The organism is Pseudomonas sp. B34(2017), assembly GCF_002112915.1.
Taxonomy (GTDB): Bacteria; Pseudomonadota; Gammaproteobacteria; order Pseudomonadales; family Pseudomonadaceae; genus Aquipseudomonas; species Aquipseudomonas pharyngis.
Map to the genome: position 1 here is coordinate 173,015 of NZ_NEJA01000007.1, position 115,343 is coordinate 288,357.

General features: G+C 60.5%; 104 protein-coding genes, 1 tRNA gene and 4 pseudogenes (1 of these 109 cut by a window edge). 63 read left to right on the top strand and 46 right to left on the bottom strand.

The annotated features are described in order from the left end of the window. Positions 1–238 carry the final stretch of a neuraminidase-like domain-containing protein gene (locus tag CAF80_RS22375; RefSeq protein WP_074688385.1) on the top strand. It extends 3,866 nt beyond the left edge of the window, so only the last 238 of its 4,104 coding nucleotides appear in the window; its start codon lies off the left edge, out of view; its stop codon occupies positions 236–238. Then, positions 235–4,554, top strand: a complete 4,320-nt coding sequence (locus CAF80_RS22380) for a hypothetical protein (RefSeq protein ID WP_074688382.1) — start codon at positions 235–237, stop codon at positions 4,552–4,554. Before CAF80_RS22375 ends, CAF80_RS22380 begins: the two co-directional genes overlap by 4 nt. A gap of 8 nt (positions 4,555–4,562) precedes the next feature. On the opposite strand, the gene CAF80_RS22385 is transcribed toward CAF80_RS22380, so the two are convergent. Genes CAF80_RS22385 through CAF80_RS22410 form a run of 6 tightly spaced genes read right to left on the bottom strand, consistent with a single transcriptional unit; the run spans position 4,563 to position 11,282 of the window. Further along, positions 4,563–5,894, bottom strand: a complete 1,332-nt coding sequence (locus CAF80_RS22385; protein ID WP_074688380.1) for a DUF58 domain-containing protein — start codon at positions 5,892–5,894, stop codon at positions 4,563–4,565. Further along, a complete protein-coding gene (locus CAF80_RS22390; protein WP_074688378.1) occupies positions 5,891–6,892 on the bottom strand; it encodes a MoxR family ATPase in 1,002 nt (333 codons plus the stop codon). Before CAF80_RS22390 ends, CAF80_RS22385 begins: the two co-directional genes overlap by 4 nt. Then, complete coding sequence (locus CAF80_RS22395) at positions 6,889–8,055, bottom strand: DUF4350 domain-containing protein (protein ID WP_074688376.1); 1,167 nt, start codon at positions 8,053–8,055, stop codon at positions 6,889–6,891. Before CAF80_RS22395 ends, CAF80_RS22390 begins: the two co-directional genes overlap by 4 nt. Continuing rightward, positions 8,052–9,596 carry a DUF4129 domain-containing protein gene (locus CAF80_RS22400; protein ID WP_074688374.1) on the bottom strand — a complete coding sequence of 515 codons (1,545 nt, stop codon included), beginning with the start codon at positions 9,594–9,596 and terminating at the stop codon, positions 8,052–8,054. The genes CAF80_RS22395 and CAF80_RS22400 overlap by 4 nt, the downstream gene beginning before the upstream one ends. Beyond that, positions 9,583–10,560, bottom strand: a complete 978-nt coding sequence (locus tag CAF80_RS22405; RefSeq protein WP_074688528.1) for a stage II sporulation protein M — start codon at positions 10,558–10,560, stop codon at positions 9,583–9,585. Before CAF80_RS22405 ends, CAF80_RS22400 begins: the two co-directional genes overlap by 14 nt. Further along, complete coding sequence (locus CAF80_RS22410) at positions 10,557–11,282, bottom strand: RDD family protein (protein WP_074688372.1); 726 nt, start codon at positions 11,280–11,282, stop codon at positions 10,557–10,559. The genes CAF80_RS22405 and CAF80_RS22410 overlap by 4 nt, the downstream gene beginning before the upstream one ends. A 180-nt stretch (positions 11,283–11,462) precedes the next feature. On the opposite strand from CAF80_RS22410, the gene sbcB reads away from it, so the two are divergent. Next, the gene (gene sbcB / locus CAF80_RS22415) at positions 11,463–12,893 is read left to right on the top strand and encodes an exodeoxyribonuclease I (protein ID WP_074688370.1); all 1,431 of its coding nucleotides are present in this window, start codon (positions 11,463–11,465) and stop codon (positions 12,891–12,893) included. 101 nt (positions 12,894–12,994) lie between these two features. Here sbcB and mvaT read toward each other — a convergent pair whose 3' ends face one another. Further along, entirely contained in the window at positions 12,995–13,372 is a 378-nt protein-coding gene (gene mvaT / locus CAF80_RS22420) for a histone-like nucleoid-structuring protein MvaT (protein ID WP_007951234.1), read from the bottom strand. A gap of 339 nt (positions 13,373–13,711) precedes the next feature. Here mvaT and purU point away from each other — a divergent pair, with 339 nt between their 5' ends. Together purU and CAF80_RS28925 are read left to right on the top strand one after the other, a co-directional pair. Beyond that, positions 13,712–14,560, top strand: coding sequence for a formyltetrahydrofolate deformylase (purU, locus tag CAF80_RS22430; RefSeq protein ID WP_011335666.1), 849 nt, complete (start codon positions 13,712–13,714; stop codon positions 14,558–14,560). Positions 14,561–14,618: 58 nt separating this feature from the next. After that, complete coding sequence (locus CAF80_RS28925) at positions 14,619–14,795, top strand: hypothetical protein (protein WP_007951232.1); 177 nt, start codon at positions 14,619–14,621, stop codon at positions 14,793–14,795. Here the strand turns inward: CAF80_RS28925 and CAF80_RS22435 are convergent. The 5 genes and pseudogenes from CAF80_RS22435 to CAF80_RS29290 form a co-directional block, all read right to left on the bottom strand. Next, positions 14,779–15,777 carry a lysylphosphatidylglycerol synthase transmembrane domain-containing protein gene (locus CAF80_RS22435; RefSeq protein ID WP_074688366.1) on the bottom strand — a complete coding sequence of 333 codons (999 nt, stop codon included), beginning with the start codon at positions 15,775–15,777 and terminating at the stop codon, positions 14,779–14,781. The genes CAF80_RS28925 and CAF80_RS22435 overlap by 17 nt on opposite strands. Beyond that, positions 15,774–16,550: a DUF2334 domain-containing protein gene (locus CAF80_RS22440; protein WP_074688364.1), complete on the bottom strand. Its 777-nt coding sequence runs from the start codon at positions 16,548–16,550 to the stop codon at positions 15,774–15,776. The genes CAF80_RS22435 and CAF80_RS22440 overlap by 4 nt, the downstream gene beginning before the upstream one ends. After that, the gene (locus CAF80_RS22445) at positions 16,543–17,655 is read right to left on the bottom strand and encodes a glycosyltransferase family 1 protein (protein ID WP_085667949.1); all 1,113 of its coding nucleotides are present in this window, start codon (positions 17,653–17,655) and stop codon (positions 16,543–16,545) included. Before CAF80_RS22445 ends, CAF80_RS22440 begins: the two co-directional genes overlap by 8 nt. Positions 17,656–17,942: 287 nt before the next feature. Beyond that, entirely contained in the window at positions 17,943–18,707 is a 765-nt protein-coding gene (locus CAF80_RS29285) for a methyl-accepting chemotaxis protein (RefSeq protein WP_371855245.1), read from the bottom strand. Positions 18,708–18,800: 93 nt separating this feature from the next. Beyond that, positions 18,801–19,832, bottom strand: a pseudogene (locus CAF80_RS29290) (cache domain-containing protein); the annotation flags it as partial. Between the two features lie 187 nt (positions 19,833–20,019). Between CAF80_RS29290 and CAF80_RS22455 the strand changes: the two are divergent. Then, positions 20,020–21,507: a helicase HerA-like domain-containing protein gene (locus tag CAF80_RS22455; protein WP_039766209.1), complete on the top strand. Its 1,488-nt coding sequence runs from the start codon at positions 20,020–20,022 to the stop codon at positions 21,505–21,507. Between the two features lie 11 nt (positions 21,508–21,518). Here CAF80_RS22455 and CAF80_RS22460 read toward each other — a convergent pair whose 3' ends face one another. Continuing rightward, entirely contained in the window at positions 21,519–21,974 is a 456-nt protein-coding gene (locus tag CAF80_RS22460) for a DUF721 domain-containing protein (RefSeq protein WP_074688359.1), read from the bottom strand. A gap of 307 nt (positions 21,975–22,281) precedes the next feature. On the opposite strand from CAF80_RS22460, the gene secA reads away from it, so the two are divergent. From secA to CAF80_RS22480, 4 genes are all read left to right on the top strand, one after another. Then, positions 22,282–25,020 (top strand): preprotein translocase subunit SecA, encoded by a 2,739-nt coding sequence (gene secA / locus CAF80_RS22465; protein ID WP_039765979.1) that lies wholly within the window; start codon positions 22,282–22,284, stop codon positions 25,018–25,020. Between the two features lie 122 nt (positions 25,021–25,142). Then, a complete protein-coding gene (argJ, locus tag CAF80_RS22470; protein ID WP_085667950.1) occupies positions 25,143–26,360 on the top strand; it encodes a bifunctional glutamate N-acetyltransferase/amino-acid acetyltransferase ArgJ in 1,218 nt (405 codons plus the stop codon). Positions 26,361–26,422: 62 nt separating this feature from the next. Beyond that, positions 26,423–27,055, top strand: coding sequence for a glutathione S-transferase family protein (locus CAF80_RS22475; RefSeq protein WP_039765983.1), 633 nt, complete (start codon positions 26,423–26,425; stop codon positions 27,053–27,055). Further along, positions 27,052–27,999 carry a Nudix family hydrolase gene (locus tag CAF80_RS22480; RefSeq protein WP_074688355.1) on the top strand — a complete coding sequence of 316 codons (948 nt, stop codon included), beginning with the start codon at positions 27,052–27,054 and terminating at the stop codon, positions 27,997–27,999. The genes CAF80_RS22475 and CAF80_RS22480 overlap by 4 nt, the downstream gene beginning before the upstream one ends. Positions 28,000–28,049: 50 nt before the next feature. On the opposite strand, the gene CAF80_RS22485 is transcribed toward CAF80_RS22480, so the two are convergent. The 3 genes from CAF80_RS22485 to CAF80_RS22495 are packed head-to-tail and all read right to left on the bottom strand — an operon-like array spanning position 28,050 to position 31,637. Next, the gene (locus tag CAF80_RS22485) at positions 28,050–28,634 is read right to left on the bottom strand and encodes a cob(I)yrinic acid a,c-diamide adenosyltransferase (RefSeq protein WP_039765988.1); all 585 of its coding nucleotides are present in this window, start codon (positions 28,632–28,634) and stop codon (positions 28,050–28,052) included. Between the two features lie 3 nt (positions 28,635–28,637). Continuing rightward, positions 28,638–30,674 carry a HAMP domain-containing sensor histidine kinase gene (locus CAF80_RS22490; RefSeq protein ID WP_039765991.1) on the bottom strand — a complete coding sequence of 679 codons (2,037 nt, stop codon included), beginning with the start codon at positions 30,672–30,674 and terminating at the stop codon, positions 28,638–28,640. Positions 30,675–30,719: 45 nt separating this feature from the next. Next, positions 30,720–31,637, bottom strand: coding sequence for a putative 2-dehydropantoate 2-reductase (locus tag CAF80_RS22495; protein ID WP_085667951.1), 918 nt, complete (start codon positions 31,635–31,637; stop codon positions 30,720–30,722). A gap of 140 nt (positions 31,638–31,777) precedes the next feature. On the opposite strand from CAF80_RS22495, the gene CAF80_RS22500 reads away from it, so the two are divergent. Both CAF80_RS22500 and CAF80_RS22505 read left to right on the top strand, forming a co-directional pair. Next, positions 31,778–32,263 (top strand): YajQ family cyclic di-GMP-binding protein, encoded by a 486-nt coding sequence (locus CAF80_RS22500; RefSeq protein WP_011335651.1) that lies wholly within the window; start codon positions 31,778–31,780, stop codon positions 32,261–32,263. 137 nt (positions 32,264–32,400) lie between these two features. Continuing rightward, positions 32,401–33,240, top strand: coding sequence for a mechanosensitive ion channel family protein (locus CAF80_RS22505; protein WP_007951217.1), 840 nt, complete (start codon positions 32,401–32,403; stop codon positions 33,238–33,240). A gap of 123 nt (positions 33,241–33,363) precedes the next feature. Here the strand turns inward: CAF80_RS22505 and CAF80_RS22510 are convergent, their stop codons facing one another. Then, positions 33,364–34,707, bottom strand: coding sequence for an OprD family porin (locus CAF80_RS22510; RefSeq protein ID WP_074688352.1), 1,344 nt, complete (start codon positions 34,705–34,707; stop codon positions 33,364–33,366). A gap of 75 nt (positions 34,708–34,782) precedes the next feature. On the opposite strand from CAF80_RS22510, the gene CAF80_RS28710 reads away from it, so the two are divergent. The 3 genes from CAF80_RS28710 to CAF80_RS22520 all read left to right on the top strand — a co-directional run bounded on the left by CAF80_RS28710 (position 34,783) and on the right by CAF80_RS22520 (position 36,240). After that, a complete protein-coding gene (locus CAF80_RS28710) occupies positions 34,783–35,136 on the top strand; it encodes a hypothetical protein (RefSeq protein ID WP_134334327.1) in 354 nt (117 codons plus the stop codon). Positions 35,137–35,604: 468 nt separating this feature from the next. Then, entirely contained in the window at positions 35,605–36,030 is a 426-nt protein-coding gene (locus CAF80_RS22515) for an HIT domain-containing protein (RefSeq protein ID WP_039766001.1), read from the top strand. Between the two features lie 3 nt (positions 36,031–36,033). Then, positions 36,034–36,240, top strand: a complete 207-nt coding sequence (locus CAF80_RS22520; protein ID WP_039766003.1) for a SlyX family protein — start codon at positions 36,034–36,036, stop codon at positions 36,238–36,240. A gap of 84 nt (positions 36,241–36,324) precedes the next feature. Here CAF80_RS22520 and CAF80_RS29160 read toward each other — a convergent pair whose 3' ends face one another. Then, a complete protein-coding gene (locus CAF80_RS29160) occupies positions 36,325–36,927 on the bottom strand; it encodes a cold-shock protein (protein ID WP_039766005.1) in 603 nt (200 codons plus the stop codon). 308 nt (positions 36,928–37,235) lie between these two features. Between CAF80_RS29160 and CAF80_RS22530 the strand changes: the two genes are divergently transcribed. The 19 genes from CAF80_RS22530 to nadA all read left to right on the top strand — a co-directional run bounded on the left by CAF80_RS22530 (position 37,236) and on the right by nadA (position 52,342). After that, entirely contained in the window at positions 37,236–37,706 is a 471-nt protein-coding gene (locus CAF80_RS22530) for a Dps family protein (RefSeq protein WP_039766007.1), read from the top strand. Positions 37,707–37,947: 241 nt separating this feature from the next. Further along, complete coding sequence (locus CAF80_RS22535; protein WP_074688349.1) at positions 37,948–38,289, top strand: ribbon-helix-helix domain-containing protein; 342 nt, start codon at positions 37,948–37,950, stop codon at positions 38,287–38,289. Positions 38,290–38,408: 119 nt separating this feature from the next. Continuing rightward, positions 38,409–38,630 (top strand): FmdB family zinc ribbon protein, encoded by a 222-nt coding sequence (locus CAF80_RS22540; RefSeq protein WP_007951210.1) that lies wholly within the window; start codon positions 38,409–38,411, stop codon positions 38,628–38,630. Positions 38,631–38,738: 108 nt separating this feature from the next. Further along, positions 38,739–40,514 carry an aspartate--tRNA ligase gene (aspS, locus tag CAF80_RS22545; RefSeq protein ID WP_039766011.1) on the top strand — a complete coding sequence of 592 codons (1,776 nt, stop codon included), beginning with the start codon at positions 38,739–38,741 and terminating at the stop codon, positions 40,512–40,514. 124 nt (positions 40,515–40,638) lie between these two features. Beyond that, complete coding sequence (locus tag CAF80_RS22550; protein ID WP_003227527.1) at positions 40,639–41,385, top strand: YebC/PmpR family DNA-binding transcriptional regulator; 747 nt, start codon at positions 40,639–40,641, stop codon at positions 41,383–41,385. Positions 41,386–41,525: 140 nt separating this feature from the next. After that, positions 41,526–42,053: a crossover junction endodeoxyribonuclease RuvC gene (gene ruvC, locus CAF80_RS22555; RefSeq protein WP_007962095.1), complete on the top strand. Its 528-nt coding sequence runs from the start codon at positions 41,526–41,528 to the stop codon at positions 42,051–42,053. Between the two features lie 114 nt (positions 42,054–42,167). Continuing rightward, on the top strand, positions 42,168–42,776 hold the full coding sequence (gene ruvA / locus CAF80_RS22560) for a Holliday junction branch migration protein RuvA (RefSeq protein ID WP_007951205.1): 609 nt from the start codon (positions 42,168–42,170) through the stop codon (positions 42,774–42,776). Then, the gene (ruvB, locus tag CAF80_RS22565) at positions 42,777–43,838 is read left to right on the top strand and encodes a Holliday junction branch migration DNA helicase RuvB (RefSeq protein WP_011335643.1); all 1,062 of its coding nucleotides are present in this window, start codon (positions 42,777–42,779) and stop codon (positions 43,836–43,838) included. Positions 43,839–43,965: 127 nt separating this feature from the next. Next, the gene (gene ybgC / locus CAF80_RS22570) at positions 43,966–44,433 is read left to right on the top strand and encodes a tol-pal system-associated acyl-CoA thioesterase (RefSeq protein ID WP_007951203.1); all 468 of its coding nucleotides are present in this window, start codon (positions 43,966–43,968) and stop codon (positions 44,431–44,433) included. Next, complete coding sequence (gene tolQ / locus CAF80_RS22575; protein WP_039766018.1) at positions 44,423–45,118, top strand: protein TolQ; 696 nt, start codon at positions 44,423–44,425, stop codon at positions 45,116–45,118. The genes ybgC and tolQ overlap by 11 nt, the downstream gene beginning before the upstream one ends. A gap of 23 nt (positions 45,119–45,141) precedes the next feature. Beyond that, the gene (gene tolR, locus CAF80_RS22580) at positions 45,142–45,594 is read left to right on the top strand and encodes a protein TolR (protein WP_162130475.1); all 453 of its coding nucleotides are present in this window, start codon (positions 45,142–45,144) and stop codon (positions 45,592–45,594) included. Continuing rightward, the gene (gene tolA / locus CAF80_RS22585) at positions 45,594–46,673 is read left to right on the top strand and encodes a cell envelope integrity protein TolA (RefSeq protein ID WP_064383749.1); all 1,080 of its coding nucleotides are present in this window, start codon (positions 45,594–45,596) and stop codon (positions 46,671–46,673) included. Before tolR ends, tolA begins: the two co-directional genes overlap by 1 nt. A 17-nt stretch (positions 46,674–46,690) precedes the next feature. Beyond that, positions 46,691–47,971: a Tol-Pal system beta propeller repeat protein TolB gene (gene tolB / locus CAF80_RS22590; RefSeq protein WP_166742344.1), complete on the top strand. Its 1,281-nt coding sequence runs from the start codon at positions 46,691–46,693 to the stop codon at positions 47,969–47,971. A 52-nt stretch (positions 47,972–48,023) separates the two neighbouring features. Then, positions 48,024–48,521 (top strand): peptidoglycan-associated lipoprotein Pal, encoded by a 498-nt coding sequence (gene pal, locus CAF80_RS22595; RefSeq protein ID WP_003178634.1) that lies wholly within the window; start codon positions 48,024–48,026, stop codon positions 48,519–48,521. 6 nt (positions 48,522–48,527) lie between these two features. Continuing rightward, positions 48,528–49,367: a tol-pal system protein YbgF gene (gene ybgF / locus CAF80_RS22600; protein WP_074688345.1), complete on the top strand. Its 840-nt coding sequence runs from the start codon at positions 48,528–48,530 to the stop codon at positions 49,365–49,367. Between the two features lie 165 nt (positions 49,368–49,532). After that, complete coding sequence (queE, locus tag CAF80_RS22605) at positions 49,533–50,180, top strand: 7-carboxy-7-deazaguanine synthase QueE (RefSeq protein WP_007951198.1); 648 nt, start codon at positions 49,533–49,535, stop codon at positions 50,178–50,180. Between the two features lies 1 nt (position 50,181). After that, on the top strand, positions 50,182–50,874 hold the full coding sequence (queC, locus tag CAF80_RS22610; RefSeq protein WP_007951197.1) for a 7-cyano-7-deazaguanine synthase QueC: 693 nt from the start codon (positions 50,182–50,184) through the stop codon (positions 50,872–50,874). 63 nt (positions 50,875–50,937) lie between these two features. Continuing rightward, positions 50,938–51,013 (top strand) — tRNA-Lys (locus CAF80_RS22615). A gap of 270 nt (positions 51,014–51,283) precedes the next feature. Continuing rightward, positions 51,284–52,342 carry a quinolinate synthase NadA gene (gene nadA, locus CAF80_RS22620; RefSeq protein ID WP_039766022.1) on the top strand — a complete coding sequence of 353 codons (1,059 nt, stop codon included), beginning with the start codon at positions 51,284–51,286 and terminating at the stop codon, positions 52,340–52,342. A gap of 58 nt (positions 52,343–52,400) precedes the next feature. Here the strand turns inward: nadA and CAF80_RS22625 are convergent, their stop codons facing one another. From CAF80_RS22625 to arcD (CAF80_RS22680), 12 genes are all read right to left on the bottom strand, one after another. Beyond that, positions 52,401–52,889: an RDD family protein gene (locus CAF80_RS22625; protein ID WP_039766024.1), complete on the bottom strand. Its 489-nt coding sequence runs from the start codon at positions 52,887–52,889 to the stop codon at positions 52,401–52,403. A gap of 97 nt (positions 52,890–52,986) precedes the next feature. Continuing rightward, positions 52,987–53,199: a cold-shock protein gene (locus tag CAF80_RS22630; RefSeq protein ID WP_007951194.1), complete on the bottom strand. Its 213-nt coding sequence runs from the start codon at positions 53,197–53,199 to the stop codon at positions 52,987–52,989. A 404-nt stretch (positions 53,200–53,603) separates the two neighbouring features. After that, positions 53,604–54,728: a glycine cleavage system aminomethyltransferase GcvT gene (gene gcvT, locus CAF80_RS22635; RefSeq protein ID WP_074688341.1), complete on the bottom strand. Its 1,125-nt coding sequence runs from the start codon at positions 54,726–54,728 to the stop codon at positions 53,604–53,606. 93 nt (positions 54,729–54,821) lie between these two features. Beyond that, positions 54,822–56,198, bottom strand: a complete 1,377-nt coding sequence (locus CAF80_RS22640; protein WP_074688339.1) for an L-serine ammonia-lyase — start codon at positions 56,196–56,198, stop codon at positions 54,822–54,824. A gap of 120 nt (positions 56,199–56,318) precedes the next feature. Continuing rightward, positions 56,319–59,171 (bottom strand): aminomethyl-transferring glycine dehydrogenase, encoded by a 2,853-nt coding sequence (gene gcvP / locus CAF80_RS22645; protein WP_085667952.1) that lies wholly within the window; start codon positions 59,169–59,171, stop codon positions 56,319–56,321. Positions 59,172–59,181: 10 nt separating this feature from the next. Continuing rightward, on the bottom strand, positions 59,182–59,565 hold the full coding sequence (gene gcvH, locus CAF80_RS22650; protein ID WP_074688335.1) for a glycine cleavage system protein GcvH: 384 nt from the start codon (positions 59,563–59,565) through the stop codon (positions 59,182–59,184). A 306-nt stretch (positions 59,566–59,871) separates the two neighbouring features. Beyond that, positions 59,872–61,380: a sigma-54-dependent transcriptional regulator gene (locus CAF80_RS22655; protein ID WP_085606603.1), complete on the bottom strand. Its 1,509-nt coding sequence runs from the start codon at positions 61,378–61,380 to the stop codon at positions 59,872–59,874. Positions 61,381–61,694: 314 nt separating this feature from the next. Then, the gene (locus tag CAF80_RS22660; protein WP_039766036.1) at positions 61,695–62,057 is read right to left on the bottom strand and encodes a DUF5064 family protein; all 363 of its coding nucleotides are present in this window, start codon (positions 62,055–62,057) and stop codon (positions 61,695–61,697) included. Between the two features lie 62 nt (positions 62,058–62,119). Next, complete coding sequence (arcC, locus tag CAF80_RS22665) at positions 62,120–63,049, bottom strand: carbamate kinase (protein WP_039766038.1); 930 nt, start codon at positions 63,047–63,049, stop codon at positions 62,120–62,122. A gap of 149 nt (positions 63,050–63,198) precedes the next feature. After that, the gene (locus CAF80_RS22670; protein WP_039766039.1) at positions 63,199–64,209 is read right to left on the bottom strand and encodes an ornithine carbamoyltransferase; all 1,011 of its coding nucleotides are present in this window, start codon (positions 64,207–64,209) and stop codon (positions 63,199–63,201) included. A 69-nt stretch (positions 64,210–64,278) separates the two neighbouring features. Next, positions 64,279–65,535: an arginine deiminase gene (gene arcA / locus CAF80_RS22675; protein ID WP_039766042.1), complete on the bottom strand. Its 1,257-nt coding sequence runs from the start codon at positions 65,533–65,535 to the stop codon at positions 64,279–64,281. A 34-nt stretch (positions 65,536–65,569) separates the two neighbouring features. Then, positions 65,570–66,997 (bottom strand): arginine-ornithine antiporter, encoded by a 1,428-nt coding sequence (gene arcD, locus CAF80_RS22680; protein ID WP_039766045.1) that lies wholly within the window; start codon positions 66,995–66,997, stop codon positions 65,570–65,572. Positions 66,998–67,445: 448 nt separating this feature from the next. Here arcD (CAF80_RS22680) and arcD (CAF80_RS22685) point away from each other — a divergent pair, with 448 nt between their 5' ends. After that, entirely contained in the window at positions 67,446–68,873 is a 1,428-nt protein-coding gene (gene arcD / locus CAF80_RS22685) for an arginine-ornithine antiporter (RefSeq protein WP_064598968.1), read from the top strand. Beyond that, the gene (locus CAF80_RS22690) at positions 68,870–69,721 is read left to right on the top strand and encodes a DNA-3-methyladenine glycosylase (RefSeq protein WP_085667953.1); all 852 of its coding nucleotides are present in this window, start codon (positions 68,870–68,872) and stop codon (positions 69,719–69,721) included. Before arcD (CAF80_RS22685) ends, CAF80_RS22690 begins: the two co-directional genes overlap by 4 nt. A gap of 230 nt (positions 69,722–69,951) precedes the next feature. Here the strand turns inward: CAF80_RS22690 and CAF80_RS22695 are convergent, their stop codons facing one another. The 9 genes and pseudogenes from CAF80_RS22695 to gap form a co-directional block, all read right to left on the bottom strand. Then, a complete protein-coding gene (locus CAF80_RS22695) occupies positions 69,952–71,301 on the bottom strand; it encodes a CoA transferase (protein ID WP_085667954.1) in 1,350 nt (449 codons plus the stop codon). 38 nt (positions 71,302–71,339) lie between these two features. Further along, positions 71,340–72,095 (bottom strand): methyl-accepting chemotaxis protein, encoded by a 756-nt coding sequence (locus tag CAF80_RS29295; RefSeq protein ID WP_371320921.1) that lies wholly within the window; start codon positions 72,093–72,095, stop codon positions 71,340–71,342. Between the two features lie 102 nt (positions 72,096–72,197). Then, positions 72,198–73,556 (bottom strand): annotated as a pseudogene (locus CAF80_RS29300) (HAMP domain-containing protein); the annotation flags it as partial. A 102-nt stretch (positions 73,557–73,658) separates the two neighbouring features. Continuing rightward, the gene (locus CAF80_RS22705; RefSeq protein ID WP_085667955.1) at positions 73,659–74,054 is read right to left on the bottom strand and encodes a YbaN family protein; all 396 of its coding nucleotides are present in this window, start codon (positions 74,052–74,054) and stop codon (positions 73,659–73,661) included. A 168-nt stretch (positions 74,055–74,222) separates the two neighbouring features. Then, positions 74,223–74,819, bottom strand: coding sequence for a biliverdin-producing heme oxygenase (locus CAF80_RS22710; protein WP_085667956.1), 597 nt, complete (start codon positions 74,817–74,819; stop codon positions 74,223–74,225). 111 nt (positions 74,820–74,930) lie between these two features. Beyond that, positions 74,931–77,516: a TonB-dependent receptor gene (locus CAF80_RS22715; protein WP_085667957.1), complete on the bottom strand. Its 2,586-nt coding sequence runs from the start codon at positions 77,514–77,516 to the stop codon at positions 74,931–74,933. Between the two features lie 122 nt (positions 77,517–77,638). Then, positions 77,639–78,604, bottom strand: a complete 966-nt coding sequence (locus CAF80_RS22720; RefSeq protein ID WP_039766067.1) for a FecR domain-containing protein — start codon at positions 78,602–78,604, stop codon at positions 77,639–77,641. A gap of 123 nt (positions 78,605–78,727) precedes the next feature. After that, the gene (locus CAF80_RS22725) at positions 78,728–79,246 is read right to left on the bottom strand and encodes an RNA polymerase sigma factor (protein WP_039766069.1); all 519 of its coding nucleotides are present in this window, start codon (positions 79,244–79,246) and stop codon (positions 78,728–78,730) included. A gap of 101 nt (positions 79,247–79,347) precedes the next feature. Beyond that, positions 79,348–80,349, bottom strand: a complete 1,002-nt coding sequence (gap, locus tag CAF80_RS22730; protein WP_064598953.1) for a type I glyceraldehyde-3-phosphate dehydrogenase — start codon at positions 80,347–80,349, stop codon at positions 79,348–79,350. Positions 80,350–80,569: 220 nt separating this feature from the next. Between gap and edd the strand changes: the two genes are divergently transcribed. From edd to CAF80_RS22785, 11 genes are all read left to right on the top strand, one after another. Continuing rightward, positions 80,570–82,396, top strand: a complete 1,827-nt coding sequence (gene edd / locus CAF80_RS22735; RefSeq protein WP_064598951.1) for a phosphogluconate dehydratase — start codon at positions 80,570–80,572, stop codon at positions 82,394–82,396. After that, positions 82,393–83,346 (top strand): glucokinase, encoded by a 954-nt coding sequence (locus CAF80_RS22740; protein WP_085667958.1) that lies wholly within the window; start codon positions 82,393–82,395, stop codon positions 83,344–83,346. Before edd ends, CAF80_RS22740 begins: the two co-directional genes overlap by 4 nt. A gap of 172 nt (positions 83,347–83,518) precedes the next feature. Next, complete coding sequence (locus CAF80_RS22745) at positions 83,519–84,250, top strand: response regulator (protein ID WP_074688312.1); 732 nt, start codon at positions 83,519–83,521, stop codon at positions 84,248–84,250. A gap of 31 nt (positions 84,251–84,281) precedes the next feature. Continuing rightward, positions 84,282–85,709 (top strand): ATP-binding protein, encoded by a 1,428-nt coding sequence (locus tag CAF80_RS22750; RefSeq protein WP_170928295.1) that lies wholly within the window; start codon positions 84,282–84,284, stop codon positions 85,707–85,709. Positions 85,710–85,813: 104 nt separating this feature from the next. Then, on the top strand, positions 85,814–87,073 hold the full coding sequence (locus CAF80_RS22755; protein ID WP_085667959.1) for an AGE family epimerase/isomerase: 1,260 nt from the start codon (positions 85,814–85,816) through the stop codon (positions 87,071–87,073). A gap of 118 nt (positions 87,074–87,191) precedes the next feature. Beyond that, positions 87,192–88,493, top strand: a complete 1,302-nt coding sequence (locus tag CAF80_RS22760) for an ABC transporter substrate-binding protein (protein WP_074688308.1) — start codon at positions 87,192–87,194, stop codon at positions 88,491–88,493. Positions 88,494–88,602: 109 nt separating this feature from the next. Then, positions 88,603–89,511, top strand: a complete 909-nt coding sequence (locus CAF80_RS22765) for a carbohydrate ABC transporter permease (RefSeq protein WP_007951166.1) — start codon at positions 88,603–88,605, stop codon at positions 89,509–89,511. Beyond that, the gene (locus CAF80_RS22770) at positions 89,504–90,349 is read left to right on the top strand and encodes a carbohydrate ABC transporter permease (RefSeq protein ID WP_007951164.1); all 846 of its coding nucleotides are present in this window, start codon (positions 89,504–89,506) and stop codon (positions 90,347–90,349) included. Before CAF80_RS22765 ends, CAF80_RS22770 begins: the two co-directional genes overlap by 8 nt. 2 nt (positions 90,350–90,351) lie before the next feature. Beyond that, the gene (locus tag CAF80_RS22775) at positions 90,352–91,512 is read left to right on the top strand and encodes an ABC transporter ATP-binding protein (protein WP_085667960.1); all 1,161 of its coding nucleotides are present in this window, start codon (positions 90,352–90,354) and stop codon (positions 91,510–91,512) included. 132 nt (positions 91,513–91,644) lie between these two features. Beyond that, positions 91,645–92,991, top strand: a complete 1,347-nt coding sequence (locus tag CAF80_RS22780; RefSeq protein WP_039766091.1) for a carbohydrate porin — start codon at positions 91,645–91,647, stop codon at positions 92,989–92,991. A gap of 116 nt (positions 92,992–93,107) precedes the next feature. Continuing rightward, the gene (locus CAF80_RS22785; protein WP_039766094.1) at positions 93,108–93,962 is read left to right on the top strand and encodes a D-hexose-6-phosphate mutarotase; all 855 of its coding nucleotides are present in this window, start codon (positions 93,108–93,110) and stop codon (positions 93,960–93,962) included. A 133-nt stretch (positions 93,963–94,095) separates the two neighbouring features. Here the strand turns inward: CAF80_RS22785 and CAF80_RS22790 are convergent, their stop codons facing one another. Continuing rightward, positions 94,096–94,956: a MurR/RpiR family transcriptional regulator gene (locus tag CAF80_RS22790; protein WP_169842436.1), complete on the bottom strand. Its 861-nt coding sequence runs from the start codon at positions 94,954–94,956 to the stop codon at positions 94,096–94,098. Positions 94,957–95,182: 226 nt separating this feature from the next. On the opposite strand from CAF80_RS22790, the gene zwf reads away from it, so the two are divergent. The 4 genes from zwf to CAF80_RS22810 all read left to right on the top strand — a co-directional run bounded on the left by zwf (position 95,183) and on the right by CAF80_RS22810 (position 98,949). Continuing rightward, positions 95,183–96,649: a glucose-6-phosphate dehydrogenase gene (zwf, locus tag CAF80_RS22795; RefSeq protein ID WP_039766097.1), complete on the top strand. Its 1,467-nt coding sequence runs from the start codon at positions 95,183–95,185 to the stop codon at positions 96,647–96,649. Then, a complete protein-coding gene (pgl, locus tag CAF80_RS22800; protein WP_039766099.1) occupies positions 96,636–97,349 on the top strand; it encodes a 6-phosphogluconolactonase in 714 nt (237 codons plus the stop codon). Before zwf ends, pgl begins: the two co-directional genes overlap by 14 nt. 17 nt (positions 97,350–97,366) lie before the next feature. Beyond that, on the top strand, positions 97,367–98,032 hold the full coding sequence (locus CAF80_RS22805) for a bifunctional 4-hydroxy-2-oxoglutarate aldolase/2-dehydro-3-deoxy-phosphogluconate aldolase (RefSeq protein WP_039766101.1): 666 nt from the start codon (positions 97,367–97,369) through the stop codon (positions 98,030–98,032). Positions 98,033–98,232: 200 nt separating this feature from the next. Further along, entirely contained in the window at positions 98,233–98,949 is a 717-nt protein-coding gene (locus tag CAF80_RS22810) for an intradiol ring-cleavage dioxygenase (protein ID WP_085667961.1), read from the top strand. Here CAF80_RS22810 and CAF80_RS22815 read toward each other — a convergent pair. Together CAF80_RS22815 and CAF80_RS22820 are read right to left on the bottom strand one after the other, a co-directional pair. Further along, on the bottom strand, positions 98,946–100,127 hold the full coding sequence (locus CAF80_RS22815; RefSeq protein WP_085667962.1) for an aminotransferase class V-fold PLP-dependent enzyme: 1,182 nt from the start codon (positions 100,125–100,127) through the stop codon (positions 98,946–98,948). The genes CAF80_RS22810 and CAF80_RS22815 overlap by 4 nt on opposite strands. 25 nt (positions 100,128–100,152) lie before the next feature. Beyond that, entirely contained in the window at positions 100,153–100,389 is a 237-nt protein-coding gene (locus CAF80_RS22820) for a DUF3820 family protein (RefSeq protein WP_003213031.1), read from the bottom strand. A gap of 204 nt (positions 100,390–100,593) precedes the next feature. Between CAF80_RS22820 and CAF80_RS22825 the strand changes: the two genes are divergently transcribed. After that, complete coding sequence (locus CAF80_RS22825) at positions 100,594–101,061, top strand: PA2169 family four-helix-bundle protein (RefSeq protein WP_039766107.1); 468 nt, start codon at positions 100,594–100,596, stop codon at positions 101,059–101,061. Between the two features lie 68 nt (positions 101,062–101,129). Here CAF80_RS22825 and CAF80_RS22830 read toward each other — a convergent pair whose 3' ends face one another. After that, positions 101,130–101,600: a MaoC family dehydratase gene (locus tag CAF80_RS22830; protein WP_003227420.1), complete on the bottom strand. Its 471-nt coding sequence runs from the start codon at positions 101,598–101,600 to the stop codon at positions 101,130–101,132. A gap of 42 nt (positions 101,601–101,642) precedes the next feature. Continuing rightward, on the bottom strand, positions 101,643–102,587 hold the full coding sequence (locus CAF80_RS22835) for an alpha/beta hydrolase (RefSeq protein ID WP_085667963.1): 945 nt from the start codon (positions 102,585–102,587) through the stop codon (positions 101,643–101,645). 248 nt (positions 102,588–102,835) lie between these two features. Between CAF80_RS22835 and fadD2 the strand changes: the two genes are divergently transcribed. Beyond that, a complete protein-coding gene (fadD2, locus tag CAF80_RS22840; protein WP_085667964.1) occupies positions 102,836–104,524 on the top strand; it encodes a long-chain-fatty-acid--CoA ligase FadD2 in 1,689 nt (562 codons plus the stop codon). 346 nt (positions 104,525–104,870) lie between these two features. Next, entirely contained in the window at positions 104,871–106,568 is a 1,698-nt protein-coding gene (gene fadD1 / locus CAF80_RS22845) for a long-chain-fatty-acid--CoA ligase FadD1 (protein WP_064598913.1), read from the top strand. Positions 106,569–106,738: 170 nt separating this feature from the next. Here fadD1 and CAF80_RS22850 read toward each other — a convergent pair whose 3' ends face one another. Then, the gene (locus CAF80_RS22850) at positions 106,739–107,116 is read right to left on the bottom strand and encodes a hypothetical protein (RefSeq protein WP_007951149.1); all 378 of its coding nucleotides are present in this window, start codon (positions 107,114–107,116) and stop codon (positions 106,739–106,741) included. A 197-nt stretch (positions 107,117–107,313) separates the two neighbouring features. Between CAF80_RS22850 and CAF80_RS22855 the strand changes: the two genes are divergently transcribed. The 3 genes from CAF80_RS22855 (at position 107,314) to def (ending at position 109,175) form a co-directional block, all read left to right on the top strand. Beyond that, positions 107,314–107,505: a CsbD family protein gene (locus CAF80_RS22855; RefSeq protein ID WP_064598911.1), complete on the top strand. Its 192-nt coding sequence runs from the start codon at positions 107,314–107,316 to the stop codon at positions 107,503–107,505. Positions 107,506–107,682: 177 nt separating this feature from the next. Then, positions 107,683–108,633: a YihY/virulence factor BrkB family protein gene (locus tag CAF80_RS22860; protein ID WP_039766115.1), complete on the top strand. Its 951-nt coding sequence runs from the start codon at positions 107,683–107,685 to the stop codon at positions 108,631–108,633. A gap of 2 nt (positions 108,634–108,635) precedes the next feature. Then, positions 108,636–109,175, top strand: coding sequence for a peptide deformylase (def, locus tag CAF80_RS22865; protein WP_085667965.1), 540 nt, complete (start codon positions 108,636–108,638; stop codon positions 109,173–109,175). Here the strand turns inward: def and CAF80_RS22870 are convergent, their stop codons facing one another. Beyond that, entirely contained in the window at positions 109,176–109,595 is a 420-nt protein-coding gene (locus CAF80_RS22870; RefSeq protein WP_085667966.1) for a GNAT family N-acetyltransferase, read from the bottom strand. 350 nt (positions 109,596–109,945) lie between these two features. On the opposite strand from CAF80_RS22870, the gene CAF80_RS22875 reads away from it, so the two are divergent. The 6 genes and pseudogenes from CAF80_RS22875 to CAF80_RS29310 form a co-directional block, all read left to right on the top strand. Then, complete coding sequence (locus CAF80_RS22875) at positions 109,946–110,887, top strand: fatty acid desaturase (protein ID WP_085667967.1); 942 nt, start codon at positions 109,946–109,948, stop codon at positions 110,885–110,887. A 7-nt stretch (positions 110,888–110,894) separates the two neighbouring features. Then, positions 110,895–111,686 carry a phosphate/phosphite/phosphonate ABC transporter substrate-binding protein gene (locus CAF80_RS22880; RefSeq protein WP_085667968.1) on the top strand — a complete coding sequence of 264 codons (792 nt, stop codon included), beginning with the start codon at positions 110,895–110,897 and terminating at the stop codon, positions 111,684–111,686. 127 nt (positions 111,687–111,813) lie between these two features. Then, on the top strand, positions 111,814–112,359 hold the full coding sequence (locus CAF80_RS22885) for a sigma-70 family RNA polymerase sigma factor (RefSeq protein WP_039766123.1): 546 nt from the start codon (positions 111,814–111,816) through the stop codon (positions 112,357–112,359). Then, positions 112,356–113,369 carry an ABC transporter substrate-binding protein gene (locus tag CAF80_RS22890; protein WP_085667969.1) on the top strand — a complete coding sequence of 338 codons (1,014 nt, stop codon included), beginning with the start codon at positions 112,356–112,358 and terminating at the stop codon, positions 113,367–113,369. The genes CAF80_RS22885 and CAF80_RS22890 overlap by 4 nt, the downstream gene beginning before the upstream one ends. A 589-nt stretch (positions 113,370–113,958) precedes the next feature. After that, positions 113,959–114,729 (top strand): annotated as a pseudogene (locus CAF80_RS29305) (PAS domain-containing protein); the annotation flags it as partial. A gap of 120 nt (positions 114,730–114,849) precedes the next feature. Next, positions 114,850–115,278, top strand: a pseudogene (locus CAF80_RS29310) (methyl-accepting chemotaxis protein); the annotation flags it as partial. Between the last annotated feature and the right edge of the window lie 65 nt (positions 115,279–115,343).

Consider the following 115,343-nt stretch of genomic DNA (forward strand, 5'->3'; position numbering starts at 1 on the left):
CTCTCTGAGAGCTGACGAAGGCATGACGCTGCCGTTTGAAAACACTGGTGCCGTCTCGCGCTGGCGGATCGTGTTTCCCTGGCATTTGAAGCAAAAGCCGATGCTGTTATCGCTGACCGATATCGTGCTCAAGGTGTTTTACACCGCCAAGGTCGGGGATCTGGCGTTCTCCAGAAAAGTACAGGAACTGGTTAACGAAGCTGAGCGCAAGGTCGAGACCAAGGGAACGCAATCATGAGCGAAAGAGATATCGACACGGAATATAACTTCGTTAAGAACGGCGACATGACTCAGGGCTATGCCCACTGGGTCGATGTGGTCAATCCGGGAGGTGTTGGTATTCGGGAAGACACATGGGGAGACGACATCGTATCGATCATGACGCTCACCCACCGCGCTGCGGTTCGGCAAAGGATGATCGTGCCGATCGGACAGCAGGAGGAGGCCCGGTATAGCCTGCGTTTTCTCTACGAGAACACCTATTCGTCATCGCCCGGGCTAGTGGTGCTCAATAAAAGAGGGAGTGTAGAAAAGTTTGAAATCGAATTGCCGGTGAAGGCGAGGGTGCAGGATGCCGATCCTTTGGCGGTTGATCTGACCGAGATGCGCGAGGATTTGCCGGACAGTCTGGGTTTACAAGCGGGTGATGAGCTGGAGATCAATTTGAGCAGCCCGGCAAGGGGTGTGGGCGAACCCAGCTCTGTGGAAATTCGTCTGACCGGGATAGAGGTAAAGCTGATTCTTCCGGCGCTGGCGTTGGAGGCAGTCATCAATGATGGCAAACGTTTCGTCGCGGGCAGCGTCCTGCCGATCTGCCTGGGGGCTACCGGGGATCAGCGTCACAGGGTTTCTTTTGAGGTTGACCCGCAGAGTGTCTGGAAAAATCTCGAGGCCAGCCTGTGGCTTGAGGGCAACCCGCAAGAGGCCATTACCGCTGAGCCCGAGTTGGGAAAAGCTCAGCCCATCAGTCTGGACTGGCTGCTGGATTGTCCGGAGCCGTCAGGCAAAGAACCTCATGAACTGAAAGCGAAGATCTACAGCAAATACTCGGCGCCACCTTGTACGCTGTTGGTTTCCTGGGGGCATCATCTGTTGGAGCTGCTCGCGCTCAAAGAGGCCGAGACGTACCCGGTCGTCGAGTACAACCAATCGGTGGAACTGCAGGTTCGGGTCAGATCTCTCTATACCCAAGACCCGGTTGCGAGTGAGGTGGTCTGGCGAGTAGAGGGTGAGGCGGGGAAGGTTCTGCACCGGGCACCCACCGATGCTCAAGGCCGTGCGACGTATCTTTACACTCCAACCGAGGAGGGGGTGAGCTGGGTTACCGCCTCGGTTGCCAGTCTTTTGTCCGACGATGGTGAAGCGACGCATACCTTCGAGGTTCGGGCGTTTGCCACTGATCCATTCAAAACCTTGCAGGCCCGGTTCAATGGAGGGACTCCGGCCGTCTGGGGAGCGCAAACCCGCTATCCGGAGCGCGGCGAGCGCTTCCTCGTCAATCTGGACATGCCTGCGGAGCATCCTTTGAGCGCTGCCCGGTTTTTTCTGATCTGGGCAAAAGGTGATTCTCAAGCGGACGTGGGGGCAACCGCTCAACCGGACTTCGGGGCGCCAGCGCCTGTTGTTGACGGTACAGTCCTCTGGACAACGACCTTCGAGGACAAGCGCGACGGCCAATTTGACTGGGCCCTCGGTTGTTCCAGGTTGCAGCATTTATCGCCAGGCAATGCCCTGTCGCTGGCGTACAACAGAGTCAAGATCGGCGGGATCTGGGGACCGAACAAGTCGCCGGTGGTGGACGAAGGCGACATCGTCACCTGTATGGTGAAAGTGCAAAGGAGTGATGGACTACCGATCGGCAATGTCGAGGTCGAGTTTAATACACAGACCGGGACGGTCAGATCACTGACGGGCGTGGATGGTTGGGCAAGTGTGGATCACCAGCCAATCGATTCCAATGACTACTCAATTACTGCGCGGATACAGCGCCACGAAGACGCGCCAGTGGAAGAACATTCATTCGCCGTCAAGCCTCTGCTCACCAACGCATGGAAAGGGCAGGTCAACGTGTTTTTGGACGGGAAGCCGGTCGATCCACTGATTCAGGGCGTGGTCTGTTGGCGTGGCAGAGCGCGCAAGCTGCGTATTGATCCCGTTGCGAACAGCAGCTTTATCGGCAAGCCGATTTTACTGGCGTGGAATGGGAATACGCCCCCTTTGCCGGGACTCCAACTGAGTCCGGAAGCCGGTGTCGCTCGAGTGATGAGCGCTGACGGTCTTGAGTGGGACATCATTGCTGACCCGGACAAGAGTGGACTCTCGACCCTGGCGTTCCGCAGTTCCCATTTGCAGGAAGAGTACGAGTTTCCCGTTCGGCTGCTGGACAACAATCTCGCCACTGAGATCCAGGCGATGCTCGACCATGTTCCAGCTGAATCGGGTAAGGACACGTTGTATCCCTGCCTGGGGGCGACTCACCAGTCGATACTCATGCCGCGTGGGCTCAGCGCTTTACATGGATTGCCAGTGAAGTCGGCTATCACACCATTGGCACCGGGAATGGTGGTCAAGCCGCCACTGATTGACGATGTCTTTATGACGGCGGGGGGCGCGGAAAGGCAACTGGACTTCACCAGTAGTGCCGTCGGTGTCGAGATGACTCAGACCACTACCATCGTGATCGATGGAGAGTCGCTGACGACAAGGACTCAATTGAAACTGGGCCATAACAAACTCAAGATTCTTGCCAGGCGCGGTCCGGCGGTTTATCCCGTCATGAGCAAAGGCGAGCGTGCCCGGATCGAGGTTCGGCTGGGTTCGTCGTTCAATGATCAGCCGGTCGAGGGTGCAGAAATCGTGATGCAGATCGGGAGTTCCGAGCCGGTTTTCTTACGGACAGACACCGATGGCTGGGCGCGGCATGATGCCCTGCCGAATCAGGCGGGTGTAAGTCGTGTCACCGCTGTCGTCACAAACCCTTACGATGGTTCAACGGCCCAAACCAGTGCTGAACTCAATGCCTTGGCAACGGATCCTTGGCGGGATCTCTTGATAGCCATCAACGATTCAGAGCAGCATGCGTGGGCCGGAAGGTCACTCTTTCCAAGGCGCGGTGAAGAGTTCGGTTTTCGCCTTCTTGCCAATGATGGCAGCCCTTTGCGCGATCAAATGTTGGCGCTCGGTCTGGTCAAACCCGGCAGGAGTGAGCTCGGGCTTGAATTCAACCGGCCGTTGGGTGAGTTCCACCCGTTGAGTGAGTCGGGGCTGGAGTTTCGGTTCAAGGATGGAGATGTGAAGGATGCCAGTGTGTCTTTTCAGTTGGCAGCCTCTTGCTTGCTGGAACGATCTTCTGTTCAGCACCTGTCTTTGGGAAATCGAGCCTTTGTCGCCCGGATTACCGCGACCAGTAGTGTTCATGAGGTCGTTGATTGGGGAGCAGCAGTGAAGGCTGAAGTCACCGTAAAGCATGCGTTGACCGGAAAGGCCATGAGAGGTTTACCGATCCGGTGGGAGTTGTCGGAGCAGGAATCGCGGGTAACTTCCACCAACTATTGGGGTGTCGCTCGGATCAGCTTTGTTCCCGAAGTAGCAGGGGCCGGTTTCATCACCGCTACGGTTGCGGGCGGCGCTGATTCGGCGTCAGTCAACTTTCGTTATTCAATGAGCGAACCGTGCCGGATTAAAGAGTTGGTCGTTGATTCGCCAAGTGGTCATCCCGGGCAATCAGTGTCGGCGCATGTATTGGTGGTTTCGGCCCTCAGTGAGAAGGCGCTGTCGGGAATCGAAGTGAGGTGGCAACACGGCGGTCAAACATTGCCTTCGACGTTCACCGATGCGCAAGGCAAGGCAACGATCGAGTTCTGGAGGGTGCCAGGTGAAACCCGATTGATCGCATCGGTTCAAAGCGGTTTGGTCGGTAGCAATGTGAAGTCGTTGATGGTGTCTGCTCCGCAGGATGAATTGGTCGTAGCAGAGTTGACCAGTGAAAAAACCAGTTTTTGGCTGGGAGATACCATGACAGCACAAGCCCTGGTGCACTATGAGCAACACGGGGGAGTCGCACCCGGCGTACCGGTGGTTTGGCACTTTCCGCATTTGCAGTCGCGCACGTCCATGACCAATGAAAACGGGCTGGCAAAGGTGGAGGTGACTGCTGCGCATGTTGGCTTGCATCAGTTGGCTGCCCATGTCCGCGAAGGTGCCGCCGGATCGAAGACTCTGGGTTATGAGGTTCTGGATCCACTTGATTCTCCTGATCATGCGGATATCGAGTCAGTGACTGCTTCGATCAGTCCGGTACTTATTAACACATACACCACAATGACCGCGCTGATCGTGGGAACGAAGTCCCGACAACCCATGGCCAACAGGAAAATTTTCGTTTCCAGAAATGGGCAAGCAAGCCAGGAAGCGCGCACTGACAGTCAGGGCAACTTCTCGCATTCCTGGTCGCCGACTTCAACCTCCGAGCAGGTTTCTCTCTGGGTAACCCTGGAAAACCCCGGCGGTAGTTCGGTCAGCAAGGGGGTGACTGTGCCTGTTGTGGAACGTTGATCCGGCAGTCACAAGACTTCGCTTTTTTTCCAGGCCAGATATCGCGCCACCAACTCGGCGCCCAGTTCCGAGGGTCGGGCATTGATGATCGGTACTCCGTGAGTCCTCAACTGCTCGTGGAGTCTTGCCGTGCCGTTCAAGTAATCCACCGTTGCACAATAGGCCAGCGCATCCGTCAGCGATTGAACCGGAGTCAGCCGCACGTCTTCGAGCCTTTCTTCGTACAGGCTGGCGATGAGTACGCGGTGTTGCTTGCCCAGTTGTGTCATGGCACTCAGCAGTTCTTCATTGCTCTCATCCCGCACATTCGTCACCAGCACCACCAGCGCCCGACGCTTTTGCCTTATCAGTAACTGATTCACCGCCGCCGTATAATCCGCAGAACGTCGTGTGCTATCCAGATCGTAAACACCGTTGAGCAACACCTTGAGCTGCCCCGCACCTTTGACCGGTGCAATAAACCGCGACTGCTCGCTGGCGAAGGTGTACAAGCCCACCGCATCCCCCTGCCGCAACGCCACATAACTCAACAGCAGACACGCATTCAACGCATGATCAAAATGCGACAGCTCCCCATCCTGACTGCGCATCTGTCGCCCGCAATCGAGCATGAAAACAATCTGTTGATCCCGTTCGTCTTCGTACTCCCGGGCAATCGGTGTGCGATGGCGGGCGGTGGCTTTCCAGTCGATCTGGCGCAGGCTGTCGCCTTCGCGAAATTCCCTGAGCTGATGGAATTCCATTCCCAGGCCACGACGCTGGCGCTGACGCACACCGAGCTGGCTGAGCCAGTTGTCGACCGCCAGCAACTGGCCGCCGTAGAGACGGGCGAAGTCGGGATAGACGCGGGTGTGGTCGGTGATGGTCAGCAGGCGTTTGCCGGACCACAGGCCTAAGGGGCTCGGCAGGTTGAGTTCGCAGGTTTCGAAGGTGTAGTGGCCGCGTTTGAGCGGGCGCAGGCGATAGCCGATCAGGCTGCGCTGGCCGGGTTGCAGCTCGGTGGAAAGCGGCAGGTTTTCGTGGCTGAGGCCATCGGGTACATGGTCGAAGAGTTGAATGGTCAGTGGCTGGGCGAAGTCGTGTTCGACGTCCAGCCGGATTTCGCTCCAGCGACCGAGGGCCAGGCTGCCGGGCATCTGTCGTTGCACGCGGGGCGAGGGCAGGCGCTTGAGACGCAGCGCGTCCAGCAGGCTCAGCGCAAACAGCGCCAGCAACAATCCCCAGTTGATCGAGAGCAGGCTGGCGGGTACGTCGAAGTTCAGCGCCTGCAACGTGCCCAGCACTATGCTGATGGTCAGCAGGATCGCCAGCCAGATCAACAACAGGCGCGAGGGTTTCACAGGCGCGGCGCCGGTACTTGGTCGAGCAGTTGCTGAAGGACTTGATCGATTTGCAGCCCTTCGATGTCCAGCTCCGGTGCAAGGCGTACGCGATGGCGCAACACCGCCAGTGCGCAGCCCTTGATGTCGTCCGGGATCACGAATTCGCCGCCGCGCAACAGGGCTCGGGCGCGGGCACAGCGCACCAGTGCAATGGAGGCGCGTGGCCCGGCGCCGAGGCTCAGCCCCGGCCAGGTGCGGGTGCTGCGCGCCAGACGCACGGCGTAATCGAGCACCTGATCGTCCAGCGGCAAATCGCTGGCGATGCGCTGCAGGGCTTGCACGTCCTTGGCCTGCAGCACGGTGCGCAGCGGTTGCACATCGAGCATGTCGGCGCGAGTCGAGCGGCTGACCTGCCGCACCATGTCCAGCTCCTGATCGGCGTCGGGGTAATCCACGCGCACCTTGAGCATGAAGCGATCGAGCTCGGCTTCCGGCAGGGGATAGGTGCCTTCCTGTTCGATCGGGTTCTGCGTGGCGAGCACCATGAATGGCTGGGCAATCGGCAAGGCCCGGCCTTCGAGGGTGACCTGACGTTCCTGCATCGCTTCGAGCAGGGCGGCTTGGGTCTTGGCCGGGGCGCGGTTGATCTCGTCGGCCAGCAACAGGTTGGTGAACAGCGGGCCCTTGCGCAGTTTGAACTGCTCGGTCTGCAGGTCGTAGACCGCGTGGCCGGTGACGTCGCTGGGCATCAGGTCCGGGGTGAACTGGATGCGCGCGAACTCGCCGCCGAAGCACTTCGCCAGGGCGCGTACCAACAAGGTTTTGCCGAGGCCGGGAACGCCTTCGAGCAGCACGTGGCCGCCGGCGATCAGCGCGGTCAGCACGTCGTCGATCACCGGGTTCTGGCCGATCAGCGCTTTTTGCAATTCGCCGCGCACGGCCTGGGCCAACTGGCTGGCGCGCTGGCGTTGCTGGGCCACGTGGCTGGGCGAGCCGGGTTCGATGTGTTCGGTCATAGCGTGTTCCTCAAGGCTTGCAGGTGGGCGACCTGACGGCAGAATTCGGCGCTGGACAGGCGCCGCTTCGATGCCGGGCTCAGGGCCTGGCTGATGGCACGGGTCGGTTGGCGGGTCAGGCGCGACAGCACCAGCCATTGTTCGGCGACATTCAGTTGGTCGAAACCGGGATGTCGATGACGGGCGCGGCGCAGAACGTCCTGCTGCAACGCTTGCAGCAAGGTCTGCTGGCCGTTGTGACGCAGGATGAAATCGCCACTGGCGCGCAGGTGTTCCATCAACTGTCGACGACCACTCGGAGACGGCGCCTGCACCGGGCCGTGACGCACGCCGACATGCCACAGCCACAGACCTATCAACGCCAGCAGGGCGACGATGGCTTGCGGGAAATAGCGCCAGAGCAGGGTCAGTAGATTGTCGTGTTCAGTGTTGTACAACAAGGTCACGGCCGTGTCGGCGCTGAGGTACCAGAGCAGCCAGGCATTGTCGTGTTGCGCAATGGCCGGGGTTTTCCACAGATCGGCATCGGTGACCACGGTGATCGTGCCGAGGCCGAAAGCCAGTTGCATCATGTGCGTGGCTTTCGCGCTGTTGGCCCAGGCCTGGGCGAGGTTTTTCGGGTCCTCGAGATGGAAGGCGGTGTCGAATCCGGCGTAGGCGGGTGCGTCCTCGTCTTCCAGATAGAGTTTAGTCAGATTCGGGAACGGGTCTTCGGCGTCATCCGGCGGCGGATCCTTGAGATCCTTGCTGAAGAGTTGATGCAGTTGCACGCGGTCGAGCAGCAGGTCGTTGCTCTGGCCGGTCTTTTCATCCCAGATCGACTCGGCGACAAACACCAGCCTTCCGCCGGCCCGGGCCCAGTTCAGAACCTGATCGACCTGGCGTGGAGTCATTTTCGAGCGGTCGTTGAACATCAGCAGCGTGTGCTGGCGCGGATCGATGTCGGGCAACACGGCAAGGCTTTCGGCATGACTGACGTCGATCCCGCGCTCGCGCAGAAACATCTCCGCTGCCAGATAAGGATTGGCTTGCGCAGCGGGGGACGGGCCGTGATCGACTTCGGCCTGGTACGGCGTGGCCTTGAGGTACAGATAAATGCCCAGCGCACCGAGCAGCGCGACGATCAACGCGCCGCCCAAAAGCCAGAGTGCGCGCCGGTTCAACGGGCAACTCCGTGGCCGAACAGGGACCGCCAGCCATCACACAATTCCTGTTGCAGATGCGCCGCCGGCACGCGGTGCCCGTAGGCCATGTTCTGCCAGTGACCGGTGAGGTGACGGCTATAAGTGAGCAGATCCGGGCGCTGCAACTGTTCGATCCGGGCCAGCACTTCGTTTTCGGTATCGGCGGGTTTCAAGGTCAGGTTGAAGTCGTGCAATAGATGACTGAGCAATGCCCGGTACAGCAGACCCAGTGCCGCGCGCGGCTCGGTTTGCCAGAGCTGTTCCGCGTGGCTGGCGATGTCATCGGGCAGGCTTTGCTTTTGCAGGTCCAGACCGAAGGCCTGTTGCGGCAAGGGTCTTTTGTTCGGTTCGGGCAAGCGCGGACGACGGCCGACGAAGGTTTGCAGAAGATCTCGATAACGCCAGACCAGCCAGCCGAGCCCGGCGATCACCGCGCCCCACAGCACGACTTCGATCGCCTTGGCCAGGCCGTCGAGGTGTCGACCGTCAAGCCACTTAAGCAGGGTTTTCAACCATTGTGGTGCCTCGCCTTCCTTGGGTTTTTCGGCAGCAGCGGGATCTTCGCCAAAGCGATAACGGGTAACGGTTTCCTTGTTCTTGAACGGCGGTTGTTCGAGCAAGGCCTTGATGCTGTCGCGTGATGCCTCGCTGGTCAGCGGCTGGTTCAACAGACGCGGTGCATCTGGAGCCGTGGCAGGTTCGGCAGCCCAGGCTGAGGGCAACCCCGGCAACAGCAGACACACCACCAGCAGTAAGCCGATTGCGCTGCTGTTCAAACGCTGGCGCAAGCGGCGGAATACCAGTTCGATGTCCCAGGCTTCGAGGACGGTGCGGCGGTTCAGATACAGGCTGAATCCGCAGGCGACATATACCGGCTCCCAGATCACCAGAATCAGCGCATAGAACGCGTTGGTCAGATGCTCCAGCCAGCGCCATTCGTAGTCGGCCGCGAAGATCAGGCTTTGCCAGTCCCAATCGGTTTCGACCTGTTGCGGCAGCAGCAGATAGAACAACACCATCAGCCCGATCCACAGCGCCGTTTCAAGATGCACGCCGATGATCGTCAGCCACTGCGCGGCGCCGGCATTGCGTTGCAACAACACCTGCAAACGCTGCTGGCGGGCCGTGCCGTCGAGGCCTTCGAGTTGCAGCACGGGCAGCAGGAAGCTGCGGCTCAGGCTGAAGCGGCGCCAGGTCAGGCTGGTGAGCAGTTGCGGCTTGAGCAGGCGCGGCCATTGGCGCAAGGCCTGTTTCAAAGTGGGCGTTTCGCCGAACAGCGCCTTGGACAGGATGTACAGCGGCAAGCGTTCGTAGGCCGGTTTCAGCCACCAGAAGATGAACACGGCGATTGACGGCGAATCCCACAACAACAGGCTGAGCACCGCGAACAGCGGCAGGGTGACGATCGCCCAACTGGTCATCAGCAGGCGCCGGTGCTGCTGGCTCATGAGCACGCCCAGATCCATGGCTTCCCAGGTGGTGCGCGGACGGATCGCCACGGTGGCGTCACTCAGGCGCATGACGGGTCCTTCCGGCGAACAGCAGATAGATCGCCACGCAAATCCAGAGCCCGGCGCCGACCAGGTATTTGGTCTGCGGCGTGACTCCGGTACGCGACGACCAGTAGGCTTCGATAAACGCGGCGATCAACAGAAACAGCATCACGCCGCAGATCAGCAGGATGCTCTGGAGCGCCGCAATCTGCAGGGCTTCGATTCGTGTCAGGCGTCCCGGCGCGATCAATGCCCAACCCAGTTTCAGTCCTGCCGCGCCGGCCAGAGCAATGGCGCTGAGTTCGAACGCACCGTGTCCGATCACGAACGACCAGAAGGTCTGGCCGAAGCCGATTTCACTGAGATGCCCGGCCACCGCGCCGATGATCAGCCCGTTGTAGAACAGGAAAAACGCACTGCCCACCCCCAGCAGCAAACCGCTGGCGAAGGTCTGAAAGGCGATGCCGATGTTGTGCATGATGTAGTAGCCGAACATCACCCAGTCTTCGCTCGCCGCGCGCTCGGCCGAACGCCCGAGATGGCCGGCGGCCGGGTCATACATGCTCTGCATCTCGCGCACCTGATCGGCGGGAATCAGGTTGTAGACCAGCTCCGGAAACAGGAAAACCAGGACACCGAAACCGATCAGGCTGCCGAAGAACAGCAGTGCGGCGACCAGCACGAAGCGCCATTCTGCGCGGACTAATCGTGGAAAACCGGCCAGGATGAAACCCAGCACGTTAGCGCCGAGCTGGCTGCGATGACGGTAAAGCTGTTGATGGCCGCGCAGTACTTGCTGTTGCAGGGAGTCGACGAGAAAGCTGCTGTAACCGCGTTCCTGTGCCAGGGCCAGATGCTGGCAGAGTCGCCGATAAGCCTTTGGAAATTCCGCAACCTGCGAAGTGTCCTTGCCGCGTTCAAGTCGTTCGAGGGCGAGGCTGAAACGCTCCCATTCGGCCTTGTGGCGGGATTCGAAAAGGCTTTGCTTCATGTCGGACCCAACAGGCCGCGAGCGATGCCGTTGAGTTCACCAACGGCTTTCGGTGCGCTGATGTGCAGTGGCTGAGCAAGCAATGCAGCGAGTTCGTTGACCCGCGCCGTCGACAGTTCGCCCTGGCGTTCGGCGAAGGCGAGCAGGGCGCGTTGTTCAGTCAGGGTCAGCGGGATCGGCGAGCGGCGGGGTTCGGCATCGGGCAACTGCGGGCGCTTGAGAGGGCGTTCGCTGTAGATCACCAGCGTGCCGGCCGCGATGTCGCCGAGGCGTTTGAAGGTCGGGTGTTGCAGGCAACTGATCGCACCGAGGAAATAGCCGAACGGCATCAGGTCGACAAAACGCAGCAGGTTGCGCAGCAGCGACGCCGACCAGCCGACCGGTGTGCCGTCGTCGTGCACTACTCGCAAGCCCATCCATTGCTTGCCCGGCGAACGGCCCTGACGCAGCACTTCGAACAGCACCATGTACCACCAGCTCACCACGAACAGCAGCAGTGAGCCCAGGCCGATACCGAGTTTGCCGAGCAGCGCCAGCACCATGAGCAGCAGGCCGAGGATCAGCCCGCGCAACCCCAGATCGATGGTGAACGCCACGGCGCGCACCATCAGGCCGGCGGGACGCAGCGGCAGGTCGATGCCTTCCGGCGTTTCGACCTGATGCCGTGTGTCCAGTGGCGGGGCCAGCGGTGCTTTCCTTGGCGGTGCTGTGGTCTCGAGCATGGGCTACCTGATGTTGCCGGATCGGGATGCAAGTGCGTCCGATGCTAGCAGTCTCTCGGGGGGAAACGACATAACTATGTCATACACATCTTTCAACCAAAGGTGACTGAATGATGCGGTGCTGGCCGCGACAGCAGTCGAACGCCTAGACTTTGCCGATCTTCAGTTCAGGAACCGCCCGTGACTTCCATTTTCTGGTACGACTACGAAACCACCGGCATCAATCCCCGATGCGACCGCCCGTTGCAGGTGGCCGGGATCCGCACCGACCACGAACTCAACGAAATCGACGCGCCGGTCAATCTCTACTGCCAGCCCAGCGAAGACATCCTGCCGCACCCGGCGGCGTGCGCAATCACCGGCATCACCCCGAGTCGCCTCGCCGAACAGGGCTTGAGCGAAGCCGACTTCATGACCCGGGTCCACGCCCAGCTCGCGGCTCCCGGTACCTGCGGCGCGGGTTACAACACCTTGCGCTTCGACGACGAGATGACCCGCTACAGCCTGTACCGCAACTTTTTCGATCCCTACGCCCGTGAATGGCAGGGCGGCAACAGTCGCTGGGATCTGATCGATGTGGTGCGCGCCGCCTACGCATTGCGCCCGGACGGGCTGGTCTGGCCGACCGACGACGAAGGCAAGGTGACGCTCAAGCTCGAACGTCTGACCGCCGCCAACAACATCGACCACGGCAATGCTCACGAAGCGTTGTCGGACGTACGCGCCACCATCGCCCTGGCCCGGTTGATCCGCGAGAAGCAGCCGAAGCTGTATGACTGGCTGTTCCAGCTGCGCAGCAAACAGAAGGTCATGGACCAGATTCGCCTGTTGCAGCCGATGGTGCACATTTCCGGACGCTTCTCCGCTGCGCGCAGTTATGTCGGCGTGGTGCTGCCGCTGGCCTGGCATCCGCGCAACAAGAACGCGCTGATCGTGTGTGATCTGCACCTGGATCCGCAGGGTCTGCTCGACCTGGATGCCGAAACATTGCGTCAGCGCCTGTATACCCGCCGTGACGATCTGGCCGAAGGCGAGTTGCCGGTGCCGCTCAAACTCATCCACATCAACAAGTGCCCGGTGGTGGCGCCGTTGGCGGTGCTGCGTGCTGAAGATCAACAGCGTCTGGGTCTGGACATGGCGTTGTATCAGGCGCGTGCATTGCGACTAAGTGACGCACAACAAGTTTGGAAAGATAAAGTCTCGGCGATTTATGCCAGCGAAGATTTCGCCTCGAGTGAAGATCCCGAACAACAGTTGTACGACGGATTTATCGGTGATCGCGATCGTCGTTTATGTGAGCAAGTGAGGGCGACCGATCCTGCTCAATTGGCGCGAGAGCAATGGCCGTTCGATGACGAACGTTTGCCCGAATTGTTGTTTCGATATCGAGCACGTAACTTTCCCGATACGTTGAATTTCGAAGAGCAAGAACGCTGGAAAATCTTTTGCCGGCAACGCTTGTCCGCGCCGGAGTGGGGCGCTCCTAATACCTTGCAATCTTTTGCCGAGGCCATGGAGCAATGGCTGCTTAGTGCTGCGCCGATGCAGGCCGAGGTGTTGGTTGAATGGCAGAACTATGTCCAGGCATTGCGCAAACGTTTGGATCTTTGAAATCGAACATGTCCGGCGCTTGAATGCCGGGCATAAAAAAACGCCAGCATTCGCTGGCGTTTTTTTGTGTCACAGAAGCGCTCTGCGACAAGGGTTGCGGCTTAGCCCAGCAGGGTAGCCCAGCCTTCAACCACGTCACCGCCCCACTTGGCTTTCCACTCTTTCAGAGTTTTGTGGTTGCCACCTTTGGTTTCGATGACTTCGCCGTTGTGCGGGTTTTTGTATTGTTTAACTTTGCGAGCACGCTTGGTGCCGGTAGTTTTGGCTGCGCCGCCACGTGGAGCCTTGGTTTTGGACTCTGGATCCAGCAGCGCGATGATGTCGCGCAGGGATTTGGAATATTCGCCCATCAGTGTGCGCAGTTTGCCTTCGAATTCCAGCTCGGCTTGCAGTTTGTCGTCTTGCGACAGGTTCTTCAAACGGGCTTGCAGCTCTTTGATAGCTTCTTCGGTGGCACGATATTCGTTGATCAAGGACATGATTACTACCTTATGTGGGAGTGCGCGATGGCAGGGGACAGTGCGGCAATAATAGTCAGGCTGTTTCATCAAGTAAACATTTAACCGGGGTTTTTATTTGAATTAGTTACGTTGAAAAGCCCTGAATTGAATGTTCAGTTAAATATTGTGATGGAGTCTTCACAGATATTCACACAGCTCCGTTCAAGCATGGCTATTGCAACGCCATCATTCTGGCGTTTACGCGCGTCAAAAAAGCTGCGACGGGCTGCCGTGAGGCTCCGAGGGTCATCAATACTGCAGTTTTCCCGCGCAGTCGCTAGAATGGCGGCCTTTGCGAAGTTCTGGAGTTTCCCCCTCATGCGCACTTTTCGGTTGGTGATTTCTTGCCCGGACCGCGTTGGCATCGTTGCCAAAGTCAGTAACTTTCTGGCGGCCCACAATGGCTGGATCACCGAAGCGAGCCACCACTCGGATAACCAGGTCGGCTGGTTCTTCATGCGTCACGAAATCCGTGCCGATTCCCTGCCTTTCGGTATCGAGGTGTTGCGCGAGAAGTTTGCACCGATCGCCGAAGAGTTCTCGATGGACTGGCGCATCACCGACACCGAGCAGAAAAAACGCGTGGTGCTGATGGCCAGCCGCGAATCCCACTGCCTGGCTGATCTGCTGCACCGCTGGCACAGCGACGAGCTGGATTGCGAGATCTCCTGCGTGATTTCCAACCACGACGACCTGCGCAGCATGGTCGAGTGGCATGGCATTCCTTATTACCACGTGCCGGTCAATCCGCAGGACAAGCAACCGGCCTTCGACGAAGTGTCGCGTCTGGTCAAGCAGCACGATGCCGAAGTGGTGGTGCTGGCGCGCTACATGCAGATCCTGCCGCCGGACATGTGCCGCGAATACGCGCACAAGGTGATCAACATTCACCACAGCTTCCTGCCGTCGTTCGTCGGTGCCAAGCCGTACCACCAGGCTTCGATGCGCGGCGTGAAGCTGATCGGTGCGACCTGCCACTACGTGACCGAAGAGCTGGACGCCGGCCCGATCATCGAGCAGGACGTGGTCCGCGTCAGCCACAGCGACAGTATCGAAGACATGGTGCGTTTCGGCCGTGACGTCGAGAAGATGGTGCTGGCCCGTGGCCTGCGCTATCACCTGGAAGACCGCGTGCTGGTGCACGGCAACAAGACCGTGGTGTTCTGATTCAGGTTCGCTCCCACGCAGAGCGTGGGAGCGATCCATGGACCGTGAGGAATGACCGATGAGCGATCCACTGGACAAAGCCACTTCCAAGGCACCCGCCACCTTGGGCGAAGGCTGCTTGAGCCGCTATGACCCGGATGACCTGAGCCCGGAGGACGGCACGGAGTTTCCCGGTGCTGCCGAACTGTGGGAACAACTCAAGGACGAAGAGGATGACCTCAAGAAGCCTGTCTGACGCTCAGCAGTTTTTTCAGCAATGGCCGGCCCAGCATCAATAGAAACACCGGGCCACCGACCAGAAGATAGAAGTAATACGTCACCACCCGCCAGATCAGGATCGCCGCCGCCGCGGTCGATTTGCCGACCATTGGCGCCAGCAGCGCCGCCGAGGTCAATTCCGCTGCACCGGCACCGCCCGGCAACAGGCTGAATTGCCCCGCCCCCAGCGAAAGCATCTGGATCAGAAACGTCCAGGCCCACTGCACATCCGCCCCCAGACCGCGCAACGCCAGATACAGCACGCTGTAACGCAGCGACCAATGCACGCAGGTCAGGACGAACACCTTGATCAATGTCGCCCAGGGCAACTTCAGCGCATCGGTGAAAGCTGCCAGAAAGTGCAGTAACTGCCGCGCCCAGCGCCGTCGAGTTCGCGGTTCGATGTTCATCCCGGCCAGCAGTCGTCCGCTCAAGCGGATCAAACGGCGGTGATAGCGCGCAACCAATATGCAGCTCAGCAAGCCCCCGGACAATGACACGGCGCTGACAATCAGCAGCCATTCCATACGATCACTCAGATGCTGGAACAGCGCGTAGATCAGAATTCCGCTCAGGGCGCAGAGAAAAAACAGCAGATCGCTCAACTGATCCATCGCAAACACGGCGCTGCCCCGGGCCGGGCGCACGCCGCTGCGCGCCAGCAGCGCCATGATCGTCAACGGCCCTCCGCTGCCGCCGGGCGTGGCGCACCAGGCGAATTCGGCCGCCATCACCACTCCGAGGCTTTTCACGGGCGTGACCCGGTCACGCTGATCGCCGAGCAGCAGCCGCAGGCGCAAGGTGTTGATGCCCCAGCACAGCAGCACCATGGCGAACATGATCAACAGCCAATTCAGCGGAAAAGCCTGCAAGCGCTCCCAAGTCTCGCCGCCGCCGAGCAGGACGGGCACCGCCACGGCCACCAACAGGCCGATCAGCAACAGAATGCCGCGACTCAAGCGGCACGCTCGGCTTGAGTGTGCTGGCGTGTCAGCCAGTCGATTTTGGTCATGGGCACGCGTCCGTCCGCCAGCAGTCGTTCAAGGGTGCGCCACCAGTAATCCCGGGAAAAGCGGTGACGCATGTCCACCGGGTGCAAGCCTAGACGAATCACCGGCGCCTGACGCCAGCGCTGCTCACGCTGTTCGCTGACGATCTTCGACACCCCGCGACGCCAGGCACTGCGCGCGCTCCACACCAGTCCGGGGGCCTCGACCGCCGCGAAATCCGGCAAGTGATAAAGATGCTGCGGATCGCTGGTGTAGCGTAGCGGCAATTCGCGCAGTGCCTCGCGCGTGCCTGCGCTCATCAACCAGGCGGGGGCGACGAAACCGTGCAGCGGCCAGCCGTGGCGCCGAAACAGATCGATCCCGGGACGCAGGCGGGCGAGGGCGGCTTCCTGGGACAACTGATAGAACTCGCCTTCATGGGTGTAGACCCGCCGCATGAACCAGTCGCGAGCGGTGCGCGGGCCGGGCTCGGTGTCCTCATGAAAGTGGCCGTGCAGGGCCAGTTCATCGCCGCGGGCGACGCGCTCGTCGAGCATGCGACAGAACTCCGGGTGGGCCTCAAGGGCATCGTGGCGATGGAAGTCCGGGACCACCAGCCACGTCATCGGGACGTTGCCCAACCGGTCAACGGCTTCGACAAACTCTCGATAATCGGCCCACGTGGAGGGTGCCACGTCATGCAGCACCAGCATTACCGCCGGGCGCTCGTGTGATTCAGCCATTGGCCACCCGAGGAACCGAATCGCCGAGTACCGCGTGGTAATGGCTCAGCAGGCTGTCGACCACCGTGTCCCAGGCGTAATGCCGTTCGACATGTTGGCGTGCCTGTCGACCGATTACGTCAGTCCCGCGACTGAACAGTTCGCGCACGGCATTGGCCATGGCTTGCGAATTGTTCGGCGCGCAGAGCAGCCCGCAACATTCGCTGACGATTTCCTCGAACGCCCCGGCTGCCACCGCCACCACCGGAATGCCACAAGCCATGGCCTCCAGGATCACCAGACCGAAGGTTTCCTGATCGCCTGCATGGATCAGCGCGTCGGCACTGGCCATCAACCGCGCGACCTGTACGGCAGGGCAGAACCGGTCGATCACGCTGACATTGTCCGGGACGGACGCCGGCATCGACGAGCCGACCAGCAACAAGTGATAACGCGGGCCCAGACGTTTCATGCAGTCGAGCAGCACCGGCAGGTTTTTCTCCTTGGAACCGCGACCGGCAAAGATCAGCAGGCGCGTGTCCTCGGCGATCCCCAGCTCGGCGCGTAATCCAGCGTCGCGGGCATCCGGGTGGAAGGTCTGAAGGTCAACGCCCAGTGGCTGCACATATACGTTGCGTACCCCCAGCCTGCTGAGCTTGTCGGCCATGACCTGGCTGGGGGCCAGCACCCGGTCGAAGTTGCCGTACAACTTGCGCACATACGCATCGACATTCGGTGTGACCCAGTGGCCCATGCGGTTGCCCACCAGCAGCGGCAGGTCGGAGTGATAGAAGCCGATCACCGGCACGTCCAGCTGCCGACGCGCATCGAGCGCAGCCCAGGCAGTGAGGTACGGATCACCGACTTCGATCAGATCGGGTTGCAGATCCTGCAGGACGTTTCGCCAAGGGGCCAGGCGCAGGGGGAAACGATAGCCCTTGCCGAAGGGCAGGGCAGGGGCGGGAACCGTATAAACGCCGTCAGACTCACCAAAATCCGCCCCGGGGATCAGCAGGCTGTGGCGGATGCCGGGCTTGACCCCCAGCCGACGGTGCTTGGCATCCAGATAGGTGCGCACGCCGCCGCTGGCCGGGGCGTAGAACATGGTGATGTCAGCGATATGCACGGTGAACGTCCCTCCGCAGTAATCTCCCTTGGTTGACCTTTATCAAGAATAGATGTTCGGTCGGGGTTTCGCGGTGGGGGGTGGCAGGGGGATTTGTGCTGGGGTTGAGGGCGTCAGGCCCTCACCCTAACCCTCTCCCAGGGGGAGAGGGGACTGACCGAGGTGTTTGGTCGTGATACATCGACCTGAAAGTTTCGCGCCGAGCTCAGGACCTGAAAACCCTGAAGATCTGCTCCCTTTCCCCCTCGCCCCCTTGGGGGTGAGGGGGTAGGCTTTTGATCTTGATCTTAGATCCGGAAACTACCCACCAACTGCTTCAGTCTCGAAGCCTGCTGCTCCAGATCCGAACAGGCACGCAACGTCGCCTGCAAGTTCTCGACGCCTTCCTGGTTCAGCGTGTTGATCTCGGTGATATCCACGTTGATCGACTCGACCACCGCCGTCTGCTCTTCCGTCGCGGTCGCCACCGACTGGTTCATGCCGTCGATTTCACCAATGCGCTGGGTCACGCTGTTCAGGCGCTCGCCGGCGAGGTTGGCGATGTCCACGCTGTCCTGGCTGTGTCGCTGGCTGTCGCTCATGGTGCTGACGGATTCGCGGGCGCCGACTTGCAGCTCCTCGATCATGGTCTGCACCTGTTGCGCCGATTCCTGGGTGCGGTGGGCGAGGTTGCGCACCTCGTCCGCCACCACCGCAAATCCGCGCCCGGCTTCCCCGGCACGCGCTGCTTCGATGGCCGCGTTGAGCGCCAGCAGGTTGGTCTGCTGGGAAATGCTGGTGATCACTTCCAGGATCTGGCCGATGTTCACGGTCTTGCTGTTCAGCGATTCGATGTTGCTGCTGGAGGCGCTGAGCATGCTCGACAGTTGATTCATCGCCTTGATGCTGCGCTCCACCACTTGCTGGCCGTCTTCGGCCAGGCCACGGGCGTCGCTGGCCTGGGTCGAGGCTTGTGCGGCGTTGCGGGCGATTTCCTGGGCGGCGGCGCCGAGCTGGTTGATCGCCGCCGCCACGCTGTTGGTGCGCGAGGCTTGCTGGTCGGAGTTGTACATCGACGAGTTCGAGGCGGCGACTACCCGCAAAGCGACTTCGTTGACCTGGCCGGTGGCCGACGACACTTCGCGAATCGAGCCGTGAATACGCTCGACGAAACGGTTGAACGCCGTACCGAGCACGCCGAATTCGTCCTGGTTCTGAATGGTCAGGCGCTTGGTCAGGTCGCCTTCGCCGTCGGCGATGTCTTCCATGGCGCGGGTCATGACATGCAGCGGCTGGATCAGGATGCGGATCAGCATACCGAGCAGGGCAATGATGATCGCCACTGCAATCACGGTCGCGATCACGGCCGAGGTGCGGAATTCGCTGAGCATCGAGAAGGCTTTGTCTTTGTCCACAGACAGGCCGATGTACCAGTTCACCGACGGCAGGCCTTTGATCGGGGTGAAGTTGACGATGCGGGTCTGGCCGTCGACGGTGACTTCAGTGAAGTCACTGCTGATGCGCGGGGTGTCCTGCGGATAGGCTTCCTTCAGGGACTTCATCACCAGGGCCTTGTCCGGGTGCACCAGGATCTTGCCGTCGGCGCTGACCAGGAACGCGTAGCCCATGCCGGAAAAATCTCGGGCGCTGAGGGTGTCGATCAGGGTTTGCAGGCTCAGGTCGCCGCCCACCACGCCCACGCTCTGGCCGGCCTTTTTCGCGGCGGTGGCGATGGAAATGATGGTCTGGCCGGTGGCCGCGTCGATGTACGGTTCGGTCAGGGTCGAAGAACTGCTGCTTTCGGCACCCTTATACCAAGGGCGAACCCGTGGATCGAAACCGTCCGGCATCTTCGCATCCGGGCGGATGGTGAAGTGCCCGGTGGCATCGCCCAGGTAGGACGCCATGAAGGTCGACGTCAGGGCTTTCTGTTCCAGCAGGCTGGCGACGGCGGCAGGCTCGGGATTGATGGCGATGTTCTGCGCCGCGTTCTCGATCAGCAGGATGCGCCCGCTGAGCCAGGTCTGGATGTTGTCGGCGGTGACCTCGCCCATCTCGTTGAGGTAATTGTCCAGGTCCTCGCGGATCGCATTGCGTTGCAACCAGTCGTTGTACAGCGTGAACGAGGCGAAGGCGGCGATGACGATGAGGGCGGCGGCAAGCAAAATTTTATGGCTGAAACGCAGATTTTTGTTCATGGCTTGGGGTTCCGCTAAGGTCTTATTATTCAGGGCGTGCTTCTATAGATGCTCGCTAGGTGGGCTTGATGGGTACAAGCAGGTATTTCCGCTTCTCCTTAGGGAAATCTCCGATGCGGATGTCAGTCGCATCTGTCACCTTTAGCTATCGGCCATGCTCGACAAAGATTAACCATTGGGTGACCAAATGCCTGACTCCTTGCAACTCGTAATCGGCGCCGACCTCGCCGGGCAACCGATCGCCCAGGCCATGCGCCTGGCCAACCGTCACGGGCTGGTGGCCGGGGCCACCGGTACCGGCAAGACCGTCACCTTGCAGCGCCTGGCCGAGGCGTTCAGTGACGCCGGCGTCGCGGTGTTCGCCGCCGACGTCAAGGGCGACCTGTGCGGCCTCGGTGCTGCCGGCAATCCCCAGGGCAAGATTGCCGAGCGCATCGCCGGCATGCCGTGGCTCAATCACAAGCCTCAGGCGTATCCCGTGACCTTGTGGGACATTCACGGTCAGTCCGGTCATCCGTTGCGCACCACGCTGAGCGAAATGGGCCCGCTGCTGATCGGCGCCCTGCTGGAGCTGACCGACAGCCAGCAATCGGCGTTGTACGCCGCTTTCAAGGTGGCGGATCGCGAAGGCCTGTTGCTGCTGGATCTCAAAGACCTGAAAGCGCTGCTCAATCACCTCAAGGACAATCCGCAGCTGTTGGGCGAAGACGCGGCGCTGTTCACCACCGGCTCCAGCCAGGCGCTGTTGCGGCGTCTGGCGACGCTGGAGCAGCAGGGTGCCGAGGCGTTGTTCGGCGAGCCGGCGCTGCAACTGGAGGACATTCTGCAGCCGACCGCCGATGGTCGCGGACGCATTCATCTGCTCGACGCCAGTCGTCTGGTACATGAGGCGCCGAAGGTCTACGCGACCTTCCTGTTGTGGCTGCTGGCCGAGCTGTTCGAGCAACTGCCTGAACGCGGCGATGCCGACAAACCGTTGCTGGCGCTGTTTTTCGATGAGGCGCATTTGTTGTTCGGTGACACGCCCAAGGCGTTGCAGGAACGCTTGGAGCAAGTGGTGCGGCTGATCCGTTCCAAAGGTGTGGGCGTGTATTTCGTCACTCAGTCGCCGGGCGATCTGCCGGACGACGTGCTGGCGCAACTGGGGCTGCGGATCCAGCACGGCCTGCGCGCGTTCACCGCCAAGGAGCAGAAATCCCTGCGGGCGGTAGCGGATGGCTTCCGGCCGAATCCGGCGTTCGATGCATTGTCGGTACTCACCGAGCTCGGGATTGGCGAGGCACTGGTTGGCACGCTGCAAGAGAAGGGCACACCGGAAATGGTTCAGCGAGTGCTGGTGGCGCCGCCGCAATCACGAATCGGGCCGTTGACCGAGACCGAACGCACGATGCTGATTGCCGGTTCGCCGTTCAAGGGCCGTTATGACAAGCCGATCGATCGCGAGTCGGCCTATGAAATCCTGATGGGTCGCAAAGGACTGGCGCCGGAGGCGGAAGCGGCACCGGGCAAACCGGCCGCTGAAGAGCCGAGCCTGGCGGACAAGGCTGGAGAATTCCTCGGGACGGCGGCGGGGCAGGCGCTCAAGTCGGCGATGCGTCAGGCGGCGAATTCGCTGGGTAAACAGTTGGTGCGTGGTCTGATGGGGTCATTGCTCGGGGGCAGCAAACGCCGCTGATCAACCAAGGCTCAGGATTTGGGTTTGGCGTGGGCGGCCAGTCGTTCCAGTGCCGCTCGCAGATTCGGATCGCTGATCCCGTCGGCGGTGGCCTGGATGGTCGCCGCCGCATCCGTCGACAGGTCGATCGTCGGCCCGTTCGCCTCGCGCTGGAGGGTCGGTGGGCGCACGGCGAACCTGATCCGCGTCAGATTGGCGAACTCATCGAACATCTGCAGTTGCCGTTGCAGGCGTTTCTGCTGATAGCGCAGACGTGTGGCCCAATGGCCGTCGGTGACGATCAGCAGCAGCTCGCCTTCACGCCACTTGGCCACGTGGCAGTGCGCGCGGGCGGCAGGTTGCAGCTGGCTTTCGAGCAGACGTTGCAGATGGGCCAGACGCTGGGCATGACCGAGGATGGCTTTCAACGGCCTGGCTTCGCGTAGCAGAACGGCGGGCGCTCTGGCTGTGAGAGGGCGAAATGCCATGATCTAGAACCTGAAGTGACAGAGGCGCCATGGTAGCAGATGGCACCCATTTCACTCGCCCATTGCTTTTGTCCCTGCTTTGCCCATTAAATCAACGACTAACTTCTTCCCTGTACGGCTTGAAGTTGAGCAAAACGCCCCTATTTTAAGTGAGCCCCGTCAAAGCGCAGTGCCAGCATCGTGGAATATCCCCACTTTCCTCACCACCGTTTCCGGGTAGAATGCTCGTTCGCATGCGGCCATGAGGGCTGCACGGGCGACTCACGGGGCCGCCCTCCATCCCTTTAGTGTGGAAGATCCTGCCGATATGTTTGCGCCTTTGTTAAAGAAACTTTTTGGAAGCAAGAACGAGCGTGAAGTCAAACGCATGCTCAAGACGGTGCAGCTCGTCAATGCCTTCGAAGAGAAGATGGTCGCCCTCTCGGACGATCAACTGCGCGCCAAGACCGCAGAGTTCAAGGACCGCATTGCCAAGGGGGAGACCCTCGACAAGCTGTTGCCGGAAGCCTTTGCGGTCGCCCGCGAAGCCGGCAAGCGTGTCATGGGCATGCGCCACTTCGACGTCCAACTGATCGGCGGCATGACCCTGCACGAAGGCAAGATTGCCGAAATGCGCACCGGTGAAGGCAAGACCCTGGTGGGTACCCTGGGCGTTTACCTCAACGCGCTGTCCGGCAAGGGCGTGCACGTTGTGACCGTGAACGATTATCTGGCCCGCCGCGACGCCAACTGGATGCGTCCGCTGTATGAATTCCTCGGTCTGAGCGTCGGTATCGTGACGCCGTTCCAGCCGCCGGAAGAGAAGCGCGCCGCCTACGCTGCCGACATCACCTACGGCACCAACAACGAATTCGGGTTCGACTACCTGCGCGACAACATGGCGTTCAGCATGGAAGAGAAATTCCAGCGCGAACTCAACTTTGCCGTGATCGACGAAGTCGACTCCATCCTCATCGACGAAGCGCGTACTCCGCTGATCATTTCCGGTCAGGCCGAGGACAGCTCCAAGCTGTACATCGAGATCAACAAGCTGATCCCGAAACTCAAGCTGCACGTCGAAGAAGTCGAAGGCGAAGTCACCCAGGAAGGCCACTACACCGTTGACGAGAAGACCCGTCAGGTCGAACTCAACGAAGCCGGTCACCAGTTCATCGAAGACCAACTGACCAGCATTGGTCTGCTGGCCGAGGGCGAGAGCCTGTATTCGGCGCACAACCTGAGCCTGCTGACTCACGTCTATGCCGGTCTGCGTGCGCACAAGCTGTTCCATCGCAACGTCGAATACATCGTGCAGGACGGTCAGGTCGTGCTGGTCGACGAACATACCGGTCGTACCATGCCCGGTCGTCGTCTGTCCGAAGGCCTGCACCAGGCCATCGAGGCCAAGGAAAACCTGAACATCCAGGCCGAGAGCCAGACCCTGGCATCGACCACATTCCAGAACTACTTCCGCCTCTACGAAAAGCTGTCCGGCATGACCGGTACCGCCGACACCGAAGCGTTCGAATTCCATCAGATCTATGGCCTGCAGGTCATCGTGATCCCGACCAACAAGCCGTTGGCCCGTAAGGACTACAACGACCTGGTGTTCCTGACCGCCGAAGAGAAATACGCGGCGATCGTCAATGACATCAAGGAAAGCATGGCCGCCGGCCGTCCGGTGCTGGTGGGTACTGCGACTATCGAAACCTCCGAGCACATGTCCGCATTGCTCGAGAAGGAAGGCATCGAACACAAGGTTCTGAACGCCAAGTTCCACGAAAAAGAAGCTGAAATCATCGCGCAGGCCGGTCGTCCGGGCGCACTGACCATCGCTACCAACATGGCCGGTCGTGGTACCGACATCCTGTTGGGCGGCAACTGGGAAGTTGAAGTCGCGTCGCTGGAAAACCCGACCCCTGAACAGATCGCCCAGATCAAGGCCGACTGGCAGAAGCGTCACCAGCAAGTGCTGGAGTCCGGCGGTCTGCAGGTGATCGCGTCCGAGCGTCACGAATCCCGTCGTATCGACAACCAGTTGCGTGGCCGTGCCGGCCGTCAGGGCGACGCCGGTTCCAGTCGCTTCTACCTGTCGCTGGAAGACAGCCTGATGCGCATCTTCGCCTCCGACCGGGTGAAGAACTTCATGAAAGCCCTGGGCATGCAGCCTGGCGAAGCCATCGAACACCGCATGGTGACCAACGCCATCGAGAAAGCGCAGCGCAAGGTTGAAGGCCGCAACTTCGACATTCGCAAGCAGCTGCTCGAGTTCGACGACGTCAACAACGAACAGCGTAAAGTGATCTATCACATGCGTAACACGTTGCTGGCTGCGGACAACATCGGCGAAACCATCGCTGATTTCCGCCAGGACGTGCTGAACGCCACCGTCAGCGCGCACATTCCGCCGCAATCGCTGCCAGAGCAGTGGGACGTGGCCGGTCTGGAAGCGTCGATCGCCAGCGACTTCGGCGTGAAGCTGCCGATCCAGCAGTGGCTCGACGAAGACGATCACCTGTACGAAGAAACCCTGCGCGAGAAGCTGATGAACGAGCTGATCGCCGCTTACAACGAGAAAGAAGACCAGGCTGGCGCCGAAGCCCTGCGTTCGTTCGAGAAGCAGATCGTGCTGCGCGTTCTGGACGACCTGTGGAAAGACCACCTGTCGACCATGGATCACCTGCGTCACGGCATCCACCTGCGTGGTTATGCGCAGAAAAACCCGAAACAGGAATACAAGCGCGAGTCCTTCACGCTGTTCTCCGAGCTGCTGGATTCGATCAAGCGCGACTCGATCCGTGTGCTGTCGCACGTTCAGGTTCGCCGCGAAGATCCGGCCGAGGAAGAGCAACGCCTGCGTCAGGAAGCCGAAGCACTGGCCGCCCGCATGCAGTTCGAACATGCTGAAGCGCCAGGTCTGGATCAACCGGAAGCACTGGTCGGTGAAGAGGTCGACGTGGCCCTTGCCACCGCCCCGGTGCGCAACGAGCAGAAGCTGGGCCGCAACGAACTGTGCTACTGCGGTTCGGGCAAGAAATTCAAGCACTGCCACGGGCAGATCCAGTAAAACCCGTTTCAATCGCTGAAATACCCGCGCCGCGACCGGCACCAGCCGTCGCGGCGTTTTGCCATTTACACCACCGTCACTACGCTTGGCGGTGCTGACATCATTGAGTAAGGAGCGCATTCATGGCTGTTGGTCTTGGTCCTTTGCCAACGTTGCACCCGGTTGCCGGTTTTGAACTCGGTATCGCTTCGGCCGGCATCAAGCGCCCGGGGCGCAAGGATGTCGTCGTGATGCGTTGCGCCGAAGGTTCCACCGTGGCGGGCGTGTTTACGTTGAACGCTTTCTGTGCAGCGCCGGTGATCCTGGCCAAGAAACGCGTGCAGAACGCTGTGCGCTACCTGTTGACCAACACCGGCAATGCCAACGCCGGCACCGGCGAACCGGGCCTGGCTGCCGCCGAGCGCACCACCGCCAAACTGGCTGAACTGACCGGCGTGGATGCCAGCCAGATCCTGCCGTATTCCACTGGCGTGATCGGCGAGCCGCTGCCGGTCGAGAAGATCGAAGGCGCCCTGCAGGCCGCGCTGGACGACCTGTCGGAAAACAACTGGGAAGCCGCCGCCACCGGGATCATGACCACCGACACGCTGCCGAAAGGCGCCAGCCGCCAGTTCCAGCATGACGGCGTGACCATCACCGTCACCGGCATCAGCAAGGGCGCGGGCATGATCCGTCCGAACATGGCGACCATGCTCGGTTACATCGCCACCGACGCCAAAGTCTCCCGCGACGTGCTGCACAACCTGATCCTGGACGGCGCCAACAAGTCGTTCAACCGCATCACCATCGACGGCGATACCTCGACCAACGACTGCTGCATGCTGATCGCTACCGGCAAGGCTGCGCTGCCGGAAATCACCCGTGCCGAAGGCGAGCTGTTCACCAAGCTGAAACAGGCCGTGTTCGAGGTGTGCATGGATGTGGCCCAGGCCATCGTGCGTGACGGCGAAGGTGCGACCAAATTCGTGACCGTTGAAGTCAACGGCGGCGGCAATCACCAGGAGTGCCTGGACGTTGGCTACACCGTGGCCCACTCGCCGCTGATCAAGACCGCGCTGTTCGCCTCCGACCCGAACTGGGGCCGAATCCTCGCTGCCGTTGGTCGTGCCGGCGTGCCGGATCTGGACGTGAGCAAGATCGACGTATTCCTCGGCGAAGTGTGCATCGCCCGCCGTGGCGCCCGCGCCGCGACTTACACCGAAGCCCAGGGCTCGGCGGTGATGCAACAGGAAGAAATCACCATCCGTATCGAACTGGGTCGCGGCGATTGCAGCGAAACCATCTGGACCACCGACCTGTCCCACGAGTACGTGAAGATCAACGCCGAATACCGCACCTGATCCCTGCCGAAGAAGGAGGTCTGCGGACCTCCTTTTCTTCTGTCCCATGAAAGGACCCGAACATGAGCCTTCACCTGATCATCGGCGACAAACTGCTTTCCTCCTGGTCCCTGCGCGCGGCGCTGGCGCTTGAACTGACCGGCGCGCCCTACACCGAAGAACTGGTCAAACTCGGCAAGCCCGACACCCGCGAGCGGTTGCTTACCCATTCGCCGACCGCCAAGGTGCCGCTGCTGAAAACCGCCCGCGGCACCATTGCCGATTCGCTGGCGATTGCCGAATACCTGGCCGAACAGTTTCCTTCCGAGCAACTCTGGCCGACCGATATCTTCGCCCGAGCCCAGGCGCGATCCGCCTGCGCGCAGATGCACAGCGGCTTTTTCGCCATGCGCAATCACATGCCGTTCAATCTGAGCCATGACGCGCCGCTCAACCCGGTGCCGCCGGAAGTGAAGGTCGACATCGAACGCATGCTCGCGCTGTGGGCCGAATGCCGTGCTGCCGCGACCGAGCCTGGCCCTTACCTGTTTGGTCGGGTGTCGCTGGCCGATGCATTCTTCGCCCCGATTGCCGTGCGTCTGCGCACCTATCAGGTGAAGCTGCCGGCCGACGATCAAGCCTATGTTGAAACCGTCTACCAATGGCCAGCCTTCAAGGCCTGGCAAAAGGCCGGACTGGAGGAATTGCAGTCGTGAAACGTGTACACGTCGCCGCCGCCGTCATTCGTGACGACAGCGGCAAGATTCTGATCGCCCGGCGTGCCGATACCCAGCATCAGGGCGGCCTCTGGGAATTTCCCGGTGGCAAGGTCGAAGCCGACGAGTCGGTGCAAACCGCGCTGGCTCGGGAGCTGCACGAAGAGTTGGGCATCGTCGTCGGTGCCGCCCGGCCGCTGATCAAGGTGCGTCATGATTACCCGGACAAGCAGGTGTTGCTGGATGTCTGGGAGGTCTCGAGCTTCACTGGCGAACCCCATGGCGCCGAAGGCCAGCCATTGGCCTGGGTTTCGGCCAAGGAGCTGACGGATTACGAATTCCCGGCAGCCAACCAGCCGATCGTCGCGGCGGCGCGTTTGCCTGCCGAATACCTGATCACCCCGGAAGATCTGGAAACCCCGGCCTTGCTGCGCGGCATCCAGAAGGCAATCGCCGGTGGCATCAAGCTGATCCAGCTGCGCGCGCCCAATGGTTATGACCCGAAGTACCGCGACCTCGCGGTAGACGCGGTCGGCCTGTGCGCCGGCAAGGCGCAGTTGATGATCAAGGGCCCGTTCGAATGGCTGGGCGATTTCCCGGCCGCTGGCTGGCACATCACCTCGGCGCAGTTGCGCAAGTACGCGGCAGCGGGGCGTCCGCTGCCGGCAGATCGCTGGTTGGCGGCTTCCTGCCATAACGCTGAAGAACTGGCACTGGCCGAGCAGATGGGCGTGGATTTCGTCACCCTGTCGCCGGTGCAGCCGACCCTGACTCACCCGGATGCGCAGCCGTTGGGCTGGGAGCAGGCATCGACGCTGATCGAAGGTTTCAGCAAGCCGGTATTTCTGCTGGGCGGAGTCGGTCCGGCTGAACGCGAAAAAGCATGGGATGCCGGAGCTCAGGGTGTGGCGGGGATTCGGGCGTTCTGGCCTGAGGCTCTATAAGAGGCTCAGGCCTCATCGCTGGCTTGCCAGCGATGACTGACTTAGAGGCGCTACACCTCTGTGGGTTTCGCCGCCGGTTGCCACAGAATCTCGGCAATACCCTGGCGCCGGGCGATCAGCCTGGCCGCCACAAACAACAGATCCGACAAGCGATTGATGTACGCCAGACCAACTCCGGCCAACGGTTCGATCGCATTCAAATGCTGGCAACGCCGTTCGGCACTGCGCGCCAGGCTGCGACAGACATGGGCCTGGGCAATCAGCATCGAACCGCCCGGCAGAATGAAATTCTCCAGCGGCCCCAATTCCTCGTTCCATACATCAATGGCGGCTTCCAGCCGTTCGATTTCCGCCGTGTTCAGCGCCTGATATTCCGGCATCGCCAGTTCACCGCCTAAGTCGAACAACCGATGCTGGCAGGGCGCCAACACGTCGATCAGTTCATTCAGTCCGGGGCAGGTTTCGCGCTCGGCGATCAACCCGGCCAGTAGCACACCGACCTGACTGTTCAGCGTATCGACCTCGCCAATGGCCTCGATGCGCGGGTGATCCTTGGGCACCCGGCGGCCGTCGCCGAGTCCGGTTTCGCCCTTGTCGCCGGTGCGGGTGTAGATCTTCGACAAGCGAAAGCCCATGGTTTACCTCGGTAGTTGATTGGTTTCGGCGGCGATGGGCGCCGGTTGCGCCAGCGGCAGACGCAGGGTGAAGCAGGTGCCTTGCCCCGGCGCCGACTGTACTTCCATCTGGCCTTTGTGGTTGTTGGTGATGATGAAGTACGACACCGACAGCCCGAGGCCCGTGCCCTGGCCGATTTCCTTGGTGGTGAAGAACGGCTCGAAGGTGCGCTTGCGTACGTTCTCGCTCATGCCGATGCCGTTGTCCTCGACCTGAATCTCGGCCCATGGCGGATTGAGCCGGGTGCGCAGGGTGATTCGCCCTGGCTCGCTGTCATCTTCGCGCTGGTGGATCGCCTGCGCGGCGTTTTTCAGCAGGTTCAGCAGCACCTGTTCGAGTTCGTTGGCAGTGCCGGGCACCGGGCCCAGCGCCGGGTCGAACTGGCGAATGATCGCCTGACCCTTGAAGTCGAAGCCGATGGCCAGGTCGAAGTCGTTACCGGCGATTTCCACCGCTTGGTCGATCAGCGCCGGCAGGTCGCACGGCGCCATCTGGCGGTTGCTGCGGCGGCTGAAACTTAGCATGTGGGTGACGATTTTCGCCGCCCGGGCGCCGGCCTGCTGGATGCCGTCGAGCAGTTGCGGGACTTCCCGGCCTTGCAGGTAGCGGTTCACGGTATCGAGTTCGATGCCCAGTTGCTCGGCCTGCTCGAGGTTCTTCGGCAGGTCAGGCGACAGACGTCGACGGATGTTCTGCACGTTGTGCAGGATCGCCCCCAGCGGGTTGTTGATCTCGTGGGCCATGCCGGCGGCGAGGCCACCGACCGACAGCATTTTCTCCGACTGCACCATCATTTCTTCCAGCGACAGGCGCTGGGTAATGTCGTCGATCCGGATCACCACGCCACGCCCGGCACCGCCCATCAACGGGTAGAAGGTGAGGGCATAGTGCTTGGGCTCGTCGTCCTTGAACCACGTCACCCGTTCGATTTTCGCCACCGTGTGTTGCTCTACGGTCTGCTTGAGTTGCGGGAGGAACGGCTTGAGCGGCTCGAAGGCGAGGAAGATCGGCTGGTTCAGCGCTTCGTCCAGTCGTGTGCCGGAAAGCGCGCTGGCCTCCTGGTTCCATTGGGTGACGTAGAGCTGTTCGTCGAGGGCGATCAGCGCCGAGGGCATGGAGTCGATGATGCTGTTGAGGTAGTTCTGGAACCCGGTGAGTTTTTTCTCGATCTTGCTGCGCACCTGGACTTCCAGCTCCAGCTTGCGGTTGGTGTGGCGGGTTTCTTCAGCCAGACCCTGGGCCTGATCGTAGGCGGCTTGCGAGTCATCGCGGGCGCGCTTGAGTTGCTGTTCCCGGGCCTCGATACGCGAAAGCATTGTGTTGAATGCTTCGGCCAGGCTGCCGATTTCGTCATGGTTACCCCGGGAGGCGCGCAGGGCGTAGTTCTCTTCGCGGGTGACCTGGCGGGACAGTTCTTCGAGCTGATGGATCGGCCGGGTGATCAGGCGCTTGATCTGCCGGGCGATGACCAGCCACAGCAGCACACTGAAAATCAGAATCCCCAGACTCGCCGTGAGCGTGCCGGTGTAGAACGCCACCGGCAGCTCGCTGCTGGCCACCAGTAACAGATGGCCTGGCGCAGTGCCGGGGCGGGGCAGGGTGATGAGTTGGTTGCTGCGAAACTCGGTCAGTTGCCAGGCTTCGATGTGCCGGTAGCGTTCCGGCAGGTTGAGTTTGTCGCCATGCTGCAACTGCGCCAGACGTTCGCCTTTGCCGTCGTACAGAGCCGCGGCGCGCAGCGGGGAATAGCTGTCGAGTTCCTTGAGCAGACGCTCGGCGCTTTGTGGCGACTGCAAGGCGTCGGCCACCAGGCTCGGGTTCGACACCAGCCGGCCGATGGTCTGCAACGCCTGGGGCGCCATGCTTTCCTGGGAAATGTAATAGGCGGCGCTGATAAAGGTCAGGTTGGCGACCAGCAACACAGTGGTCAACAGCACCAGCAGGGCGGCCAGCAGTTTCTGGCCGACCGGCAGGTTTTCAAGACGCTGGCGCAATGGCATCAGGTTTATCGCAGCAAAGGAACAAGTGGCCAGCGTAGCCGCTGCTCAGTCGACGGGCAATCCGAGACTGTGCAGATGAGCGCTCAGGCGCTCCTGCAATTGCTTCAGATGCGGAAGGTTTAACTGATGACGTTCTGCAACCTTGCAGGCATGCCCAAGCAGATAGCTGATCTCGGTGCGGCGCTTGCTGGCCACGTCCTGATACATGGACGAGAAATTCGCCGCCGTGGCCTGGATCACCCGTTCGACTTCCTGTTGCAGATTGTCCGCCGCGGCCGGTTGCCCGCAGCGTTCGAGCAGTTCGGTCAGTTCGCCGCACAGGGTGGCGACTTCGCAGTGATGTTGCTGCAAGCCGCCATTGCGGCAGTCGTGCAGCACCGTCAGCGGATTGATTGCACAGTTGAGTGCCAGCTTGCGCCACAGACGGGTGAGGATGTCGGCGCTCCATTCATGGGGGATTTTCGCCGCCTCGAGATCGTCCAGCCAGATCGGTGCCACCGGATGACCGGCGTCCCCTAGCCAGGTGTAGCCATGGCCGGCGAACACCACGCGCCAGTCGCCGTCGCGAAATGCGCCTTCGGTGCTGGAGGCGCTGATACAGCGGGCCTGCGGCACTCGCGCGGCGACCGCTTCCTGGCTGCCGAGGCCGTTCTGCAAAAGGATCAGTTCGGCGTCCGCTGCCAGACGGTGGGCAAGTCCGGCCACAGCCGCTTCGGCGTCGTAGGCCTTGCAGGCCACCAGCAGGCGGCGGATGGGGCCGGGACTGTCCGGGGTTTCGCCGGGGATGGCGTAGCTGCTGGCCACGCCTTGTTCGACGAGAGTCAGGCCGCCTGCTGTTGCATAGTCGTGCAAGCGGTCAATGTCGCGCAGGATCAACCGAACCGGCAGGCCGGCACGGGCCAGGCGTGTGGCCCAGAGCGTGCCGAGACTTCCGGCGCCCAGGACATGCCAGGGGGTGGACATCAGTTTTTCACTCGGTAAGGTACAGGCATGCAAGGCTCGCCGTGTCGGTGGGAAAAGACCCGTTATAATGAGCCCGATTTTAACCGCAAGCCAAGCGCGCCGCGTCCCGTACGAGCGCGCCTTTTTATTGGAGAACTTACATGCCGTCGTTCGACGTGGTATCCGAACTGGACAAACACGAACTCACCAACGCGGTCGAGAACGCCGTGAAGGAACTCGATCGTCGTTATGACCTGAAAGGCAAGGGCAGCTTCGAATACAAGGAAAAGGACTTGACCGTCCACCTGACCGCTGAAGCCGATTTCCAGCTGGAAGCGATGATCGAGATTCTCAAGCTGGCCCTGGTCAAGCGCAAGATCGACGTGCAGTGCCTGGAAGTCAAAGACTCCTTCGCCTCGGGCAAGCTGATGAAGCAGGACGCCGTCCTCAAGGAAGGCATCGACAAGGAACTGGCGAAGAAAATCGTCGGCCACATCAAGGAAGCCAAGCTCAAGGTGCAGGCCGCCATCCAGGGCGAGCAGGTGCGTGTGACCGGCAAGAAGCGTGACGACCTGCAGGAAGCCATCGCGGCCCTGCGTGCCAAGGAATTCGGCATGCCACTGCAGTTCAACAACTTCCGCGACTAAGCTTTTCGGTCGGGAACCTCTCGGCGTTTAATGCGTCCGAGGCCCAAGCAACGGCAGAAACGATTGAGCCCTGTTCGGTTCGGTCTTTCTGCCGCTGGTTTTTACAGCCCGGGAAGCCGGCAATCAGGAGATAAAACATGGATTTGAATGCTGAGGTGGACAACCTGGTCAAGGCATCCCAGGCGTGGATTCCGATGATCATGGAATACGGCAGCCGTGTGCTGCTGGCGGTGATCACCCTGGCCATCGGCTGGTGGCTGATCAACAAGGTCACGCAAAAGCTCGGCGGCCTGCTGGCCCTGCGCAATGCCGACCTGGCGCTGCAAGGTTTCATCAGCAGCCTGGCCAACATCATTCTCAAGGTGCTGCTGATCGTCAGCGTGGCGTCGATGATCGGCGTCGAGACTACCTCGTTCGTCGCGGCAATCGGTGCGGCCGGCCTGGCCATCGGTCTGGCGTTGCAGGGCAGCCTGGCGAACTTCGCCGGCGGCGTGCTGATTCTGTTGTTCCGTCCGTTCCGCATCGGTGACTGGATCGAAGCTCAGGGTGTGGCGGGTACCGTCGACAGCATCCAGATTTTCCACACCGTGCTGCGCACTGGCGACAACAAGACCATCATCGTCCCGAACGGCAACCTGTCGAACGGCATCATCACCAACACCAACCGTCAGCCGACCCGCAAGGTTGTGTTCGACGTAGGTGTGGATTACGAAGCCGATCTGCAAAAGGCCCGTCAGGTGCTGCTGGATCTGGCCAAGGATGATCGCGTGTTGCAGGATCCGGCACCTCAGGCCGTTATTTCGACACTGGGTGACAGTTCGATCACTGTTTCCCTGCGGGTATGGGTTAAAACTGCGGATTACTGGGATGTGATGTTCATGTTTAACGAACAGTCCCGTGATCGTTTAAAAACTGCCGGCATTGATATTCCTTTTCCACAACGAGTGATTCGTGTGGTTCAGGAATCGGCAGTGTAATGATAGGTTGCTAATTAATTGCCTGACTTATCGGTCAGGCATCTATTACAAGTGACAGGCAATAAAAAAGGCCCATCCGAAGATGGGCCTTTTTGTTTTGTTACCGCAACTAACTCGGTGCGATTACAAAAGCGACAGCGGGTAGTCGACGATCAGACGGAACTCTTTGATGTCGCCTTCGCCTTGGTCAGCGTTCGCGTTATGCCATGCTTGACGAACGCGGAAGGAGAGATCTTTGGCCGGGCCGGACTGAACAACGTACTTGACTTCCAAGTTGGTTTCGTTGTGTTTGCCATCAGCGCCGTAGAGTGGATCACCGTTGGATTTACGGTAAACACTGTTGGCGGCCAGACCGGTACCATCGATATCCCAGCCTTTAACGTAACGGGTCATGAAGCTCAGACCAGGCACGCCGTACTCGGCCATTTTCAGGTCATAACGGATCTGGGCGGATTTTTCTTTCGGACCGTTGAAGTCAGAGTACTGGATGGAGTTGGCGAGGAAGATCGAGTCGCCGCCACGGTTGTTCTTGCCCACACCGACGTAGTCGAATGGCGTGTCACCGTTAACTTTCTGGAAGGCCAGAGTAATGGTGTGCGCCTTCAGGAAGGAGAGTGCGGTTGCCAGGGAGAAGGTGGTGTTGCTGATGTCGCCTGCTTCCTTGTCACCGGTGTCGGTGGTGCGGTAGATGTTGAAGTCAGTGTTCAACGAAGTGTCGCCACCGAATGGGGTGGTGAGGTTCACGTTCGCGTAGTACTGATTCCAGACGTCTTCCAGCTTCGCGCCATACAGGGACGCGGTCAGGTTGTCGGTAATGCCGTACTTGCCGCCGAAGTAGTCGATGGTGTTGGCTGTAACGCCAGCATAGTTGGCCCACAGGTCGCCTTCACGGGAGTTGCGATCCTGGCTGGTCGACGAGTAGAAGTGACCGGCTTCGAGGTCAAGATCTTTGACTTCGCTGCTCTGCAGTTGGAAACCGCTGGCAGTTTGCGGGAGGATACGGGAGCCGCCTACAGCGAATACCGGAGCGGTGCTTGGCTGCATGTCGCCGACTTTCAGCTCGGTTTTCGATACGCGGAATTTCACGGCTGCGCCGGCTTTGCCCTGGCTGTCGTTGACGTGACCGTCAGCGTCGCGGCTCATGTTGCCGGTACCGCCGGTGCCATCACCGCCGTCCAGTTTGATTGCCAGGTAACCGAAAGCGTCAACGCCTACACCCACGGTGCCCTGAGTGTAACCGGAGCTGAAGTTGCCCCAGATACCCTGAGTCCAGTCTTTCTGGTCGTTGCCGCCGTCTTTGTTATTGCGGTTGAAGTAATAGTTGCGAATCAGCAAGTCAGCTTTCGCGTCTTCAACGAAGCCTTTCGCTTCAGCCTGGTCACTTACAAACGGGGCGGCCGTAGCCATTTGAGTACTGGCTGCTGCAGCAACTGCCAGTGCGATCATGCTCCACTTCATCACGCGCATCGTGATTTGCTCCTTTGGTTTTAGAAGAGTACTGCCGTCCCACCTGTTTTATTATCTGGGCGGCTCTTTCTTTTTGTGTCGGCGCAAACTTATATCACGCCGACCATGTTGGCGATACTTGCGAATCCAACCTTTCAGCTTCTTTACGAGCGTGTCGCAAACGGCTTGGTAGATGTCGCAAATTTACAGTCCAAATGCAATGGGACTGACAACTTCAGCGCTGTTTTACAGAGCTTGAGCATCGGTAAAAAAGAGTCCCTTGGCAAAACGCTTGAATCTCCATCGGGCAACCCTGCCACTGTTTTTATGGGGCTCAAGGCATCCACTTCTTGTGGTGCGCTTATAGTCCATATGGGTATGAATGCAACAAGCGTGCACAAACCGCTGAATTGTTCCGGTTTTTTTCAAGGTGCTCGTCCGGTGCTGTAAAAACCTCATAAAACCGGGGGCTTCGAGGGCCTTTCAAACAGGCTTGACGCCATCCTTCGCATGGTGTTGCTCCCTGAAAGTCGCAGCGCGACAACCAAAAACGTTACCGGTTCACCCCGTCAGTGAGTATTCGGCGGATGCCCGACGCACTGAGCGTAGACGTGCTGTGCGGTTTTGGTGCAAAAAATTTCAATGGCTGTACTGAATTCATACAGTTGAGCCGTCGATGGTGCGTAAACGTTGCTTCCTGAACCGGTCATTTCCCGCGTTCGAATACAGTGCTGGTTCTGTTCTGGTGCGCTCGTGCCACAAATGTCACTTTGCAGGGCGCGTAAGATTCCTTGCCGTGGCGCATTCGCCGTGAAGGGCACGTCAATCGCAGGTATGCTGCCGTCCAGTCGCTTGGCGCAGCGCATTCACAGCGGGGCGCTAAGCTGAAAACAGGTCATTTCGCCGGGAGTGCGCGCAGTGTTTGCTTTAGATCCACGACTTCAACAGGACACGCTGACCATCGGCGATTTCCCGCTTTGTCGACTGCTGTTGTCCAACGACGCCAACTACCCGTGGTTCATCCTGGTGCCTCGCCGCGACGATATCAGCGAGTTGTTTCAGTTGGATGTCGCCGACCAGCAGCGCTTGTGGCAGGAAACCACGGCCCTGGCCGAGGTGCTCAAGGATTCCTTCGACGCCGACAAGATGAATGTCGCGACTCTGGGCAACGTGGTCAGCCAGCTGCATATGCATGTGATCGTGCGTAAACGGGACGATGCCGCCTGGCCGGCGCCGGTCTGGGGCAAGCACCCCGCCAGGCCTTACAGTGCCGAGCAAGTGGCTGCGATCCGCGAGCGCCTGCGTCTGGTGCTGGACGAAGATTTCACCTTTCTGGAGGGCTGAGTGATGAGCCTCGAACAACGTGTTACCGAGCTGGAAAGTCGCCTGGCGTTTCAGGATGACACCATTCAGGCATTGAACGATGTGCTGGTGGAGCAGCAGCGGGTGGTTGAGCGTCTGCAATTGCAGATGGCAGCTGTACTCAAGCGTCAGGAAGAGATGGTCGGCCAGATCGGGTCTTTTGAAGAAGACGCGCCACCGCCGCACTATTGAGAGGTCTGTGGGCATGCTCCCGTGAATAAAAAAACCGCGAACAGCCAGGCTGTACGCGGTTTTTTTATTGCCGGGAAGCGTGAATCAGCGACGCGGCAGGGCGGCGATCACGTCTTCGGCCTGCAGGCCCTTGTCACGGTTCATCACCGAGAACTCCACGCGCTGGCCTTCGACCAGGACGCGGTGGCCTTCGCCACGGATGGCGCGAAAGTGCACGAAAATATCATCGCCGGAATCCCGGGAGATAAAACCGAAGCCCTTGGAGGTGTTGAACCACTTGACGGTGCCGGTATCGCGGTTGCTCATGTCGTAGCTTTGCGTGGCGGCGGTCGGTGAGGATTTGTAGAAGCTGACGGCCAGGTGCAAAACCACAGCGACCAGTGCGATCACCAGGCTGAACAGCACGGCTGGCTGGCCGGCGATGACAGGCATCGGCGCGATCAGGGTCAGGGTTTGCAGGACGACGGTCAGGACCAGCAAGGCGCTGACCAGGTTTTGCAGATGCTGGCGCGGACCTTTGTTCCAGTAAGGGATGACTGGCGCAAGGATCAGGTTCAGCAGGCCGAAAAAGGCCAGGTAAAGTGCATCGGGTTGTTGCAGGTAAGGTACCGCTTCGGACTTCAGGCTAGGTATGAAGGACAGCAGCAAGGCTGCTGCGCCCATTAGCAGGTGGACGATTTTCAACATTTTTATTGACTCACGTTATGACGGCTCACAAGGAAGAGCTGAAGGCGCACGGTTCGCTTCGGAACAATAAAGAGGCGTTGGACACGTACCCGGCATCAGCCTATGCGCAGGCCCGGAAAACGGGGCGTAGCGACACACTGCCTATTTAACAGCAAAGCCTGCGGGTACTCAAATTACGCCGGCCAGCGGCAGGCGTCGGACGATTTGTCGCGTCTATCGGGGTCATGCGGGGGCTGCGGGGCTGGGGTGGCCTTGCTACAGTGGAGCGGCACCTGTTGGATGAATTCAATCGCCTTTAGGGGGTAAACATGGCAATCGATATCGGTATCAGTGAAGAAGACCGCAAATCCATCGTCGAAGGGCTCTCGCGCCTGCTGTCGGACACCTACGTGCTGTATCTGAAGACCCACAACTTCCACTGGAACGTCACCGGGCCGATGTTCCGGACCCTGCATCTGATGTTCGAGGAGCAATACAACGAACTGGCTCTGGCGGTCGATTCGATTGCCGAGCGCATCCGCGCGCTGGGTTTTCCCGCGCCGGGTGCCTATGCGACTTACGCCCGTCTGTCTTCCATTAAAGAGGAAGTCGGCGTGCCAAGTGCCGAAGACATGATCAAGCAGTTGGTGGAAGGCCAGGAAGCCGTCACCCGAACCGCACGAGGCATTTTCCCTCTGCTGGACAAGGTCAGTGACGAACCTACCGCCGATCTGCTGACCCAGCGCATGCAGGTGCACGAGAAAACCGCCTGGATGCTGCGCGCATTGCTCGAAGCCTGATAACAGGAAGCGCATGAACCCCGGTTCGTGCGCTTTCCTCTTTTCTCCTGGAAATATCTTTCCCTTCTGTAGGAAACAGGGAGGACGATCCACCGCTCCATGATCCTCCTTGTCGCGTTGGCTTATCCTACATGGATGGTCAAAAAGTCATCTGGAACTGCCTTTGCACCTGCGCTTTTAATGAGTTCACAGGATGTTGCCTTGATAACAGGCGCAGAAATGACAAAGGAGTGTCAACGATATGGAAGATGGAGGCAGGCGAAGAGAGATCGCAGTCGGTACGCAGCGAGAGAGCGCCACGGAGCCCTTGCTCGGCGGGTTCGACATGGCGTTGATCCGGCCGTTATCCCGCTCGGTGCGTTTGAACGGGTTCGCGACCTGTATGCGGCTGGAACAGGTTTACTGGAATATTTTGGGCCGGATGGCCGAAGACAATTGCTGTTCGGTCGGCACGCTATTGTCCCGTGTCGATCGTGAAGTGCACCTGCGTCATGGCGGGGTGAAAAACTTCAGCGGTCTGGTGCGGGTTGTGTGTGTGATGCATGGCCTGCGGGATTCTCCGGGGGTGCATGGCGCGGGATGACACTGACGAGACGGCCTGTGCAGTCTTCCGGCTGCACAGGCCGCATTTAATGGCTATAATCCCGCCCTTTCGCCGCACAGCCCTGCGCGTGCTGGCAATCTGATTGCCGAGACAACCCCATGCCGATGTACGATTACCAATGTGCTTCCTGTGGTCATCAGTTGGAAGCCATTCAAAAGATCAGCGACGCACCACTGGTCGATTGTCCTGCCTGTCAGGCACCGGAACTCAAGAAGCAGCTGTCGATGCCGGGCTTTCGCCTCAGCGGCAGCGGCTGGTACGAAACCGATTTCAAGACCGGCGCGAAGAAGAATCTGGCCGGTGGCGACAAATCTGACTAGGGTTCAAGCCCAGGTCGAACGACACGCGCGAGTTTCCACAGGTTGCACAGTGCTTGAGTGCAGCGGGATCTCCACCGAATTTCGAATTACGAGAAGCGAACCACTACCATGATGCGCAGCCATTATTGCGGCCAACTGAACGAAAGCCTGGAAGGCCAGGAAATTACCCTTTGCGGATGGGTTCACCGTCGTCGCGACCACGGCGGGGTGATTTTCCTCGATATCCGTGATCGTGACGGTCTGGCTCAGGTAGTGTTCGATCCGGATCGCGCCGAGAGCTTCGCCGCCGCCGATCGCGTGCGCAGCGAATACGTGGTGAAGATCACCGGCAAGGTGCGTCTGCGTCCGGCCGGTGCCACCAACGCCAACATGGCGTCGGGCATGATCGAAGTGCTGGGCTACGAGCTGGAAGTGTTGAACGAAGCGGAAACCCCGCCGTTCCCGCTGAACGAATACTCCGACGTCGGCGAAGAAACCCGCCTGCGCTATCGCTTCCTGGACCTGCGTCGTCCGGAAATGGCCGAGAAGCTGCGTCTGCGTTCGCGCATGACCACCAGCATCCGTCGCTACCTCGACGAAAACGGCTTCCTCGACGTCGAAACGCCGATCCTGACCCGTGCCACTCCGGAAGGCGCGCGCGACTACCTCGTACCGAGCCGTACCCACGCCGGTTCGTTCTTCGCGTTGCCGCAATCGCCACAGCTGTTCAAGCAACTGCTGATGGTTGCCGGCTTCGACCGCTACTACCAGATCGCCAAGTGCTTCCGCGACGAAGACCTGCGTGCCGACCGTCAGCCTGAGTTCACTCAGATCGACATCGAGACCAGCTTCCTCGACGAAAAAGACATCATGGGCCTGACCGAAGGCATGATCCGCAACCTGTTCAAGGAAGTGCTGGATCTGGAATTCGGCGAATTCCCGCACATGACGTTCGAAGAAGCCATGCGCCGTTACGGTTCCGACAAGCCGGACCTGCGTAACCCGCTGGAGCTGGTCGACGTGGCCGATCAGCTGAAAGAAGTGGACTTCAAGGTCTTCAGCGGCCCTGCCAACGATCCGAAATGCCGTATCGCCGCACTGCGCGTTCCAGGCGGGGCGAGCATGCCGCGCAAGCAGATCGACGACTACACCAAGTTCGTCGGCATCTACGGTGCCAAGGGCCTGGCGTACATCAAGGTCAACGAGCGTGCGGCCGGTGTTGACGGTCTGCAATCGCCGATCGTGAAAAACATCCCGGAAGCCAACCTGAACGTGATCCTCGATCGCGTTGGCGCAGTCGACGGCGACATCGTGTTCTTCGGCGCCGACAAGGCCAAGATCGTCAGTGAAGCCCTGGGCGCGCTGCGTATCAAGCTCGGTCACGACCTGAAGCTGCTGACCTGCGAGTGGGCACCGATGTGGGTCGTCGACTTCCCGATGTTCGAAGAGAACGACGACGGCAGCTTCTCCGCTCTGCACCATCCGTTCACCGCGCCGAAGTGCTCGCCGGAAGAGCTGGAAGCCAACCCGGCCGGCGCTCTGTCCCGTGCCTACGACATGGTGCTGAACGGCACCGAGCTGGGTGGCGGTTCGATCCGTATCCACCGCAAAGAGATGCAGCAAGCTGTGTTCCGTCTGCTGGGCATCAACGAAGCGGAACAGGAAGAGAAGTTCGGCTTCCTGCTCGACGCCCTGAAATACGGCGCGCCGCCGCACGGTGGTCTGGCCTTCGGTCTGGACCGTCTGGTGATGCTGATGACCGGCGCCCAGTCGATCCGTGAAGTGATCGCCTTCCCGAAAACCCAGAGTGCTGCCGACGTGATGACGCAGGCGCCGGGTGTCGTGGATGCGAAGGCGTTGCGCGAATTGCACATCCGTTTGCGCGAAACGCCAAAGGCCGAGTAAGACGGGCCTGAAGGCGCATCTTCGGATGCGCCTTTTTTCTTTCTGCAGTGATTGAAAACAAGATTTTTTTGCTGGCCGATGCATCTGCATGGCGGGCATTGTTCAAGAGAATTCGGAGCGAGTTATGGCAGGTCATTCCAAGTGGGCGAACATCAAGCACCGCAAAGAACGCCAGGATGCCAAGAGAGGCAAGATCTTCACCAAGTGGATCCGCGAGCTGACCGTGGCGGCCCGTCAGGGCGGCGGTGATCCGGGCTCCAACCCGCGTCTGCGTCTGGCGCTGGACAAGGCGCTGGGCGCCAACATGAGCCGGGACATCATCGACCGTGCCGTGGCCCGTGGCGCCGGCGCGACCGAGGCCGACAACGTTGAAGAACTGACCTACGAAGGTTACGGCCCGGGCGGCGTGGCGGTGATGGTCGAGTGCATGACCGACAACCGCAACCGCACCGCAGCGGCCGTGCGCCACGCGTTCAGCAAGTGTGGCGGCAACCTCGGTACCGACGGTTCGGTAGCCTACCTGTTCGAACGCAAGGGCCAGATCAGCTTTGCCCCGGGCGTTGACGAAGACGCGCTGACGGAAGCGGCGCTCGAAGCCGATGCCGACGACGTGGTCAGCCACGAAGACGGCTCGATCGATGTGTTCACCTCGTTCACCAGTTTCTACGCGGTACGCAATGCCCTGGAGGCCGCCGGTTTCAAGGGTGATGACGCGGAAATCGTCATGCAGCCGACCACCAGCGCCGAGCTGGATCTGGAGGGCGCCGAGAAGGTGCTCAAGCTGATCGACATGCTGGAAGACCTGGACGACGTGCAGAACGTCTATTCCAACGCGGACATTCCGGAAGACGTGGCCGCTCAGCTCGGTTAAGAGCGACTAGGCTTCAATGTGGGAGCTGGCTTGCCAGCGATGGCGTCGGCACATCAGGTAATGATGGCGCCTGACACACCGTCATCGCTGACAAGCCAGCTCCCTCATTTGTTTTTGTGTTTCTTCGAACCAGCAGGCTTATGACTTTAATTCTTGGTATCGACCCCGGTTCGCGCATTACCGGTTACGGCATTGTTCGCGATACCGGACGTGGCGGCTGCATCTATGTCGCCTCGGGTTGTATCCGCACTGGAGCCGGCGAGCTGCATGAGCGTCTGCAGATCGTTTATCGCGGCGTGCGCGAAATCATCCAGACCTACGGTCCGGTCACCATGGGCATCGAAAAGGTGTTCATGGCAAAAAACGCCGATTCGGCGCTGAAGCTCGGGCAGGCCCGGGGGGCCGCTATTGTTGCCGGCGCCGAAGAATGCCTGGAAATCGCCGAGTACACGGCCACCCAGGTCAAGCAGGCCGTGGTCGGCACGGGTGCCGCTAATAAAGAGCAGGTGCAGATGATGGTCATGCACATGCTCAAGCTGACCAGCAAACCGCAAATCGATGCATCGGATGCCCTGGCCATTGCCATTTGTCATGCCCACACACGCTCGAGTCTGTTACCGCACGGCTTGGGAACGGCACGCAGTCGTGGCGGGCGCCTGCGTCTCTGATAGCATCAGCAGTCATTTTTACGGAATGTGGATTTCGTGCCTGGGTTGTCGGCCGTGAATCCATGCTCTGTCAGTCGCCAGCCCACGGCTGGCCAACGCTCAAGGATCTGAAACGTGATTGGACGCTTGCGCGGCACTCTGGCTGAGAAACAGCCGCCGCACCTGATTCTGGATGTAAACGGCCTCGGGTATGAGTTGGAAGTGCCCATGACTACCCTTTATCGCCTGCCGTCGGTCGGTGAACCGCTGACCCTGCACACCCATTTGGTCGTACGCGAAGACGCGCAGTTACTCTATGGTTTTGCCGGCAAGCGTGAGCGAGACTTTTTTCGCGAGTTGATCCGTCTCAATGGTGTAGGGCCGAAACTGGCCCTGGCCTTGATGTCGAGTCTGGAAGTCGACGAACTGATCCGCTGCGTGCAATCGCAGGACACCTCGGCGCTGACCAAGGTGCCGGGCGTGGGCAAGAAAACCGCCGAGCGTCTGCTGGTCGAACTGAAGGATCGCTTCAAGGCCTGGGAAACCTCGCCGGCCATGTTCGCCCTGGTGCCGAACCAGCCGGACGGCCCGGCGCCGGTCAACACCGCCGAGAACGATGCGGTCAGTGCACTGATTTCCCTGGGCTACAAGCCACAGGAAGCGAGCAAGGCGATTTCCGCGATCAAAGAGAAAGGCCTGAGCAGCGAAGACATGATTCGACGTGCCCTGAAGGGAATGATTTAAGTGATTGAAGCTGATCGTCTGATCGCCGCCACGCACAGTCCGCGTGAGCGCGAAGAAGTCCAGGATCGGGCGATACGTCCCGTCAGCCTGGCCGAGTACATCGGCCAGCCGACCGTTCGCGAGCAGATGGAACTGTTTATCCAGGCCGCCCGTGGCCGTAGCGAATCCCTCGACCACACCCTGATCTTCGGTCCGCCGGGGCTGGGTAAAACCACGCTGGCCAACATCATCGCCCAGGAAATGGGCGTGTCGATCAAGAGCACTTCCGGTCCGGTGCTGGAGCGTCCGGGGGATCTGGCGGCGCTGTTGACCAATCTTGAGCCGCACGACGTGCTGTTCATCGATGAAATCCATCGTCTGTCGCCGATCGTCGAAGAAGTACTGTACCCGGCCATGGAAGATTTCCAGCTCGACATCATGATCGGTGAAGGGCCGGCGGCGCGTTCGATCAAACTCGATCTGCCACCGTTCACCCTGGTCGGTGCCACCACGCGGGCGGGCATGCTGACCAACCCTTTGCGTGACCGTTTCGGTATCGTCCAGCGCCTCGAGTTCTACAGCACCGCTGACCTGGCGACGATTGTCAGCCGTTCGGCGAATATCCTCGGTTTGCCGCTGGATCCGGAAGGCTCTTTCGAGATTGCCCGCCGCGCCCGTGGCACGCCGCGGATCGCCAACCGTCTGCTGCGCCGGGTGCGGGATTTCGCCGAAGTCCGGGCCAAGGGCCATATCACCAAGTCCGTCGCAGATCTGGCGCTGAACCTGCTGGACGTCGACGAGCATGGTTTCGATCATCAGGACCGACGTCTGCTCTTGACCATGATCGAGAAGTTTGACGGCGGCCCGGTGGGCATCGACAGTCTGGCGGCGGCGATCAGCGAAGAGCGCCACACCATTGAAGATGTGCTTGAGCCGTACCTGATTCAGCAGGGCTACATCATGCGTACGCCGCGGGGCAGGGTGGTGACCCGCCACGCGTACCTGCATTTTGGTTTAAACATCCCGACACGAATGGGCGAAATGCCCGTGGTAGACGAGTTTCTCGATGCCGTGGACGATTGATACACATTTATTGTCGATTTATTCAGCGTTTGTACTGTCACAGGACGGTACTTTTGCGGTAAAGCCTTCCAACAATGAAAAACAGTTGCCTGGCTGGATTGGCAACCCGAGGAGTAAGCACTAGAGTATGCGCGCGCAAAACGGGCTTGAGCCGTTCGCACATCGTTGTCGCGTTTATTACGAGGACACCGATGCGGGCGGCATCGTGTATTACGTTAATTACCTCAAGTTTATGGAACGGGCTCGAACCGAACGGCTCCGGGAGCTGGGCTTTGCTCAGTCGGCGCTGGCCGGGGAGGACCTGTTGTTCGTCGTGCATTCCAGCGAAGCGCGTTATCACGCGCCGGCGCGACTGGACGACGAGCTTCTGGTAAGCGCTGATGTAATCGAATTGAACCGTGCCAGCCTGCGCTTCCGACAGCAGGTCAGGCGGGCAACGGATAATGTGCTGCTCTGCGAAGGGCAGTTTCTGGTGGCCTGTGTGCGCACTAACAGTTTGAAACCCCGGGCCCTTCCCGAAGACCTGCGTGCGGCCTTTGCCGACGCGGTCGGCACGGGTACACACTCAAAGCAGGAGATAAAGCGTGGAAGCTAACGTCGTCGACCATTCCTCCATGTGGAGCCTGGTCAGCAATGCCAGCATCGTGGTGCAGTTGGTAATGTTGACTCTGGTGGCCGCATCGGTGACCTCATGGATCATGATCTTTCAGCGCAGCAATCTGATACGCGCCGGTCGACGTGCCCTCGAGAGCTTCGAGGAGCGTTTCTGGTCGGGTATCGACCTGTCCAAACTCTACCGTCAGGCCGGCAGCAACCCGGATCCGGATTCGGGTGTCGAGCAGATCTTCCGTGCCGGCTTCAAGGAGTTCTCTCGTCTGCGTCAGCAGCCAGGCGTCGATCCTGAAGCGGTGATGGAAGGTGTGGCCCGTGCCATGCGCGTCGCCATCTCCCGCGAAGAAGAAAAGCTCGAGCAGAGCCTGCCGTTCCTCGCCACCGTCGGTTCGGTCAGCCCGTACATCGGTCTTTTCGGTACCGTCTGGGGGATCATGAACTCCTTCCGTGGTCTGGCCAGCGCCCAGCAGGCCACCCTGGCCACCGTGGCACCCGGCATCGCCGAAGCCCTGATCGCCACCGCGATCGGTCTGTTCGCCGCGATCCCGGCCGTTATCGCTTACAACCGTTTCTCTGCCCGCAGCGAAACCTTGCTGAGCCGCTACTACACCTTCGCCGATGAGTTCCAGGCGATCCTGCACCGCAAAGTGCACACCAGCGAAGAATAAGCAGGTATTTCCCGATGGCTTTAATCACTCGAGCCCGACACAAGCGCAAGCCGGTCGCCGAGATGAACGTAGTGCCTTACATCGACGTGATGCTGGTGCTGCTGGTCATCTTCATGGTGACTGCGCCAATGCTCAATCAGGGCGTGAAAGTGGATCTGCCCAAGGTTTCCAGCGAAGCCTTGCCGCAGGACAACAACACCCAGGTGCTGACCATTTCGATCAAGTCGGACAAGACCTACTACTGGAACCTTGGCAGCGAAGTCGACACCGAGAAACAGCAGGACCGGGCCATGACCCTGCCACAGATGACCGACGCGGTGACCAAGATCATTCGCGCCGGCACTGAAGGTGGCAAGCGTACCCAGGTCTTCATCCGTGGCGACAAGTCCGTCGATTATGGCTCCGTCATGGGTGCCATGGGCGGGTTGCAGAAAGCCGGGGTCGGTAACGTTGGCTTGATCACCGAGGCGCCCTGATGCAGCAACAGCGAGAGCCGTCCGCCTCGGAAAGCTACTTCTGGCCTAGTGTCTGGGCGATTGGCTTGCACGTGCTGGTGTTCGGCATGCTGTTTGTCAGTTTCGCCCTGACCCCGGAGCTGCCGCCAGCCAAGCCGATTGTTCAGGCGACCCTGTACCAGCTGAAATCGAAAAGTCAGGCAACCACTCAGACCAATCAGAAGATTGCGGGTGAGGCGAAGAAATCCGCCGCGCGCCAGACCGAAGTCGAGCAGATGGAGCAGAAAAAGGTCGAGCAGGAAGCGGTGAAGGCTGCGGAACAAAAGAAAGAAGAAGCGGCTCAAAAGGCCGAGGAAGCCAAGAAGGCCGATGAGGCGAAGAAAGCGGACGAGGCGAAGAAGGCTGATGAAGCCAAGAAAGCCGACGACGCCAAGAAAGCCGCCGAAGCCAAGAAGGCAGAAGAGAAACAATTGGCTGATATAGCCAAGAAGAAAGCCGAAGAAGAAGCCAAAAAGGCTGCTGAAGAAGAGGCCAAGAAAGCGGCCGCTGAAGAAGCCAAGAAGAAGATCGTCGAAGACGCGAAAAAGAAAGCCGCCGAAGACGCCAAGAAGAAAGCTGAAGCTGAAGAGGCGAAGAAGAAAGTCGCCGAAGACGCGAAGAAGAAAGCTGCTGCCGATGCTGCGAAGAAGAAAGCGCAGGAAGCGGCACGTAAATCCGCCGAAGACAAAAAGGCTCAGGCCCTGGCAGATTTGCTTTCCGACACGCCGCAGCGCCAGCAGGCCTTGGCCGATGAGCAGGGCGACGAAGTCGCGGGCAGTTTCGATGACCTGATTCGTGCGCGGGCAGCAGAAGGCTGGGCGCGTCCACCTTCAGCACGCAAAGGCATGACGGTTGTGCTGCAGATCGGCATGTTGCCGGACGGTACGGTGACCTCGGTCAGCGTGGCCAAGTCCAGTGGCGACGGTCCGTTCGATGCGTCAGCAGTGGCAGCGGTCAAGAATATTGGACGTTTGACGGAAATGCAGGGAATGAAGCCGAGCGATTTCGCTCCGTATCGTTCATTCAAGATGACATTCACACCTGAGGATCTAGCCTTGTGAGAAACCTTCTTCGAGGAATGCTGGTCGTGATCTGCTGCATGGCAGGGATCGCGATGGCGGATGAAAAGAACATTCTGGTCACCAGCGGCAGCGATCGGGCGACTCCGATTGCCGTCGTACCGTTCGGTTTCCAGGGCGGTGCCGTCCTGCCGGATGACATGGCTGAAATCATTGGTAACGATTTGCGTAACTCGGGCTATTACTCGCCGATTCCAAAGCAAAACATGATCAGCCAGCCAAGCCAGCCGAGCGAAATCATCTTCCGTGACTGGAAGGCGGTGGGCGCGCAATACATGATGGTCGGCAGCATCGTGCCGGCCGGTGGCCGTCTGCAGGTGCAGTGGGCTCTGTTCAACGTCGCCACCGAGCAGAAAGTGGCTGACGGCAGCGTGTCCGGTACCACCGAACAGCTGCGCGACATGGCGCACTACATCTCCGATCAGTCGTTCGAAAAACTGACCGGTATCAAAGGTGCATTCTCGACTCGCCTGCTGTACGTCACGGCCGAGCGTTTCTCCGAGAAGAACACCCGTTACACCCTGCAGCGTTCGGACTATGACGGCGCCCGTGCCGTGACCCTGCTGCAATCCCGTGAGCCGATCCTTTCGCCGCGTTTTGCACCGGACGGCAAGCGTATCGCCTACGTGTCGTTCGAACAGAAGCGTCCGCGCATCTTCATGCAGAACATCGACACCGGTCGCCGCGAGCAGATCACCAACTTCGAAGGCCTGAACGGCGCGCCAGCCTGGTCGCCGGACGGCAATCGCCTGGCGTTCGTGCTGTCGAAAGACGGTAACCCGGACATCTACGTGATGAACCTCGGTTCGCGTCAGATCACCCGCGTGACCGCAGGTCCTGGGATCAACACCGAACCGTACTGGGGCAAGGATGGTTCGACCATCTACTTCACCTCCGACCGTGGCGGCAAGCCGCAGATCTACAAGACCAGCGCTGGTGGCGGCGGTGCCGAGCGTGTGACGTTCGTGGGCAACTACAACGCCAACCCCAAGCTTTCGGCGGATGAAAAGACCCTGGTGATGATCCATCGTCAGGACGGTTTCACCAATTTCAAAGTGGCGGCTCAGGATTTGCAGCGCGGAAGTGTAAAAATCCTCACTGATAGCACTCTGGACGAGTCGCCTACTGTTGCGCCCAACGGCACCATGGTAATCTACGCCACCCGCCAGCAGGGCCGGGGAGTCTTGATGCTCGTGTCCATTAATGGACGCGTGAGGCTCCCGCTTCCTACCGCTCAAGGCGAAGTCAGAGAACCGTCCTGGTCCCCTTACCTGAACTGACGCGGCGCTTTACGTTTTACTTAACACACTGGGGTTCATTAGGAGTTTCACGATGGAAATGCTGAAGTTTGGTAAATTTGCTGCGCTGGCTCTGGCCATGGCTGTAGCTGTAGGTTGCTCGTCCAAAGGCGGCGACAACGCCGGTGAAGGCGCTGTTGATCCAAACGCTGGTTACGGCGCAAACACTGGTGCAGTTGACGGTTCCCTGAGCGAAGAAGCTGCTCTGCGCGCAATCACCACCTTCTACTTCGAATACGACAGCTCGGACCTGAAGCCAGAAGCCATGCGCGCTCTGGACGTTCACGCCAAAGACCTGAAAGCAAACGGCGCTCGCGTTGTTCTGGAAGGCAACACCGACGAACGTGGTACTCGTGAGTACAACATGGCACTGGGCGAGCGTCGTGCGAAAGCCGTTCAGCGCTACCTGGTACTGCAAGGTGTTTCCCCAGCTCAGCTGGAACTGGTTTCCTACGGCGAAGAGCGTCCAGTTGCTACCGGCAACGACGAGCAGTCCTGGGCTCAAAACCGTCGCGTCGAACTGCGTAAGTAATTCGATATGCGAACGTGCCGTCGTGCTGTAACTGTTCTGGCTCTCAGCCTCGCGCCGCTTGCGGCGTGGGCTGCGGTTCCTGTGGTCGATGACAACTCCGGTTATAACAATAGCGGGAGCAGTTATCCGCCTGCAGGTTACGGTACGAACGGCGCCTATGCCGGGGGAGCGGCTTCGGCCCCTGCCTCGGCACAAGGCATGCTGTTCAACCAACTGCAACAAATGCAGGATCAGATATCTCGCCAACAAGGCGTGATCGAAGAACTGCTGAATCAGGTTGCGCGCATGAAGCAGGAATCCCTGGAGCGATACCAGGATCTTGATCGGCGCATAGGATCCGGCGTTGCACCAGCCGCGACTCCCGAGAATTCTTCTGCCGGTGGCGATGCAAGTGCTGCTGCCGGTGCTGCTGCTGGAGCCGGCGCCGCTGCTGCCGCCCAGGCACCTGCCGCAGGTAGCGAACCGGCTGATCCGGCCAAGGAAAAGCTGTATTACGATGCCGCTTTCGACCTGATCAAGGCCAAGGATTTCGACAAGGCCAGCCAGGCGTTTGCCGCATTCCTGCGTAAATACCCGAACAGCCAATACGCAGGCAACGCCCAGTACTGGCTGGGTGAAGTGAACCTGGCCAAAGGCGATCTGCAAGGTGCAGGTCAGGCTTTCGCCAAGGTTTCGCAGCTGTATCCCAAGCACGCCAAAGTGCCGGATTCGCTGTACAAGCTGGCTGACGTGGAACGCCGCCTCGGTCATACCGACAAGGTCAAAGGCATTCTGCAGCAGGTGGTGGCCCAGTATCCGGGCACGTCCGCCGCTCAGTTGGCCCAGCGCGATCTGCAACGCATGTAAAAGCGTTTGACCCGTTTGGAAGAAACCCGCGCTTGTCGCGGGTTTTTTCGTTAGAATTCACGCCCTTTTATGAAACACGCTTTTGGTGATCTACGCGTTGGCGGGGTTGCCAGAGGTGCCTGACGGAGGCGGACAGCCTGTTTAGCTGTTACGCCCGTGGCGACTATGCAAGACACATTGAGAATCACCGAAGTTTTCTACTCGTTGCAGGGGGAAACGCGGACTGCCGGGCTGCCCACTGTTTTTGTGCGCCTGACCGGTTGCCCATTGCGTTGCCAATACTGCGACAGCGCCTACGCGTTCAGCGGTGGCACGATCCGCACCCTCGACGACATCCTCGAGCAAGTGGCCGGCTTTCGCCCGCGCTACGTCTGTGTCACTGGCGGTGAGCCGTTGGCACAACCCAATGCCATCCCTTTGCTCAAGCAGTTGTGCGATGCCGGCTACGAAGTCTCGCTGGAAACCAGCGGCGCCCTCGACATCTCGGCGGTTGATCCGCGGGTCAGTCGGGTGGTCGACCTGAAGACGCCAGACTCCAAAGAAGCCCATCGCAACCGTTACGAGAACATCGAACTGCTGACGCCCAACGATCAGGTGAAGTTTGTCATCTGCTCGCGGGAGGACTATGACTGGGCGGTATCGAAGCTGATCCAGTACGGTCTGGAACGACGTGCGGGTGAAGTGCTGTTTTCTCCAAGTCACCACGACCTGAATGCTCGGGATCTGGCGGACTGGGTGGTGGCGGATAACCTGCCAGTGCGCCTGCAACTGCAGCTGCATAAATATCTATGGAATGATGAGCCGGGGCGCTGAGATGACTGAACAACTGAACACTAGCCAAAAACGTGCGGTAATCCTGCTGTCGGGTGGCCTGGACTCGGCCACTGTCGTGGCCATGGCCCGCGCTGAAGGCTACGCCTGCTACACCATGAGTTTCGATTACGGTCAGCGTTCCCACGCCGAGCTGCATGCTGCTGCTCGCGTTGCCCGCGATCTGGGCGTGGTCGAGCACAAGGTGATCGGCCTGAACCTGAACGGCATGGGCGGTTCGGCCCTGACCGACACCAGCATCGATATCCCGGAAGAGCTGGGCGAAGGCATCCCGGTGACTTACGTGCCGGCGCGCAATACAGTTTTCCTGTCGCTGGCCCTGGGTTGGGCTGAAGTGCTCGGCGCCCGTGACATCTTTATCGGCGTCAACGCGGTGGATTACTCCGGTTACCCGGATTGCCGTCCCGAGTTCATCGAGTCGTTCGAGCGCATGGCCAATCTGGCGACCAAGGCCGGGGTGGAAGGCAATGGTTTCCGCATCCAGGCACCGCTGCAGAATCTGAGCAAGGCGCAGATCGTCCAGGCGGGGGTGAAGCTTGGCGTTGATTACGGGCTGACTGTTTCCTGCTATCAGGCTGACGATGACGGGCGTGCTTGTGGTAAATGCGACAGCTGCCGACTGCGTGCAGAAGGCTTCGCGGCGGCCGGAATCAGCGACCCGACACCTTATTTTTGATTTTTTTCAAATTAGGTGTTGAATAGTCCTTAAAAATCAGTATTATACGCGCCACCACACAGCGGGTCGTTAGCTCAGTTGGTAGAGCAGTTGGCTTTTAACCAATTGGTCGTAGGTTCGAATCCCACACGACCCACCATTTTTGCTGTTTTAAAAGTCTGGAAGGCCCACGAAAGTGAGGATTTCCGGATTTTTTTTTGCCTGCGATTCAGGCATGCCTCCCTTCGTTTCTTTCCGCCGTGACGCAGGTCAGAATCATCTTTTGTATCAACGGGATATTCTGTAGCCTTGCGCAGCTTCATTGCTGTCCGTGCCTGATAATACTCACTCTCCCGGCGGTACCCTCAAGCGGTCCGGAGCCGGGTGTATACTCGACTTTCGCGCGAACGCGCCTGCAGGTCTTGCGAACATGACGCAGATTTCCGAACGCCTTCTGGTACAAGCCCACCTCGACGCCAAGCAGCCCAAGCCGCTGACGGCCGAGGAAGAGGCTTACTACCGTTCCGCCATCGCCGCCGAGCTCAAGGCTCAGGACGCGGTGCTGGTTGCCCACTTTTATTGCGATCCGATCATCCAGGCCCTCGCCGAAGAAACCGGCGGATGTGTTTCCGATTCCCTGGAAATGGCCCGCTTCGGCAATGCCCATCCGGCCAAGACCGTGGTGGTTGCCGGCGTGAAATTCATGGGCGAGACCGCGAAGATTCTCAACCCTGAAAAACGTGTGTTGATGCCGACCCTGGAAGCCACCTGCTCGCTGGATCTGGGTTGCCCGGTGGATGAGTTCTCGGCGTTCTGTGATCAGCATCCGGAACGCACCGTGGTGGTATACGCCAACACCTCGGCCGCCGTCAAAGCCCGGGCCGACTGGGTGGTGACCTCCAGTTGTGCACTGGAAATCGTCGAAAGCCTGATGGACAACGGCGAAACCATTATCTGGGGTCCGGACAAGCACCTGGGCACCTACATCCAGCGTCAGACCGGCGCCGACATGCTGCTCTGGGATGGTGCATGCATCGTCCACGAAGAGTTCAAGTCCAAGCAGCTGGAAGACATGAAAGCGCTGTACCCGGACGCCGCCATTCTGGTGCATCCGGAGTCGCCGACCTCGGTAATCGAGTTGGCGGACGCCGTCGGTTCCACCAGTCAGCTGATTGCCGCCGCTCAATCGCTGCCGAACAAGACTCTGATCGTCGCTACCGACCGCGGCATCTTCTACAAGATGCAGCAGCTGTGCCCGGACAAGGTCTTCATCGAGGCGCCAACCGCCGGTAACGGCGCGGCATGCCGCAGTTGCGCACATTGCCCGTGGATGGCCATGAATACCCTTGAACGCACGCTGAAGTGCCTGAAGGAGGGCTCGAACGAGATCTTCGTCGACCCGGCCCTGATTCCTCAGGCGATTCGTCCGCTCAAGCGCATGCTCGATTTCACTCAGGCCGCACGGATGAAACTGGCCGGCAACGCCTGACCTTGCGACGCAAACAAAAACGCCCCGATTGGATCGGGGCGTTTTTGCATCTGGAGGATTATTTGGTTTTCTTCGGAATTCGCACGAGCTGTGTGTCGGAGTAGATGTCATGCCAGGCGCGTTTCTGTTTGTCGAACAGCGACCAGAAGAATCCAAGGCCCAGGCACAGCCACGACGCAATCGACACCATGAACCGCAGCAGCGCCTGCCACAGGCTGATCGCAGTGCCATCGGCGTTCTGCACGCGAATGCCCCAGACCTGCATGCCCAGGGTCTGCCCGGCGTGGGTCCAGAATTTGGCAAAGAAGCCAAACAGCACCAACAGCAGCACCGTGGAGTAAAGCGGATCGCCATCCAGCTGCCCGGCGTCGGTCATGACGCGCAGGCGCTCTTCGCCGATGATTGCCGCCTGGATCAGCTTGTAAACAAAACCGGTCACGATCAGCAGAGCGGTGCACAGCAAAAAGTCATAGAACATCGCTGCCAGACGACGACCCAGGCCGACGGCGGGGAAATCGCCCTGGGGGGTGAGCAGGTGTTTCGACATGGCAGCCTCTGGACGGAAAGTGAAGCGCCATTTTACGGATTTGCGCCCACAAAAAAGCCCCTGATATCAATATCAGGGGCTTTTTCGTTACAGAAAATCAGGCTTCTGCGATGACTTCATCAGCTTGCATGCCTTTCTGGCCCTGCACAGCAACGAAGGTCACTTTCTGGCCTTCTTTCAGGCTCTTGAAGCCGTTGCCCTGAATGGCGCGGAAATGCACGAACAGATCCGGACCGCTTTCTGGAGTGATAAAACCAAAACCTTTCTCGTCGTTAAACCACTTGACGGTACCGCTCTGACGTGTGGACATTTCTTATTTCCTTTGACGCAAAAATTGATGACAGTCTCCTTCTCATGAAAGAGTACTGGGGCTGGTTGCAGGAGAGTAAGAAGACGTCGAACGGGATGTAGCTAACTTGTAGGCTACTGCCCAGGTCACGATTCCAAGCTGACCCATGCAAACACAGTGGACAAACTCTACGCCAACTACGGGAGAAAAAACAAGCCCCGCGAAGGCCCCGGTTTTCCTGCGCTTGCTGGCACTTAGTCGATTCACTAGTCCGGCTTATACGATTAGCTTGTTCAATTGTTTTCGAACGTTATAAGCCAAGTTCAAATTCGAATCGTATGTAAGTGGAGTGCACTGTTTTATGGCGATTGCGTTACACATTAGTGCACGCATAACGCAATCGCGTTACTTATAGAAACAGTCGATCAACCGCGATAGTAGCGTTGTGGAACAAATGGCATTTTGCTTACAAGCAATGGCACCTTTTTCCCACGAACAATTGCCCAAACGGGCGTATCGAGTGCGACGTAAGCGCTGTCCAGGTAACCCATGGCCAACGGACCGCCCAGGGTCGGGCCGAACCCGCCGCTGCACACGCTACCGACGATTTCGCCAGCGTCGTTGACGATCTCTGCACCTTCACGGACCGGCGTACGCTCTTGCGGCAGCAGGCCGACGCGTTTGCGCGACACGCCGTTTTGCTGTTGAGCGAAGACTTGCTCCGCACCCGGGAAACCCCCGGCGCGGGCACCATCGGCACGCCGAGGTTTGGAGATTGCCCACAGCAGGCTGGCTTCGATCGGCGTGGTCTCGGTGTTCATGTCGTGGCCGTACAGGCACAGGCCGGCTTCCAGGCGCAGCGAGTCACGGGCGCCGAGACCGATGGCGGCGACTTCCGGTTCGGCCAGCAGGGCGCGGGCGAGTTTTTCCGCATCGGCTGCCGGAACCGAGATTTCGAAACCGTCTTCACCGGTGTAGCCGGAACGGCTGACAAAGCAGTCAACGCCCAGCAGCTTCACGCGGGTGAATTGCATGAAAGTCATTTTCGCCACTTCCGGCGCCAGGCGTGCCAGCACGGTCACGGCGGCCGGGCCTTGCAGGGCGAGCAGGGCGCGTTCTTCGAACAGTGGCTCGATCTTGCATTGATCGCCGATGTGTTTTTGCAGATGGGCCAGGTCCTGGTCCTTGCACGCGGCGTTGACCACCAGGAACAGCTCGTCATTGCCGAGGTTGGCGACCATCAGGTCATCGAGAATGCCGCCGGTTTCGTTGGTGAACATCGCGTAGCGCTGCATGCCGACCGGCAGGTCGATGATGTCTACCGGCACCAGGGTTTCCAGGGCTTTGGCGGCATTGGCGCCGGTCAGGCGGATCTGGCCCATGTGCGAGACATCGAACAGCCCGGCCTGCTCACGGGTGTGCTGGTGTTCCTTCATCACGCCCAGCGGGTATTGCACCGGCATGTCGTAGCCGGCGAACGGCACCATGCGGGCGCCGAGTTCGAGGTGCAGAGCGTGCAGCGGGGTTTTCGACAGTTGTTCGGTGGACATGCGTGACTCCTTGATTCACACCAACCCTTTCCCGGAGGGAGAGGGGGCCAGTTTTGTGTTCTCTCCCAAAGGGAGAGCGAGTTTATGGCGCGATCAGCACTCGATGATGTTGACCGCCAGACCGCCACGGGCGGTCTCCTTGTATTTGCTTTTCATGTCGGCGCCGGTCTGACGCATGGTGCGGATGACCTTGTCGAGGGAGACGAAATGCTGCCCGTCTCCGCGCATGGCCATGCGCACGGCGTTGATCGCCTTGACCGAGCCCATGGCGTTGCGTTCGATGCACGGCACTTGAACCAGGCCGCCAATCGGGTCGCAGGTCAGGCCGAGGTTGTGTTCCATGCCGATTTCAGCGGCGTTTTCCACTTGTTGCACGCTGCCGCCGAGGACTTCGCACAACGCCCCGGCCGCCATCGAACAGGCCACGCCGACCTCGCCCTGACAGCCGACTTCGGCGCCGGAGATCGAGGCGTTTTCCTTGTACAGAATGCCGATGGCCGCCGCGGTCAGCAGAAAACGCACCACGCCGTCATCGTTCGCGCCGGGAATAAAGCGCATGTAGTAATGCAGCACCGCAGGAATGATCCCCGCTGCGCCATTGGTCGGTGCCGTGACCACGCGCCCGCCATTGGCGTTTTCTTCGTTGACGGCCAAGGCGTAGAGGTTGACCCAGTCCAGCACCGACAGCGGATCGCGCAGCGACGATTCCGGGTTCTTGCACAGTTGCCGGTGCAGCGCCGCCGCCCGCCGCTTGACCTTCAGGCCTCCCGGCAGGATGCCTTCGTTGCGACAGCCGGCGGCCACGCAGTCCTGCATCACTTGCCAGATTCTCAGCAGGCCGGCGCGGGTTTCCGCTTCCGGGCGCCAGGCGCTTTCGTTGGTCAGCATCACCTGACTGATCGACAGACCGTAGGTGGCGCAGTGACCGAGCAAGTCCTTGGCACTCTTGAACGGGAAGGTCAGCGCGGTGGCGTCTTCGACGATACGGTCGGCGCCAGCCGCATCTTCGTCGACCACGAAACCACCGCCGACCGAGTAGTACTCGCGGCTGCGGATCTGCAATCCCGCCGCATCGAAGGCACGGAAGATCATGCCGTTGGGGTGATAGGCCAACGGCTTGCGGATCATTGCCAGGTGTTCTTTCTCGTTGAACGCAATGCTGTGTTCGCCAAGCAGGTTCAAACGCCCGTTGCCACGAATCTCCGAGAGACGGGTGGCGACGGTTTCGGTATCCACGGTGTCCGGGTGTTCACCTTCCAGGCCCAGCAGCACGGCCTTGTCGCTGCCGTGGCCCTTGCCCGTGGCGCCGAGGGATCCATACAACTCGACCCTGACGCTGGTGGTGGCCGACAACAAGTTCTCCCGGCGCAGGCCTTCGGCGAAGCGCGCAGCTGCGCGCATCGGGCCGACGGTGTGGGAGCTGGAGGGGCCGATGCCAATCTTGAACAGGTCGAACACGCTTAACGACATGAGAGGCTCCTGCGGAGCAGTTGTAAGCGGCAAGCTTCAAGCTGCAAGCAAGAGCGGTCGGCTTTTGACTTGTTGCTTGAAGCTTGCAACTTGAGGCTTGAAGCTTATAGCTGCTTCTTTTTAAGCGTAGCTTTCGATCGACGGGCAGGCGCAGACCAGGTTGCGGTCGCCGAACACGTTGTCGACGCGACCGACCGGCGGCCAGTACTTGCCTTCGATCAACGACGCCACCGGGTACACCGCCTGCTCGCGGCTGTACGGGTGAGTCCACTCGCCAACCAGTTCCGCTGCGGTGTGCGGAGCGTTCTTCAGCGGGTTGTCGTCCTTGTCCAGGGTGCCGTTTTCCACTGCGCGGATTTCTTCGCGGATGCGGATCATGGCGTCGCAGAAGCGGTCCAGCTCTTCCTTGGATTCGCTTTCGGTCGGCTCGATCATCAGCGTGCCGGCCACCGGGAACGACATGGTCGGGGCGTGGAAGCCGAAGTCGATCAGACGCTTGGCGACGTCATCGACGCTGATGCCGCTGCTGTCTTTCAGCGGGCGCAGATCCAGGATGCATTCGTGCGCCACCAGACCGTTGCTGCCGGTGTACAGCACTGGGTAGTGCTCTTCCAGGCGACGGGAAATGTAGTTGGCATTGAGGATCGCCAGTTGCGAAGCGCGCTTCAGACCGGTGCCACCCATCATGCGAATGTACATCCAGGTGATCGGCAGAATACTCGCGCTGCCGAACGGTGCTGCGCAGACCGCGCCTTCCTTGCGCTCCATGTGGCCGTGGCCCGGCAGGAACGGAGTCAGGTGCGATTTCACGCCGATCGGGCCGACGCCCGGGCCGCCACCGCCATGCGGGATGCAGAAGGTCTTGTGCAGGTTCAGGTGCGACACGTCGCCGCCGAACTTGCCTGGTGCGCAGAGGCCGACCATCGCGTTCATGTTGGCGCCGTCGATGTACACCTGGCCGCCGTTGTCATGAATGATGCCGCAGATTTCGCGGATGCCTTCTTCGAACACGCCGTGGGTCGACGGGTAGGTGATCATCAGCGCGGCGAGGTGTTCGCGGTGCTCGATGGCCTTGGCGCGCAGGTCTTCGATGTCCACGTTGCCACGGGCGTCGCACGCGGTCACGACCACGCGCATGCCGGCCATGTTGGCGGTCGCCGGGTTGGTGCCGTGGGCGGACGACGGGATCAGGCAGATGTCGCGACGGTCTTCGCCGCGGCTCTGGTGATAGGCGCGAATCGCCAGCAGACCGGCGTACTCACCCTGGGAACCTGCGTTCGGTTGCAGCGAGATCGAGTCGTAACCGGTGGCGGCGCAGAGCATCGCTTCCAGCTCGTCGGTCAGTTGCTGGTAACCGGCGCTTTGCTCGGCCGGGGCGAACGGGTGCAGGGCACCGAATTCGGCCCAGGTCACCGGGATCATTTCGCTGGCGGCGTTGAGTTTCATGGTGCACGAACCCAGCGGAATCATGGTGCGATCCAGTGCCAGGTCTTTGTCCGCCAGTTTGCGCAGGTAGCGCATCAGCTCGGTTTCCGAGTGATAACGGTTGAACACCGGGTGGCTGAGGATCGGCGACTGACGCACCAGTGCGGCTGGAATAGTGCTTTGCGCGGCAGCGGCGAGAGCCGCGAAATCCGGCAGGGTCTTGCCGTCGGCGAACAGGCCCCACAGGGTTTCGATGTCGGCCTGGGTAGTGGTTTCGTCGACCGACAGGCCCAGACGCTGAGCGTCGATCACACGCAGGTTGATCTGTTGAGCGCGAGCCTTGTCATGCAGCGCGGTGGTTTGTGCGCCGGTGGCCAGGGTCAGGGTGTCAAAGAAGCTGGCTTGCTCGACGGTCACGCCCAGTGCGCTCATGCCCTTGGCCAGAATCGCGGTGAGGTGATGCACGCGGTTGGCGATCCGGGTCAGGCCTTTCGGGCCGTGGTACACGGCGTACATGCTGGCGATGTTGGCCAGCAGCACTTGTGCGGTGCAGATGTTCGACGTGGCTTTCTCGCGGCGGATGTGTTGCTCGCGAGTCTGCATCGCCAGACGCAGGGCCGGTTTGCCGAAGCGGTCAACCGAGACACCGACCAGACGGCCCGGCATGTCGCGCTTGAACGCATCTTTAGTCGAGAAGTAAGCCGCGTGCGGACCACCGAAGCCCAGCGGCACGCCGAAGCGTTGCGCGCTACCGATGGCCACGTCGGCACCGAATTCGCCCGGCGGGGTCAGCAGTGTCAAGGCCAGCAGGTCAGCGGCTACCGCGACCAGTGCGTTGGCGGCGTGGAAGCGTTCGGTCAGTTCGCGATAGTCGAACACATCACCATTGCTGGCCGGGTATTGCAGCAGCGCGCCGAAGAACGGCGTCACGTCGGTCAGCTCACGCTCATCGCCCACGACTACGTCGATGCCCAGTGGCTCGGCACGGGTGCGCAGCACGTCGAGGGTTTGCGGATGGCTGTGGATCGAGGCGAAGAACTGGTGGCTGCCCTTGTTCTTGCTCAGGCGTTTGCAGAAGGTCATGGCTTCGGCAGCGGCGGTGGCTTCGTCGAGCAGGGAGGCATTGGCGATCGGCAGGCCGGTAAGGTCGCTGATCAGGGTCTGGAAGTTCAGCAGCGCTTCGAGACGGCCCTGGGAAATTTCTGGCTGGTACGGGGTGTAAGCGGTGTACCAGGCCGGGTTTTCCAGCAGGTTGCGCAGGATCGGCGACGGCGTGTGGCAGTTGTAGTAGCCCTGGCCGATGTAGGTCTTGAACAGTTGGTTCTTGCCGGCGATGCCTTTGATCATCGCCAGGGCATCGGCTTCGCTCAGGCCGTCGTCGAGGCCGAGCACGCTGGTGCCCTTGATGCTTTCCGGGATGACGCTGGCGCTCAGGGCTTCGAGCGAGTCGAAGCCGAGGCTGTTGAGCATGGCTTGCTCGTCACCGGCGCGCGGGCCGATGTGACGGGCGATGAATTCGTTGGCGGTGCCGAGATTTACTTGGGTCATGTCAGGTTCCTCAGGCTTCGGCTTGGGCTTTGATCAGACGGTCGTAGGCGTCCTGATCCAGCAGCTTGGCGACGGCGGAAGCGTCAGCTGGCTTGAAGCGGAAGAACCAGCCTTCGCCCAGCGGATCTTCGTTGACCAGCTCAGGGCTGTCTTCCAGGGCCGGGTTGGTGGCCAGGACTTCACCGTCCAGCGGCATGTAAACGCCGCTGGCGGCTTTTACCGATTCCACGGTGGCGGCTTCGGCGCCTTTGTCGTACGCCTGCAATTCAGGCAGTTGCACGAACACCACGTCGCCCAGGGCGTTCTGCGCGAAAGCGGTGATGCCAACGGTGACAGAACCATCGGCTTCGGCGCGCAGCCATTCGTGATCTTCAGTAAAACGCAACTCGCTCATGGAATCTCCTAGGGGCCAGACTCGTCTGGTGGACGCGGTGGAATACTCGGGCGGCAATGCCCTGATTTTATGAGCGGTTACTTAGCAAGAACGCGGCCAACGTAAAAATATCGTTATAAATCAATTGCTTGATGGTTTTTCGGGCGAGCGCAAATACGTTGGCTGTAGCGAAATCGCTACAGCGTGGGGCGAAGAAAAAAGCTGAACCGGATCAAAGCCTTGCACAGCGGTGATCGGAGGAGGGTGTAGCGATATCGTTCCGCTGTAGCGCTTTCAGTACAGATGGAGGTCGCTTTTGGGGCGAAGTCAGGGTTTGTTGGGGATGCCGTACTTGCGCAGCCGATGAGCAATCGCCGTGTGCGAGGTCTGCAGGCGGCTGGCCAGTTGGCGGGTCGAGGGGTAGCTGACGTAGAGTTTTTCCAGCAGCGATTTCTCGAAGGCTTCCACCGCTTCTTCCAGGCTGTCGACGTCGGTGTCGGTCTGGCGTGCCACGGAGGTGCCGGCGATGTCGAGGTCGCCGATGTCCACCAGGCTGCTTTCGCAAATGGCGGCGGCGCGGAAGATCACGTTCTGTAATTGCCGCACGTTGCCCGGCCAGCGGTTGCCGAGCAGCGCCGGGTAAGTGCCCGGAGCGAGGCGGCAGACCGGTCGCTGGATCTGCGCGCAGGCCTGCTGCATGAAATAGCGCGCCAGCAACAGAATGTCCTGACCGCGTTCACGTAGCGGCGGTACTTCGACGTTGAGCACGTTGAGGCGGTAGAACAGGTCTTCGCGGAACAGGCCTTCGCTGACCATTTTTTCCAGGTCGCGGTGGGTGGCGCTGAGGATCCGCACGTTGACCTTTACCTCACGATCGCCGCCAACCCGACGGAAGCTGCCGTCATTGAGGAATCGCAGCAGTTTGGCCTGCAAGTACGGCGACATCTCGCCGATTTCGTCGAGGAACACCGTGCCCTGGTTGGCCAGCTCCATCAGCCCCGGTTTGCCGCCGCGTTGTGCGCCGGTGAAGGCGCCGGGGGCGTAGCCGAACAGTTCGCTCTCGGCGAGGTTCTCCGGCAGGGCCGCGCAGTTCAGTGCGAGGAAGGGCGCGCTGTGCCGGGCGCTGATGGCGTGACAGGCGCGGGCCACCAGTTCCTTGCCGGTGCCGGTTTCGCCCTGGATCAGCAGCGGTGCATCGAGGGCCGCGACGCGTTGGGCGCGGGCTTTGAGGGTGCGGATTGGCGGCGATTCACCGAGCAGCGCATCGAAACCTTCGGCATGGTCGTGATGCAGCGCCGAGAGTTGTTCGCCGATGCGGTTGGGTTGATACAGCGTGAGCAGCGCGCCGGCGTCGGTGATCGGCGTGGCGTCGAGCAACAGGGTCTGGCCATTGACGGTGATTTCCCGCAGCGGCAGGCGGAAGCCTTGTTCGAGCAAGGTTTCGAGCAGACCCGGATCGTTGAACAGTTCCGAAACGCTTTCGCCCGCCGGCTCGCGACCGTACAGGGCGATCAGCGCCGGGTTGGCCAGCAGCACCTTGCCGGCGCTGTCCAGCGCCAGTACCGGGTCGGTCATCGCCGCGAGCAACGCATCGAGCTGCAAGTGCCGACGCTGGCCGGGGAGGATGTCGACCACCACCACGGCCTCTACGCCACGCACCCGGAACAGTGCATCTTTCAGTTCTTCAAGCACTTGCGGGCTGAGGGTCGGGGCGTCGATGTAGACGTTGGGCGGGACCATTTCCACCGCATCCAGATTGAGATTGCGCCCACCGAGCAGGGCCAGGACTTCCTGGGTGATGCCGACGCGGTCGATGAAGCTGACGTGGATACGCATGGGGCGGTTCTGGGTTCTGGAGTGCGGAGGGGGGCAAGTATGCCTTGATGGGGGGCTGGGGTGAAATCTTGAGATCGGCGTCGTGCTCGAAAATCACCCCTCACCCCAGCCCTCCCGAAGCGTCGGACCGCCCGGAGGGAGAGGGAGCTGACCGAGGTGTATTGCGTGATACATCGACCTGAAGAATCGAGTCGATTATGGATTCAGCGAAGAGCTTTCAGGTCGGTGTAACCCTGAAGCATCCCCGGATCAGTCCCCTCTCCCTCCGGGCGGTCCGACGCTTCGGGAGGGTTAGGGTGAGGGGGCTTTTGGGGTTACTCGAAATGCTCGGGATTGACCGGATCCCCGGACTGCATATTCAGCTGCTTGCGGATGTCCTCAAACATCAGGTCGTAATGCTTATGCACCGAGCCGATCTGGCTGTGGCTCTTGGGAATGCCGTACTTTTCGGCAATCTGCGTCACGTTGCGAGCGAAGTTGTAGGCTTCCTCCTTGGGCAGAAAGAACGGTTCGTTGACCTCTTTGCCCTGCATGCTGCCATGCAGGGTAAACTGTATCCCTTTGCCTTTCTGGGGATCGGTGAACACTTCATAGTCGAGGTGCACGTTGTAATTGACGTCGTCGTCAGTCAATGCATGCCGCTCGATATGCAAATGACCGGGTTCGAACTGGGCCATGGTTTTCTCCTTTCAAGGCATGGGAGAAGGGCAGACCTGAGGTCTGCCCCCGGAGTTTCTTTTTATCGGTAGGTGATGCCCGGCGCTGCCGTGCTGACCCGCGTACCGGCGGTACCCTGGACGATGGCTTCGATGTCCGAGAGCGAACCGATCACCGCGACCTTGCCAGTATGGCGCGCAAACTCGCAGGCTGCCTGCACCTTCGGCCCCATGGAACCGGCGGCGAAGCCCAGGCGTTCGAGTTCGTCCGGGTGGGCCTGGGCAATCGCTTTCTCGGTGGGTTTCTTGAAGTCGATGTACGCCGCGTTGACGTCGGTGGCGATCACCAGTAAGTCCGCCTCCAGCTGTTCGGCCAGCAGCGCCGAGCACAGGTCCTTGTCGATCACCGCTTCGATGCCTTTGAGATTGCGGTGCTCGTCGTACATGGTCGGAATCCCGCCACCGCCGGCGCAGATCACGATGCTGCCCTTGTCCAGCAGCCACTTGATCGGGCGGATTTCGAAGATGCGTTTGGGCCGTGGGCTGGCCACCACACGGCGGAACTTGTCGCCGTCCGGGGCGATGGCCCAGCCTTTTTCGGCGGCGAGTTTTTCCGCTTCGGCCTTCTCGTAGACCGGGCCGATCGGCTTGGTCGGGTTCTTGAAGGCCGGGTCGTTGGCATCGACTTCGACCTGGGTGAGCAGGGTGGCGAACGGGACTTCGAAGTCCAGCAGGTTGCCCAGTTCCTGTTCAATGATGTAGCCGATCATGCCTTCGGTTTCGGCACCGAGCACGTCCAGCGGGTAAGGGGTGACGGAGGTGTAGGCCGCCGCTTGCAACGACAGCAGGCCGACTTGCGGGCCATTGCCGTGGGCGATGACCAGTTGGTTGCCGGGATGGATCTTGGCGATTTGCTCGGTGGCGATGCGGATGTTGGCGCGCTGGTTGTCAGCGGTCATCGGCTCGCCACGGCGGAGCAGGGCGTTACCGCCCAGGGCTACGACGATACGCATGGTGCATGTCCTTTTCGTGTTGATCGCTGATCGTTCCCACGCTCCCGCGTGGGAATGCATCCCGTGACGCTCTGCGTCACAGCGGACGCGGAGCGTCCGGGGGCGGCGTTACCACGCGGAGCGTGGGAACGATCAGTGCCAAAGCCGGGTTACAGGTCTGCCAAAGTCGACACCAGAATCGCCTTGATGGTGTGCATGCGGTTTTCCGCTTGCTCGAAGGCGATGCAGGCAGGCGACTCGAACACGTCGTCGGTCACTTCGATGCCGTTTTTCAGGTGCGGATACTGTTCGGCAATCTGTTTGCCGACCTTGGTATCGCTGTTGTGGAACGCCGGCAGGCAGTGCATGAACTTGGTGCGCGGGTTGCCGGTGGCTTTCATCAGCTCGGCGTTGACCTGATACGGCAGCAGTTGCTGGATACGCTCGGCCCAGGCTTCCACCGGCTCGCCCATTGATACCCAGACGTCGGTGTGGATGAAGTCCACGCCTTTGACCGCCGCTTTCGGATCTTCGGTCAGGGTGATGCGCGCGCCGCTTTCCTCTGCGTACTTCTTGCAGCGATCCACCAGGTCGTCATGCGGCCACAGGGCTTTCGGCGCGCAGATGCGCACGTCCATACCGAGTTTGGAGCCCACCAGCAGCAGCGAGTTGCCCATGTTGTTACGCGCGTCGCCCAGGTAGGCGTAGCTGATCTCGTGGATCGGCTTGTCGGCGTGCTCACGCATGGTCAGCACGTCGGCGATCATCTGGGTCGGGTGATATTCATCGGTCAGGCCGTTGAACACCGGCACGCCGGCGAACTTGGCCAGCTCTTCGACGATTTCCTGTTTGAAGCCACGGTACTCGATGGCGTCGTACATGCGACCCAGCACGCGGGCGGTGTCTTTCATGCTTTCCTTGTGGCCGATCTGCGAAGAGTTCGGGTCGATGTAGGTGACGTTGGCGCCCTGATCATAGGCGGCGACTTCGAATGCGCAGCGGGTACGGGTCGAAGTTTTTTCGAAGATCAGGGCGATGTTGTTGCCCTTCAGGTGTTGCTGCTCGGTGCCGGTGTATTTGGCGCGTTTGAGGTCGCGGGACAGGTCGAGCAGGTAGCGCAGCTCACGTGGGGTGTGGTGTTCCAGGCTGAGCAGGTTACGGTTGTGAATGTTGAACGCCATGATGATTCTCCTTGGATTCGGTAATCGGCCCGGCCGCTACGGGATAGGTGCGGCCGGGGAGATGGTCGTTTAGTAATCGATAGGGTCGCGGATGATCGGGCAAGTCATGCAGTGGCCGCCGCCGCGGCCACGACCGAGTTCGCCGGCGCTGATGGTGATGACCTCCACGCCCGCCTTGCGAAGCAGGGTGTTGGTGTAGGTGTTGCGGTCGTAGCCGATGACCACGCCCGGCTCCACGGCCACCACGTTGTTGCCGTCATCCCATTGCTCGCGTTCGGCGGCGAAGCTGTTGCCGCCGGTTTCGACGACGCGCAGTTTCGGCAGGTTGAGGGCTTTGGCCACGACGTCGAGGAAGGTGCCTTCTTCGCGACGGATGTCGATGCCGCCCTGTTTGCTTTCGTCAGGGCGCAGGGTGAAGGCGACGATCTGGTTGACCACTTCCGGGAAGATCGTGACCAGGTCGCGGTCGCAGAAGCTGAACACGGTATCGAGGTGCATCGCTGCGCGGGACTTCGGCAGGCCGGCGACGATGACTTTTTCCACGGCCTTGTTCTTGAACAGGTTCAGCGCCAGTTGGCCGATGGCCTGACGGGATGAACGCTCGCCCATACCGATCAGCACCACGCCGTTGCCGATCGGCATCACGTCGCCGCCTTCGAGGGTGGAACTGCCGTGATCCTTGTCCGGGTCGCCGTACCAGATCTCGAAATCGGCGTTGGTGAATTGCGGATGGAATTTGTAGATGGCGGTGGTCAGCAGGGTTTCCTGACGGCGCGCCGGCCAGTACATCGGGTTCAGCGTCACGCCACCGTAGATCCAGCAGGTGGTGTCGCGGGTGAACTGGGTGTTCGGCAGCGGCGGCAGAATGAAACTGGAGTGGCCGAGGAAGTCGCGGAACATCTGGATGGTCTTGCCACCGAAGCTGTCCGGCAGGTCATCGGCGGACACGCCGCCAATCAGGAATTCGGCGATGTGTCGCGGCTCCAGGCTTTTCAGCCAGGATTTGACTTCGTTGATCAGGCCCAGGCCCACCGAATCGGCGGTGACCTTGCGCTCAAGGATCCAGTCCAGCGCTTCAGGGATGGCGACGATGTCGGTCAGCAGATTGTGCATTTCGAGCACGTCGATCCCGCGCTCACGCATCTTGGTCACGAAGTCGAAGTGGTCGCGCTTGGCCTGGGCGACCCACAGCACGTCGTCGAACAGCAGTTCATCGCAGTTGTTCGGGGTCAGCCGCTGATGGGCCAGACCTGGGGAGCAAACCATGACTTTGCGCAGTTTGCCGGCTTCGGAATGGACGCCGTACTTAGCTTTTTCCGTGGTCATTTCAGTGATCCTCCAGAGTGAAAACGTTGGGCAACTACAGAGTCAGGAAGCCGTCATACAGTCCGTAGGCTGCCACCAGGGCGCCCACGACCACTGCGGCGAAAATCAGCTTCTCGACGTTGGTGAAAACCGGTTGTTTGAGTTCGAGCTTGGCCTTGGCGAACAGGATCGCGCCGGGGGCATAGAGCAGGGCCGAGAGCAGCAGGTACTTCACGCCACCGGCGTAGAGCAGCCACACCGCATAGATCAGGGCGATGCCACCGATGATCAGGTCCTTGCGCCGTTCGGCCGCGAAGCCTTCGTAGCTTTCGCCGCGCACCGCCAGCAGCAGGGCGTAGGCCGCCGACCACAGGTACGGCACCAGAATCATCGAAGTGGCGAGGTAGATCAGCGACAGGTAAGTGCTGGCCGAGAACAGGGTGATGATCAGGAACAGCTGCACCATCGCGTTGGTCAGCCACAGGGCGTTGACCGGCACGTGGTTGGCGTTCTCCTTGCGCAGGAACTCCGGCATGGTGTGGTCCTTGGCGGCGGCGAACATGATCTCCGCACACAGCAGCACCCACGACAGCAGTGCCCCCAGCAGCGAGATGATCAGGCCGACGCTGATCAGCACCGCACCCCAGTGACCGACCACGTGTTCCAGCACGGCGGCCATCGACGGGTTCTGCAGTTTGGCCAGTTCCGGCTGGGTCATGATGCCCAGCGACAGCACGTTCACCAGCACCAGGAACAGCAGCACGGTGATGAAACCGATCACGGTCGCCTTGCCGACGTCCGAACGTTTTTCCGCCCGGGCCGAGAAGATGCTCGCGCCTTCGATGCCGATGAACACCCACACGGTGACCAGCATCATGTTGCGCACCTGGTTCATCACGCTGCCCAGATCCGGGTTTTTCACGCCCCAGATGTCAGCGGTGAAGATGTCCAGTTTGAAGGCGAAGATCGCGATCAGCACGAACAGCAGCAGCGGCACGACCTTGGCGACCGTGGTCACGAGGTTGATGAACGCCGCCTCCTTGATCCCGCGCAGCACCAGAAAGTGCACGCCCCACAACAGCACAGAGGCGCCGATCACTGCGGCAACGGTGTTGCCTTCCCCAAAAACCGGAAAGAAATACCCGAGGGTGCTGAACAGCAGAACGAAGTAACCGACGTTGCCCAGCCAGGCACTGATCCAGTAGCCCCAGGCCGAAGAAAAGCCCATGTAATCGCCGAAACCGGCCTTGGCGTAGGCGTAGACACCGCCGTCCAGGTCAGGCTTGCGATTGGCGAGGGTTTGAAAGACGAAAGCGAGGGTGAGCATGCCGACAGCGGTGATGGCCCAGCCAATCAGAACCGCGCCGACGTCGGCACTGGCGGCCATGTTTTGTGGCAAAGAGAATATCCCGCCACCGATCATTGAGCCGACTACCAATGCAACCAGTGCACCTAGTCGTAGTTTTCCGGGAGCTTCAGACATTGCATGACTCCATTGCAGGAGAGAAGAGTTCACAGCGTAGTTCTGTTGGCTATTCAAACAGCTGACTTAGATCAGTGCATGGTCACATTCCATTGTTAATGAATGACTTATGAAACGTCTGATGGCATAAGGCTTCTGCCTGTAAGGCCTGTCCCAGAGGCTTTTGGCATATGTAGTTGGGAACTTTTCCTATTACTTTCGAGTTATCACGCTAGTCCGTTTTCAAGGTTTGGCAAATTTTTCACCTCTGTTTTCAGTACAGAATCGAATTATCAGGATTCGCACACAAAACTGCCTATCCGTGCTAGGCATTAGTGCCATCCGCTATATATAAAAGACGTCGATTGGCGTTATTCAATAAACGTACTTACGCTCTAACCGTTTGGTTAATACCGGTTACATCACCATGGGCGGCCAATGCCGGCCTCGGGAACCTGGAGACGCTGGAATGTCGCAACCGACGCAAAAGCTGCGCCTTGGCGCACTGATCGCCCTGGTGGTGGGTTCGATGATTGGCGGGGGGATTTTTTCCCTGCCGCAAAACATGGCAGCCCGGGCCGATGCCGGCGCCATTCTGATCGGCTGGGGCATCACGGCGATCGGCATGCTCACCCTGGCTTTCGTGTTTCAGACCCTGGCCAATCGCAAACCGGAACTGGACTCCGGCGTGTATGCCTACGCCAAGGCCGGGTTCGGCGACTACATGGGCTTTTCTTCGGCGTGGGGTTACTGGATCAGTGCCTGGCTGGGCAACGTCGGGTATTTCGTGTTGCTGTTCAGCACCCTCGGCTACTTCTTTCCGGTGTTCGGCCAGGGCAACACGCCAATCGCCATCGGTTGCGCCTCGGTGTTGCTGTGGGCCGTGCACTTTCTTGTGATGCGCGGGATCAAGGAGGCGGCGCTGATCAATCAGTTGACCACCGTGGCCAAGATCATTCCGCTGATCATGTTCGTGGTCATTGCCGCCGTGGCGTTCAAGGCCGAGATTTTTACCCGCGACATATGGGGCCGCAGCAACCCGAATTTCGGCGGCGTGATGGATCAGGTGCGCAACATGATGCTGGTCACCGTGTTCGTGTTCATCGGTATCGAAGGCGCCAGCGTTTACTCGGCCCGGGCGGAGAAGCGCACCGATGTGGGCCGGGCCACGGTCATTGGTTTTATCGGTGTGCTGGCGCTGCTGGTGCTGGTCAATGTGTTGTCGCTGGGGATCATGAGCCAGCCGGAACTGGCGACCTTGCAAAACCCGTCACTGGCGGCGGTGCTGGAACACATCGTCGGGCCATGGGGCGCGTTGCTGATCAGCGTGGGCCTGGCCATTTCGTTGCTCGGTGCGTTGCTGTCGTGGGCGCTGTTGTGCGCGGAGATCCTGTTCGCCACCGCCAAGGACAATACGATGCCGGCGTTCCTGAAAAAGGAAAACGCCAACCATGTGCCGGTCAATGCGTTGTGGCTGACCAATGTGATGATCCAGATTTTCCTGCTGATCACGCTGTTTTCCGCCGGCACTTACACCAGCCTGATTTACCTCGCCTCGTCGATGATTCTGGTGCCGTATCTGTGGTCGGCAGCCTATGCGGTATTGCTCAGCGGACGGGGTGAAACCTATGAGCATGCCTCCGCCGAACGCACCAAGGATCTGCTGATCGGCGGCATCGCGCTGTGTTACGCGGTGTGGCTGTTGTATGCCGGCGGGGTGAAATACCTGCTGTTGTCGGCGCTGTTGTATGCGCCGGGGGTGATCCTGTTCGCCAAGGCCAAGCATGAGCAGGGCGAGCCGTTGTTCACCACGCTCGAGAAGGGAATTTTCACCTGCGTCATCGCCGGGGCCGGGCTCGCGGCCTACGGGTTGTACAGCGGCGTGTTGTCCCTGTGAGATTGCGGCTCGATTATCAGGGGGCTTACGACTGGCCGGCGATGCTCGGGTTTCTGGCAGCGCGGGCGGTGGCGGGAATGGAGACGGTGGTCGATGGCGTGTATTCGCGCAGCATCGGGTTGAACGGGCTTCATGGTACGGTTTCGGTCTGGCCCGGTGACGCTGATGCGCTGGAGGTGGAGCTGGATTTCCCGGATCCGTCGGCGGTTCCCGAGATTGTTGCGCGCTTGCGACGGATGTTTGATCTGGATGCGGATCTACCGACGATGCAGCAGCATCTGGCGACGGATCCGCTGCTGGCGCGGCTGATCGCCGAGCGTCCGGGGTTGCGGGTGCCGGGGGCGTGGGATGGTTTGGAGTTGGCGTTTCGCGCGGTATTGGGGCAGCAGATCACCGTGGTCGCGGCGATTCGGCTGGCGGGGAAACTGGTGGCGCAGTATGGCGAGCCATTGCGTTCTGTAGTGCAGGGCCTGACTCACGTTTTTCCTCAGGCAGAGGTTTTGGCGAACGCTGATCTGGCGGCGCTGGGCATGCCGAAAAGTCGCGGGCGCACCTTGTCCGGGGTGGCGCAGGCGTCATTTGACGATCCGCTGCTGTTTGCCTCCGGGACGGCGCGGTTGCTGGCGCTGCAAGGGATTGGCGACTGGACGGCGCAGTACATTGCCCTGCGGCAGTTGCGGGACATGGACGGGTTTCCGACCGGCGATGTGGGGTTGCTGCGGGCGCTGGAAGTGCTGGAAGGCGTGCGGATGACGGCGCGGGAGTTGTCTGTTCGGGCAGAGGCCTGGCGGCCGTTTCGGGGGTATGCGGCGCAGGTTTTGTGGGCGTCTTGGAGTCGCTTTGACTGAGTCTTTCGTTTCCGACTTGAAACCGCTGCCCTCACCCCAGCCCTCTCCCGGAGGGAGAGGGAGCCGATTGGGGGATATTTGAGAAGTACATCGACTTGAACGTTCTGCATCGAATCCAAAATCGACTCGATCTCTCAGGTCGATGCATGGCGCCAGACAACTCGGTCGGCTCCCTCTCCCCCTGGGAGAGGGCTGGGGTGAGGGCAGCGATCTCAAACCATGCACAAATCTCAAAACCACTGCGGACGATGCGACCCTAACTCAGTCGCCGGCAAAGCCCACTGCAACGGCGCTCCAGCAATACGCAGCGGCGCTTGAAGCCGACGTGCCGGCCCCCATGGCGTGTGTTCCATCTGCAAGCTCTGGTCCTTTGCCTCCTCCGGACGCAACGCTTCGTCAGTCCCAGCCCCATGCTCAACCAACAGCTTCGCCGTCCGCGCCAGCGACAATCGCGTCGATCCACCTCGACCACTGCGTAACCGTTCAGTCAGCAACCGAATCACACTCGCCGCCATCAGATACCCCGTCGCATGATCCAGCGCCTGCACTGGCAACGGCGTCGGTTTGTCAGCCTGCTTCCAGCGCTGTCCGGCCTCGGCGATTCCGCTGCTCATCTGCACCAGACTGTCGAAGCCCCGACGGTTCTGCCACGGGCCGCTCCAGCCGTAGGCGTTGAGGCAAACGTCGATCAGCCCCGGCGCGAGTTGCCGGCGACGTTCAACGCCGAAGCCGAGATGTTCAAGGGCGTCGGCGCGATAGCCGTGCAACAGAATGTCGGCATCCTTGAGCAGGCTTTCAAACACTGTGCGATCTGCCGGCACATGCAGATCCAGTCGCGCACAGCGTTTGCCGAGGGTCACTTCGGGCACCACGCCGGGTTCGTTCCAGGTCGGCGGATCGATGCGCAGCACATTGGCGCCCAGCCCCGCGAGGAAGCGGCTGGCGGTCGGGCCGGCCAGTACGCGGGTCAGATCGAGCACCTTGAGCCCGGCCAATGGCCGCGCCACCGAGCCTTGCCAGGGTTGATGGTTTTCTTCTTTCCCATTCCCGAAATGCACCAAGGGTTCGGCATTCACCGCCAACCCTTGCGGATGTTTTTGCCACTGTTCCCAACTGCGCATTTCAGCCGCACAACCCTTGGCCTCGACCACCGCTCGCTCCAGATCGGCACTGGCCCATTGCGCGACTTTCGCCGCCATCGCCGCGCGGTCGGTACAGGCGCCGAGCACGCGTTCAGCAGCGGCGCGGTGATGCGGGGCGTTGGTGTGCAGGCGGATCCAGCCGTCTCGGGTTGCGTAGTCGCCGGCCACCGGATCCCACAGCGGCGGCACTTCCCAGCCGATCGGTCGCAGCGAGGTGGCGAACCAGAACGAGGCGAGGCGGCGGTCGACTTTTACGCTGGGCAAGTCGCCGGTTTGCTGCTGAAGGAGTTCGGCGACGGCTTGCCCGGCAGCGGCAATGCTCGCGCAGGCCAGGTCGGTGACGGCGAACGCCGAGGGCAGGGCGCCCTCGCCGGTGAACGGAATCGGCATGCGGGACAAGCCGAGCGCGGCTTGAATGGACGTGAGCAGATCGGTCATCGAAGGCCCTCCGGAAGAGGGCCTGATCATAGATCAAATCAGACGCGGAACTGATCCATCAATTTCATCTGCTGGCTGGCCAATGCATTGAGCTGGCTGCTGATCGCTGCCGATTCGGTGGCCTGTTCGGTCAGGGTTTCGGTGACGGTACGGATCGCCGAGACGTTGCGGTTGACCTCTTCGGCCACGGCGCTTTGCTGTTCGGCGGCGCTGGCGATTTGCAGGTTCATGTCGCTGATCACGGTGACCGCGTCGCTGATCTTGCCCAAAGCGTCCACGGCCTGGCGGATCTGACCGGCGTTGTTGTGGGCCTGGGTCTGGCTCGAGTGCATGGTCGCGACCACGCCACGGGTGCCGGTCTGGATGCGTTCAATGACCACGCGAATTTCTTCCACCGAATCTTGAGTACGCTTGGCCAGGTTACGGACTTCGTCGGCCACCACCGCAAAACCACGACCGCTTTCTCCGGCCCGGGCCGCTTCGATCGCGGCGTTCAGCGCCAGCAGGTTGGTCTGTTCGGCGATGCTGCGGATCACTTCCAGCACCGAACCGATCTGCTCGCTGTTGACCGCCAGCTCTTCGACCTCGGTCACCGCTTTGCTGACTTCGTCCGCCAGTTGATTGATGTCGCGGGTACTGCGCTCGATGATCGACATCCCGTCCTTGGCCGACTGGTCGGCGCCTTTCGCGGCGTTGGCAGCGTTCGAGGCGCTGTTGGCCACGTCGTGGGCGGTGGCGCTCATTTCGTTGGACGCGGTGGCCACCTGATCGATCTCGCGGAATTGCACCTGCATGCCTTCACTGGTCTGGCGGGCGATTTCCGACGACTGATCGGCGGTGCCACGGGCTTCGGTGATGCTCTGTTTGATCTGGGCGATGGTCGGTTGCAGCTTGTCGAGGAAACGGTTGAACCAGTTCACCAGTTCGCCCAATTCATCCTGCTTGGTGTAGTTCAGGCGCTGAGTCAGGTCGCCTTCGCCGCTGGCGATGTTCTTCAGCATTTCGGCGACGCTGTTGATCGGACGGGTCACGCCGGAGGCGGTGAGCCAGATCAGCAGCAGACCGATCAGGCCGGCGATCACGGCCACCGCCAATGCGGTAATCGTGCCGGTTTGCTGCGCGTCGTCGAGCACTGCCTGGAGCTTGACCGAGTCGGCCAGCAGCACTTGTTTCGGCAGGTCGATGACCACGCCCCAGGCCTTGGAGTCGGCAATCGGGTTGACCGGATACACGGCGCGGATCAGGTCGCCCCGTTCGAGAATCTTCGGTGTGCCGGCACTCAGCAGTTGCAGCACGTCCTTGCCCTCGGCGCCGAGGGTGTCGCCGATGCTTTTGCCGACCTTGCCGGCATCCGCGCTGTAGGCACCGAGCACGCCGCTGCCGGAGACGATCAGCATGTGCCCGGCGCTGTTGAACAGGTCACGCTGAGAGTCCACGGCCGCTGCTTGCAGGGCGTCGAGGGCGATGTCGACACCGACCACGCCGATGGCCTTGCCGTCCACCAGCAGGGGCACGGAAATGGTGGTCATGAGCATTTCCTTACCGCCCACGGTGTCGGCGTAAGGGTCGAGCAGGCAGGTGCGTTTGTTGTCGCGAGGGCAGGTGTACCAGCTGTTGTAAGGCGTGCCGCTGACGCTGAGGGTGGTCTTGTTCATGTCGTCTTCGACCATGATCGTGTTCAGCGACGGACCCGCAGCACGGCTCCAGTAACTGGCGAAACGTCCCGCCTCGTTGGACTGACGCGCGGCATCGTTGGCGAATTCGCTGTCCTTGCCGTCCAGTCCGTTGGGCTCGAACGCCAGCCAGATGCCAAGCACCTTGCTGTTGCGCTCGAAGGCGGTTTTCAGGCTCGGGTTCAACTCTTCACGCAGGGCGCCGGCGTCCAGCGAACGCTTGGCGGCCATCACTCGCATGTCCTTGATCTGGTCGGCCAGCGCGGTGATCGCCAACAGGCTCTCGCCGAAGGTTTTCTGCACCCGCACCGCTTGCTCGGCAGCCTTGGCCTGCAACAGATTCTGCACACTGGCGGTGAGCATCTTGCTGCTGGAAGCACTGACCAGTTCGTCGTTCTGGTTGGTCTGGTAAATGTTGATGCCAACGATCAGCGCCACCACACCGAGCAGGCACAGGCCGGAGAGCAGGACGATTTTCAGGCGAATGGACAGAGAGTCGAACATGGGACGTTCTCGCGAATGGATGAGCTGTTGGCTAAGGGGCAGGAAGGTGCCCGGTTCGCCAAATCCATTCAGCGCCATTCAATGCTCATCGGCGCGAGGCGCAGAGGCATGAATTACCAGCCGACGAGCGGTCACGGCTAAACGTTTGCGCGGGTAAATACCCTGAAAACAAGAGAAAAATCAGGAAATCTTCGGCAACGCTTCCGGTCGCGACCAGATCCACAGGTTGCCCAGGGTCATCCCGGCAATCGCCAGATAAATCGGCCAACCGTGATCGAGCATCACCAGCATCAGCGTGGCGCACAGCAGCATGCTGACCGTGGCGCTGACCTTGGCCTTGCGGGCGATGATCTTGCCGTTGCGCCAGTTGCTCAGGATCGGCCCGAACAGTCGATGGTTTTCCAGCCAGGCACTCAGACGCGGCGAACTGCGAGTCGCGGCCCAGGCGGCGAGCAGGATGAACTCGGTAGTCGGCAGGCCGGGCACGACGATGGCGATCAGGCCGATGCCGAGGCTGACATAGGCGAGCAGGCCAAACAGCAGGCGGGCGAGTCGGGAGGCGGCGGGTTGGGGCATGGGCTCAGCGAGAGGCTTATGTGACAAGGTGGGAATCTTACAGACTTACGCAATTCCTTGTGGGAGCTGGCTTGCCAGCGATAGCGTCCGGTCAGTCGACAGGGATGTTGTCTGACGCGCCATCATCGCTGGCAAGCCAGCTCCCACAGGGTTTTACAGTGGTCAGGATCAGGCCGGCTCGGCTTCTGTGGCGTAAGCCTGTTCCAGCAGCACGGTGAAGCGGTTGAACGCATCAATCGCGCCTTGCTCCACTTCGGCTTCTTCTTCAGCACTGAATTGCAGCGAATCGAGGGTACGCACAAAGCTCTTCCAGCCTTCTGCACGACCGCCCTCAGGCTCGCCCAGGTGACGGGCTCCAAAGGTTTCGCTCAGGTCCAGCGCGACAGCGCGTTTGATCAGGAACGCGGCGCCGAGCTTGGAGCCCTCGGAGACGAAGATCCAGCCCAGGGCGCGGGCCTTGCTCGGGTTTTTCACCGCGCCGGCGACTGGCGCAGGCACTTCGGTGTCCAGGTCGGCGAGGTCCGCTTTTGCCGCTTCGGCGCGGCAGCGGGCCGGCAGGTCAGGGACGATAGCGGTCAGTTCGGCATCGTTGTACAGCGACACCAGTTCCGACTGGAACAGGTACTGCGCGACCACGAAGCGGGCGAAATTGGCGCGGGTCTCGAACGGTGCGTGGGCCTTGACCAGTGCATCGAGCTTGCTGTGCGGCTCGTGGGTGATCTGGTTCAGGCGTTGTGAACGCAGGGCTTTTTCCGGGGTGCTCATGAGATGTCCTTGAAAAGAAGAGGCGCTTGATAACGAGACGTACGGGCAAGCGCCGGACAGTAAAAAAACCTCACGGCGCGGCAATGCATGCGCGCCGTGAGGTCATCCGGATCAGATATCCCAGACCAGGTTGATCGCGAAATTGCGACCCGGCTGGGTCAGGCGATCAAGGTTGGCCGGTTGTGTCACCGAGGCTTCGCCGACGCTGTCGTAACCGCGCACGTCATCCCACAGCCAGTATTTCTTGTCGGTCAGGTTGTAGATGCCGCCGCTGACGGTGACGTCGTCGGTGACTTTGTAATAACCGGCCAGATCGAGAATGCCGAAGCCCGGCGACTTGAATTGACTGCTGACACCGTCCGGCGATTTGAAGTTGCTGTCGTCGACGCGATCCTTCTTCTTGACCACGGTCCAGCTCAGCAGGCCGCCGTAGTTGTCCTGGTCATAACCGAGGCCGAATACGCCAGTCAGCGGGTTGACGCTGTTCAACGGTTCGCCGTTGTCGTTGTTGCGTCCGTAGGCGTAAGCAATCGAGCCTTGGGTGTACAGGCCTTGCGGCGCGCCGAAGGAATCGAGGTTCAGACGACCTTTGACTTCGGCACCCTTGATGGTGGCGTGCTTGATGTTGCTCGACTGGAACGTCAGCTCGCTGTAGCCCGGGGTGACGGCGTCTTCGTTAATGAAGTCGCGGTACTTGTTATAGAACACCGCCACGTCGAACGAGCCTTGCTCGAAGTTGCCGCGCAGGCCGGTTTCATAGCTTTTGCTTTTTTCCGGTTCCAGGTCCGGGTTCGGCGCCACGTTGTAGCCGGTGGTGCTGTTCTCGAAGCGCCCATACAGCGCTTTCGCGGTCGGGGTGCGGAAGCCTTCGGCGTACTGACCGTACCAGGTGTAGTTTTCGGTCAGGGCGTAGGTCAGGCCGAATTTCGGCGAGACTTTATGCCAGGTCTTGTTCGAATCGCTGACCGTGCCCTGGCCGTCGGCGGCCACGGTGTTGAGGAATTCCTGGGTGATGTGCGGCTTGAGCTGGGTGTAGTCGTAGCGCAGGCCCGGCAGGAAGGTCCAGTTGTTCCAGCTGATCTGATCCTGGGCGAACAGGCTGTAGGTGTTGATGGTCGGGTCCGGGAAGTCGCTGGACTTTTTCAGCACGTCGGCTGCGCTGGTAGCGCCGATGGCGGTGCAACCGCGACCGACCGCCAGGCACTTGCCGTCGCCGCTGCGCGAACCGGTGACTTTCTGCTGCTTGATCGTGGTGCCGTAAGTCAGCACGTGATCGGTATCACCGATGGCGAATGCCTTGTCCAGTTGCGCGTCGAAGACCCACTGTTTCTCTTCGTAAATCGTGTCGCGGGTGCGCAGCACTTTGCGGGTGATCGGGTAGTAGAACTCGTCGGTGCTCTGATCGGTCTTGGCGGTCTGGTGGTTGAGGCTCCACTTCACGTTGTCCGCCAGCAGGCTGTTCAACTCGAAGCTGTGCTCCAGGCCGAAACGCTCGCGGGTGATGGTGTCGTTGCCGGTGCGCCACTGGTACATGCCGCCGGGCAGCACGCTGTCCGGGATTGTCGGGGCACCGTTGAAGTAAGGGCCGCCGTAAGCGCTTTTCTGATCGGTGTCGCGATCATCCTTGTACTTTTCGTAGGTCAGGCCCAAGCGCGAACCTTCGTTGTAGTTCCAGCCGATCTTGGCCAGCACGTTGGTGGCTTTCACGTCTTCCGGGTTGGCGGCGGTGCGTTCAAGGCCGGTGCCGTTGTTGCTGCCGTAGGAATCGGTTTCGTGACCGTCGCGCTGGCTGTAGTGCAGCAAGCCGTCGAACTGGTCGGTGCGACCGGCGACGGTGGCGGATTTCAGCCAGCTCTCGTCGGCGGAGCTGTAGCCGGTCTTCAGGCGGGCGCCGACGTCTTTGCCGGGCTTGATGATGTCGTCCGGGTCGAGGGTGTAGTAACTGACGGCGCCGCCGATGGCGTTGCTGCCGTACAGCACCGAGGCCGGGCCACGAAGGATTTCGACGCGTTTGACGATTTCCGGGTCGACGTAATTGCGCTGGGTCTTGGCGTACGGGCCGTTGAAGAAACCGTCCGGCACTTCGACGCCGTCGACCTGGGTCAGGATGCGGTCGCCGTCGATGCCGCGAATGTTGTAGCCGCTGATCCCGCCGCGCTGGCCGGCGCCGCCGACGGAGACGCCCGGCTCGTAGCGCACCAGATCCTTGATGGTATTGACGTTGTTGCGGTCCAGATCCTCGCGGGTCTGCACGCTGACGGTGGCCGGCACGCTGTTAATCGACTGTTCCTGACGGGTGGCACTGATGGTCACCTGATCGAGGTTAAGCGCGCCGCTGCTGGCGCGTTTTTCCAGCACGACGTTGTTGTTGCTCAGTTTGCGGAAGCTCAGGTTGGTCCCCACCAACAGGCGCTCCAGGGCTTTTTCCGGTGGCAGCGAACCGCGCACACCCGGCGACGACACGTCCTGACCCAGTTCCGCCGGCAAACCGATCTGCCAGCCGGTGACGGCGGTGAACGCGTTGAGCGCCGACACCAGCGGCTGCTGGCCGATGGCGAACGAGTAGTCGCCCATGTTGCGCGTCGGCTGTTCGGTGGCGGCCATCAGCGGCGCGGTGCCGGCCATCAAGATAGCGGCGGTCAGCAGCGACAGCACGCGGGAAGGGGAGGAGGTCTGACGGGTAAGGCGTGAGGACATCGATAGCGCTCCGTGTCGCACGAATCTTTATAGGTGCTGATTGATCTCGCGAGATGCGAATCAATTGCATTGGCTATAACGAGACGAACGAGCTTCGGCTATCGAGTAAAAATAATTCTCATTTAGTTCAAGATCACCAGCGCCGGGAATTCCCGAAGCTTGGCCGAGGTGATGTGAGCGAGCGAACGCACCACATCCAGCGGCTGGTCGAGACGGTAATTGCCGGTGACGGCGACGTCGGCCAACTGTTCGTTGGCGTTGATGATGAAGCCCGGGTAGTAGCGGCGCAGTTCGGCCAGCACCTGGTTCAGCGGGCAGTTTTCGAAGATCAGCCGACCTTGCACCCACGCCAGATCGGTGGCGGCGTCGACCTTGGCCGGGCGGTCGAAACCGTTCGGGCCGATGCGGATGCTTTCCCCGGCGGACAGCCGCACCCGCGCATCATCACGGGTCGCCCGCAGATCGACATCGCCGCGCTGCACCCGCACCTGCGCCACGCCGTCCAGATAACGCACGGCGAATGCGGTGTCGCGCACGCTGGCCTTCACCGGCCCGGCGTCGATTTCCAGCGGCTGGCTGCGGCTGGCCGGGATCTCGAAAAACGCTTCGCCCTGATACAGCCGCGCGACTCGCTGCTGATCGTTGATCGTGCTGGAGAACGCGGAATTGGTGTTGAGCAGGACTTTCGAGCCGTCCTCGAGCTGCAGGCGCTGACGCTCGCCGACCACGGTCAGGTGATCGGCCTGCAAACGCATCGGCAGGTTGCTGAAACTGAACAGCCCGAGCAGCAGCACGGCGGCGGTGGCCAGCGGTTTCCAGTGCGGGCGCAGGCGCGTGAGGACGGTGACTTTCTTCGGTTTGGCCGCGAGATTCTGCGCGCACTGGGCGATCTGCGGGCCGTCCCAGATCGCCTGGGCCTTGGCGAACGCCTCGGCATTCAACGGATCGGCCGCCAGCCAGGCGTGAAATTGCCGGGTCTGCTCCTCGTCCGGACTGCCGAGCACGATGAGCCAGTCCAGAGCCTGGTCCATTGCGCTGGCGGCGTCCTGCGCCGATGAAGGCGAAGGGGAGCGGTGGGTGTCCGTCACGGTGTTTCCTCGGCAGTGTCTGTGCACGGCTGTTTTTTAGTGAAGCGTAAAAGTCGGGCAAGGGTAACAAAGCCCGATGATCAGTGCAGTCGATCCTGAGGTTTACAGAAAAGTCCTACGGCATCAGTCGCCGTTCAAGCGTTCGGCGACACCGATGCAGATGGTCATGATCAGTTTGAGTTCTTTCTGCACCGTGCTGAGGGACACGTTCAGTTCTGCGGCGATTTCCTGATAGCTGCGCCCGTGCAGGCGGCTGAGGATGAAAATCTGCTGTTGGCGGGGGCTGAGTTCAGCGAGACTCACGTTCAGGCGCTCCAGCAATTGTTCGGCGTGAGCGGCGTCTTCGGCACTGCTGGCGGGGGCGGCGACGCTGTGCACCACCTCCTGCGGCACATCGTCGACCATGGTGCGCGAATGAATCTTGCGCGCGCGCAAATGATCCAGCGCCAGATTGCGCGCGGTCTGGAAGACAAAGGGTTCAAGGTGATCGATGGCCCGTTCGCTCAGCGCCCGGGTGACGCGCAGGTAGGTTTCCTGCAACAGGTCTTCGGCGGTGCTGTGGTTGTTGACCATCCGTTCCAGGGTCCGCAGCAGCGAAGTGCGCTGGGCGAGGAAGACGTGATTGAAGTGTGATTGACTCACGGGATGACCTGATCCATTTCGGGCGAATGATAATGCTTATCATCCGCCCGAGTGGTCAAGTGTTGATTTCAGATTGAAATCAAACCTGTGGGGGCAGGCGTTTATTCCGCGTTGCACAGCGCCAGGCAGTTATCGAGCATCCGGTTGGAGAAGCCCCACTCGTTGTCATACCAGGCCAGCACTTTCAGCAGTTTGCCCGTGGATTTGGTGTGGTTGGCGTCGAAGATCGACGACAGCGGGTTGTGGTTGAAGTCGCTCGATACCAGCGGCAGGGTGTTGTAGCCGAGAATCTTCGAGTGCTGGCTCGCGGCTTTCATCAATGCGTTGACTTCATCGGCCGAGGCTTCGCGCTTCAACTGCACAGTCAGGTCAACCAGCGACACGTTGATTACCGGCACGCGCACGGCCATGCCGGTCAGCTTGCCAGCCAGTTCCGGCAGCACCAGGCCCACGGCTTCGGCAGCGCCGGTCTTGCTCGGGATCATGTTCTGGGTGGCGGAGCGGGCGCGGTACGGGTCGGTGTGATAGACGTCGGTCAGGTTCTGGTCGTTGGTGTAGGCGTGAATCGTGGTCATCAGACCGCTTTCGATGCCCAGTTCGCGGTGCAGCACTTGGGCCACCGGGGCCAGGCAATTGGTGGTGCACGACGCGTTGGAAATGATCTGGTGCGACTGGCGCAGGATGTCGTGGTTCACACCGTAAACGACGGTGGCATCGGCGCCCTTGGCCGGGGCCGAGATAATCACTTTGCGTGCCCCGGCGGTAATATGCGCGGCGGCTTTGGCCCGGTCGGTGAACAGACCAGTGCATTCGAACACCACGTCAATCTTTTCCGCGGCCCATGGCAGGTCGGCCGGGTTGCGGATGGCGCTGACCGAAATGCGGTCTCCGTTGACGGTCAGGCTCTCGTTGTCGTGAGCAACTTCGGCGTCGAATGTGCCATGAACGGTGTCATATTTGAGCAGATGCGCATTGATCGCGCTGTCGCCCAGATCGTTGATGGCGACGATCTGCAAATCCTGACGATAGCCTTGGGTATACAGTGCGCGCAGGACATTACGGCCGATGCGGCCAAAACCATTGATTGCGATTCGAAGAGTCATTGAACAGCGCCGCCGTCGTTTTGTTGTTGGAATTACAAGATTATTCGCATAAAAATAGAAAACAAGCCTTTTTAGTGGCAATATTTTGTTTTATCTACAACGAGTGACCTGAATCAACTGGTCCGAATGATCAACAAAACCGTTCGTCATCCCACGCGAACGGGCTTTTGATCAGCATAGACAATCAGGTCGCCACATCCGTTAGCCTGGAGTTCTACACATGCATCCCCGCGTTCTTGAGGTCACCGAACGGCTTATCGCCCGCAGCCGCGCCACGCGTCAGGCTTACCTTGCGCTGATTCGCGGCGCCGCCACCGACGGGCCGATGCGCGGCAAACTGCAATGCGCCAACTTCGCCCACGGCGTGGCCGGGTGTGGCAGCGAAGACAAGCACAGCCTGCGGATGATGAACTCGGCGAACATCGCAATTGTTTCGTCATATAACGACATGCTTTCGGCGCACCAGCCGTACGAAGTCTTCCCGGAACAGATCAAGAACGCCCTGCGCGAAATCGGCTCGGTCGGCCAGTTCGCCGGCGGTACGCCGGCCATGTGCGACGGCGTGACCCAGGGCGAGCCGGGCATGGAGCTGAGCCTGCCGAGCCGCGAAGTGATCGCGATGTCGACGGCGGTGGCGCTGTCTCACAACATGTTCGACGGCGCGCTGATGCTCGGCATCTGCGACAAGATCGTGCCGGGCCTGATGATGGGCTCGCTGCGTTTTGGTCACCTGCCGACGATCTTCGTACCGGGCGGGCCGATGGTCTCGGGGATTTCCAACAAGGAAAAAGCCGACGTGCGGCAGAAGTACGCCGAAGGCAAGGCGACTCGCGAAGAGCTGCTGGAATCGGAAATGAAGTCCTACCACAGCCCGGGCACCTGCACTTTCTACGGCACCGCCAACACCAACCAGCTGCTGATGGAGGTGATGGGCCTGCACTTGCCGGGCGCGTCCTTCGTCAACCCGAACACCCCGCTGCGTGAGGCCCTGACCCGCGAAGCCGCGCACCAGGTCACGCGCCTGACCAAACAGAACGGTAACTTCCTGCCGATCGGCGAAATCGTCGACGAGAAGGCGCTGGTCAACTCGATCGTCGCGCTGCACGCCACCGGCGGTTCGACCAACCACACCCTGCACATGCCGGCCATCGCCATGGCGGCGGGCATTCAGCTGACCTGGCAGGACATGGCCGACCTCTCCGAAGTCGTGCCGACCCTGAGCCACGTTTATCCAAACGGCAAGGCTGACATCAACCACTTCCAGGCAGCGGGCGGCATGTCGTTCCTGATCCGCGAACTGCTCGAAGCCGGCCTGCTGCACGAAGACGTCAACACCGTGCTCGGCCACGGCCTGAGCCAGTACACCAAGGAGCCGTTCCTCGATAACGGCAAGCTGGTGTGGCGCGAAGGCCCGACCGACAGCCTCGACGAAAACATCCTGCGTCCGGTGGCCCGTGCGTTCTCGGCAGAGGGCGGCTTGCGCGTGATGGAAGGCAACCTCGGTCGCGGCGTGATGAAGGTGTCCGCCGTCGCGCTGGAAAACCAGATCGTCGAAGCACCGGCCATGGTGTTCCAGGATCAGCAAGATCTGGCGGACGCCTTCAAGGCCGGTCTGCTGGAGAAGGATTTCGTCGCGGTGATGCGCTTCCAGGGCCCGCGTTCCAATGGCATGCCGGAGCTGCACAAGATGACGCCGTTCCTTGGTGTGCTGCAGGATCGCGGCTTCAAGGTGGCACTGGTGACGGACGGGCGCATGTCCGGCGCATCCGGGAAAATCCCGGCGGCGATTCATGTCAGCCCCGAAGCTTATGTCGGCGGCGCTTTGGCGCGCGTGCAAGAGGGCGATATCATCCGCGTCGATGGCGTCAAAGGCACTTTGGAACTCAAGGTGGACGCCGCCGAATTCGCAGCGCGCGAACCCGCCAAAGGCCTGTTGGGCAACAACATCGGCAGCGGTCGCGAACTATTCGGCTTCATGCGTTTGGCCTTCAGCTCGGCGGAGCAGGGCGCCAGCGCCTTCACTTCTGCCCTGGAGACGCTTAATTGAAACTGGCTTTGGTCGGTGACATCGGAGGCACCAACGCGCGGTTCGCGTTGTGGAAAGATCAGCAGCTCGAATCGGTTCAGGTGCTGGCCACGGCCGACCACGCCAGCCCGGAAGAGGCGATCAGCCTCTACCTCGGCGGGCTCGGTCTGGTGCCGGGCGCTATCGGCTCGGTGTGCCTGTCGGTGGCGGGGCCGGTGAGCGGCGATGAGTTCAAGTTCACCAACAACCACTGGCGCCTGAGTCGCAAGGCGTTCTGCCAGACCTTGCAGGTCGAGCAGTTGTTGCTGATCAACGATTTCTCGGCGATGGCGCTGGGCATGACCCGTTTGCAGCCCGGCGAATTTCGCGTGGTCTGCGAGGGCGAGCCTGAGCCATTGCGCCCGGCAGTGGTGATCGGTCCGGGCACTGGCCTGGGCGTCGGCACCTTGCTCGATCTGGGGGAAGGTCGGTTTGCCGCGTTGCCGGGAGAGGGCGGCCACGTCGATCTGCCGCTGAGCAGTCCGCGTGAAACCCAATTGTGGCAGCACATCTACAACGAAATCGGCCACGTCAGCGCGGAAACCGCGTTGAGCGGTGGCGGCTTGCCGCGGGTCTACCGGGCGATCTGCGCGGTGGATGGCCACGAGCCCAAACTCGATACGCCGGAAGCCATCACTGCGGCAGGTCTTGCAGGCGACCCGATCGCCCTGGAAGTGCTGGAGCAGTTCTGCTGCTGGCTCGGTCGCGTGGCCGGCAACAACGTGCTGACCACTGGCGGCCGTGGCGGGGTGTACATCGTGGGCGGCGTGATTCCGCGTTTCGCCGATTTCTTCCTCGAAAGCGGTTTCGCCCGCAGCTTCGCCGACAAGGGCTGCATGAGCGATTACTTCAAGGGGATTCCGGTGTGGCTGGTGACAGCGCCGTACTCGGGGCTCGTCGGTGCAGGAGTGGCGCTCGAACAGGAAGGCTGAAGATCGTTCCCACGTCGAGGCGTCGAACCCTCTGCGTGGGAATACAGCCCGTGACGCTCCGCGTCACTGGACGCGGAGCGTCCCTTGATACATTCCCACGCAGAGCGTGGGAACGATCGGTCTACACATCAGGCATAATCCGCCCAATTCCAACAACAAGGATGCCTTCGAAGTGAGCTCAGTCAACAAGTCGATTTTGTTGGTCGATGACGACCAGGAGATACGCGAGTTGCTGGAAACCTACCTGACCCGCGCGGGTTTTCAGGTACGGGCCACGGCGGATGGCGCCGGTTTCCGTCAGGCGCTGAACGAAGCGCCGAGCGATCTGGTGATCCTCGATGTGATGCTGCCGGATGAAGACGGCTTCAGCCTGTGCCGCTGGGTGCGCCAGCATCCGCGTCAGGCCCAGGTGCCGATCATCATGCTCACCGCCAGTTCCGACGAAGCCGACCGGGTCATCGGCCTGGAGCTCGGCGCCGACGATTACCTCGGCAAACCTTTCAGCCCCCGCGAACTGCAAGCCCGGATCAAGGCCCTGCTGCGTCGCGCCCAATTCGGCCAGGATCGCGGCGGCAGTGAAGTGCTGGCGTTCGATGAATGGCGGCTGGACATGGTCAGCCATCGGCTGTTTCACGCCGACGGCGAGGAGGTGATTCTGTCCGGCGCCGACTTCGCCCTGTTGAAACTGTTTCTTGATCATCCCCAGGAAATCCTCGACCGCGACACCATCGGCAACGCCACCCGTGGCCGCGACCTGATGCCGCTTGATCGCATCGTCGACATGGCCGTCAGCCGTTTGCGCCAGCGTCTGCGCGACACTGAAAAACCGCCACGCCTGATCCGCACCGTGCGCGGCAGCGGCTACCAACTGGCAGCCAATGTGGTTGCCGGCAATGGTCACTGAGTTCCTGCGCACCACCGCGCGCAAAGTGCCGATGCCGCGTTCGCTGCTTGGGCGAATGCTGCTGCTGACGCTGCTCGCGGTGTTGTTCGCCCAGACGCTGTCCAGCGTGATCTGGGTTTCCCAATTGCGCGCGACCCAGCTCGAAGGACTGGTCACCAGCGCCCGCAGCCTCGCCCATTCGATGACCGCCAGCGTCAGTTATTTCCGCTCGTTGCCGGTGGCCTATCGGCCGCTGGTGCTCGATCAATTGCGCAGCATGGGCGGCACGCGTTTTGTGGTGACGCTGAATGACAAACCGCTGGGCATGGAAGTGCTGCCGGTGACGCCGCGCAAGGCCGCGGTACTGAAAGCGGTGGATGAAGTGCTGCGTCAGTCGCTGGGCCAGGACACCGACATTCTGGTGACCTTCGTCAGCCCCGATGACTTACGGATCTTCAATGCCGGGTTGAAACTCGATGAGTTGCCACGTTCGTGGGCGCATTACGCACTGACCCTGGAACCGGTGAATCCGCCGGTGCTCGTGACCCAGATTCAGTTGGCGCCGGGTGAATGGCTGTACATCGCCTCGCTGCTGCCCGAGCCCTACACCAGTCTCGAAGAGCAGGGCCTGCCGACCCAACAGGTGTGGTTCATCGTCTTCACCAGCGGTTTTCTGTTGTTGTTCATCGGCCTGCTGGTGCACTGGCAGAGTCGGCCGCTCAAGCGTCTGGCACGGGCCGCGCGGGATTTGTCGCTGGGCGCCGATGTCGAGCCGGTGGCCGAGGGCGGCGGCAGCGAAGTGGTGGAAGTGGGCCGCGCCTTCAACACCATGCGCGAGCGGATCAGCCGTTACCTGACCGAGCGCAGCCAGTTGTTCAGCGCGATTTCCCATGACCTGCGCACACCGATCACGCGTCTACGACTGCGGGTCGAACTGCTGGAAGACGAGAAGCTGCAAACCAAGTTCGGCCGTGATCTGGACGAACTGGAGCTGCTGGTCAAGGGCGCGCTGCAGTGCGTGAAGGACACCGACATCCACGAAAACATCGAGCCGGTGGATCTGAACCATGTGCTCGACTGCCTGGTGGAGCCGTATCTGGCGCCGGCCGGCAATGGTCGCGTGACGCAGCAGGGGCGGGCGTTGGCGGCGTATCCGGGCAAGCCGCTGGCGCTCAAGCGTTGCATCGGCAACCTGATCGACAACGCGTTGAAGTACGGGCAGAACGCCCACCTGCACATCGATGACGATGATCGCGCGTTTGTGCTGCATGTCGACGATGAAGGGCCGGGCGTGCCGGAGCAGCGGCTGGAGCAGGTGTTCGAGCCGCACTTCCGGCTGGCGGGACAGCAGCAGGGTTACGGTCTCGGTTTGGGGATCGCCCGCAACATTGCCCATAGCCATGGCGGTGAAGTGACGCTGCAGAACCTGCGCGAAGGCGGATTGCGCGTGACCCTGCAATTGCCGCGTTCGGCGGATTGATCTGATTGTCACCAGTCGGTGACAAAACTCGCCCCCTTCGTTACAAGCCCCTCCCGGCCCGTTGTTTAGACTGCCCGCAGTCATAACAACAAAAAAGGCCACCCATGGATCATTTCAATCCGGGCTTCAGCAGTTGGCTGAACGCCCCTGCCCACCAGCAATGGCTCGCCGATGAAGGCCTGCGCCTGCTGGCATTTGCCAAGGCTTCACGGCTGCCCGAAGGGTTTGGCAATCTCGATGAGCGCGGCCAGCTCCAGGTCGGCGCGCAAGCCGAAACCATGAACACCGCACGCATGACCCACAGCTTCGCCATGGCCCACATTCAGGGCCTGCCGGGGTTCGCCGAGCTGGTCGATCACGGCATTGCGGCCCTGCGCGGCCCGTTGCGCGATGCGATGCACGGCGGCTGGTTCGCTGTCACCGAACACCGTGACGGCAACACCGGCAAGAACGCTTATCTGCATGCTTTCGTCGCTCTCGCGGCCAGCTCCGCAGTAGTCGCCCAGCGTCCCGGCGCCCAGGCATTGCTGGATGACGCCATCGACATCATCGACACGTATTTCTGGAGCGAAGAAGAGGGCGCCATGCGCGAGTTCTTCAACCGCGACTGGCGCGAAGAAGAAGCCTATCGCGGCGCCAACAGCAACATGCACGCCACCGAAGCCTTCCTTGCCTTGGCCGATGTCACCGAAGACCCGCGCTGGCTGGTGCGTGCGCAACGCATCGTCGAGCGGGTGATTCACGGGCACGCCGCCGCCAACGATTACCTGGTGATCGAGCATTTCGACCGCGACTGGCAACCGCTGCGCGAGTACAACCATGACAATCCCGCCGATGGTTTCCGTCCCTACGGCACCACGCCGGGCCATGGTTTCGAGTGGGCGCGGCTGTTGCTGCACCTCGAAGCCGCGCGGGTCCAGGCCGGCATGCTCACGCCCGGCTGGCTGGCCACCGATGCGCAAAAGCTGTTCGAACAAAACTGCCGTTATGGCTGGGACGTCGATGGTGCGCCGGGCATCGTCTATACCCTCGACTGGAACAACAAAGCGGTGGTGCTCCATCGCCTGCACTGGACCCACGCCGAGGCCAGCGCTGCCGCCAGTGCCTTGCTCAAACGCACCGGCGATGCGCAGTACGAAACCTGGTATCGCCTGTTCTGGGAATTTTGCGAAATGTATTTCATCGACCGCTGCGACGGCAGTTGGCACCACGAACTTGATCCGCAAAACCGCCCGAGTGCCGATATCTGGGCGGGCAAACCGGATCTGTACCACGCCTGGCAGGCCGTTCTGATTCCGCGTCTGCCGCTGGCACCGAGCATGGCCAGTGCTCTGGCACACCTGTCTCGAAGCGTTCCTGTGTAACCATGTGGTGACATTCGCGCGTCCCTTCGTTACCTGCGGGGGGAAACGCTCTGTTTAAACTCGTGTGCAGCGCAAGCACCAGACTTGCATGCATAACAACAAGAAAGGTACATCTCAGATGAATGCGATTTCTCGCCTCGCTACTGTCATTTCTGTCGCCTCCCTGTTCCCGCTCGCTGTGCTGCCCCTGAGTGTTTCCGCTGCCGAATCCAAAGGTTCGGTGGAAGTCGTGCATTGGTGGACGTCCGGTGGCGAAAAAGCTGCCGTCGATGTGCTCAAGGCACAAGTCGAGAAAGACGGTTTCACCTGGAAAGACGGCGCTGTCGCCGGCGGTGGCGGTGCGACTGCCATGACCGTGCTGAAAAGCCGCGCAGTAGCCGGCAACCCGCCAGGCGTTGCCCAGATCAAGGGCCCGGACATCCAGGAATGGGCGTCGACCGGTCTGCTCGACACTGACGTGCTGAAGGACGTTTCCAAGTCCGAGAAGTGGGACAGCCTGCTCGACAAGAAAGTCTCCGACACCGTGAAGTTCGAAGGTGATTACGTGGCCGTGCCGGTGAACATTCACCGCGTGAACTGGCTGTGGATCAACCCGGAAGTCTTCAAGAAAGCCGGTATCGAAAAAGCCCCGACCACCCTCGAAGAATTCTACGCCGCCGGCGACAAGCTGAAAGCGGCGGGCTTCATCCCGCTGGCCCACGGCGGTCAGCCATGGCAGGACAGCACCGTGTTCGAAGCGGTCGTGCTGTCGGTGATGGGTGTTGATGGTTACAAGAAAGCCCTGGTCGACCTGGACAACGCTGCCCTGACCGGTCCGGAAATGGTCAAGGCCCTGACCGAGCTGAAGAAAGTCGCGACCTACATGGACCCGGACGGCAAAGGCCAGGACTGGAACCTGGAAGCGGCCAAGGTCATCAACGGCAAGGCCGGCATGCAGATCATGGGTGACTGGGCCAAGTCCGAATGGACCGCCGCCAAGAAAGTCGCCGGCAAGGACTACGAGTGCGTAGCGTTCCCGGGCACCGACAAGGCGTTCACCTACAACATCGACTCGCTGGCCGTGTTCAAGCAGAAGGACGCGGGCACCGCGGCCGGTCAGCAGGACATCGCCAAAGTCGTGCTGGGTGAAAACTTCCAGAAAGTCTTCAGCATCAACAAGGGCTCGATCCCGGTGCGTAACGACATGCTCGCCGACATGGGCAAGTACGGTTTCGACTCCTGCGCCCAGACCGCTGCCAAGGACTTCCTGGCAGACGCCAAGAGCGGCGGCCTGCAACCGAGCATGGCGCACAACATGGCGACCACGCTGGCCGTGCAGGGTGCGTTCTTTGATGTCGTGACCAACTACATCAACGACCCGAAAGCCGACCCGGCCGACGCTGCCAAGAAACTCGGCACTGCCATCAAGGCTGCCAAGTAAGCGGTAGCGACGAGCTGCGAGCTACAAGCTGCGAGACAAGAGCGCTGCTCTGCTGGTCTTGCAGCTCTCAACTCGTAGCTGCTCTTCTCTTTTTTTATTGGATCTTCCCATGAGTTCTGTTGCTGTGTTCAGCAAGGCCTCGCCGTTCGACGCATTGCAGCGCTGGCTACCGAAACTGGTGCTGGCGCCGAGCATGTTCATCGTTCTGGTGGGCTTCTATGGCTATATCCTCTGGACGTTTGTCCTGTCGTTCACCACGTCGACGTTCCTGCCGAACTACAAGTGGGCAGGCCTGGCGCAATACGAGCGTCTGTTCGACAACGACCGCTGGTGGGTGGCGAGCAAGAACCTGGCCGTGTTTGGCGGCATGTTCATCGGCATCACCCTGGTAATCGGCGTGACACTGGCGATTTTCCTCGACCAGAAAATCCGTCGCGAAGGCTTTATCCGCACCATTTACCTGTACCCGATGGCGCTCTCGATGATCGTGACCGGTACTGCGTGGAAATGGCTGCTCAACCCGGGCATGGGCCTGGACAAATTGCTGCGGGACTGGGGCTGGGAAGGCTTCCGTCTCGACTGGCTGATCGACCCGGATCGCGTGGTGTATTGCCTGGTGATCGCGGCGGTCTGGCAAGCCTCGGGCTTCATCATGGCGATGTTTCTCGCCGGTCTGCGTGGCGTTGATCAGTCGATCATCCGTGCCGCCCAGATCGACGGCGCGAGCATGCCGCGCATCTACTGGAAAGTGGTGCTGCCAAGCCTGCGTCCGGTGTTCTTCAGTGCGGTGATGATTCTGGCGCACATCGCGATCAAGAGCTTCGACCTGGTGGCGGCCATGACGGCCGGCGGCCCGGGTTATTCCTCCGATTTGCCGGCGATGTTCATGTACTCGTTCACGTTCAGCCGTGGACAGATGGGCATGGGCTCGGCCAGTGCAATCCTGATGCTCGGTGCGATCCTCGCGATCATCGTGCCTTACCTGTACTCCGAGCTGAGGACCAAGCGTCATGACTAGTCTCGCCTCCAAACCGGCCATCAGCCTGAGTCGCATCGCGATCTACGCGGTGCTGATCCTCGCGGTCCTGCTGTATCTGGTACCGCTGGTGGTCATGCTGCTGACCAGCTTCAAGACCCCGGAAGACATTTCCACCGGCAACCTGCTGAGCTGGCCGACCGTGGTCAGCGGCATCGGCTGGGTGAAAGCCTGGGCCACCGTTGACGGCTACTTCTGGAACTCTATCAAGATCACCGTTCCGGCCGTGATCATCTCCACCGCTATCGGTGCGTTGAACGGTTATGTGCTGTCGTTCTGGCGCTTTCGCGGTTCGCAGCTGTTCTTCGGCCTGCTGCTGTTCGGTTGCTTCCTGCCGTTCCAGACCGTGCTGCTGCCGGCGTCGTTCACCCTCGGCAAGATGGGCCTGGCGAGCACCACCACGGGCCTTGTGTTCATCCATGTGGTCTACGGTCTGGCGTTCACCACGCTGTTTTTCCGTAACTACTACGTGAGCATTCCGGATGCGCTGATCAAGGCGGCGCGCCTCGATGGCGCGGGGTTCTTCACGATCTTCCGCCAGATCATCCTGCCGATGTCGACGCCGATCATCATGGTCTGCCTGATCTGGCAGTTCACCCAGATCTGGAACGACTTCCTGTTCGGCGTGGTGTTCTCCAGCGGTGATTCGCAACCGATCACGGTGGCGCTGAACAACCTGGTCAACACCAGCACCGGGGCCAAGGAATACAACGTGGACATGGCGGCGGCGATGATCGCCGGGCTGCCGACCCTGCTGGTCTATGTGGTCGCAGGCAAGTATTTCGTGCGCGGGCTGACGGCCGGCGCAGTCAAGGGGTAATCATGGCTACGCTCGAACTTCGCAATGTAAACAAGACCTACGGTGCCGGCCTGCCGGACACCCTGAAGAACATCGAACTGTCGATCAAGGACGGTGAGTTCCTGATCCTCGTTGGGCCTTCGGGCTGCGGCAAGTCGACCCTGATGAACTGCATCGCCGGCCTGGAAACCATCACCGGCGGCGCAATCATGATCGGCGACCAGGACGTCAGCGGCATGAGCCCCAAGGATCGTGACATCGCCATGGTGTTCCAGTCCTACGCGCTGTACCCGACCATGAGCGTGCGCGAGAACATCGAGTTCGGTCTGAAGATCCGCAAGATGAGCCAGTCGGCGATCGACGAAGAAGTCGCCCGCGTGGCCAAGCTGTTGCAGATCGAGCACCTGCTCAATCGCAAGCCGGGCCAGCTCTCCGGCGGTCAGCAGCAGCGCGTGGCGATGGGCCGTGCGCTGGCGCGTCGGCCGAAGATCTACCTGTTCGACGAACCGCTGTCCAACCTCGACGCCAAGCTGCGCGTCGAGATGCGCACCGAAATGAAACTGATGCACCAGCGCCTGAAAACCACCACGGTCTACGTGACCCACGACCAGATCGAAGCGATGACCCTGGGCGACAAAGTGGCGGTGATGAAGGACGGGATCATTCAGCAGTTCGGTACGCCGAAAGAGATCTACAACGACCCGGCCAACCTGTTCGTGGCGAGCTTCATCGGTTCGCCGCCGATGAACTTCATCCCGCTGCGCCTGCAGCGCAAGGACGGTCGTCTGGTGGCGCTGCTCGACAGCGGCCAGGCCCGCTGCGAATTGCCGATGGCGATGCAGGACGCGGGTCTCGAAGACCGCGAAGTGATCCTCGGCCTGCGCCCGGAGCAGATTGCGCTGGCGAACGGCGAGGGCAACGGTCTGCCGAGCATCAAGGCTGAAGTGCAGGTCACCGAGCCGACCGGTCCGGACACCCTGGTGTTCGTCAACCTCAACGACACCAAGGTCTGCTGCCGTCTGGCGCCGGATGTGGCGCCGCAGGTGGGCGAAACCCTGACCCTGCAGTTCGATCCGTCGAAAGTGCTGCTGTTCGACGCCCAGTCCGGCGAACGCCTGGGGATTGCGGGCCTGCCGAAAGCCGAGTCGCACAGCGCCAACGTGGCCCAGTTCAAGGGTCGCTGATGAACACAGGCGGGAGCGGGCAGGCCCGTTCTCGCAGGGAGCACGCGGTGCGTGGCCTGTCGCGCGCCGCATCAGATGTAAACCGCGTTAAATAAGAAGAACAGTTAATAACAATAAAACGAGGATGTAGGGATGAAGAAGAACAACAACGCTCAGCGAATCGGCCAGTTGTCAGCAGTTGCGGCAATGATGCTGGCCGGCAGCGTCCACGCGGCTGACGCGTTCAGCTCCGATTCGGAGTGGATGACCGGGGACTGGGGTGGCGAGCGGACCAAGCTGATCGAGCAGGGCATCGACATCAAGATGGACTACGTCGGTGAGGTGGGCGGCAACCTTCACGGCGGCTACAACAACGACAAGACGGCGCGTTACTCCGACCAGTTCGGTCTGGGCGTGGCGCTGGACCTGCAAAAACTGTGGGGTTGGGACAACACCCAGGCCAAGATCCAGCTGACCAACCGTAATGGCGAAAACATTTCCAACGATCGTGTTGGCGATCCGCGTGCCGGCACACTCAGCTCCTCGCAGGAAGTCTACGGTCGTGGCCATATGGTGCGTCTGACCCAGTTGTGGATCAAACACCAGTTCTTCGACAACAAACTCGACGTCAAGGCCGGTTACTTCGGCGAAGGCGAAGACTTCAACACCTTCCCGTGCGAGTTCCAGAACCTGGCGTTCTGCGGCTCGCAAGTGGGTAACTGGGCGACCAACATCTGGTACAACTGGCCGGTCAGCCAGGCGGCCATTCGCGTCAAATACAACATCAACGACGAACTCTACGCACAGATCGGTGCGTACAACCAGAACCCGTCGCAGCTGGAACACGGCAACGGCTTCAAGTTGAGCGGCAGTGGCACCAAAGGCACCGTATTGCCAGTGGAACTGGTCTGGTTGCCTAACCCGAACAGCCTGCCGGGCGAATACCGTGTCGGTTACTACAAGAGCACGGCCGATGCCGACGACGTTCGCGAAGACGTCAACGGTTTCGACGCGGCGACCACCGGTGATGCCTACCGCACCCACAGCAGCAAGCACGGTTACTGGTTCGTTGCGCAACAGCAACTCACCAGCCATAACGGTGACAAGAGCCGTGGTCTGAGCATCGCTGCCAACGCCACGTTCCACGACAAGGACACCAACTTCATCGACAACTATCAGTCCGTGATGTTTGTGTACAAAGGTCTGTTCGATGCGCGTCCGAAGGATGACTTCGGTATCGGTGCTGCGCGTATTCACGTCAACGATGACGTGAAGAAAAACGCCGAACTGCTTAACGTCTCCAATGGCGTTTCGGATTACGACAATCCGGTGTTCTCGCCGATTCGCGAAACCGAATACAACTACGAGATCAACTACGGCTTCCACGTGACCAACTGGCTGACCGTACGCCCGAACCTGCAATACATCACTCATCCGGGCGGTGTGGATGAAGTGGATAACGCTTTGGTCGCTGGCCTGAAAATTCAGTCTACGTTCTGACGCGTCTGCGATAAGCTCCTCTCTATGTGCGCATATTTGCGGACAGCCAAGGCTGTCCGCTTTTTTTTGGAAAGGGGTGTCGCAGCCCATGAAAGTTGAATCTGGAACCGTGGCCCATGCATGAGCATCCGCTGCAACGCTTCTTCAAATCCTTGCGTGAACGACCGGTGTTCGCCTGGGAGCGCTATCAGATGCGCGATGTGCTGGTGATCGATCATCCGCTGTGTCAGGCGGTGTTCAGTCGCCAGGGCGCGCAATTGCTGCACTTTCAACCGCGTGGGCAAAAGCCGTGGTTGTGGTGCGCGGCGAAATGGCCGCATGTCGGCGCGATTCGCGGCGGCGTGCCGGTGTGCTGGCCGTGGTATGGCCGTCACCCGAGCGAAAACGCGTGGCCGTCCCATGGCTGGGCGCGATTGCTGGACTGGAAACTGCTCGACAGCAGCACCGGCGATGACGGCGTGCGCCTGCATTGGCAATTGCAGCTGTGCGATTGGCAGGTGGACCTGCACGCGCACCTGGGCGAACGCATGGAATTGCGCCTGAGCACCGAGCATCAGGACGACATGCCGTGCCAGTTGAGCCAGGCTTTGCATGCTTACTGGCGTATTGGCGATGTGAGTGAGATAGCGCTGTCTGGGCTCGAAGGGGCGCAGGGTTACGACCAGTTGAACCGTGAGATTTGTCAGCAGGAAGGCGAGTTGCGGGTCGATGGCGGCTGTCAGCGGGTGTTCCAGCATGACGGCGAATTGCAGCTCAAGGATCACGCCTGGCAGCGCGAGTTGTGCATCGATACCGGCGACAGCGCGGACACCGTGGTGTGGCATCCGGGGACGCGGCCGTTGCTCGGCGTGACCTGGGATGAGATCTCGGAGTTTGTCTGTGTTGAAGCGGCGGCGGGCGGCACCGACAGCCTGCATCTGGCGCCGGGGGAGAAGGCGCATTTGAGTTTGCAGGCGTGGGCTGCTGCGTAATGATCGCTCCCATGCAGAGCGATGATCGTTCCCACGCTCCGCGTGGGAATGCAGCCCGTGACGCTCCGCGTCACTGGACGCAGAGCGTCCCTTGAGGCGTTCCCACGCAGAGCGTGGGAACGATCAGCGCGAACTAGTTGAACTCGTCACCCACCGGATACCGGCTCGCATTCAAGCTCTCTTTGATCTTGCGCAGATGCGGCTGGAAATCCACCCCGCGACGCAAGGTCATCCCCGTCGCCAGTACATCCAGCACGGTCAACTGAATGATCCGCGAAGTCATCGGCATATAGATGTCGGTGTCTTCCGGCAGCGGAATATTCAGGCTAAGCGTACTGGCCTTGGCCAGCGGCGAGTTCTCGGCGGTCAGGCCCAGCACCGAAGCGCCGTTCTCCCGGGCGATGCGCGCCACTTCCACCAGTTCGCGCGTGCGGCCGGTGTAGGAAATGATCACGAACAGCTCGCCGGTGTGCGCCACCGAGGCAATCATCCGTTGCATCAGCACATCGGCGTGGGCGGTGACTGCCAGGTTAAAGCGGAAGAACTTGTGCTGCGCATCCAGCGCCACCGGCGCCGAAGCACCCAGGCCGAAGAAGTGGATCTGCCGGGCCTGGATCAACAGGTCGACGGCGCGGCTGATCAGGTTCGGGTCCAGTGCCTGGCACGCGCTGTCCAGGGAGGCGATCGCACTGCCGAAAATCTTCTGCGTATAGGCCTCGGGATTGTCGTCAGCTTCCACTGCGCGGCTGACATAGGCCGCGCCGCTGGCCAGGCTCTGCGCCAGTTGCAACTTGAGTTCGGGGTAGCCGCTGACGCCGAACGAACGGCAGAAACGGTTGACCGTCGGTTCACTGACCGACGCCGCCTGGGCGAGGGCGGCGATGCTGAAGCGGGTGGCCTGCTGTGGGTTGAGCAGGATCACTTCGGCGACTTTGCGTTCGGCCTTGTTCAGCTCTTCAAGGCGACTCTGGATCTGTTCCAGTAAATTTCGCACGCGGTCCATAAGAATTCCTAGATTCACCGGCGCCGATAAGCGCGCGGCTATGCAAATTGGGCCTTTGATGTGGCCCGTGACGGTGGCCTATCCTACTGATGGCTCCGACCGACCACCACTCGGAATCTGTATTTTGCGAAAATGTTGTGGTTATTACTACATTTTCCCTTGAGTGATGCCTTGAAAAAAGGTATTTGTAGCTTAACTTGATAAAAGAACAAACATCATGCCTTCGATTACGGTTGAACCGTGCACCTTCGCCTTGTTCGGCGCCTTGGGCGATCTGGCCCTGCGCAAGCTGTTTCCTGCCCTTTATCACCTTGATGGCGCCGGCCTGTTGCACGAGGACACGCGCGTTATCGCACTGGCCCGTGAGACGGGCACCGAGCAGCAGCACCTGGCGTTCATCGCCGCCGAGCTGCGTCGTTATGTGGGCAAGGAGCTGGACGAGGCCGTGGCCGAGCGCTTTCTGGCGCGCCTGACCTACCTGCACGTCGACTTCCTCAAGGCTGAAGATTACGTGGCGCTGGCCGAACTGGCCGGCAGCACGCAACGCATGATTGCCTACTTCGCCACTCCGGCGGCGGTGTACGGCGCGATTTGCGAGAATCTGGCGAACGTCGGTCTGGCGGAAAACACCCGCGTGGTGCTGGAAAAACCGATCGGCTCCGACCTCGAATCCTCGCGCAAGGTCAACGACGCCGTGGCGCAGTTCTTCCCGGAGAACCGCACCTACCGCATCGACCACTACCTGGGCAAAGAGACTGTTCAGAACCTCATCGCCCTGCGTTTCGCCAACAGCCTGTTCGAAACCCAGTGGAACCAGAACTACATCTCCCACGTGGAAATCACCGTGGCCGAGAAAGTCGGTATCGAAGGCCGCTGGGGTTACTTCGACAAGGCCGGCCAGTTGCGGGACATGATCCAGAACCACCTGCTGCAACTGCTCTGCCTGATTGCCATGGATCCGCCGGCCGACCTGTCCGCCGACAGCATCCGCGATGAAAAAGTGAAAGTGCTCAAGGCCCTGGCGCCAATCAGTCCCGAAGGCCTCACCACGCAGGTGGTGCGCGGCCAGTACATCGCCGGGCACAGCGAAGGCAAGTCCGTGCCGGGCTACCTCGAAGAGCCGAATTCCAATGCCCAGAGCGATACCGAAACCTTCGTTGCCCTGCGTGCCGACATTCGCAACTGGCGCTGGGCCGGCGTGCCGTTCTACCTGCGCACCGGCAAGCGCATGCCGCAGAAACTGTCGCAGATCGTCATCCACTTCAAGGAACCGTCGCACTACATCTTCGCCCCCGAACAGCGCCTGCAGATCAGCAACAAACTGATCATCCGCCTGCAACCGGACGAAGGCATTTCCTTGCGCGTGATGACCAAAGAGCAAGGCCTGGACAAGGGCATGCAACTGCGCAGCGGTCCGCTGCAACTGAATTTTTCCGACACCTGGCGCAGCGCTCGGATCCCCGATGCCTACGAGCGGTTGTTGCTGGAAGTGATGAACGGCAATCAGAACCTGTTTGTCCGTAAAGATGAAATCGAAGCCGCGTGGAAATGGTGTGACCAGCTGATCGCCGGGTGGAAAAAATCCGGCGACGCGCCCAAGCCGTATGCGGCCGGGTCGTGGGGGCCGATGAGCTCCATTGCATTGATCACGCGGGACGGGAGGTCGTGGTATGGCGATATCTGATGTGAAACTGCCCGAGGGCGTGAATGCCCGCGAATTCAAGAGCCCGGTGCTGCTCGCCGAAGGCCTGGCGCTGAATGTCGCCAAGCAATTGAGCGAAGCGCTGGCGGCACGTGGCAATGCGGTGCTGGTGGTGTCCGGCGGTCGTAGCCCGGTGGCGTTTTTCCAGCACCTGGCCAAGCAGGAACTGGACTGGTCGAAGGTCGTCGTGACCCTCGCCGACGAGCGCTGGGTGCCGGTCGAACATGCCGACAGCAACGCCGGTCTGCTCAAGCAATATCTGCTCAGGGGCCCGGCGGCCAAGGCTCAGTTCCTCAGCCTCTACAGCGCGGCGGCCAACGTCGAGCAGGCTGCGGAGCAGGCTGATCGTTTGCTCGCCGAATTGCCGCCCATTGACGTGCTGGTGCTGGGCATGGGTGATGACGGTCACACCGCATCATTGTTCCCGGACAGCCCGAACCTGGCCGAAGCCCTGCAAGCCGACGGCACCCGTCGCTGCTGGCCGATGCTCGCACCAAGCGTGCCACGCCAGCGCCTGACCATGAGCCGGGCGCTGCTGGCGTCGGCGCGGCACAAGATTCTGTCGATTTCCGGTCAGTCGAAACTGACCACCCTGAATGCCGCACTGGCATCCAACGACGTCGCCGCCATGCCGGTTCGCGCGTTTCTGCAACCTACGTTAGAGATTTACTGGTGCCCATGAGCCAAGGAACAGCCGCTATGAAAATTCCATCCCCGACCGTTTCCATGGCGGACAAAGTTGCCCTGATCGACAGCCTCTGCGCCAAGGCGCGGATCCTGCCGGTGATCACCATCGCCCGCGAACAGGACGTGCTGCCATTGGCCGACGCCTTGGCCGCCGGTGGTCTGACCGCGCTGGAAGTGACCCTGCGTTCGCAGTTCGGCCTCAAGGCGATCCAGATCCTGCGCGAACAGCGCCCGGAACTGGTGACCGGTGCCGGCACCGTGCTCGACCGCAATATGCTGGCCGCGGCCGAAGCTGCCGGTTCGCAATTCATCGTCACCCCGGGCATCACCCGTGATCTGCTGGAAGCCAGTGTCGAAAGCCCGATCCCGCTGCTGCCGGGCATCAGCAATGCCTCCGGCATCATGGAAGGTTATGGCCTGGGTTATCGCCGCTTCAAGCTGTTCCCGGCGGAAGTCAGCGGCGGCGTGGCTGCAATCAAGGCACTCGGCGGCCCGTTCGGCGAAGTGAAATTCTGCCCGACCGGCGGCGTTGGCCCGGCCAACATCAAGAGCTACATGGCGCTGAAAAACGTCATGTGCGTGGGCGGTAGCTGGATGCTCGATCCTGAGTGGATCAAGAACGGCGACTGGGCCCGCATTCAGGAATGCACCGCCGAGGCGCTGGCGCTGCTGGACTGATACTTTTCAATTAGTTGCAACCCTACACTTCGTTGTGTGTTCTACGGCTTTAACGGTGCGCTTGGTCGGTGCGCCGTTTTTTTTTGCCCGCAAAAAGCTTTTGTTATTTCGAGAAACGTTATTTCGAGATACATAGTTACCGCACCAAGCTTCGAATGTGGCGTTAACCTGCGTTCATCTTATGGAAGAGAGAACGCGTCATGGACAACCAGCCTTCAGCTCCATCGGTTTATCAACTGGCCCCCGAGCAAGTCGCGGGGCCCTATTTTCGCAATCCCAAACTGCTGCGCCGCAACATCAGCGAAGGCGCCGAGGGCCTGCCTTTGCTGCTGCGCCTGACCATCGTCGATGCCATGACCGCCGAGCCGGTCAGCGGTGCGCTGGTGGATATCTGGCACTGCAACGCCCGCGGCGCGTACTCCGGCTGGAGCCGGGTGAACCCGGATCTGGAAATCGACGTCGAGGACATCGGCTCGATCCCGCGAACCGACGACGACACCTATCTGCGCGGCGGTCAGTTCAGCGACCACAAGGGCAGGGTGCGCTTCACCACGATCTATCCGGGTTTCTACGCCGGGCGAGCCCTGCACATTCACGTGGCGGTGCGTATCGTCTGCGGTAATGAGTATCTGGATGAGCGCAATGTGGCCTGGGTCGGCCAACTGTATTTCCCGGAGGTGGTCTCCCGCGGCGTGCTCAACAACAAGGCCTATCGCGGGCGAGGCTCGGCGCCGGTGTGTAACGCCGACGATGCCTACTACACCACTATGGGCGGAGAAGCATCGACCCTGACCGTCTGGCCGATCGGCCGCGACTCGCACGAGGACGGCTACTTCGGCCACCTCACGATCGGCATCGACACCTTTGCGGTATCGTCGCAGATCAAGCCCGAGGACTTCGACAAGTACACGGTTTAACGCAGTTCGTTCAGCGCCTGAACCAGGAGCTGGATTTCCGCCGCCGTGGTGGTCAGCGACGGCGTGATACGGATACATGGCCCACAGGCCGAGCCATTGCGCACCACGGTGAACAGGTTGTAGTCGTTGAGCAGGCGTTCGACCATCACCTGCTGGTCGGCATGCCGGGTAAAGCGTAGCGAGGTGATGCCGCAATAGAGACGCGGATCGTCCGGGGTCGTGACTTCGATGCCCGGCAGATTGCGCACGGCGCTCACCCACAGGTTGCGCAAGTAATTCATCCGCGCGCCTTTGGCGGCCGCGCCACCCAGTGCGCGGTGTTCCTCGAACACCAGTGGCAAGGTCATCAACGCCGGAATGTTCGGCGTGCTGTAAGGCGTGCGCGAACGGATGTCGTCAGCCGAAAAATGCATCTCGCCCATGTCCGGGTCGATGTCGGCCAGGCGCTGCGGGGCGATGTAGATAAAGCCGAGGGTCAGCGGCGAGCCGATCCACTTGTGCAGGTTGTACCCGGCGAAGGCGATGCCCAACGCTTCGAGGTCGAACTCAATCTGCCCGAGCGCATGGGCGCCATCAAGGATGATATCGACGCCATGCTCCCTGGCCAGCGAGGCAATGGCCTGCACCGGCATTACCAGCCCGGTGCGGTGGGTAACGTGAGTCAGCGCCATCAGCTTGAGCTTCGGATAGCGGGTAAAGGCTTCGCGGTAAGTCGCCAGCAGGCTGTCGAAGCTGGCCGGGTGGGCGTGCTCGATCTCGATCACTTCGACCCCGCGATGCTGCGCCAGCCAGCGCATGGCGCCCTTGACCGTGTCGTACTCCAGGTCGCAGATCAGCACCTGGTCGCCCGGCTGCAGGCGGTTGTAGTTGCGGATCAGAGATTGCAGGCCGGCAGTGGCGTTGTGGGTGAACGCCACGCTTTGCGCGCGGACGCCGATCAGCTCGGCCAGTTGCGCGCGGATATCGAGGCTGTCGTGCTGTTCGAAACGCTGGCGAACGTAGATCGAGTTGCTGTTGTTGATCAGCTCGATGTTGCGCTGGTACTCCTCGACCACGGTGCGGGACATCCGTCCGAAGTAACCGTTCTCCAGGTTCACGGGGCCGGGATGGCGATCGTAACGGTCGGCGAAGGTTTGCCAGAAGGCTTCGTCTCGGGCGCGGCGGGTGTTATCGGGCATGGTCGACTCGGATCAGGGTGACGCCTCAGTGGCGCGGGGCAGGTTTGCCATGTTTGGCGCGCAGCGGTTCGAGCAGTTCCGACAGGCCGTTGTGATCGATTTCCTGCATCAGGGCCAGCAGCCCGCCCAGTTCGCCATGGGGAAATCCTTCCCGGGCAAACCAGTTCAGGTACGGGCCCGGCAGGTCGGCAATGATCCGGCCCTTGTACTTGCCGAAGGGCATTTCGCGGGTGATCAACAGTTCGAGCTTTTCGGGGTTCATCGTTGGAATCGTCTGGGTTGGAAAACACGTTGGAAAATACAGGCATTCTGCATGCAGGCCAAATGACAGATCATGCAAATAACAGGCATACAGATTTTCGTTTTATTTATAACTTATTGAAAATTAACGATTAATTTCTTTTCGAAAAGCTGGCACGACCACTGCAACACTCCTTGCATCTTTCACCACGCAAGGAATTGAAAAATGACTGACATGAATAAAGAAGCCATCTCCGTCCTCAACGACCTGATCGAAACCAGCAAGGACGGTCAGGAAGGGTTCAAGACCTGCGCTGAAGACATCAAGCACCCTGAACTGAAAACCCTGTTCACACAGCGCTCCGCCGATTGCGCAACGGCTGCGGCCGAGCTGCAAGCCGCCGTGCGTTCGATGGGCGGCGATCCGGAAACCTCGACCAGTGTCAGCGGTGATCTGCACCGTCGCTGGGTCGACGTCAAAGCAATGTTCACCGGCAAGGACGAAGAAGCGGTGCTCAACGAAGCCGAGCGCGGTGAAGACCACGCCCTGAAGGCTTATCGTGAAGCAATCGAGAAGATCAACAAGCACAACCTGGTCGGCATCCGTGATCTGGTCGAACGCCAATACCACGGCGTGCAACGCAATCACGATCAGGTGAAGGCGCTGCGTAACCAGGCTCGCGCACGCTCGTAAGCGTTCGAGGCCAACAAAAACGCCAGCTGGTCTGGCGTTTTTTTGTGCCCGGATTTAACCGAGGACGATCAGCCGATGCTGATGGCCGGCAACGTCGGGAGGGTTACGGTCTGTTGCTTGCGCGGCGCCAGGATCTCGGCCTCGCCGTCCACCACCAGCTCATCGCGCTGGTTGAATACGCGCGTGGCGATGCGCACACGGAATTTCGGCAGTTTCTCGAGGATTTCCAGGCGTACGGTCAGGGTGTCGCCGATCTTCACCGGCTTCTGGAAGCTCATCTGCTGGCCGATATAAATGGTGCCCGGTCCAGGCAGCTCGCAAGCCACGGCCGCACTGATCAGCGCGCCGCTGAACATGCCGTGGGCGATACGTTCCTTGAACATGCTGGCGGCGGCGAACTCGGCGTCCAGGTGCACCGGATTGTGGTCGCCGGACATCGCGGCGAACAGCTGAATGTCGCGTTCTTCGACAGTCTTGCTGTAGCTCGCGGTCTGGCCCACTTCGAGGGCTTCGTAAGGGATGTTGGTAACCTGGGTCATGGGTCTGAATTCCTGTGACGGATGAAATGAATCCACAAAAAATTATTCGCTGCGGTGCGGCCGGCGATGGCTCAGGGCCTGTTCGATCCAGGCCAGCACATCGGCGGTCACTTCGTCGCGGTTGCTCTCGTTGAACAATTCGTGCCGCGCCTGCGGGTAGATCTTCAGTTGCAGGTTCTGGCTGCCGGCCGCGCGCAAGGCGTTGGCCAGATCAGTCAGACGCTTGCCTTCGCTCACCGGATCACATTCGCCGCCGATCACCAGCAGCGGCAGGCCCGGATCAATCTGGGCGAGATTGGACGCTTTGCTGATTTGCTGCAACCCGCCGAGCAGGTCGATCCACAACTGATTGGTGCAGCGAAAGCCGCACAGCGGGTCGGTGGCGTACTTGTCGACCTCGGCCGGGTCGCGACTCAGCCAGTCAAACGCGGTGCGCGCCGGTTTGAATTTGTTGTTGAACGAGCCGAACGACAGCCACTCGATCAGCGCGCTGCGACCCTTGGCGCCTTGGCGCAGCTTTTCGAACCGGGCGATCTGCCGGGCCGCACGGTACAGCGCAACCGGCTGGAAATTCGAACCGCTGAGAATCGCGCCATGCAGGCTGGCGCTGTGATGCAGCAGATAAGCCTGTGCAATGTAACTGCCCATGCTGTGCCCGAGCAGCACGATCGGTACTCCCGGATGACGCTGGCCGAGGAACTGGTTGAGACTCGCGAGATCTCCGACCACCTTGCACCAGCCATCGTCATCGGCGAAATGCCCCCGCGTCCCATGATCGGCGGTTTTGCCGTGGCCGCGCTGATCGGGCGCGTACACACCGTAACCTTCGGCGCAGAACGCCTCTGCCAGCCGAGCGTAACGGGCGCTGTGTTCCGCCATGCCGTGGGCCAGCAGAATCACCGCTTTCAGCGGCGCGTTCGGCAGCCACAGGTTGACGAAGAGGCGGCTGCGGTCACTCGCGTCCAGCCAGAAGGTGTCGTGGATCATGGCGATTCCTTTTGCGGCCTGTTTTTGCTCAAGCGTCTTGCAGAGGTTGCATTGTATAGCGCGTCCGATCAGCTCACGCCACGGCAGGAAGATTCACACGATCAATGACGACCTTGCCCATATTTGCCTGATTGACCATAGCTGCTAGTGTCCGTGAAGCCCCGCTTTTTGCTCTCGGCTTTTTCACGGACGGAAAGAAATGACAGCGAAGCGGCCCCGGATCGGCTCAGGTAAAGAGGACAAGAACAATGCAACCTGATTTCTGGAATGACAAACGCCCGGCGGGCGTACCCCTGGACATCGACGCGGGTGAATTCAAGTCGGTGATCGAGGTGTTCGAGCGTTCCTGCAAGAAATTCGCTGATCGCCCGGCGTTCAGCAACATGGGCGTGACCCTGACCTACGCCGAGCTGGAGCGCCAGAGCGCCGCGTTCGCCGGTTATCTGCAAGCCCACACCGATCTGGCGCCGGGGGATCGCATCGCGGTGCAGATGCCCAACGTCCTGCATTATCCGATTGCCGTGTTCGGCGCCTTGCGTGCCGGGCTGATCGTGGTCAACACCAACCCGCTGTACACCGCGCGGGAAATGCGCCACCAGTTCAAGGATTCCGGTGCCCGGGCGCTGGTGTACCTGAACATGTTCGGTCAGAAAGTCCAGGAAGTGCTGGCGGACACCGACATTCAGTATCTGATCGAAGCGAAGATGGGCGACCTGATGCCCACCGCCAAGGGCTGGCTGGTCAACACCGTGGTCAGCAAAGTGAAGAAGATGGTGCCGGCGTATTCGCTGCCCCAGGCGATTTCCTTCAAGAGCGCGTTGCGTATGGGTCGGGGCCTGGGCATCAAGCCGTTGAAGGTCGGCCTGGATGACATCGCCGTCCTGCAATACACCGGCGGCACCACCGGCCTGGCCAAGGGCGCGATGCTGACCCACGGCAATCTGGTGGCGAACATGCAGCAGGTTCGCGCCTGCCTTGGTCAGTTCGGCAGCGACGGCCAGCCGCTGTTGCGCGAAGGGCAGGAGGTGATGATTGCGCCGCTGCCGCTGTACCACATCTATGCGTTCACCGCGAATTGCATGTGCATGATGGTATCGGGCAACCACAACGTGCTGATCACCAACCCGCGGGACATCGGCGGCTTCATCAAGGAACTGAAGAACTGGAAGTTCTCGGCGCTGCTGGGGCTCAACACCCTGTTCGTCGCGCTGATGGATCACCCGGACTTCAAGACCCTGGATTTCTCCACCCTCAAGCTCACCAACTCCGGCGGCACCGCGCTGGTCAAGGCCACGGCCGAACGCTGGGAACAGATCACCGGTTGCCGGATTACCGAAGGTTACGGCCTGACCGAAACCTCGCCGGTGGCCTGCACCAACCCGTACGGCGAGCTGTCGCGGATCGGCACGGTCGGCCTGCCGGTGCCGGGCACCTTGTTGAAGATCATCAACGACGACGGCGTCGAGCAGCCCCTGGGCGAGCGCGGCGAGTTGTGCATCAAGGGCCCGCAGATCATGAAGGGCTACTGGAACAAACCCGAGGCCACCGCCGAAGTGCTGGATGCCGAGGGCTGGTTCAAGTCCGGCGACATTGCTGTGATCGACCTGGACGGTTTCGTGCGCATCGTCGACCGCAAGAAAGACATGATCATCGTCTCCGGTTTCAACGTGTACCCGAACGAAATCGAAGACGTGGTGATGGCCCACCCGAAAGTTGCCAACTGCGCAGTGATCGGCGTGCCGGACGAGCGTTCCGGCGAGGCGGTGAAGCTGTTTGTGGTGGCGCGGGAAACCGGAGTCAGCCTGGAAGAGCTTAAGGCCTACTGCAAAGAAAATTTCACCGCTTACAAGGTGCCAAAACACATCGTGCTGCGTGAGTCGTTGCCGATGACGCCTGTCGGGAAAATTCTGCGCAGAGAGTTACGCGATATCGCATAAAAGAATTGCGCTTCACTCTATCGCGAGCGGGCTCGCTCCCACAGGATCATCAGTGAACCTGTGGAAGTGAGCCCGCTCGCGATTTTTTTGTTTCAAGCCCCCGAAAACCGGGACTTTCAAGGTGTTATAGGATTTTTGCTCTAAAATGACCGCCAGTAGTTCTTGAGTCATGAAAATGACTGTAGGGGCCGCTTTTGGCTCTAGTCGACCCTTGGCAAAGCTGCTACTCTCGGCGCGCTTTGTGACTTCTCGGCCTTGTAAAAAGCCAGACTCACCAATAAACAAACACCAATAATAATCGCATCAAATGCGGTGCTGAATTCGCGTTGCTGAGGAGTGGGCTTCCATGATCGAAGACTTTTGGAAGGATAAGTACCCCGCTGGAATTGCTGCCGACATCAATCCAGACGAGTACCCGAATATTCAGGCAGTGTTGAAGCAATCCTGCCAACGCTTCGCCGACAAACCGGCGTTCAGCAACCTGGGCAAGACCATCACCTACGGTGAACTGTACGAATTGTCCGGTGCGTTTGCCGCTTATCTGCAACAGCATACCGATTTGCAGCCCGGTGATCGAATCGCCGTGCAACTGCCCAACGTGCTGCAGTACCCGGTCGCCGTCTTCGGCGCCATCCGCGCCGGGCTGATCGTGGTCAACACCAACCCGCTGTACACCGCGCGGGAAATGGAGCACCAATTCAACGACTCCGGTGCCAAGGCGCTGGTGTGCCTGGCAAACATGGCGCACCTGGCCGAAGCCGTGGTGCCGAAAACCGGCGTCAAACACGTCATCGTCACCGAAGTCGCCGACCTGCTGCCGCCGATCAAGCGCCTGCTGATCAACAGCGTCATCAAGTACGTGAAGAAAATGGTTCCGGCCTACCACCTGCCCAAAGCCGTCAAGTTCAACGACGTGCTGAGCAAGGGCCAGGGCCAGCCGGTGGCTGAAGCCAACCCGGACAGCGGCGACGTCGCGGTGCTGCAATACACCGGCGGCACCACCGGCGTGGCCAAGGGCGCGATGCTCACCCATCGCAACCTCGTCGCCAACATGTTGCAATGCAAGGCGCTGATGGGCTCCAACCTCAATGAAGGTTGCGAGATCCTGATCACGCCGCTGCCGCTTTACCACATCTATGCATTCACCTTTCATTGCATGGCGATGATGCTGATCGGCAACCACAACATCCTGATCAGCAACCCGCGTGACCTGCCGGCGATGGTCAAGGAACTGTCGAAGTGGAAGTTCAGCGGTTTCGTCGGCCTCAACACGCTGTTCGTGGCCCTGTGCAACAACGAAGGTTTCCGCAAGCTGGATTTCTCGGCGCTGAAAGTCACCCTGTCCGGCGGCATGGCCCTGCAACTGGCCGCAGCCGAGCGCTGGAAAGCGGTCACCGGTTGCCCGATCTGTGAAGGTTACGGCATGACCGAAACCAGCCCGGTGGCCACGGTCAACCCGATTCAGAACATTCAGATCGGCACCATCGGCATTCCGGTGCCGTCGACCCTGTGCAAAGTCATTGACGACGCCGGTGTCGAGCAGCCGCTGGGCGAAATCGGCGAGCTGTGCGTCAAGGGCCCGCAAGTGATGAAGGGCTACTGGCAGCGTCAGGAAGCCACCGATGAAATGCTCGACAGCGAAGGCTGGCTGAAGACCGGCGACATCGCGCTGATCCAGCCGGACGGCTACATGCGCATCGTCGATCGCAAGAAAGACATGATTCTGGTGTCCGGTTTCAACGTGTATCCGAACGAACTGGAAGACGTGCTGGCGGCCCTGCCGGGCGTGTTGCAGTGTGCGGCCATCGGCGTTCCGGACGAAAAATCCGGCGAGGCGATCAAGATCTTCATCGTCGCCAAACCGGGTGTCACCCTGACCAAGGAACAGGTGATGGAGCACATGCGCGCCAACGTCACCGGCTACAAGGTGCCGCGTTCCGTGGAGTTCCGCGATGCGTTGCCGACCACCAACGTCGGCAAGATCCTGCGTCGCGAACTGCGTGACGAAGAGCTGAAGAAGATCAAGGCGAAAAGCGCCGCGTAAGACAAGAAGCCCCGCAGATGCGGGGCTTCTTGTTGGCGGTTCACTGTTGATCGTTCCCACGCTCCGCGTGGTAACGCATCCCGGGACGCTCTGCGTCCCTGCCGTGCGGGACGCGGAGCGTCCGGGGCGGCATTCCCACGCAGAGCGTGGGAACGATCAGCTTGAGTGTCTTATTGGCGGAACGGCGCGAAGTTAACGTTGGTCCCCGCCGGGCGCATGTCCTGCAGGTACGAGTCCTTGTCGGCGCTCAGTTCCAGGCTCAGGGCAGCCTTGCGTTTGCCTTCGTTGCGGATCACCAGGCCTTCGAGCTTCTCGCGCAGGAACACGGTCGGCACTTTCAGATGCAACAGTTCGTCGGTGGCCGGGGTGTGCATCAGCAGGTGGATCCACTCGTACTGCCCGATGGCCAGGCGCGACACCGGCAAGTCGAACCACCAGATGTTGCGGTTGCGGTTCAGTTCGGCGAAGTGGCAGTTGTTGGTGCCGAGCACGGCACCGCCCAGTTCCTGGTTGCGACGGGCGATGGCCTGCTTTTTATCGAGTTTCATAACATTCCTGCGGGATCGGTTCTGTGGCGCCTGGCGCCCTTATGGAGGGCATTCTCGGGGCAACGCTCGCAAACATAAAGCCCAACCTGCACGCCGCGACGAAATGATGCCCTGAAAATAAATGAAACTTGGCGCAAACCGGGCCAGTCAATCTTTACGTACTGACTTTCCCCGTTAATGTTCCAAGGAGAATCACCATGGGTAGCACGAGCGATAAAGTGAAAGGCATGGCCAACGAAGCGGTCGGCAACGTCAAGCAGGGTGTCGGCAAAGCCACCGACAACACCAAACTGCAAGCCGAAGGCAAAGTGCAAGAGAAGAAGGGCGAGGCCCAGCAAGCAGTGGGCAAAGCCAAGGACGCGGTCAAGAAGGGCGTCGACAAGGCCTGATCCGGCCTTGAACGAAACAGCGAAGCGGCCATCCAAGGATGGCCGTTTTCGTATCCCGCTCACATGCGGTCACGGAACACAGTGTTTCAAAGTCGCCAAGTGAGCTACTTTGATGAGAGAAAAACGGCCCCTGAGTCGCCACGACTTCAACCTGTTCTGCGGCGAAAGGAGACGCGAATGATTTTTCCGGACATGAAAGGTCTGCCCCTGCACCGGGTGATGGTGCGCACGGTCACCGAATTCGTCGACGACGAGATGTCGACCTATGCCTCGGCACTGGCCTACCAGATGCTGTTTTCGCTGTTCCCGTTCATTCTGTTCCTGATTGCCCTGATCGGTTTTCTGCACCTGCCGGACTTCTTCTCCTGGCTGCGCCTGCAATCGGAGCTGGTGTTGCCGCCCCAGGCGCTGGAGCAGGTCAACCCGGTGATCGATCAACTGCAGCAATCCAAGGGCGGCCTGCTTTCGGTGGGTATCGTCATCGCCCTGTACACCGCGTCTGCCGGCGTGCGCCTGATGATGAGCGCAATGAACGCCGCCTACGACGTGGTCGAGGGCCGGCCTCTGTGGAAGCGGTTTCCGCTGTCGATCATCTACACCGTCGGCATCGCCGGCATGTTGCTGGTGGCCGCAGCGCTGATGGTGCTCGGCCCGCAGGTGATGGGGTGGATCGCCGCGCAGGTCGGTCTCGAAGAAGTGATCGTCACCCTGTGGACCATCGCCCGCTGGCCGGTGATCGTGATTCTGATGATGGTGGCCGTGGCGCTGATCTATTACGTGATGCCCGACGTCAAACAGGAATTTCGTTTCATCACCCCCGGCTCGGTGCTGGCGGTGGTGGTGTGGATCATCGCGTCCCTGGGCTTCGCGTTCTACGTCAAGACGTTCGCCAACTACAACGCCATGTATGGCAGCATCGGTGCAATCATCGTGCTGTTGCTGTATTTCTACATTTCCGCCGCCGTGTTGTTGCTCGGTGCGGAGATGAATGCGGTGATCGAACACATGTCCAGCGAGGGCAAGGATTCGGGCGAGAAAGTCCCCGGCGAACTCGATGAACATCCCAAACAACACGTTTCCGGCCTCGGGCGCGATCACTCGCTCAAGCCGAACACTGACGAAGCCTGATCATGATCCGTGAAATCCTGAAGATGGGCGACGAACGCCTGCTGCGCATCGCCCCGCCAGTGCCCGCCGAAATGCTCGACAGTCCCGAGCTGTGGCAATTGATCGACGACATGTTCCAGACCATGGAAAGCGTCGGCGGCGTCGGTCTCGCCGCGCCGCAGATCGGTGTCGATCTGCAACTGGTGATCTTCGGTTTCGAGCACAGCGAGCGTTATCCGGACGCCGAAGCGGTGCCGCAGACGATCCTGATCAACCCGCTGATCACGCCGCTCAGTCCGTTGATGGAAGAGGGTTTTGAGGGTTGCCTGTCGGTGCCGGGTCTGCGGGGCGCGGTGGATCGATACCAGCGGATCCGTTACGAAGGCGTCGACCCCAAGGGTGAGCCGATCTCGCGGGTGGCCTCAGGGTTCCATGCGCGGGTGGTACAGCATGAATGCGATCACCTGATCGGGCGTTTGTACCCTTCGCGCATTACCGATTTCAGCAAGTTCGGTTTTACCGAAGTCATGTTTCCGGACCTTGACCCCAACGTCGACGACTGACTAACCCGCGCGCGGCGCAAGCTCCATGGCAATCATCGGCTTGCTCCGCGCATAACGACTCAAGCGCTCGGCCATGGCCTGGGGCAGGGCGGGGTCGAAAGTGAAGCCGCGCCGCTCGTAGAAACCGCGCAAGTCCGGGTGGCAGAACAGCCACACCGGCATATCCACACCCTTCACCGCTTCGGCAATCAGCTGTGCGGCAATGCCTTGCTCACGGCAGGCCGGATCGACGAACAACCCGGTCAACCAATGTCCGCCGAACACCGGCCGCAGACACAACGCCGCCACGATTTCCTCTCGCCGCGCCACCCATAATTGCGCCTCGCGCACCGCTTTCATCGACGAGTGATGCTGGCGGTAGAACTTGTTCATCAAGGGCCAGGACAGGTCGTCGAGCTGGCTGTAACGGATGTCGGTCATGAATCGGACTGCCGGTGCAAAGCCGCGGATTATAAAACAACGTGCCCGCCGGGATAGGTGTATACCTGATCTCACATCCCCTCTGAGTGGAGTACGCATCATGTCCAAAGGTATGGATTCGAAGAAAGCCGCGAAGAAGAAACCGGCCAAGACCGCCATCGAAAAACGCCACGAAAAGAGGGCGAAAAAAGTCGACATTTTTGGCCATTGATCACGCCTCTCGGGAGCCCGGATTCGGGCTCCTGTCTTGTCCTTGAAATCAGCGTCCTTAAAAAAAACCGCAAAAATAATCTGCAAGATTTCCCGTTGGTGTTGCACAGAACGATCAGACCCTCGTTCCGAGCCACGCCATGCCCCACTATTTCGACGATGCCCATCGCCAACAGATCGAAACCCTGCGCCAGCGCTTCACCGCCCGCACCGAGTGGCCGACCTGGCTGCTGCTGATCGGCGTGCACGGCGGCTGGTTCGCGATTGTGCTGGGCAGTGAATGGCTCGGCCTCGGGTGGAGCACGCTGCTGCTGATTCCGTTACTGGTGCTGTGGCTGTCGGTGCAGCACGAATTGCTCCACGGTCATCCGACGCGCTGGACCTTCGTCAACAAAATCCTCGGCTATGCGCCATTTGCGGTGTGGTATCCCTACACGCTCTATCGCGACAGCCATTTGCAGCACCATCGCGACGAAGACCTGACGATTCCCGGCGTCGATCCCGAAAGCCGTTACCTGAGCGCCGAGCGCTGGCAGGGCCGTTCGTTGTTCGAACGCAGTCTGCACTGGCTGAACAAGACCGTATTGGGCCGCTTCATTCTTGGTGCGCCGCTGGCGTTGCTGGCGCTGGCCGGTGAAGAACTGCAACGTCTGAAAAGCGGCGAGCGCCAGGCTTGGCTGATGTGGTTGACCCACGGCGCCTTGACCGTGCTGATGCTGTTCTTCATCGCGCGCTACAGCGTGTTGCCGGTGTGGCATTACCTGTTTTTGATCAGTGTGCCGGCGCTGTCGATCGCGATGGTCCGCTCCTACTATGAACACCGACCGCACGAGAGGCCGGAACAGCGCACGGTACTCAACGAAGCCGGATGGCCATGGCGCTGGCTGTTCCTGAACCTGAATTTCCATCTGGTACACCACGACTTGCCGAAGCTGTCATGGTACGACTTGCCCAAGGCCTATCGCATGCGCCGGGAGCAATGGGTGGCGCGCAGCGGCGGGTTTCTGGTGCAAGGTTATGGGCAACTGTGGCGCCGGCACGGCATCAAGCCGATCGACAGCCCGCAGCATCCGTTTATTTGAGGCCAGCATGACGTCAGGTTACGCAGAACTGTTGATGTACATCGCACCCGAGCCGATTCGCGCGGCGAACGAGCAGTGGCTGGCGCGGATTCTCGAACACCTGGGCCGTTCGCGGCTCGATGCCGAAGGCCTGTCGCTGCTTGAACTCTGGCGCTCGCCTGAGTTGCTATTGACCCAGACCTGCGGCTATCCGCTGATGACCGCGCTGCGTGGGCAGGTCAGGATTGTCGGCCGTCCGCGCTACGAATTGCCCGACGCCAGCGCCGGCAACCATTGCAGCCTGATCCTCGCCCGCGCCGAGGATCCGCGCCGCAATCTGGCGGAGTTCTTCGACAGTCGCGGGGTGATCAACAGCGAGGACTCCAACAGCGGCATGAACCTGTTGCGTCAGCGTTTGGCGCCGCTGCATCGGGACGGTCAGTTTTACGCCTCTGTGGGCATCAGTGGCGGGCATCGCGAAAGCCTGCGCTGGTTGCGCGAAGACCGTGCCGATCTGGCTGCCATCGACAGCGTGACCTTTGCGTACCTGGCGCAGTACGCCGCCGCAGAGGTCAGCGGCTTGCGGGTGGTAGCGCGCAGCGCGTTCAGCCCGACCTTGCCCTTTATCACCGCTGCCAGCACGACGGACGAGCAGATCGAACACTTGCGCCGGGCCATGAACCGCAGCCTCAAAGACTTGCCGGACGTGGCCCGAGTCCTTGGTTTGCCCGAAGTCCTGCCCGCCAGTGAAAGTGATTACCTCGTCCTGCTGGATTATCAGCGCGAGGCCGAAGAACTGGGTTATGGTCGCTTGCGCTAGCAGTCTCTTGTAATTCACTAATGGAATATAAAAATTCTTTTTAAGTATTTTTAACGCATAAGGCGCCTTGCTAGGATCGCGCCACCGGACGACCGGACATTCAGCGACCCTTGACCAAGGAGCCCCCATGTCCGGCGCCGACTCATCCCATCGCAATCATGTGCACACGTTGTTTGGCGACCATTACCAGTGGTTGTGCACACGTCTGCGTCGGCAATCGAATGATGCGGCCACCGCCGAAGACATCGCCGCCGAAACCTTCGCGCAACTGCTCGAAGCCCCGGGCCTGACCGCCATCCGTGAACCCCGCGCCTTGCTCACCACCATCGCCCAACGCCTGCTGTACGAGCGCTGGCGGCGGGGCGATCTGGAGCGTCGACATCTGCACCAACTGCAACAGGGCGACCTCGATCACCCGCCGTCTCCCGAAGAACTCGCCGACCTGTCGCAAAGCCTCAAGCATTTGGACCGCACGCTCCAGCGCCTGCCGGGCAAAGTCCGCTCGACCTTTCTGCTGGCGCGCATTGACGGCCTGACCTACCCGCAAATCGCTGCCGAACTGGGCATCTCCCAGCGTTCGGTGAGCCTGTACATGACCCGTTCCCAGGCCCTGTGCAACCGCCACAGCGCCAACCAAACCCTGACTTCCTCCCAGAACAAGAGGTCCGCATGAGATCGCTCAAAACCCTGCTCGGCAGTTCGCTGCTGGCCCTGACCCTGACTGCCGGCCACGCCGTGTCAGCGGAAAAAACCGCGCCGATTCACTTCGGTGACATCACTTGGGAAAGCGGCAGCTTCATCACCGAAGTGCTGCGCCTGATCGTCGAGAAAGGCTACGGCTACCCGACCGACACCCTGCCGGGCAGCACCGTCAGCCTGGAGGCGGCGCTGGCGAAAAACGACATTCAGGTGATCGGCGAAGAGTGGGCAGGGCGTAGTCCCGCGTGGGTCAAGGCTGCCGCCGAGGGCAAGGTGTTTGGCCTCGGCGACACGGTGAAGGGCGCCACCGAAGGCTGGTGGGTGCCGGAATACGTGATCAAGGGTGACCCGGAGCGCGGGATCAAACCGCTGGCGCCGGAACTGAAATCCGTGGCCGACCTGCCGCGCTACAAGGATGTGTTCAAGGACCCGGAAGACCCGAGCCGTGGGCGTTTCCTCAACAGCCCGACCGGCTGGACTTCGGAAATCGTCAACAGCCAGAAACTCAAGGCGTATGCGTTGAGCGACAGTTACGTCAACTTCCGCACCGGCTCCGGCGCGGCGCTGGATGCCGAGGTGGCGTCGTCGATCAAGCGGGGCAAACCGGTGCTGTTCTACTACTGGTCGCCGACGCCGCTGCTCGGTCGCTTCAAACTGGTGAAGCTGGAAGAGCCACCGTTCGACGCCGAAGCCTGGAAAACCCTGGCCGATGCCACCAACCCCAATCCGAGAGGCACCCGCTCGATGCCGGCGAGCCTGGCGATTGGCGTGTCGGCGCCGTTCAAGGCGCAGTACCCGGAACTGGTGACGTTCTTTGAAAAGGTCGACTTGCCGATCGATCTGCTGAACCAGACCCTGGCCGGGATGAGCGAGAAGCGCCAGCAGCCACGCCAGGTCGCCGAAGCGTTTCTGCGCGATCAACCGCAAGTGTGGAAGCCTTGGGTTCCGGGTGATGTGGCAAACAAGGTGAGCAGCAGTTTGTAGTTCTTTCCGATGTTTTTGTAGTGCTGCACCGACACCATCGCGGGCAGGCCCGCTCCCACAGGGTTGTGCGCAATGTTAAAGCCAGCGTGGTACCTGTGGGAGCGCGGCTTGCCCGCGATGGCGTCCGACCGGCAAAAACGTTTTTGCGCTGAACCGTTTCTCGTCCGCTTCCTGTCCGAACTCCCGCATTACTGGCCGACTAGTGGCCTTGCGCAAGGCCTTGCGCTGTCTATGCTCATTCATAACTAACTATGTCGACCGCCATTCAAAGCGCTCCGACGGCAATCGGTTAGCCGTGAACAAAGCTGCCAGAGTGCGCAATCCAAGGCACCGACACTTGACCGACAAGGAGCTGTTTTTTAAATGGAAGTTCTTCTGCATGTTAGGAATGGCCCGCCCGCGGGCTATCAAGAAAAGGATGTCTTGATTAGAGCGTCGCTGCATGGACTCTTTGATTAATCATCGCTTATCACCTGACAACTTCCTCCCGTGGAGGAAGGCGTGTGCCTGTTCTGTGGAACGTAGTGGTGGATTCTGAAAGACCTGAACTTTCATCAAATCAAAAGAACGCGCGGAAGGTGATAGAGACATGTTCAACCTACATCACAAGGCTGATCTGCAGGAAATCGAACGTTTCAGCTGTGCCCTGACCGAAGCCAACGCCAAGCTGGCGGCGATCAGCCGTTCGATGGCAATGATCGAATTCACCCCCGAGGGCATCGTTCTGGATGCCAATGAGAACTTCTGCAAGACCATGGGCTACAGCGCCGATGAAGTGCGTGGCAAACATCACCGGATTTTTTGTGAAGAAGAATTTTATCGCAGCGAGGAATACGCCAAGTTGTGGCGTGACCTGGCCCGTGGCGAACCCATCAGCGGGACTTTCCTGCGCTTGAACAAGAGTGGGCGGGAGATCTGGCTCGAAGCCAGTTACATGCCGGTGTATGGCCCGGACAAACAAGTCAGAAGTGTGATCAAAGTGGCGGCGGACATCACCGCGCGTGTGAACAAGGAAAAGGAAGAAGAGAGCATGCTGGCGGCGATCGGTCGCTCTATGGCGGTGATCGAGTTCACCCCGGAAGGCAATGTGATCACGGCCAACGACAACTTCCTCAAGACCATGCAGTACTCGCTCAACGAAATCGTTGGCCATCATCACAGTCTGTTCTGTCATCGGGTCGAAGCCGAGTCCGCGCAGTACAAGGCGTTCTGGGCATCGCTCAATCGCGGCGAATATCACTCGCACCGCTTCGAGCGCAAGAACAAGTCCGGACAGACCGTTTACCTCGAAGCGTCGTACAACCCGCTGTTCGACGCCAAGGGCCGGTTGTACAAAGTGGTGAAGTTCGCTAGCGATATCACTCACCAGATGACTACCTTGCAGACCGCTGCGGAATCGGCCCACAGCACTTCGGTACAAAACGACGCCTGCGCGCAAAAAGGCTCACAGGTCGTGCAGCAAACGGTGCAGATCATTCAGGACATTTCCCGCGACCTCAACGAAGCGGCGCTGAGCATCGATGCAGTCAGCAAGCAGTCGGACATCATCGGCACCATCGTCCAGACCATTCGCGGGATTGCCGACCAGACCAACCTGCTGGCGCTCAACGCCGCCATCGAAGCGGCGCGCGCGGGTGAACACGGGCGTGGTTTTGCGGTGGTGGCGGATGAAGTGCGCAGCCTCGCGGCGCGAACCAGCCAGGCGACCGTGGAGATCGTCGACGTGGTGCGCAAGAACCATGAGCTGTCACTGAGCGCAGTGTCGAGCATGCAGTCGAGCCTGAGCCGCACCGGGCTCGGGGTGGAACTGGCGAACGAGGCGGGGGATGCGATTCGGGAGATTCAGCAGGGCTCGCGGCATGTGGTGGATGCGATCAGCCAGTTCAACGAGACGTTGCAGTTGAACTGACTGATCGCAACATCCGAAAAACCTGTGGGAGCGGGCAAGCCCGCTCCCACAGGTGTCAGTGTTTA

Coding starts and splice junctions, on each gene's coding strand:
- CAF80_RS22660 (WP_039766036.1), bottom strand. CDS start 62,057: ATGGCCCAGTTCGAACCCGGTCATTTGCATATCGAGCGGCATGCATTG.
- CAF80_RS22495 (WP_085667951.1), bottom strand. CDS start 31,637: ATGTCCACCCCCTGGCATGTCCTGGGCGCCGGAAGTCTCGGCACGCTC.
- CAF80_RS22485 (WP_039765988.1), bottom strand. CDS start 28,634: ATGGGCTTTCGCTTGTCGAAGATCTACACCCGCACCGGCGACAAGGGC.
- CAF80_RS22760 (WP_074688308.1), top strand. CDS start 87,192: ATGAATGCGATTTCTCGCCTCGCTACTGTCATTTCTGTCGCCTCCCTG.
- tolB (WP_166742344.1), top strand. CDS start 46,691: ATGCTGGTCGTGATCTGCTGCATGGCAGGGATCGCGATGGCGGATGAA.
- ybgC (WP_007951203.1), top strand. CDS start 43,966: ATGCGCGCGCAAAACGGGCTTGAGCCGTTCGCACATCGTTGTCGCGTT.
- CAF80_RS22880 (WP_085667968.1), top strand. CDS start 110,895: ATGACGTCAGGTTACGCAGAACTGTTGATGTACATCGCACCCGAGCCG.
- arcA (WP_039766042.1), bottom strand. CDS start 65,535: ATGACCACGGAAAAAGCTAAGTACGGCGTCCATTCCGAAGCCGGCAAA.
- def (WP_085667965.1), top strand. CDS start 108,636: ATGATCCGTGAAATCCTGAAGATGGGCGACGAACGCCTGCTGCGCATC.
- CAF80_RS22890 (WP_085667969.1), top strand. CDS start 112,356: ATGAGATCGCTCAAAACCCTGCTCGGCAGTTCGCTGCTGGCCCTGACC.
- CAF80_RS22860 (WP_039766115.1), top strand. CDS start 107,683: ATGATTTTTCCGGACATGAAAGGTCTGCCCCTGCACCGGGTGATGGTG.
- CAF80_RS22500 (WP_011335651.1), top strand. CDS start 31,778: ATGCCGTCGTTCGACGTGGTATCCGAACTGGACAAACACGAACTCACC.
- CAF80_RS22505 (WP_007951217.1), top strand. CDS start 32,401: ATGGATTTGAATGCTGAGGTGGACAACCTGGTCAAGGCATCCCAGGCG.
- CAF80_RS22755 (WP_085667959.1), top strand. CDS start 85,814: ATGGATCATTTCAATCCGGGCTTCAGCAGTTGGCTGAACGCCCCTGCC.
- secA (WP_039765979.1), top strand. CDS start 22,282: ATGTTTGCGCCTTTGTTAAAGAAACTTTTTGGAAGCAAGAACGAGCGT.
- CAF80_RS22440 (WP_074688364.1), bottom strand. CDS start 16,550: ATGGCTGAATCACACGAGCGCCCGGCGGTAATGCTGGTGCTGCATGAC.
- CAF80_RS22830 (WP_003227420.1), bottom strand. CDS start 101,600: ATGACCCAGGTTACCAACATCCCTTACGAAGCCCTCGAAGTGGGCCAG.
- purU (WP_011335666.1), top strand. CDS start 13,712: ATGCGCACTTTTCGGTTGGTGATTTCTTGCCCGGACCGCGTTGGCATC.
- CAF80_RS22400 (WP_074688374.1), bottom strand. CDS start 9,596: ATGCGCCTGAGTGACGCCACCGTGGCGATCCGTCCGCGCACCACCTGG.
- CAF80_RS22405 (WP_074688528.1), bottom strand. CDS start 10,560: ATGAAGCAAAGCCTTTTCGAATCCCGCCACAAGGCCGAATGGGAGCGT.
- CAF80_RS22870 (WP_085667966.1), bottom strand. CDS start 109,595: ATGACCGACATCCGTTACAGCCAGCTCGACGACCTGTCCTGGCCCTTG.
- CAF80_RS22530 (WP_039766007.1), top strand. CDS start 37,236: ATGGCAATCGATATCGGTATCAGTGAAGAAGACCGCAAATCCATCGTC.
- CAF80_RS29160 (WP_039766005.1), bottom strand. CDS start 36,927: ATGTTGAAAATCGTCCACCTGCTAATGGGCGCAGCAGCCTTGCTGCTG.
- CAF80_RS22475 (WP_039765983.1), top strand. CDS start 26,423: ATGAGCCTTCACCTGATCATCGGCGACAAACTGCTTTCCTCCTGGTCC.
- CAF80_RS22805 (WP_039766101.1), top strand. CDS start 97,367: ATGAAAATTCCATCCCCGACCGTTTCCATGGCGGACAAAGTTGCCCTG.
- CAF80_RS22535 (WP_074688349.1), top strand. CDS start 37,948: ATGGAAGATGGAGGCAGGCGAAGAGAGATCGCAGTCGGTACGCAGCGA.
- CAF80_RS22625 (WP_039766024.1), bottom strand. CDS start 52,889: ATGTCGAAACACCTGCTCACCCCCCAGGGCGATTTCCCCGCCGTCGGC.
- CAF80_RS22835 (WP_085667963.1), bottom strand. CDS start 102,587: ATGATCCACGACACCTTCTGGCTGGACGCGAGTGACCGCAGCCGCCTC.
- CAF80_RS22630 (WP_007951194.1), bottom strand. CDS start 53,199: ATGTCCACACGTCAGAGCGGTACCGTCAAGTGGTTTAACGACGAGAAA.
- CAF80_RS29285 (WP_371855245.1), bottom strand. CDS start 18,707: ATGTACAACTCCGACCAGCAAGCCTCGCGCACCAACAGCGTGGCGGCG.
- nadA (WP_039766022.1), top strand. CDS start 51,284: ATGACGCAGATTTCCGAACGCCTTCTGGTACAAGCCCACCTCGACGCC.
- tolA (WP_064383749.1), top strand. CDS start 45,594: ATGCAGCAACAGCGAGAGCCGTCCGCCTCGGAAAGCTACTTCTGGCCT.
- CAF80_RS22710 (WP_085667956.1), bottom strand. CDS start 74,819: ATGAGCACCCCGGAAAAAGCCCTGCGTTCACAACGCCTGAACCAGATC.
- aspS (WP_039766011.1), top strand. CDS start 38,739: ATGATGCGCAGCCATTATTGCGGCCAACTGAACGAAAGCCTGGAAGGC.
- CAF80_RS22885 (WP_039766123.1), top strand. CDS start 111,814: ATGTCCGGCGCCGACTCATCCCATCGCAATCATGTGCACACGTTGTTT.
- CAF80_RS22540 (WP_007951210.1), top strand. CDS start 38,409: ATGCCGATGTACGATTACCAATGTGCTTCCTGTGGTCATCAGTTGGAA.
- mvaT (WP_007951234.1), bottom strand. CDS start 13,372: ATGTCCTTGATCAACGAATATCGTGCCACCGAAGAAGCTATCAAAGAG.
- CAF80_RS22810 (WP_085667961.1), top strand. CDS start 98,233: ATGGACAACCAGCCTTCAGCTCCATCGGTTTATCAACTGGCCCCCGAG.
- CAF80_RS22510 (WP_074688352.1), bottom strand. CDS start 34,707: ATGCGCGTGATGAAGTGGAGCATGATCGCACTGGCAGTTGCTGCAGCA.
- gap (WP_064598953.1), bottom strand. CDS start 80,349: ATGACTCTTCGAATCGCAATCAATGGTTTTGGCCGCATCGGCCGTAAT.
- fadD1 (WP_064598913.1), top strand. CDS start 104,871: ATGATCGAAGACTTTTGGAAGGATAAGTACCCCGCTGGAATTGCTGCC.
- CAF80_RS22850 (WP_007951149.1), bottom strand. CDS start 107,116: ATGAAACTCGATAAAAAGCAGGCCATCGCCCGTCGCAACCAGGAACTG.
- CAF80_RS22715 (WP_085667957.1), bottom strand. CDS start 77,516: ATGTCCTCACGCCTTACCCGTCAGACCTCCTCCCCTTCCCGCGTGCTG.
- CAF80_RS22820 (WP_003213031.1), bottom strand. CDS start 100,389: ATGAACCCCGAAAAGCTCGAACTGTTGATCACCCGCGAAATGCCCTTC.
- CAF80_RS22455 (WP_039766209.1), top strand. CDS start 20,020: ATGCCTGACTCCTTGCAACTCGTAATCGGCGCCGACCTCGCCGGGCAA.
- CAF80_RS22380 (WP_074688382.1), top strand. CDS start 235: ATGAGCGAAAGAGATATCGACACGGAATATAACTTCGTTAAGAACGGC.
- CAF80_RS22780 (WP_039766091.1), top strand. CDS start 91,645: ATGAAGAAGAACAACAACGCTCAGCGAATCGGCCAGTTGTCAGCAGTT.
- argJ (WP_085667950.1), top strand. CDS start 25,143: ATGGCTGTTGGTCTTGGTCCTTTGCCAACGTTGCACCCGGTTGCCGGT.
- ruvC (WP_007962095.1), top strand. CDS start 41,526: ATGACTTTAATTCTTGGTATCGACCCCGGTTCGCGCATTACCGGTTAC.
- CAF80_RS22875 (WP_085667967.1), top strand. CDS start 109,946: ATGCCCCACTATTTCGACGATGCCCATCGCCAACAGATCGAAACCCTG.
- CAF80_RS22490 (WP_039765991.1), bottom strand. CDS start 30,674: ATGCCATTGCGCCAGCGTCTTGAAAACCTGCCGGTCGGCCAGAAACTG.
- CAF80_RS28925 (WP_007951232.1), top strand. CDS start 14,619: ATGAGCGATCCACTGGACAAAGCCACTTCCAAGGCACCCGCCACCTTG.
- CAF80_RS22390 (WP_074688378.1), bottom strand. CDS start 6,892: ATGACCGAACACATCGAACCCGGCTCGCCCAGCCACGTGGCCCAGCAA.
- CAF80_RS22410 (WP_074688372.1), bottom strand. CDS start 11,282: ATGCTCGAGACCACAGCACCGCCAAGGAAAGCACCGCTGGCCCCGCCA.
- CAF80_RS22815 (WP_085667962.1), bottom strand. CDS start 100,127: ATGCCCGATAACACCCGCCGCGCCCGAGACGAAGCCTTCTGGCAAACC.
- zwf (WP_039766097.1), top strand. CDS start 95,183: ATGCCTTCGATTACGGTTGAACCGTGCACCTTCGCCTTGTTCGGCGCC.
- CAF80_RS22640 (WP_074688339.1), bottom strand. CDS start 56,198: ATGTCGTTAAGCGTGTTCGACCTGTTCAAGATTGGCATCGGCCCCTCC.
- queE (WP_007951198.1), top strand. CDS start 49,533: ATGCAAGACACATTGAGAATCACCGAAGTTTTCTACTCGTTGCAGGGG.
- CAF80_RS22550 (WP_003227527.1), top strand. CDS start 40,639: ATGGCAGGTCATTCCAAGTGGGCGAACATCAAGCACCGCAAAGAACGC.
- CAF80_RS22750 (WP_170928295.1), top strand. CDS start 84,282: ATGCCGCGTTCGCTGCTTGGGCGAATGCTGCTGCTGACGCTGCTCGCG.
- CAF80_RS22705 (WP_085667955.1), bottom strand. CDS start 74,054: ATGCCCCAACCCGCCGCCTCCCGACTCGCCCGCCTGCTGTTTGGCCTG.
- CAF80_RS29295 (WP_371320921.1), bottom strand. CDS start 72,095: ATGCAGGTGCAATTCCGCGAGATCGATCAGGTGGCCACCGCGTCCAAC.
- CAF80_RS22695 (WP_085667954.1), bottom strand. CDS start 71,301: ATGACCGATCTGCTCACGTCCATTCAAGCCGCGCTCGGCTTGTCCCGC.
- CAF80_RS22770 (WP_007951164.1), top strand. CDS start 89,504: ATGACTAGTCTCGCCTCCAAACCGGCCATCAGCCTGAGTCGCATCGCG.
- queC (WP_007951197.1), top strand. CDS start 50,182: ATGACTGAACAACTGAACACTAGCCAAAAACGTGCGGTAATCCTGCTG.
- CAF80_RS22670 (WP_039766039.1), bottom strand. CDS start 64,209: ATGGCGTTCAACATTCACAACCGTAACCTGCTCAGCCTGGAACACCAC.
- gcvH (WP_074688335.1), bottom strand. CDS start 59,565: ATGAGCGAGTTGCGTTTTACTGAAGATCACGAATGGCTGCGCGCCGAA.
- fadD2 (WP_085667964.1), top strand. CDS start 102,836: ATGCAACCTGATTTCTGGAATGACAAACGCCCGGCGGGCGTACCCCTG.
- arcC (WP_039766038.1), bottom strand. CDS start 63,049: ATGCGTATCGTCGTAGCCCTGGGCGGTAACGCCCTGCTCCGCCGTGGC.
- CAF80_RS22655 (WP_085606603.1), bottom strand. CDS start 61,380: ATGCGTATCCACGTCAGCTTCATCGACCGCGTCGGCATCACCCAGGAA.
- arcD (WP_039766045.1), bottom strand. CDS start 66,997: ATGTCTGAAGCTCCCGGAAAACTACGACTAGGTGCACTGGTTGCATTG.
- CAF80_RS22855 (WP_064598911.1), top strand. CDS start 107,314: ATGGGTAGCACGAGCGATAAAGTGAAAGGCATGGCCAACGAAGCGGTC.
- CAF80_RS22775 (WP_085667960.1), top strand. CDS start 90,352: ATGGCTACGCTCGAACTTCGCAATGTAAACAAGACCTACGGTGCCGGC.
- CAF80_RS22520 (WP_039766003.1), top strand. CDS start 36,034: ATGAGCCTCGAACAACGTGTTACCGAGCTGGAAAGTCGCCTGGCGTTT.
- gcvT (WP_074688341.1), bottom strand. CDS start 54,728: ATGTCCACCGAACAACTGTCGAAAACCCCGCTGCACGCTCTGCACCTC.
- ybgF (WP_074688345.1), top strand. CDS start 48,528: ATGCGAACGTGCCGTCGTGCTGTAACTGTTCTGGCTCTCAGCCTCGCG.
- CAF80_RS22785 (WP_039766094.1), top strand. CDS start 93,108: ATGCATGAGCATCCGCTGCAACGCTTCTTCAAATCCTTGCGTGAACGA.
- pgl (WP_039766099.1), top strand. CDS start 96,636: ATGGCGATATCTGATGTGAAACTGCCCGAGGGCGTGAATGCCCGCGAA.
- CAF80_RS22825 (WP_039766107.1), top strand. CDS start 100,594: ATGACTGACATGAATAAAGAAGCCATCTCCGTCCTCAACGACCTGATC.
- arcD (WP_064598968.1), top strand. CDS start 67,446: ATGTCGCAACCGACGCAAAAGCTGCGCCTTGGCGCACTGATCGCCCTG.
- gcvP (WP_085667952.1), bottom strand. CDS start 59,171: ATGACCCAAGTAAATCTCGGCACCGCCAACGAATTCATCGCCCGTCAC.
- edd (WP_064598951.1), top strand. CDS start 80,570: ATGCATCCCCGCGTTCTTGAGGTCACCGAACGGCTTATCGCCCGCAGC.
- pal (WP_003178634.1), top strand. CDS start 48,024: ATGGAAATGCTGAAGTTTGGTAAATTTGCTGCGCTGGCTCTGGCCATG.
- CAF80_RS22460 (WP_074688359.1), bottom strand. CDS start 21,974: ATGGCATTTCGCCCTCTCACAGCCAGAGCGCCCGCCGTTCTGCTACGC.
- CAF80_RS22765 (WP_007951166.1), top strand. CDS start 88,603: ATGAGTTCTGTTGCTGTGTTCAGCAAGGCCTCGCCGTTCGACGCATTG.